This window comes from Zunongwangia mangrovi (assembly GCF_900112105.1).
GTDB classification, from domain to species: Bacteria; Bacteroidota; Bacteroidia; order Flavobacteriales; family Flavobacteriaceae; genus Zunongwangia; species Zunongwangia mangrovi.
Genome location: NZ_FOKV01000002.1, coordinates 1 through 115343, shown reverse-complemented (window position 1 = coordinate 115343; position 115343 = coordinate 1). Strand labels below are relative to the sequence as shown.

The following is a 115343-nucleotide window of genomic DNA, read 5'->3' as shown; positions in this document are numbered from 1 at the left end:
GGTAGCCCAATTCCACAAACAGGTAATTTAGAGCGTTGGGCAGATCAGGGTGTTTTATTGCTGAACGCTACACTAACCGTAAGAGCGCATCAGGCAGGGTCGCATCAGGGTAAAGGATGGGAGCAATTTACAGATCGCGTAATAGAAATTGTTTCCGCAGAAAAAGAAAATGTTGTTTTTATGCTTTGGGGCGGTTACGCCAAGAAAAAAGCTAAAAAAATTGATGCCTCAAAACATCTAATTTTAACCAGTGGACATCCATCTCCTTTAAGTGCAAATCGTGGTTATTGGTTTGGAAACAAACATTTTACTAAAGCCAATGAATATTTAACAGCTCATGGTAAAAAACCGATTGTTTGGTGATCTTAGAAGTCAGATCTAAGAATTTAGATTTTAGAGAAAAATTAAAAAAAATATTTATCTATCTTTTAGTTTTTATGGGAACACGAAATTCTGTTCTTGTATTCTCTCCATTAATCCTGAAATTCAATTTAATATAAAGAGTATCAGACTTTAGAATATTTTCAGGTACATTTATTTCTGTTTTTGTAACTCCATTTTTAGTTTCAAGTATTCTTATACCCGTACCAATGATAGAACTTGTTTTGGAATCGATATTTGTCCATTCAAAATTCGTCTTAATTGGGGTGTCATAAATAAGATAATTATGCCCGCTGAGAATTTTCATTTCCACCCTACTTTTTCCCTTGTTGAAGGAATATGATCCGGAATCTGAATTCTCATTTTTATATTCTTTACAAGAAATTAGAACAAAACTTGCAATACCAAATTTGAAAATTGATTTTATCATTTATGATTTACTGAAATGAAATCTAAAAAGAATATCTTTACAAATTATACAAAATACAAGAACTATCGATAGTATTAGAAATAAGATCGAGTTTTAATAATTGCTGCTGAACTTCTTCCAGGTCTTCTTCAGAAATTTGATGCTGACTCCAACTCGTAATTTCCATCCATTTTCTGATATCTTCAATTTTTTGTTCGTAGCGTTCAGCAAAAACCTTATCGATACCAGGAATATTTAAAATTTCAGATGATTTTTTATTTACGATATCGGTCATTTTTCGAACATCGGCATAATCGAATTTCAGTACTTTATTTTTAACAGCGATTACAAAACATGGCCATGGAGTAGGGCAGTCGGCTACTCGGCGAAATGTACTATTATCTACAAGTGGTTTTGTGGTAAAGTGTTCCCACATAAAATAATCGGCTCGTCCTTCTTTTAAAGCTTCAATCGCGCCATTAATATCTCCAACAATTTCAAATTCTAAGTTTGAAAGATCCCAACCCTGATTTTGAGCATTTACATAAGCCATTAATTCAGAACCAGATCCCACACGGCTAATGGCTACTTTTTTGCCTTCCAGATCCTGGATGTTTTGATATTCTGAATTAGCATCTACATGAATTCCCCAAATTAGTGAAGAACCAATATAAGATTGCACAATTTTAGCTTCGTTTCCAGAAATAATATCTTTTACAGCTCCCTCGGTAAGTAAAACGGCAACATCTATTTCGCCACTTCTTAAGGCCCTTGTCATCGCACCGGTGCCATCTGGAAAATCCTTCCAGATCACATTTATATCTTCGTTTTTAAATTCGTCGTTTTCAATACATAAGTGCCATGGAAGGTTGAAGTGTTCGGGGACTCCGCCTACTTTGAGAGTTTTCATATTTTATGTTTTTGTTTAAGGTAGTCATAAATTGAATATTGCGACCGATTGGGCTTAGCCGATTTTTTAGCTTCTACGTATTGGTTAGTCTCGCCGGCATCCTGAATTCTGGCCTTTACATTATCATTCAGCTGAATTTCAAGAATATCTTTTAATTCGCTAAAAACATCTTCATCATAAATTGGCGTCACCACTTCGATCCTTCGATCTAGGTTTCTGTTCATCCAATCTGCACTTCCAAAGAACATTAGTTCTTCTCCGCCGTTTTCAAAAAGATAAATTCTGCCGTGTTCTAAATAACGATCAACAATACTCGTAATATAAATATTTTCACTTAAACCTTCAACTCCTGGGATCAAACATGTGAATCCTCGCACTAAAAGTCGAATTTCTACACCGGCTTCACTGGCTTTGTAAAGAAGATCGATAATTTCATAATCTTCTAAACTATTCATTTTAGCAGTTATTTTCGCTTTTTTTCCCATTCGGGCATTTTCGATCTCATTATAAATAAGCGTCGTAAATTTTTGCCTGGTTGAAAATGGAGAAATTAGCAGGTGTTTTTCTCGAGGAACAATAAGCTCACCTTCTAACACCATAAAAAGCCTCGCCATTTCTTTTGTAAGATCGTGATTAGCAGTAAAAAGTGCGTGGTCGCAATAGATCTTAGACGTTTCGGTATTGAAGTTACCGGTACCTATGTACGAATAATTTACAAGATCATTTCCTTCCTTCCTGGAGATCATCATGATCTTAGAATGAACTTTGATCTTAGGATAGCTATAAATTACATTAGCGCCCTTTTCTTCAAACTTTCGTCCCCAGATGATATTATTTTCTTCATCAAAACGAGCCTTTGCTTCTACAAAAACAGTTACTTTTTTACCTTTTTCTAAAGCTTCCAGTAAGCTACTGGTTAGCGGTGAATTATCAGCAACACGATACAACGAAATTTTGATTTGTGTTACATCGTCGTCCTTTACCGCAGCATCTAAAAACTGCTCGACATATTTAAAAGACATATAAGGGAAATGAACTAACTGATCTTTCTCTTTTATGGTTTCAAATAAGTTGGTAGCATTTTCTAATGTATTGTGGGCTAAAGGTGGTAATTCCTCAAAATGAAGATCTGGGTTATTAGTTGGATCTTTTAAGGATAAAAAGTCTTTGAAATTATGATATTTCCCACCGGGCATCATATCGATTTTCCCCAGATTAAGTAAATGTCTTACTTTTTTCTGAACTTCTTTAGGCATTTCAGCATCGTAAAGTAATCGAGTAGGCTGTCCGTCTGTTCGTTGTTTTAAGCTATCGTAAATCTTTTCAGCAAGAACACCTTCATACTGATCTTCGATATAAAGTTCGGCATCTCGACTTAGTTTTACCTCATAAATACCAGTGATCTTATCTTCAGAAAATAAACAGGGTAACTCGCTTCTTACAATTTCATCCAAATAAGTAAGCATATTTTTTCCGTGCTCAAAATACACAAAACGGCCACATTGATCTACCGGTATGTTTACAACACCTAATTCATTTTCATTTTCAAAAGTGATAAGAAAATAAAGCATCGCGTTATCCAGGAAAAGATCGGATTCTTTACTAATATCAACTTTTTTAATGTCAAGATGTTCCTTAACACAATCAATAAAATAAGAATTAGCAAATTCTTGTTGTTTTTTGGTAAAATGTTCAGAATCTACAAGATGAATATCATTCGCTGCTAATTCTGGTAAAATTTGTTTGGTGTAAATATCACCAAAATGGTCTTGTTGTTCTTTTACCTCTTTTAAGATTTGCTTGGTAAGTCGGTTTGGTTTTAAAGCAAGCTTTTTTCGAATACTTTTTTCGACACGTTTCATTTGTCGAAGTTGTGAAACGCGAACTCTAAAATACTCGTCCAAATTCGATGAAAATATGCCGAGAAATTTTATACGCTCAAAAAGTGGATTTAATTTATCTTCTGCTTCCTGTAAAACTCTTTCATTAAAATATAGCCAATTAAGGTCCCGATGTCTAAATCGATCTTCGGTAGGTTGTTGCATTTTTAGTTCACTTGTGTTTAACCAAAAATACAAAGTTGACCTTTGTTGGTATTCTAATTTTCTGTTAAATAAGGCTTAGGAAGTAAGCTTATCTAGACAATAACCAATAAGATTTTCCATTGTTTTTTTAGGAGTGCTGCTAAATTCTCCCGTAACACGATTTGCCAGGATCACGTTCATTGAAACAGCATGATGTCCTAAAAGTTTAGACATCCCATAAATGCCAGAAGTTTCCATCTCAAGATTAGTGATTTTTTGATCTAAATATTTAAAATGAGACAGTTTAGCATTCATTTGATCATCCTGTAAGCCAAGACGAAGAGAGCGTCCCTGTGGGCCGTAAAAACCGATATTTGTAGCAGTGATTCCTTTAAAAATATCTTCAGAATCTAATTTTTGCTGAAGTGTTTTACTGTTTTCAACCACATAAGGATTTGCTTTTTTCTCAAACCAGTCCATATGTTTTATAAATGCTTCTGAAAATGCCGAGTCTAAGAATTTTTCACTCTGGTAAAAATGAAGAAGACCGTCAAAACCAATAGCTTTTTCGCTTAACAAAAATGAATCGATAGGAATATCTGCCTGAATACTTCCGGTAGTACCAATCCTGATAATATCTAGTGATTTTAGTTGTTTTTTGACTTCTTTTTTTTCGAAATCGATATTTGCCAACGCATCAAGTTCATTAAAAACGATATCGATATTATCGGTGCCAATTCCTGTTGAAATTACCGTAATTCGTTTACCGCGATAGGTTCCTGTTTGCGTATGAAATTCTCTTTTTTTGATGCTGAATTCTACTTCATCAAAATGCTGAGTCACTTTATCCACTCGATCGGGATCGCCAACCGTAATTACAGTATCTGCTAAATGTTCTGGTCGTAAATTTAAATGATAGATGCTGCCATCTTCATTCAGAATAAATTCAGAAGCTTGTAAGGGCATGTTATAATTTTAATAATTGGTGTACTTCAGGATCATAAAGGAAATCATACATTTTGGCTCCGCCAAAAACATCTTCGTTCTTTAATTCTCTGTAGAAATTCTTTTTGCCATCGAGTATTAAATGGCCTTTTTCGGTAAGTTTAATTTGGTTTTCTTCCGCAGCGTAAAAAATAGAAAGCTTCTCGAGAATTCGTTTCATTTGAGCATCGCTATAACCATAATAGCCTTGATATTCTAAGGCATATCCCATAAGTTGCGTGTAGTTATGGATATCTCGTTCTCTAATTAAGCGTAAAATATTACGCTCTAAAGAATTTATACCGGTTACGCTGTTAGGAAAACGTTCGATATGAGCTCTAATACAACTGGATAAATATTCAAAATTGGTATTGGTTTTTATTTGCCTTTTTAGCAGCAAAGGATTATCACTACAATACATTTCCCACATAAGATTAGCGACCTCAAGATCATTTTCTATTAATAAGATCTTGTTGTTATAATGATTTAAAAGTTGCTTTTCTGAAAGCTGGGAAAGCGGAGTTAATTTCTCGTCTCCTTTTAATTTCTTGCTACAAACAAGATAAAAAGGAACTTCCTTTTTATGCTCCATAATAAAACTTATGGTCGCCAGAACGTTGATATGACAAAAAAGATCGAATTCGAACCACAATATGATATGATCGTAATCTTCGATCTTTTTTAGTTTTTTTAATTCTGAAACAAATTCATGTTGATAATCTTCGCCTGAAATTCCGTAATAAGTATTTAAAAATTTCTTTCTAATCTTTACAAACTCAGGTGAACCGACTTCCTGCACGGTAGGTCCTTCACATAACATTTCTCGCCAAACTACCTGTTGGCCTGGCAAATCAAGATCTGCCACGCTTTCTGCAAGGCTGTCTCCGTTTATAATATGTAAAGGTTTTTTATCCAAAATTATCCACCAACTCGTTTTACATTATATCCTTCTTTTTTAAGAATTTGCATTACTTTCTCACGATCGTCACCTTGTATGATAATCTCACCATCTTTGGTAGAGCCGCCCACACCGCACTTCTTCTTTAAAAGTTTGCCCAATGCAACTAGATCTTCATCGGGACCTACAAATCCTTTCACTATGGTCACGGTTTTACCACCGCGGCCTTTATTACTAAAATGAGCTTCAAGACGCTGGTCTTTTGGTTCCAGGTTTTCTTCCTGTTCATTTTCTACGTAATCATTTTCATCAAAATCATCATTCGTAGAAAAAACAAATCCGCCTAAATCCTCTAGTCCTAATTTCTTTTTAGCCATAAATTATTTTTTCAATAATCCAATTTCAACAAGACGCTGGTGTAAAAATTCTCCTGCGGTAATATCTTCGTAATGTTTTGGATTTTCTTCGTCGATACATTCTTCTAAACAATCTAAAGGCATTTCACTACGTGGATGCATAAAGAACGGAATAGAATAGCGTGGTTCGCTCCATTGTTCTTTTGGTGGATTAATAACCCGGTGAATCGTAGATCGCAACTTATTATTAGTATGGCGTTCTAACATATCACCAACATTAATTACCAGCTCATCTTCTCCCGGTACAGCATCGATCCACTCACCATCTTTTCTTAACACTTGTAAACCGCCGGTAGACGCTCCCATTAATAGGGTAATTAAATTAATATCACCATGAGCACCGGCACGAACAGCACCTTTAGGTTCTTCTGTGATTGGAGGGTAGTGGATAGGTCTTAAGATAGAATTCCCGTTACTTGCCCAATGATCAAAGTAAGTTTCTTCTAAACCAATATAAACAGCAAGTGCGCGTAGTACGTAAATTCCTGTTTTTTCTAACATGCGGTAAGCTTCCATACCTACATGATTAAAATCTTTTAATTCTGAAACCTGAACATTTTCAGGGTATTCTTCTTTAAGATTTGCATCTTCAGCTGGTTCTTGTCCAAAATGCCAGAATTCTTTAAGATCGCCCTCTTTTTTACCTTTAGCGTGTTCTTTTCCGAAGGAAATATAACCACGTTGGCCAGCTAGACCTTCGATCTCGTATTTTTGTTTGGTTTCTACCGGAAGATCGAAAAAAGCTTTTACCTCTTTGTATAATTCTTCTACCAGTTGGTCGCTTAAAAAATGATTTTTTAAAGCTACAAAACCAATTTCTTCGTAAGCCTTTCCTATTTCATCAACAAACTTTTGCTTTCTCGCAGGATCGTCTGATACAAAATCTGCAAGATCTACGCTTGGTATATTAGTCATTGCCATTTAATCTCTTTTTTATTGATAAAGCACACAAACTTAATGAAAAAAAGGCCAATTTCAACAGTATTTAAGACTTAGCTAACACATACGATAGCTGTATGTAATATTAAAATTACGTATTTTAAATGATATAATAATCTAAAGGGATCATGATTTTTTGCTGAAGATGATAGATTTCTCATTTTCTAATTGGTTACATTTGAATATAATTCTTCGCTATGGATCACCTTTCTACTGAAATGATTTTTGACTCTGAAGCCTACCCAAACGACTTCTTGATCAATCTTTATAAAAGTCTTTTAAAACCGAGGTTGATAGAAGAGAAAATGCTCATTTTATTACGACAGGGAAAGATAAGTAAATGGTTTGCAGGTGTTGGCCAGGAAGCAATTGCGGTTGGAGTAACGTCTGTTCTAAAAGAAGATGAATATGTCTTGCCTATGCACCGTAATTTAGGTGTATTTACAAGCAGAAATATACCATTGCACCGTTTATTCTCGCAATGGCAGGGAAAAATAAATGGTTTTACCAAAGGTAGAGATCGCAGTTTTCATTTTGGAAGTCAGGAATACAAGATCATAGGCATGATCTCTCACCTTGGTCCTCAAATGGGAGTAGCAAATGGAATTGCTTTAGCGCATAAACTAAAACGAGAAAACAAACTTTGTGCTGTATTTACAGGAGAGGGCGGTACCAGTGAAGGCGATTTTCATGAGGCCTTAAATATTGCTTCCGTATGGGATTTACCTGTTTTATTTTGTATTGAGAATAATGGCTACGGTTTGTCTACTCCAACAAACGAACAATATCGCTGTGAGCATTTAGCTGATCGAGCGAAGGGATACGGAATGGAATCACACATAATCGATGGAAATAACATTTTAGAAATTCATTCGAAATTGTCGAATATCGCCAAAGATGTCCGTGAAAATCCACGCCCGGTTTTAATCGAATTTAAAACCTTTAGAATGCGAGGTCACGAAGAGGCCAGTGGTACAGCCTATGTTCCAGATGAACTTTTAGCCCATTGGCAAAAGAAGGATCCAATCGTAAGATATGAAAAGCATTTATTGGATTGCGGAATTTTAAACTGGGATTGGGCCGAGCATATTAAATGGGAAATAAAACAGGATATTGAAGCGCATTTAGCCATTACTGCGGAAGATGATTTACCTAAATTTATTGAAACTACCGAGTTAAATGATGTTTTTCAATCGGAGGAAGATCAACGTTTTGAAATTTCCGAAGAAAAAACAGAATTACGCTTTATCGACGCTATAAGCGATGCTTTGAAAATTGGGATGCGAAAATATCCAAACTTGATCTTAATGGGACAGGATATTGCAGAATATGGTGGCGTGTTTAAGATTACAACCGGATTTGCAGAAGAATTTGGCAAAGAACGTGTTCGAAATACCCCGATTTGTGAAAGCGGAATTATAGAAGTAGCAGCGGGCTTATCGATTAAAGGAATGAAGGCTATAGTAGAAATGCAATTTGCAGATTTTGTAAGTTCTGGGTTTAATCCTATTGTGAATTACCTGGCAAAACAACATTATCGATGGGGGCAAAATGCAGATGTAGTAATTAGAATGCCATGCGGAGCAAGCGTAGGAGCAGGGCCATTTCACAGCCAGTCTAACGAAGCCTGGTTTACCAAAGTTCCGGGATTAAAAGTCTTATATCCTTCAAACGCCAGTGATGCCAAAGGATTATTACTTGCAGCAATTAATGACCCTAATCCGGTTTTATTTTTTGAACATAAGGCTTTATATAGAACACAGAAGAAAAAAGTTTATAATGGACATTATACTACAGAGATCGGTAAAGCCAATATTGTAAAATCTGGTTCAAAATTAACGATTATTAGTTATGGTGCTGCGCTACAGGAAGCTTGTAAGATCGTTGAAAATGAATCTTATGAAAATATAGAAATCATCGACCTTAGAACACTTCAGCCTTTAGATACTAAAACTATTTTCACTTCAGTAAAAAAGACTGGAAAAGTGATCATTCTTACCGAGGATTCTTTATTCGGAAGTATGGCTTCAGAGATAGCAGCTCAAATTAGCGAAAATTGCTTTGAATTTTTAGATGCGCCAGTTTTCAGAATAGGAAGTTTAGAGACGCCTATTCCGTTTAATTCGGCTTTAGAAATTGGGTATTTACCATATCAAAGATTTCAGGAAAAATTAAAAGAATTAATAGAATATTAATAAATAATATTTTTTAGCAGAATCTAATTAAGAATTGTTAACAGCACCTCTGTTAAAGTATTAATAATCTTTTGTTCACGGTGAATCCCTATACTAATTTAGGCTTAGCTAATCAAAAAAATCTATTATGATACGTTTAATTGTAATTTTTCTAATTATTGCTATTGTAGCCGCAATTTTTGGATTTGGAGGAATCGCAGAAGGTGCTACAGATATTGCGAAGATCATCTTTTACATTTTTGTAGTATTACTTGTTATCTCTTTAATAAGTAGACTGTTTAGAAGATAATCCCAGGCAGCTAAAGAAAATTAACCCAATGTAGACCTCACCAATTTTTTTGTTGCGCTACATTGGTTTTTTATTTATAAAAACTACTACCATGAAAAAAGTAATTTCAATTATGGCACTTTTAGTCGTATTAGTGTCATGTGGAGGACCAAGTAAAGTAGCTAAAGAGGCTAGGAAAACCTTTGATGGCACCTGGACGCTTACCAATATTACTTACCCTAACAACACGGGAACATTTGATGTAACACTATTTAACGATGCTTCTGCAAGTTGCTTCGAAGGAAGCACCTGGGATTTTGTATCTAATAATAATCGCGGAACTTATGAAGTTTCTGGAGCCGATTGTGTTGCTGGAACGCGATATTATATCTGGTCTATCGACGAAGAAAATACTCCGCAGGGGATGTACGACTTTTTACTAAAGCCAGTTAACGAAAACTATAAATCTACTAATGGTGATCAGGGTTTTAGATTAAATCTTGTGAATCTAACCGGGACTTCTATGGTATGGGAACAAACAGTCACCTTAGAAGGATCACCTTTTGTAATAAGAATGATGTTTACTAAGTAGATTTTCGACGATCGATTAAAAATTTGAAATACAACAATTAAAATTAAGATTATGAAGAGGACATTAAATAAAATTGCAGCTGTATTTTTCGCAGCAAGCGTATTAGTAAGTTGCGATGCTATTCAAAATGCAAACAATAAACAAAAAGGAGCTGTTATAGGATCTGCTGGTGGTGCAGCCATTGGTGGAGTTATTGGGAATAACACTGGAGATGGAAATACTGCTTTAGGTGCCATTATTGGTGGTGTTGTAGGTGGTGCAGCCGGTGCTTACATTGGTAATAGAATGGATAAGCAGGCCAAAGAAATTGAAACTGAAGTTCCAGGAGCTGAAGTAGAACGTGTAGGAGAAGGTATCAACGTAACTTTCGATGAAAACAGCGGTGTTTATTTTGCTACTGAAAAATATAATATTAATGGAAAGTCTGAAGAAACTTTAGATAAATTAGCAGGAATCTTTAAAGAATATCCAGATACTAATATTTTAGTTGAAGGGCATACTGATAATACTGGTAGTGATAGTTACAATTTAACTTTATCTAAAAACAGAGCACAGGCAGTCACGAATTACCTAACCGATCATGGAATTTCAGCCAGTAGATTTGATACTAAATGGTATGGTGAATCTCAACCAAAATATGATAATTCTACAGCTGAAGGTCGTTCTAAAAATAGAAGGGTAGAAATTGCTATTGTTGCCAACGAAGAGCTTAAGCAAGAAGCTGAACAGCAAACTTCAGAGAACTAAGATATCTTACGGTTTAAAATATAAAATCAAGCCACCTTTTTCGGGTGGTTTTTTATTTGAAGGGAAATCGTAATACAATTGATAGTCCGTTAATGGATTGCTAAATACGAGTTAAACCCATCTAAACAGCCTTGTGAAAAGCTGAGTAGGTTCGTATCTTCAAGCTAACTAATAAAAAAATCAATTTATATGAAGACTGTTGATAAAATGGAGGTGTTGCATAGCCAGTCTGCTGAATATATTCAGCAAGGCGAAACCGGTAAATTTCTTAAACTAATTCCAGATACATTTTTAATTAAAGGAAAAGAGAAAGACGGTGTTTTTAACCAGGGATATGCAATAAGACATATAAACAGAAGAGATATTATCCTAATCGATGTTGTTGAAGAGGATACCAAAGCAGCCGTTAAAAAGTTAGTTGACGAAGGTTACCAGATCAAAGGAATTCTTATCACCTGTGATGGTATTTTGGATGATGCGTATGCCAATCTAAAAACAATTTCTGAAGATGCTAACGGAGCTCCAATCTACGCGCATCCAAGAAACAATTTTAAAGACGATTTTAAAACAAAAGATATTACTACTCAGGCTAACGATCTTAAACATTTTGGAATTAAAGTAATTGATCTTCCAGGAAATGGTGGAGCTTCAGTTTTAGTATATTCTGAAATTAATGACGGAATGTTATTTCCGGGGGACGATGCTGTGGGATCTGACTATGATTCAGAATTAAATACATTTAAGCGTCCAGAAATGAAGCGTGAAAACGACGATTTTGGTCTTGCTGAAAGTTGGAATGCTTTTGAAGATGAATTTACCTATTTTTTCCCAAGAAAAGGAAAACCCGCTTTTAATGTAGATGAAGGTCAGCAGATCGATATTCTTAACGGTTTAAGCCGAACCAAATAATATAAACCGCTCCGACAAATAGGAGAGTAGTACCCTGTAATTTTTCAAATTGAAGATTACAGGGTATTTTTTTTGCTGAATATAATTGAAGTTTCATTTATGATTGAATAGACTAATCTCTTATCCATAGAAGCTGCTACTTAAAATGATTATAGTTTTTCCATCTTTCCACGATTTCTAAAAACTATGCGAAAATTGTTTAATTTCAATATAACTTATTGTTAAAGAGGTTATTTCTTCTATCGCTTATTCTTAATTTAAGGGATAAAAGAAACCAACTATGTCAAAATTAAACGTCACTCAGAAACTTATTAAAGAGCATCTACTTGAAGGAGATATGATGACTCCCGGAAAAGAGATTGGGATCAAGATTGACCAGGCTTTGCTTCAGGATGCTACAGGAACTTTAGTGCAATTAGAGCTAGAAGCCATGGGTCTAAAAAAAGCACAAACCGAAGTCGCTGTACAATATGTAGATCACAATCTATTACAAACCGATTTTAAAAATGCCGATGATCATAAATTTTTACTTTCTGCTGCTAGAAAGTTTGGTTTATGGTTTAGCCGTCCAGGAAATGGAGTTAGTCACCCTGTGCACATGGAGCGTTTTGGAAAACCGGGGAAAACTTTAGTAGGATCAGATAGTCACACCCCGGCAGCAGGTTCTTTGGGAATGCTAGCCATAGGTACCGGTGGTTTGGATGTTGCGGCAGCAATTGCAGGACAGCCATATTATGTGAAAATGCCACAGGTAATGGGTGTGAAATTAACTGGGAAATTACCAGACTGGGTAAGTGCAAAAGATGTGATCTTGGAAATGCTTCGCCGCTATGACGTTAAAGGCGGAGTAGGAAAAATTATTGAGTACTACGGCCCGGGTGTAGATACACTTAGCGCGATGGATCGTCACGTCATTGCAAATATGGGAGCTGAACTTGGTGCAACTACCACGGTTTTTCCTAGTGATCAGGAAACTAAAAAATTCTTGAAAGCACAGCAGAGAGAAGAAGATTGGGTAGAATTATTGCCAGATGAAGGTTGTGAGTACGAACTTAATGATGAGATAAATTTAAGCGAGTTAATTCCTTTAATCGCTTTACCAACCAGTCCGGGAAATGTTGTTCCGATAGAAGAAGTGGCTGGTAAAAAAATAAGTCAGGCAGTTATTGGTTCTTCTGCAAATCCTGGATTACGTGATTTTTGGATAGCTGGTGCTATAGTTAAAGATAAATCTGTTCATCCAGATGTTTCCTTAGATATAAATCCAACTTCCAGACAGATCATCCAAAATATGATCGATAATCGTGCTTTTGCCAATCTTATAAAAGCAGGTGGTCGTTTTCACCAATCTGGATGTATGGGATGTATAGGGATGGGACAAGCGCCAGCTTCAGGAACCATTAGTTTAAGAACTATGCCGAGAAACTTCCCAGATCGTAGTGGAACAAAAGATGACCAGGTTCATTTAGTAAGCCCAGAAACTGCGGCAGCTTCAGCATTAACAGGAGAAATTACAGATCCTAGGGATTTAGAAAAAATCTTCGATATGAAATATCCAAAATATGAAGCTCCAGAAATAGAGATTATTAATGAGGATATGCTTGTGGCTCCTGCTGAAAAAGGGGAAGAAGTAAAATTAGAAAAAGGACCAAATATTAAATCGCTTCCTACAATAGAACCTTTAGCAGATGAAATTGATGTACCGGTTCTTTTAAAAATGGGCGATAATATTTCTACAGATGAAATCTTAAAAGCGGGTGCTGAAGTTTTACCATTTAGAAGTAACCTCCCCGAGATCAGTAAATTTGCATTTACAGTAGTCGATGAAACTTTCTACGATCGTGCTATGGAAGCCAAAGAAAAGGAGGGAGGCCATATTGTAGTTGCTAAAGATAATTATGCACAGGGCTCTAGCCGTGAACATGCCGCAATTGCTCCTAAATATTTAGGTCAGCACGCTGTTATTGCCAATAGTTACGCGAGAATTGCATGGCAAAATCTAGTGAATTTTGGGATTCTACCATTAGAATTCATTGACGAATCAGACTATGATAAAATCGAGCAAGGTGATACGGTAAGTTTTAAAAACTTACGTGAAGATGTAGAAAATCGTAATAATATTAAGGTTGTCGTGAAAAAGGAAAACGGAGATAATACCGAATTTGAGACAAAGCATACCTTAAGTGACCGCCAAATTACTGTCCTTCTAAAAGGAGGTATCATTAACGAGTTTAAGGAACGCTTAAAAGAAGAGCAAGTGCAAGAAGAGGCATAAGCTTTAAAGGCAAATGCTTTGAAAATACAAATGAAAAAACCCTTTCAGATTTCTGAAAGGGTTTTTAAAGTTTAGCTATTTATGTTTGGGAAATAACTATCTTCAATATGGTTTTAATGCGTTTGCATTTGTCCTTTTTTCTTATCTAGTTGTTTATCTAGATCTTTTACTGTTTGTGCGGCTGCAGCTTCGAAAGAATCGGCATTAGATTCAGCAAATATTTGTGGCCCGGGAATACTTAATTTTATATTACAAATAAACCCTTTGTCGTCATCGGCGTGGTTTCTTTTAAAATGTACTTCAGCACGTGTAATGAAGTCATATTTTCTCTCTATTTTTTCGAGCTTTTCATTTACAAAGTTCTGCAAACGTTCGCTTTTACTTAAAGCAACAAATTGATAAATCGTTTCCATAAAAGTTTTTTTTGATAGGCCTAAGAAAGCTAATAATCGTTATTTAGACAAGTTTTTGTGGCTTCTTTTAGAAACAATTAAGATAGATTTAAAAATTTATAGGTTTCTATGTGTTAATCTCAAATTTTTTAGAATATCACCCCTTTTTTTATAGGGGTTAGTTTTATAAAAAACTATATTTTATCAATATTACCCTAAATTTTTAGGTGTTACTTCTTTTTTATTTTTGAATAATGGCCTAAAAGTGCTTTTAAATGGAATTAAGAGAAACTTTAGTCAATTTTAGTTGAATTATATTACTATTTTTCTAAAGAACACGAGCGATTAATAAAAACATCGGTTAAGTGTAAAATTAGAATTTGTTTTGTATCTTATACTATTGATTTTAAATACAATAGAAATGAAAAATTATAGTCAAAAATATATAAAATCGAGTATAAAATTATATTCCAGGTTTGTTGTAATTCTTGGAATTTTAATACTTGTAAGCTGTGGTGCGACAGATTATACTGTGAAGGATATAACTAGTTTTGAAGACTTGAAAAGCTTTGCACAGAAAAAGGAATTCGAAATTGAAAATAGATGGGCAAATCCCATGAGAGCAAATACTGTAACTTTTATTAATAACCCAAATTTTAATAGCGGTAACGTAAACCTAATAGGCAATACTAATTACATAAAATTCAAGGGAGATTCTGTAGATATTTATTTGCCATATTTTGGCGTTCGGCAAATGGGTGGCGGTTATAATGATCGTAGCGGAATTAAATTTGAAGGAATACCGCAAGATCTGGAAATTACGGAAAACGAAAATAAAAAGTATGTGCGCTACGAATTTACGGCTAATGATGAAACAGAGAACTATCAGTTTTTTATCACTTTATACGCAAATGGTAATGCCAGTACATCTGTAAATAGCTCGCAAAGAGATAATATTTCTTATACCGGTAAATTTGATCGCTTAGAAGAGGAAGAACAGGACGAAAGTGAAATTGGAAAATAAGAGCGTATTTGAAAAGTATAATTATAATTATTCTAATAGAGCTAAGGTTTGTATTATTCTATTTTACATAATATAAATTATAGGTCAATACTGGATCATTACAATAATATCAATTACGAGCTACTAAATCTTTTTAAAAAAAATACAAATACGAATCCAACTGCCATCCCTATAAAAAGAGCTCTTATAATTCCATAGTGTTGAGTATCCTGAAAAAAATAAACATTTAAAAAAGCCAGTTAATAAACCGATAATGCCTAAAAGCTTTGGGTTCGATAAATTCATTTAAATAAAGTTTATTTATAGTAAAAGCATCTTAAATATAGTATTTTTTAAGGGTATTATCTAAAATCCAATATTATTTCAAAAAAAAAAGCCCATCATTTCTGATGGGCTTTTTGATAAACCTTGAAAAAATATATGTTATATAACTTCTACGTTTACTGCGTTTAATCCTCTTTTACCTTCCTGAAGATCAAATTTAACCTCGTCGCCTTCGCGTACTTCGTCAATTAAACCTGTTACGTGTACAAAGTGATCTTTGTCTACTCCTTCTTCAGTGATAAATCCAAATCCTTTAGTGTCATTAAAGAATTTTACTGTTCCTTTATTCATTTTAATATATTAAATTATGTGGTACAAAGGTGAAACTAATATTTGGATAAAACACTATAAGTTAGATTTATTTTGAATTTTAATTTTTTGATATTCAGCCATTTAATATTTATCCGTCTATAATTGCACAAAAGTACTATAATTTAATGATCAAGTAATTGATTATATCTTCCGTAGAAGTCTCTAAAATTTTCACCTTAATAGCTAAATCGATATATATTTTAATTTTGTTTTTAACTTCATGGAAATTAGTTGTTTATATTTTAAAATATGATTTGGAAATCATCAATTTCACCTCTCGGTCCTATAAGTAAACTAAGGCACTATTACCCAAACAAAAAAGAGCTGCCCACTAACGGACAGCCCTTTCATACTAAAAATCAAACTGCACTACAAACTACTTGTCTTAATTAGAATTATTTACAATTACATTTGTGCCTTTATGATCACCGGAAAGTGATCTGAAACAAATTTAGGACCGCGCTGCGCATCTAAAACCTGATAACTTTTAATATTCACATCTCCCTGGTAAAATACATAATCGATACGATCTCTATCCTGATTTGGCTCTAACTGAAAACCATTAAAGGTATATGTTGGGCCATATTTTTTTTCAGCATTTAACTTTGTATCTAGTAATTTTAGACTTTCACCTTTATCTGAGATCATTGTTTTATAAGCTTCAGAAGACGGTGGAACATTAAAATCGCCCGTTACAAAAACAGGAGTTCCTTTAGTGATCTTTTCTGCAATGATATTTCGTATTAAAGTGGCACTTTCTTTACGAGCTTCAGTTCCTACATGATCAAAATGGGTATTAAAGAAAAAGAATAATTTTTTATCTTTTTTTCTTCGGAATTTTGCCCAGGTTACGATTCGTGGTAACGCGGCATCCCATCCTTTAGAGCCAACAACTTCTGGAGTTTCAGATAACCAAAGAGTGCCACTATCCAAAACTTCAAAGGCATCTTTTTTATAGAAAATAGGCGAAAACTCACCTTTCTTACCTCCTCTTCTACCCACACCAATATGCGCGTATTCATCCAAACCACTTTGCATATCTTCTAATTGCGAGTACAATACTTCCTGAGCTCCAAAAACATCGATATCTTTAAATTTCACCATTTCGTTGAACCAGTCTTTACGATAGTTCCAATAATTGATACCGTCATTTTCAGTAGCCATTCTAATATTACTACTCATAATTGTTAATGAACCTTCCTGTGCACTAAGTGTTAAAGCAAAGAAGAAAAGTAATACGCCTAAAATTCTATTTTTCATTCTAATTTTAATTTATTCCCAACCGGGATTTTGTTCTAAATTTGGATTTAGTTGTAATTCGATTCGTGGTATTGGATAAAGATAATCTCTATTTTCATCAAAACTTCTGTTATTAAAGTTGGGCTGTGGATCGATAAGATTGTTAGCACTTAGATAAACATCAGATCCTAATCTTAGATACTGAATTCCTTCTACCTGGTTTCCTGGAGCATCACCTTCGTAAAACACAACATCTGTATCGCCATCGCCTTCAAAATCATATTCACCCGGGCCTGGCACATACAATCCTCGCAAAGGTCTTGTGATAAACTGTCCTGCTTCCCATCTAACGATATCATCCCAAAAGAAATTCTCCATATAAAGTTCGATTCTGCGTTCTCTTCTAATTTCGAGGATAAGTCCGTTATTGCTTCCGTTTACCTGTGGGTATTGATCCTGCATGTAAGGATCTGGATCATTATTAACTTCAGTAATCGATAAATGAGGCATAGCCACGCGATCTCTAAGCAAATTTATAGAATTATCTATATCTGCCTGTGTTGCTGTTCCCAATTCAGCTTTAGCTTCAGCAAAATTCAATAAAATTTCACCAAATCTAAAAATTGGTAGGTCTGTGATAGATTGTTCGTTGGTGTCGTATTGCGGCTCAGTTACATATTTAATGATCTGGTAACCGGTTACCGTTGCACCTAAATTAGGTGGAAGTTCTTGTGTTTGTCCTTTACGAGTATAGCCCGGAGTTCTAATGGTTTGCGAAAGTCTAGGATCACGATTGGCTACTTCTTCAGTAAAGAATATCTGGTTGTAATTTGGTTGGTCTGTAAACCTGGTGCCATCTGCATTAAGATAAGTGTTCACCAAATCTTTAGGCATGCCAGGACGCCCGTAAGAAGAAGTCGTCGTGTAATAATTTACATTGTGAGTCACATCGATATCGCGCGTAAACTCTCTGGACATAATAACTTCAGCTCCGTTAACGTCATGCTCATTAAACAAATTTAAATAATCTGTATTTGGATTTCCTGAAGAATAAACACCGTAAGGCGAATTGTTCATTAATTCTTCTGAAGCATCGATTGAAGCTTGTAAATAGGTTTCGTAACCACTTATACCACGATATTTCTCGTATATTCCTTCATATAATCCCACTCTGGATTTTAAGGCTAAAGCAGTGTATTTGGTTACCGTATAAGTTTGCTGTTCTTCGTTTAGATCTTCGATAGCAATATCAAGATCTTCTAAAATCTTATCTACGATAAACTGTCGACTATCTCTTGGTTTTTGTAGACTTTCCTCGTCATCTGGATCGATCGTATAATCGTAATAAGGAACAGCCCCAAAGCGTTTCAATTTATCAAAATAAAAATAAGCTCTAAAGAATCTGGCTACACCGCCATAGTGAGCGATGGCAGCTGCATCGTCACCTCTTTGATAATTTTCTAAAAAGTAATTGATATCACGAAGATATCCCCAATCCCAACCGCCACCAGTGGTTGGAATAGTACGAGCGCTACGCATTTCTTCACTTAAAGTAGTCTCTAGAATATTTCCTGCCCTGTTGTCACCATTATAGATTGAAATGCTAGGCAACATTCTATAAAAACCATTGGTATATAATTGTAAATCGCTGGCTTTTGTAAAGAAGTTATCCTCGGTAACATCAGATAATGGTTCTTTATTTAAAAGATCATCACTACAGCCAAATAATGTTGCTATAAGTAAGATGAATAGTATTTTAATATTTTTCATCATCATAATTTTAAAATTGAAGGGATAGCCCAATCGAATAGGTTTCGTTAAACGGAATTGTTTGTGCAGTACCTCGATTCGAAGAAGTTGAAGGCTGGTTTAGGTTTACTGAATTACTTGCCGCTTCTGGATCGATATAATCTGTTAGCGAAGTAAAAGTTAGCAGGTTTTCCCCACTAAAATAGATCCTGAATTTGCTAACATTGAACTTTTCTGTAATCCTTTTTGGGATGGTATATCCTAGGCTTAGGTTCTTAAGTCTTAAATACGCAACACTTTGCAGATACCTGTCGTTTATTGCGCCTAAAGCATCATTATCTGATAAGGCGATATAACCAAATAATCTAGGGAAATAAGCATCTCTATTATCTGGAGACCAGATATTATTCGCAAGGTCTTTACGAATAAAAGTATCATAAGGACGGTTATACATAGCCCAGAAGATTCTGGAATCTGTATTAGGATACCAGTCTTGTTCACCTACCCCCTGAAAGAATGCAGACAGATCGAAACCTTTCCATGCGGCATTTACTCTAAAACTATACAAATATTGCGGAGCTGTATTTCCTATTTTTCTACGGTCTCCTGGATCCTGAAGTGTATTTTCACCTTCGTCGATAACACCGTCTCCATTTAGATCTACATAACGCACATCTCCTGGTTGCAATCCGCCATTTGCGGTAATACGATTAGCGACACGAGTTTGATCTGCGTGGCCTACTATTTCTTCTTCGGTTTGAAATAATCCATCTACGTGATATCCCCAAAGTTCTCCAATGGTCATCCCTTCATAATAATCTAATAAACTGTTATTGGGATTATCGAATCTTGTAATTTCTGTAACCGAATTTGATAGATTCCCTGTAATGCCGAAGCTTAAAGGAGATTTAGCCACTTCAAAAGTATGATTGTAGCCTAAACTTAATTCAAAACCGCGAGTTCTTAAATCGGCTACGTTTTCCTGTGGAGAACTGGTTCCCAAAACACTAGGTAAAGTTGCTCCTTGGGTAAGCATTCCATCGGTATTTCTTTGAAACCAGTCGAAAGTGATATTTATATCATTATCGAAAAGCGCAATATCTGTCCCAATATCAAAGGTTTTTACTTCTTCCCATGAGATCTCACGAGGATTTAAACCTGGAGCCGAGATATAATCTAAAGTTCTTCCGTTAAGTGCAAAGTTGCTATCTATATTCTTATTCAGCGTAGGCATGTATGCATAATTAGCAACCTCTTGATTACCCAAAGAGCCGTACGAAGCTCTTAATTTAAATAGATTGAAGGTATTATCTAAACCAGAAAAGAAATCTTCTTTATTGATTAACCAACCTCCTGAAACCGATGGAAAGAATCCCCAACGCTCTTCTTCAGGAAATCTTGAAGTTCCATCATAACGACCGTTCACTTCTAATAAATATTTGTCTTTGTAATCGTAGGATAATCTATAGAAAACTCCTTGTAAAGCCCATTCTGCAGCACTTCCTAAAGCTTCTGGATTACTGGTGGCTAATCCTAAAGAGTTTAGATCGTCTGAAATACTATTTTGTTTGCTTGCCGTGGTGCTTTTGGTATAAAAAGTTTCCTGATTAAAACCTAAAGTAGCTTTTAAACTATGATCACCAAATTGATGCCTGTAATCACCATATACATTAAAAGCATCGTATTTAAAGCGCGTATTATATTCTGTTAACTGGTCTGTTCCCATAGTATTCACTTCACCGGGATAAATAGAATAAGGAACATTTACAGATCTTTGATAGCGATTATAATTTGTTCTTCTATATGCGTAACTGGCAGTAACGTCCAGACCTTTAAAAGGATTTATTTTAAGTGTTGCGATATTAGAGAATTCTCCTTCTTCAGTCTCCTGTTTAGCTTTACCATAAAGTAAAGAAGCGTAGGCACCGTCACCAATCGTATAATTATTAAGTTCTGTTCGCCATGTAGCTGTACCATCTGGATTTTGCGGCATATAAGAAGGTAAACCATGAACATAGATATTCCCACTAAATTGATCGTTCCATCCATACTGACTACCACCATGCTTTAGATCGTTAGAACTATTGTATTGCATATTGTTGGTAAAACTAAGCCAGTCATTAATTTCCATTTCCAGTTTACCACGCAGGTTATAAATCTTATAGTGATCGTCCTGGACTTTTAATATTCCTTCACTGTTATAGTTACGATACGAGAAGAATCCTTTTATTTTTTCTGAACCTCCAGAAACCGATACATTGTAGATCTGCGTTGGATAGCTATCTCTAAAGAAGTAATCCCACCAATCTGTATGACCATAATAAATGTATTGTTCTCTTCCATTTCGAATATCTGTTTCCACTCGGGCTAAAGAAGGATCCTGCGAAACTTCATAAATGTTTTGGTAATCTTCTTCGTTATAACCGGTATAACTTCTACCAACAGCTGTTCTGAAAGATTCATCTACAAGCATCACCGCCTGATAAGGATCGGTTAAATAATCAGTATTAATGGTAGGCGAATTCCATGCTGTTGTGGCATCTACACTTACAGTTAAATTACCTTCGCTTGGATTTTTAGTACTAATAAGTACAACACCAAAAGCTCCACGAGCACCATAAATAGCTGAAGCTCCTGCATCTTTTAAAACACTTATAGATTCTATATCATTTGGGTTAAGATTATTAATGTCACCTTCTACTCCATCGATAATCACCAAAGGTTCACCTCCGTTTATAGATGTAAATCCTCGAATATTGATTCTTGGTTCTGCAGCAGGATCACCACTACTTTGGGTAACGTTTAACCCTGGGCTTAATCCTTGTAAACCTGCAGAAACATCTGCAATTGGACGTTGCTGAATTTGCTGAGCATCTACTTTACTAACAGCATCAACAAGGGTCTCTCTACTAGTTTGCCCATACCCAACTAAAACAACTTCTTCTAAACTTGCTGCATCAGTCTGCAAAATAATATCGATCTCAGTTTGATTTTCGATAGTTACGATCTGTTTTTTATATCCCATATAGGTCACGCTAAGCGAAGTTGCATCTGCCGGAATTTCTAAGCTAAAATTTCCTTCAAAATCTGTAGCGGTTCCAATATTGGTGTCCTGAACAAAAACACTTGCTCCTGGAATAGGTAAATTCTCGCTATCGGTTACTGTCCCGGTAATTATTCGCTGTTGCTGAATTTCAGTTTTATTCAGTTTAAGAGCGATAGTAGATTTTTTTCTGATGTAAGAGAGTGGGACAATTTTTTTAAGTCGGTTTAATTCATTTTCAACTCCGTTATTTTCCGGAGAAAAATCGGTTACAGAAACTTCTTTAAAAGCTCTTGTATTATATACAAAATTGATGTTTCCGTAGTTTTTGGCTAAAAGCTGTACAATTTCATCCAGGTTTGTGGATTTAACTGTCTTTGCCTTTAATTGCTGAATTCCTATTCCATAGATCATCAGCATAAAAATTGTCGTGGTTATTAACCGCCAACGCTTTTTGGTTGTTTTCATTTTAATAATTGTTCTTTATTAATAGTTATTTTTCTTAAGGTCCTGGCCGAGACCTGTAATTGCCGAGGTGTAGTTTTTAGGTCATATTTTCATTTTTAGCGGTTTTAAGAATTATTTTCAGTTAGTTTTCGTGTATTTTCATAGTTTTGCGACTTATTATTAATAGTTATTTTAATAATTGCCGGGGATGGTCTTGGCCGAGATTATCCCCATTATTTTTATTCGCAAATATTTCCTTCGATCTTATATTCTTTTTCATTGAGTGCTTTAAACTCGATATTGTGAGAAAAAGAGATAATTTCTATGATCTCTGCTAAGCTTAGATCACTCCTAAACTCTCCAGAGATCACACAATTCGAAAAATCTGTTTTATTATCGATCTTGATATTGTAATAGTTTTCTAATCGATCCATTAAAAAATCAAGACTTGTATTATTACATTTTATCAAAGATGATTTCCAGGCGAGAACACTATTTGAGTTGAAGGTGTTTAAATGAATTCGCTTATTCTCTTTATTAAAAACCAATTCTTCTCCTGGTGAAAGGTATTTTTCCTGATGCTTTAACGCGGTAACCTTAAGTTTTCCTTCAACAAGAGAAACTAATGTCTCTTTTGCATTTTTATAGGCATTCACATTAAAAGAAGTTCCTAAAACCCTTAGATTTAGTTCGGCTGTGTTTACTATAAATGGTTTGTTATCGTCTTTTTTAACTTCAAAAAAAGCTTCCCCGTTAAGTTTTAGTGTTCTGGTATTTTTAGTTGAATAACTAATTGAACTATTTCTGTTTAGCAGAATTTTAGAGCCATCATCTAGAAGTACTTCTTTTGGCGTTCTGCCGGTGTTGATAACTTCTACCATTTTTCCTGATGCATCGGGATTAAATATGGTAAGACTTGCAGTGGTTAACAAGGCGATTAGCAATACGGCTGCAATTGATTTCCAAAAAACGTAATTTGGCTTTTTTGTAGACTTATCTATCCTTTGCCATAGTTTAACTGAATTGGATTTAACCGGTTTATTCCAGGCTTTATGAATAAGCTCATCGAAATGAGCTTCAGAAAGATCTTTATCTTTTTTATGTTTCATTTTATGCTTTTCTATTAGGTATTCAAATAGAAAAATAAGATCCCCTACGTCTTAATGTTTTCGTAACGGTTCTTTTACGCTATGGTGATCTTAATAAAAAGGGAAGTGGGATTTAAATGTTGAAAATCAACAAATTGAATATAAAAAGTTTGTCCAAAATTTACAATCTTAGGAAATGATACAGTAATATCGATTAGCACTAGTAATCTTTTACTGAAAATTATTTAAACGGAACGGGATTATTATCTGGATGTTCAAGTAAATGTTTTTTTAATTCTGAAATTGCTTTCGCAACCTGATTTTCTACGGTTTTTACTGAAATTTTTAGATAATTCGCGACCTCTTTTTGGGTAAGCCCTTCAAGTTTATGCATAATGAAGATCTCGCGGCATTGATGAGGTAATTTTTTAATCGCCTTATTTAAAAAATAGAGTTGATTTTGGTCAATTTTAGCTTCGGTTTCTTCTAAAATTTCTTCTGAAGTTTCAGCATTTGTAGCTACTTCCAGCTTATCCCTTTTAAGCTGATTAATGATATAGAATTTTGCAGTCCGAATAAGTTGTGATTCAATATTATGCTCGTAAGAAAGATTTTCCCGTTGCTCCCAAAATTTCACAAAAACATCGTGTACAAAATCTTCGGCTCGTTGCGCATCTTTCGTAAAACTTAGTGCGAGAGCGTAAACATTTTGGTGATATTGAAGATATATTTGCTTTAAGGCTGTCTTATTTCCTTTCTTAAAATCTGAAAGCAAACTCATCTTAGGTTAGTTTTAAATCCAAATGTAGCCTTATTCGAATTCGAAAAATTTACCCTGATATTAAATAAAACTGATGCTAAAGTTAAGTTTTTGAAGATACTTCTATGATTTAAAGCTAATGGAATGGTGCTTAGTGTATTTTGTGGTTTCTGAAGTTTTTAAAAAATCACGATACCACAAACCTGAGTTTTTGATAATGCGTTGTTGGCGTTCATAATCGATATAAACCAAGCCAAATCTTGGGTGATAACCTTCGGCCCATTCAAAATTATCTGTAAAGCTCCATACAAAATAGCCATTTACATTTACACCTTGTTTTTTGGCTTTTAGAGTCGCTGCGATATATTGCTGAAGATATTGCTTTCTTTCTTCATCTTTTACCTGCCCGTTAATAACCTGATCTGGAAATGCTGCACCATTTTCAGTCACTAAAATGTTTTTTACACCAGGATAAGCATCGTATTTTTTAAGGAGATGAAAAAGTCCGTCAGGATAAATTTCCCAACCCATTTCTGTAGTTTGCAAATTTCTTTTTTCAGCTTTTACATTCATTGCCTGTAAATATGGAATCCACCAGGCATTCTTTACAATTTCCCGAGTATAATTTTGTATTCCAATAAAATCGAATTCAAACTTAAGTAAATCATCATCTTTAGCTTTATAGAATTTTTCGACTCTTTTTAAAAATGCTAATTCCTCAAAAGGATAACCATAGCCTAAACTCAGCTCTAAAAATAATCTATTTACCAGGCAATCTACTCTATTTGCGGCTTTTTGATCTTTTTCGCGATCGCGAAAAGCTTCAATATACGAACAGGAAAAAGTAGTACCAATATTTAGATTTTGATCAAAATCACGTAAAATTCTCCCGCCAATGGCCTGGCAAAGCGAAGCATGGTGCATTGCAGGAATAAAATTCTTTATTCCTCTCCTACCCGGCGCATGAATTCCTAAAAAATGTCCGGCTCCCAAAAACACCAAAGGTTCATTTAAAACCATCCAGTTCTTTACACGGTCTCCAAATCTAGAAACACAAACTTTTACATATTCGCTAAACCAGTTTATGATCTCGCGGTTGGTCCAGCCACCTTTTTCTTCTAGCTTCTGCGGTAAATCCCAATGATACAGCGTAACCCAAGGTGTAATTCCCAAGGCCAAGCATTGATCGATCAAACGATCGTAAAAATCGAGACCAGCTTGATTTATTTTTCCAGTTCCGTCGGGTAAAATGCGAGACCAGGAAAGTGAAAATCGAAAATGCTTAATATTCATCGATTTCATTAACTGTAAATCTTCAGTGTACCGATTATAAAAATTACAGGCAATATCGGCATTTTGGCCTTTATAAATTTTTCCTTTTTTATGAGAAAACTCATCCCAAATGGAAGCTTTTTTACCATCGGCAAACGGACTCCCTTCTATCTGAAATGCAGCTGTGGAGGTGCCCCAAATAAAATCTTCACCAAAATCACTTCTTTTTAAGTTAGAAAAAAAATTATCCTTCATTTATACAATTTCAGTATTCGTAACTGTAGTATTTTGCTCTTTTAAAGCAACGGCGATTAATTTATCAATGATCATTTCGGTTTCATCAGGAAAATTCACGTCAATAATTTCATTTTTTATAAGCCATTTCCCAATTTCTGGATAGTGTTTTTGTTTTAGATTTTTTAGCACCGTAATTCCCATTGTTTTAAGCATGGCGGCATTGCATTGCTGTTCAAACTGGCCTTTCATTGGTACTACTAATAATTTTTTCTTCAGAAATAAAGCCTCCGCAGGTGTTTCGAAACCCGCACCGCAAATAACTCCGCTACAACTTCTTAGACTTTCAACAAAATCTTTATTATTTACCGGCCTAATGACGATATTGGCGATTTCTGAAGCCTTTTTAAAATGCTTTGAAAATATTTCGAATTTGAATTGAGGAAAACTGCTGAATAATTTCAGCAATTTTTTATCTGAATATGACGGAAGATATACCGTGTAATGATCTAATTTTTCTGGCTGAAGCTGCCGAATTTCAGACCTTATAACCGGAGTAAAAATACGATCATCAAAAGCTTTAAAATGAAAACCGTAACTAAAGCTGCACGGTGCATATTGTTTTAGAATTTTTAAGCCCAGCCAATCTTCTTTTAAAGGTTTTGGCGCTAAAGTGTGAAGTACTGCCGCCTGATGGCTTAAACCGAAACAATTTTTCTTGGCCATAGCACAAGCCCATGCGGTAACAGGTTCAAAATCGTTAATTATAAGGTCATATTCTTTAACGGGAATGCTTTTAATTTCGTTATAAAGCCGTTTCATTCGGTTTTTACGATAAGTGTTCCAAATATCTACTCCACCCTTTTTTCCGAAGATAAAACTTAGTCCTTTTAGCTGATATTTTACATCGTAAGGAAGTTTTAGATCACCTTGTGTACCACTAACTAAAAGATCCAAATGTCCTTTTTTCTGTAAAATGGGGATAATTTCCAGAGCACGGCTAAGATGACCATTACCCGTTCCCTGAATCGCATAAAGTATTTTCATTAATGCGAAATTCTAAAGAAATGGGGATGATTTTTTTCTTTCAGAATAAAAGGGGAAATCATCGCGCTTAATCTTCTTTGCACAAAAACCGCCACCAATAATTTCTGAAAACCATCTTTTAAATAGTTGTTTTTACCGGACTTAGTTTTAAAATTAGCTTTCTTAACCATAAGCTTATTCTTAGAAGAATTTATTACTCTTAAAATTATATACTTATGATTTAAAGTAAGTTATGTGTTTTTTAAATAAGTGTAGATTTAAAGTTAAGAATGTTTGTTTTTTTAATGAATATGAACTAGTTAAGTTTTAAAGACGTCATAGTTAAAGATCCACCAACTGCTTTATCATTAAAAAACTCCAATTCGTCTTTGTCTTCCTGTAGCGCTAAAGTGTACAGTAGCGGCAAATAATGATCTGATGTTGGTACTGCAAGATTTACCGCAGCACCTAAATGATGATAATCCTGAAGCGAATTATGATCTTTAATCAGGATAAGTTTTTTGATCTTATTATCGGCTTCCCTGGCCCAATCGAAGGCATGGTCGATCTTATTCATATTTGGCCAATCAATGCGACGAAGATTGTGTACAATATTACCGCTGCCAATAATTAGAATTCCTTTTCTCCTAAGGATCGCGAGTTCTTTTGCGAGTTTATAATGTTCCTGCGGACTTTTATAGGCATCCAAACTTAGCTGAACGATTGGAATATTTGCCTCTGGATACAAATGGCGTATAACACTCCACGCCCCATGATCTAAACCCCATTGATGATCTAAATGAATACTTTCCCCGGTAATTAAATTGGCTGTAGCTTCGGCCAATTCAGGGTTCCCTTTGGCCGGGTAGTGCACATTAAATAATTCCTGCGGAAAACCTCCAAAATCGTGAATAGTTCTTGGCTGCGCCATAGCAGTTACTGCAGTTCCTCTTGTGATCCAGTGTGCTGAAATACATAAAATGGCATTGGGTTTAGGTAAACTTGCAGCAACTTTACGCCAATTTGCTACAAATTCATTTTCCTCTATCGCATTCATTGGGCTACCATGACCAAAGAATAGAGTTGGCATTTTAGGAGTGCTTTTAAAGCCAGTGGAAATGTTCTGAAGATCTGATAAATTCATGATTCAATTAATTTAAGTATTCTTTTTATTCCTGAAATAACAAGCGAGTAGCATAAAAAAGCCTTCCGGATATCAACCGAAAGGCTTATTATATAATTTTTCTTTTTCTTTCGGTGGTAACTAAGCTAGAGATTCAGCTAATTGTTTTTCAGCTTTATCTAGTGCTCCATCACGTAATTCTGGTATAGCAATTCCTTCCACTCTAATCAATTCTACGTCTGTCATTCCAAGGAAACCAAATACTTTAATAAGGTAATCTGAAACAAAATCGTAGGCTGGGTTTTCTGAATAAACTCCGCCAGAGCTCATTGCAATGTATACTTTTTTACCGGTTACTAAACCTTGTGGTCCTTCTTCAGTATATTTAAAAGTAGTCCCTGTTTTGGCAAGATGATCGATCCAGGCTTTTAGTTGTGAAGGTATGCCGAAGTTATATAAAGGTGCTCCAATTACCAGAATATCGGCATCAAAAACTTCCTGAATAACTTCATCCTGGATAGCGATCGTTTCTTTTTGTGCTTCAGTTCTATTTTCTTCAGGAGTAATGATGGCCTGCCATTTATCTTCAGTAATATGTGGGAAATCCTGAGCTACAAGATTTCTCTCTACAACTTCACTTTCTGGATACTCTTTAGAAAGTTGATCTAAGATTTTATTACTTAAAGCCATGCTGTAGGAATTTTGGCCATTAAGCGTTGAAATTACATGAAGTATTTTTTTCATAAGATTTAATTTAAACTAACATTTGTATATACAAACATACAAACAAATAAGCTATGACATCGGCTACTTCCCCTTATGTTACTACTAACATTTAGGTTAGTAAACTAAGCTTCGTGCTCTAAATATTGTTCTTTAAAATCTTCTGAATTGGTATGAAGCACCCGAAAAAGGGCATTCTCGAAATCTTTAAAATCACTAAAACCACAGGCCTCGGCAAGACACTTAAGATCGCAATCTTCATACTCTGGAATATTAATCATTTCTTTGACTTCCAATACTCTTAGATCGTCCAGATACTGATTAAAAGTTTTATGCTTTGCCTGGTTAATAATATAATCCAACTCTCTTGGAGTTAGCATTAAATGGTTACTAATTTCATCGATTCTTAAATTTTGAATAAGATAGAATTTTTCACGTCGCATGATCTTATCTAGTAGACGAGAATATTCTATAGCTGTGTTAGCATCGATATAATGTTCCTGGGAAGGTGTGCTTTCGTTTTGGTTAAGAACTCCACTATTACAAATCATAATTAAAAAAAGTGGAAATAAAATGAAGAAAACAAGTGTTGGCCCGGAAATAGCGAATATTCCCAGACTTATAATTAGAACGAAGCCAACGATATAAGACATGAACAAACTCATAATTGCGATTGTTTTATCTAAAAGCCTTCGTTAATAGTAGGGTGTAGAAACGCTACGGCTAAAAAAATTAAAATTTCTCTATTACATTAAGTATTTGTAAATATCAAATGCAATTGTAATGCCATATATCTTATTTGTTTACTTTTTATCGATTTTTTATTAACACAATAAATAAACGTATAAAAATAGTGGTATTGGTTAGAGAATATAAAAACCCGAACTATTATGTAGTTCGGGTTCTTTTCAAATATAAATTTAACACTGAAATTCTATATTCTGGCGGCAGCTTCTTTGTCTACATACCACATTAATTCTCCTTTAGGATCGATGATCTGAGAAGGATATTTTTCAATGTTCTTTTCTCCTTTAATAACTTCAAAAAGTGCATCTGCTTTTTTAGCTCCAAAAGCAATGAACGCAACACTTTTAGCTGAATTTAATAAAGGTGCAGTTAATGTAATTCTGTACATATCCTGCGGTTCTAAGAAATAAGCATCTACTTTTTTCTCTTTCTCATGAATAATATCTTCTCCAGGAAATAAGGATGCTGTATGTCCATCGTCACCCATACCTAAAAAGATAAGATCGAAGGTTTTACCATCCTCTAAAACCTGGTCTAAGATTGCAGAATATTCCTTTGCATAATCTTCGGCAGAAATTCCTTCTTTATACATTGGGAAGATCTGCTCATTTGGTATAGCTACCTTGTTTAGAAAATCCTTAAATGCATTACCTGCATTACTACGATCATCTTCGATAGGAACCCATCTTTCGTCTCCCCAAAAGATAAAGATCTTATCCCAGTCTACCTGGTCTTTAAATTCTGTTGTAAGCAAATCGTACATTCCAGCCGGAGAAGATCCTCCGGTTAGTGCTACGGTAAATTTAGCTTTTGCTTCGATTGCTAATTTAGCGCGTTCTACAAAATGCTGAGCAGCAGCTCGACTTGCTTCTTCCTTGGTTTGATAGATATTTAACATTCCTCTTGTTTCTTTTCTTTTTTACCTGGTACATTTATAGACCAAACATGGCCTTGTTGTGCGATCAATGCTTCTGCACTTTCAGGGCCATAACCTCCCGCCTGATAATTAGGGAAATTAATAGATTCCCTGCTATCCCAGGCTTCCTGAACCGTTTTAATCACATCCCATGCTTCTTCCACCTGGTCAGATCGCATAAATAAGGTTGTATCACCTAACATGGCGTCTAGCAATAAGGTCTCATAAGCTTCTGGAGTATGTGTTGAACAGCTATCGTAATCGAATACCATTTCAGACGGATTAAGGTTCATTTCTAAACCTGGTTTTTTCGTCATAAAACGTAATCTTATGTCCATTTGCGGTTGCAAATTGATCGTGAGTTTATTTGGCATGATATTATTCGATTGTTCTCCAGGAAAGGCCGCATGTGGCACTGGTCTAAACTGAATAGTGATCGAAGAACTTTTTTCCTGCATACGTTTACCTGTTCTTAAATAGAACGGTACATTTTGCCAACGCCAGTTGTCGATAAAGAATTTGATTGCAGCATAAGTTTCTGTATTAGAAGTTTCACTTACCCCCTCTTCTTCACGGTATCCAGGAACTTTTTCTCCTTCTACCCATCCTTCGCTATACTGACCTCTAACTGCATTTTTGCTTACTTCGTCTGGCTTAATTCTACGAATTGCTCGTAAAACTTCAACTTTACGATTTCTAATTTCTTCAGCATCTGCAGAAATTGGAGCTTCCATTGCCACCATACATAAGATCTGTAACAAGTGATTTTGGATCATATCGCGAAGCGCTCCAGAGCCTTCATAATAACCGCCACGAGAACCTACTCCAACTTTTTCAGCAACAGTAATCTGTACGTAATCGATATAATTTCGATTCCAAAGTGGTTCGAACAACGCATTTCCAAATCGGAAAGCCAAAATATTCTGAACGGTTTCTTTACCTAAATAATGATCGATCCTAAAAATTTGCTTCTCATCGAAAGTTCGCTGAAGCAATTTGTTTAATTCAATTGAAGATTCCAGGTCGTAACCAAATGGCTTTTCGATCACCAAACGGTCTTTTTCTAGTTCCTGTACTAATTTCTGACTTTTTAAATTGGCTGTAATATCATCAATGAACTTAGGAGATACCGAAAGATAGAATAATCTATTAGCGCGTTCTCCCCATTCTTTATCCAGGCCTTCTAATTTAGAATGTAAATCCTGGTAAGACTTTTCGTTGGTAATATCAGATTTGAAGTAGTGTATCGATTCCTCGAATTTCTTCCAAACTTTTGAATCTGGATCACGACGAGAAAATTCTTTTAATTTTTTATATAAATCCTTTCTATACGAAGCATCATCAAAATCTGATCTTCCTAATCCAAAAATGGCAAAATTATCTGCCATTCGATCATCGATATAAAGATTATAAAACGCAGGGATTAATTTACGGCTGGCAAGATCTCCTGTTCCACCAAATATAACAATGATCGTTGGGGCCGCTTTCTTTTCTGTCTTCATTTTAATTTTAAATTAATTGAGGCTTAATTCCATTCAGTATGAAAAATACCTTCCTTATCGTTACGCTCATATTTATGCGCTCCAAAGAAATCTCTTTGTGCCTGGATAAGGTTTGTTGGTAAAATTTCACTTCTGTAAGAATCAAAATAAGAAACTGTAGAAGTAAATACTGATGCAGGGATTCCTTTGTCGATAAAGGTTTTAACCACCTTACGTGCAGCAGCTTGTTTTTCTTCTAAAGCTTTACCTAAAGTTTCGTCTAATAACAGGTTAGGTAGTTCTGGAGATTTGCTATAGGCTTGTCTAAAATCTTCTAAACAGGCCGCTCTAATAATACAACCACCTCGCCAGATCTTAGCAACTTCTTCAAGGTTTAATCCATAATCATACTCTTTAGAGGCGATAGTTAGCTGTGCTAATCCCTGAGCATAAATATTAATCATGGCAAAATAGAAGGCATCAGTTAAATCAGCAAAAATTTCTTCTTCTGAAGTTTCTGAAACATCTTTCCATTTCAAGCTTTTTGAAGCCTGTACGCGCTCTTCTTTATATTTTGAAATATCTCGCATTTCTACCGCAGCATTAATTGCCGGGATTGGCGCCTGGATATCCATCGCATTTTGTGAAGTCCATTTACCAGTTCCTTTAGCTTTTGCAGCGTCTGAGATATAATTTAGTAAAATACCTTTGCCGGTAACTTCGTCTTCTTTTTTAAGGATTCCTGCTGTAATTTCAACTAAGAAAGAAGCTAATTCTGAATTATTCCATTTTTCGAATAATTGCTGAATTTTTGCATCTTCTACTCCGTATCCTCTTTTTAGCAGATCATAAACTTCAGCAATAAGTTGCATAATCGCATACTCAATACCATTATGAACCATTTTTACATAGTTTCCTGCAGATCCTTTTCCTAAATACGTTACACAAGGTTCGTCATTTACTTTTGCAGCTACAGCTTCAAAAATTGGGCGAAGTCTTTCGTATGCTTCAGCATTTCCACCTGGCATCATACTTGGGCCAAAACGAGCTCCTTTTTCACCACCAGAGATTCCCATTCCGAAGAAATGAATTCCTTTTTCAGCAAGTTCATCTACACGACGATTGGTATCTGGGAAATAGGAATTACCACCATCTACCAACACATCACCTTCTTCTAAATAAGGTAAAAGCGATGCGATAGCCGAATCTACAGGTTTACCCGCAGGAACCAATAACATAATTGCTCTTGGTTTACGAATTAGTCCGCAAAATTCTTCGGCAGAAGTTGTTCCTTTTATCGTGTGTTCTTCTGAAGCTTCTTTTTCCAGAGATGCAGCTTTTTCGGGGTCTAGGTCCAGCCCGGCTACAGAAAATTTATGGTCGGCCATGTTAAGCAAAAGGTTTCTACCCATTACTCCTAGTCCAACAATTCCAAAATCGAATTCTTTCATGATTCAGTTTTAGGTTCTTAACTATTCTAATTTAATTTAAAGTACTCTTTTTCTATATCTAAGACTTTATTGAGTCGTCTTACAAAACGTTCGTCTTTCTGAAATTCAGCATTCAAAAAGGCCAAAATGATCTCTAAAATAAGCGATGTTCCTAGCACTCTCCCACCAACACAAAGCATGTTCATATCATCATGTTCTACTCCCTGATGAGCCGAATAAGTTTCAGAAATTAAAGCTGCGCGAACACCGGGAAATTTATTAGCGGCGATAGAAACGCCAACACCGCTACCACAAACTGCGATGGCGCGGTCTATTTTTTCTTCGCTTAAAGCTTTTGCTAATGGAGTAACAATATCTGGATAATCGTCGTCGCCTTGATATTTAAAGGCACCAAAATCTTCGATATCGAAATTCTTTTCTTTTAAAAGTTCCAGTAACTTTCCTTTTTGTTCTAAGCCGGCATGATCTGCAGCAATTCCGATTTTCATGAAGTAAATCTTTTGGTTTTAATCATTTTGAACGATAAAATTAACTAATTAAATCTGTATGGCGGCAAGACAAAACCTTATAAAAATACTAAAACCTTTGAAATGTCTAAGTTATACCAGCATTTTAGAAAATTGTGCTACACTAAATATCGATTTTCGATGTTTTTAGCCTCAATTTATAAGTTGTAGTACACCAATTAGCGAAACGATACTGATAAAAATCCATATAAAAACAGCTAATATTACCGGTTTTATTCCTACCTGAATAAAGCTTTTATAATTTAAAGTGCTCCCAATTAAAAACAACACTAGCGTTAATCCCATTTTAGAAACCGAAACAATGCCTGGCGCCACAAATTCTATATTTGGGATATAAGTATTGGCTATAATCGCTAAAATAAATAGGCCAATAAAATATGGAATCTTGATCTTTTTTAATTCGGTTTGGCTGCTTAGCGCGAATAAAACAGAAACCGGTAAGATCCATAAAGCTCTGGCTAATTTTACAGTCGTTGCAATTTCTAAAGCTTCGTTACCATAAACCTGTGCTGCCCCAACAACCGAGCTGGTATCGTGAATGGCGATCGCGCTCCAGATTCCAAATTGATGCTGACTCATATTAAAATAATGGCCTAAAAGCGGAAAAAGAAATAATGCCAGACTGTTTAATAAGAAAACACTCCCGATGGCAATAGAAATTTGTTTCGCGTCGGCTTTAATTATTGGAGATATTGCTGCAATAGCGCTACCGCCGCAAATAGCAGTTCCAGAACTTATAAGTTTGGCTATTTTTTGATCGATTTTAAAGATTTTTCCGACTAAAATTCCCAGCCCGATAGTTAGACTTATCGATATAATGGTAAATAGAAATCCGTCTTTTCCTGCGGCCAGTGCTTTGTCGATATTCATTCCGAAACCAAGCCCGATAACCGATAACTTCAGTAACCAATTTATGCTCGATTGTGTTTTATCCTGAAATGGATTCTGAAAAAATTGTGCAAAAACAATTCCTGCAGCCAATGCTATAGGAGGATTCACCACCGGAAGCAAACAGGCCAGACAAAGAATTACAAATAAAACTGAAGTAATTGCAGGTTTCATAAACTGAATTTATTCTTCAAAAGTAGTCTCAGTCTAGCTCGAAATCAAATGATAAATTATTATACTATATAACTAAAAGTTATAATGATGCTGTAGAAATTTTAAAAAGACAGCATTCAGTTTAGAATGGTGTCCTTGTTGCTGAATAAAAAAGAAATCCCGCTTAATTTGTAGATTTTCGATATCAACAATATAAAGATCGCCATGCTTCAGTTCTTTTAAAACCGTATTGATACTTAAAAAACTACCGCTATGGCCATTAGATAGATAAGATTTTATACTTTCTGAACTTCCAAGCTCTAATTCGATATTTAGCTCTTCCATTTTTACATTTTTATGCTGAAAAGCTTTTAAGATTACCTCACGAGTTCCCGAGCCTTTTTCTCTTAAAACAAGCGGAATTTCTTTTAATTCTGAAATAGATATCTGATTCTGCTTAGCTAATGGATGCGATTTATCTACCACAAGCACTATTTCGTCCTGCAAAAATGGCTGATACGATAATTCCCTGTTTTTGGATTGACCTTCGATAAAACCAAGTTCAACCGAATTGTTCATCACAGATTTTTCCACCTTCTCGGTATTCATATTCAATAAATGAAGCCTGATTTTGGGGAATTTTTGATGAAATTTTGCTAAAACTTCCGGTAAGATATATTGTGCGATCGTGGTGCTGGCGGCAATTCTAAGATTTCCTTCGTTTTTATCGATAAGCGAATTCATATCAAATTCGGCTTTCTCGTATTGCTGAAAAATAAGTTTACTATGGGAGAGTAAAAGCTTCCCGGCATCGGTAAGTGCTATGCTATTTCCCTTTCTTTTAAAGAGCTTTTGGTTAAAATGCGCCTCAATTTGCCGAATATGCCTTGTAACCGCTGGTTGCGTGATATGAAGATCTTCGGCTGCTTTAGAAAAACTAAGCCGTGATGCCACACTTTGAAAAACCTGTAGTTTAAAATCGAACATTATAATCAAATGTAATAATTATGTTCGAAAAATGATTCAGCTATTAGAAGTTATTACAAAAAAATAGCTCTCGATTTTAAACAATATCGAGAGCTATTTTTATAATGTTGTAATCTGAAATTGGTTATTTTTTCCAGGTATTATTTTCAGGAGTAGCATCCATCCAAATACCGCCTTCTAATGTTACCGCTTCAACTTGTTTATCTGTTTCAATTTGTATTGAAAATTCATCTTCAGCATTTTCCCAAATTGTAGATTTTTGATGTACATTTTTTGAACTTCCGTCAGCAAATGTCAGTTTCACATCAAAAGGAGCCGGCATTCCACCAATATTGGAAACTAAAACTTCAATAGAATTATCATTTTGTGTTACCTTTTCAATTTCAAAATCGATATGGTTTGGCTCAAAATACCAACTATCCCAAAACCAGTTTAGGTCTTTCCCAGAAATATCATTAATGCTATGAAAGAAATCCCACGGGATGGGATGTTTACCATTCCAACGATCCATATATCCCTGTAAAGCCTTTTTGAAAAGCTCGTCTCCTAACATATCTTTTAATGCCAGGTAGCCAAGTGCCGCTTTTCCGTAAGAATTATTACGATAAACAGGTCCGCTTAAAATATTGGATGGTGTGATAATAGGTACATCTTGTTCCATATTATCATCGTTGATCCATCTCTGGACCCTAAAATTTTTAAAACTTTCAATAGCATTTTCTTTCCCAAGATCTTCGATCCCAATTAGATGTTCTAAAGTTGTAGCCCAACCTTCGTCCATAAAACCAAACCTGGTCTCGTTAGTTCCCATATAAAACGGAAAATAAGTATGTGCAATTTCATGTTCGGCCACAAAACGCGCTAATTCTGGCTCTCCATGAGAATTATCGTTAACCATCATTGGATATTCCATATCTCCATGACCTCTAACCAAAGTAGATTTTGAATAAGGATAAGCGATCCCCGGATAATGATGCGAAAACCAGTTTAAAGCATGTTGGCCATAGTTCACCATTTCGTGAAAATCTTCAGAAACATTATCATAAGCTGCCTGTACACTTACACGGCGATTAGAAGTAGAATCTACCACAACACTGGCAGCATCCCAATTATATTCATTACTAATAGCAATCGCAACATCGGTAATGTTAGAAGCTTTCCATTTCCAGGTGTTATTACCTTCTTTAGTGATTTCTTTTTTCTGAAGATCTTCTGGAGTCGCGATGCGAATCACTTCATCGCTTTGCATCGATCTTTCAAGTTTTTTCGCATATTTTTTCTGAAGAACTTCTTCAGCATTTAAAAGATCTCCGGTAGACCAGACGATAAAATCTTCAGGAACATTTACGCTAATTTCATAATCATTAAAATCGTTATAAAATTCCTGCATTCCGAAGAAAGTCATCGTATCCCACCCCATATAATCGTCGTAAACAGCCACTCGGGGATAAAAATAAGCCAGAAAAAAGGTATTTTCTAAAATAGCACCTTCTCTCCCACTTTGTTTTGAAACATCAAAATGCCAATCGATACTTAAATTTACACTTTCGCCCGGTTGAAGTGGCCTATCCAGCTTTATCATCTTGTTGGTACCATCATTCTTAGAATCCCAGTCTTTTTTGGTTCCATTTTCTGAATAAGAATCAATTTCTATTCCGTTTGTCATATAATCTTCAGAAGCCTGTCCCAATCTTGCCGCGCCAGGCTTGTGATTATTCAGAATTAATTTAAAATTTAGGGAATTTAAAGTATTCGGACTATTATTAGTATAAATTATTTCTTCGGAACCTTTTATAGTTCGGCTTGGAGGATTTACCTGAAGATCGATCTTATATCTAGCCGAATTTTGCCAGTAATTTTCACCAGGTTTTCCACTTTTACTTCTAGTCTCATTCTCGTATGCTTTTTTTACATCTCTGGGCACATATAGTTCCTGCCCAAAAGAAAAGCTTCCCATAAAAAGAGAAGCCAGACATCCTGTTATAAGGGATTTTCTCATTAAAATAAGTTGATTTTTGTCCCAAAATAAAAGCTTAAATTGGAATAAACCTACCTATTGAATTCTTTTCGGAAAATTAGATTTAAAATGAGAGATTATCGATTTAGTAAGGTGTTTATCTAGTATTTATTAATAATTAGCGACGGTTTGTCTTCAGCATAAAAATTGATTTTGAAATATACTCTTGAAGCTTTCTTTAAATTAAGTTAATAATTTTACTGCTCCTGCCCTATTGCCTAAATTACAAAAAAAGCAAAGAAAAAGAAATGAAAAAAATTGCCATTATTGGTGGTGGAGCCTGTGGATCTGCGGCTTTAATCGAGCTTATAATCCAAAGTATTGCTGCCAATTTAGAAAAAGAAATTTCGTTCGTACTTATTGAACGAAGAAAAAAAGCGGGATACGGATTAGCATTTGGGTCCAAACAGCGTACTCATATTTTAAATACCCAGGCCGATCTTATGGGAATTTACGCCAATGAACCGGCACATTTTGCAGAATGGCTTAAAGAACACGGCGGTAAATATCGAAGCGATGTAAAAAGTGAAAGTAACGAAGATAATGCCTACACCAGCAGATTACTTTACGGTCATTATGTTGCTGAACAGCTTGACGAAAATATCAAGAAAGCCGCCGAGAACAATATTAAGGTAGAAAGAATTGAGGCTGAAGCTTATGATATTGAGCGTTTAGAAAATGAAAAATTAGTTATTCATTTAACCAATAATAGCACTGCTGAAGTTGATGAAGTTCTGTTGGCGCCAGGAACCCCAAAACCAAATACTTTTAAGCAATTTAGAGATAATAAGCATTATATAGATTTTCCATGGCCAACAGAAAGATTGCTGGAAAATACCGGTAAGAACGATCATGTTGGAGTTTTAGGAACCAGTTTAAGTGCTATTGATACAGTAATGAGCCTGGTAGATAACGGACACAAAGGAAAGATCACCATGTTCTCTCCAGATGGAATGTTGCCAAGAGTTCAGCCAGATGAAAGTAATGGTTTTGAAAGTAAATTTCTAACGCTTGCCAATTTACATAAGCTTAAACGTGAGAAAGGACATACTCCAAGAGCAAAGGAATTGTTTAGATTATTCATCAAGGATGTTGAAAAAGCCGAAGGAAAATCTATCGACTGGAAATCCCTAAACCGAGATTCTAAAGATCAGCTTCCATTACTAGAATATGATATTGAAGTAGCCGAAAAAGGTGGTGATACTGTTTCGAACATGGCTTACTCCATGCGTTATGATACTTCAAGGATTTGGAGTTGGATGAGCTTACATGAGCAGATTATATTCACAAAATGGCTGGGAAGACATTGGACGATCACCCGGCATGCGATTCCGCTTCACAACGCAAAAAGATTGGCTAAGCTTATGAAAGAGGGTCAGTTGCAAATTATTCCGCAGAATAATAAAGTTGAGTTCCTGGATGATGAAAATTGCTTCGAGATCACTACCGGAAACGATGGCGTTTTTAAGATCGATAAATTGGTAAATGCTACTGGAAGCGCCGGTAAATTAGAACAGATGGATAATATTCTGGTTCAAAATTTACTCAAAAAAGATTATTTAAAACCGCACCCTATTGGTGGGACTGTTATTAATCCTCATACGATGCAGTGTATTTCAGAAAATGGAGGCACTCACATTTATGCGGTAGGACATTTGGTAAACGGAATGCTAATGGATGTGAATGCCGTTTGGTTTAATGTAAAAACGATCGCAAGATTAGCTTCAGAAATAATATTTAAAACCACTACTAATGGGCACATTTAAGGATCTTTATTTAAGTTTACTTCCCTATTTGTGTTGTATTCCTATTGGCTATTTAATAAGTAAGCGTGAATGGATCCCAAAATCCTGGATTCATAAGCCGCTTTTATTTGTGCTATTACCAATTTTGGTGATCGATCATGTATTGGACGCAGGCTTTTCAAATTTGGTGATCTTAGCGATAATTTCATTTTTGCTGGCATTTTTAATGATCTTTCCGGCCATGCTGGTCGATAAAACCGTAGACAATTCGGGGAATATCAATATCTTAAAAAGCGGGTTCTCTTATTTTAATGTGGCCTTCTTCGGGATTCCTACCGTCAAGTCACTTTTTGGTGATGATGCGGTAACTACATTGATATGTATTTACGTCGGTACGGCGCTCTACGGCAATATTATTGGTTATATCCAAGTGGCGAAGTCAAAGTTTTCTACCAAACAGGCGATAATCGAAGTTTTGAAGGTTCCTTTTATTTATATCATCATTTTAGCTTTGATTTTAAAAGGTTTTAAAGTGGAAACACCAGAAGCTCTAAAACCCGTAGTTGACGTAATGGGTACCGTAGTTTCTGTAATGGGAATGCTTATTATTGGTATGAATTTGACAAATATTAAATTTAAATCTCTAAACTGGGGATATTACTCTAAAGTGCTGGGAATACGAGCAATATCAGCCATATTAATTACCGCTGCTTTAATGGGACTCGAATATTGGCTTGTAGATGGATTAGAAAAAGAACAACGACAGGTAATGGCTTTAATTCCGCTTTTCCCAATCGCAGCGAATTTGGCCGTTTTTGCATCATTTTTAAAATCCCAGGAGAAACAGGCCGCTTTACTCATCGTATTTTCTATGGTGATATCGATGATCTTAGTGCCAATTGGCGCCTTAATATTCGCTTAGATCATTTCTGAAGGATTGTTCTCTTTGATATCACTGATTGTAATGAGAAAATAAATCGAAATTTGGAATTTTATATCTGAATATATTTCGATGATTTAAATTAATGTAAAAGTTTTTGCCGTGAAAAAGGCAAATATTAATTTCAGAAAAAAAAATATGAAAGCTATAGGAATCACAAAATCTTTACCGGTAGATGATAAAAATTGTTTTATCTCTTTTGAAACCGAAAAACCAATGCCAGAAGCTAAGATCTTTTGGTTAAAATTCATGCGGTTTCTGTAAATCCGGTAGACTATAAAGTCCGTAAAAATGCGGCAAAGAATAACGAATTAGATGAGCCAAAGATCCTAGGTTGGGATGCTGCAGGGGTTGTGGAAGCTGTGGGTAGTGAAGTTTCTAATTTTAAGGTTGGAGATGAAGTTTATTATTCCGGAGAATATAAAAGACCGGGCTGTAATGCCGAATTTCAGCTTATAGATTCAAGAATTGCCGGCCATAAACCTTCAAATTTTTCATTCGAGGAAGCTGCAGCAATGCCATTAACCGCAATTACTGCCTGGGAAGCTATATTTGATCGTTTAAGACTTCAGAAAAATGGAGAAAATAACAAAAAACTATTGATCATTGGTGGTGCAGGTGGCGTTGGATCTATTGGAATACAAATCGCCAAGAAATTGACCAATATTGAGGTTATAGCGACTGCTTCCAGAGAAGAAACCAGTAACTGGTGTAAAGAAATGGGAGCCGATTTGATCGTAAATCATCACGATCTAGAAAACGAAATTAAAAAGGCTAATATTGAAAATGTAGATTATATTCTTAACTTTTTTGATACCGATATGCACTGGGACGCAATGGCAAATCTTATAAAACCACAAGGGCACATTTGCTCGATCGTAGAAAATAAGAACCCATTAGACTTAAATAAATTAAAAAATAAGAGTGCAGCTTTTCATTGGGAATTTATGTTTACAAGATCATTATTCAAAACTGAAGACATGATTTCCCAGCATAAGATTCTCGAAGAATTACGTTTGCTTTTTGAGGAAGGTAGTTTAAAAACTACAATTAATAAAACTTTCGAAGGATTAGATACTCAGGTATTTAGAGAGGTGCATGAGTTGCAGGAAAGTGGTAAATCTATAGGGAAAAATGTAATCAAGTTTATAAGCTAAGCATGCATACATTACAGATAATTGAAAGGATTTCAGCAATGAAATCCTTTTTTTATTCTTTTTAAGAAACGGGTTAAAAATTACTTAAACCTTCCTTTTAGCATGATATTGGAAGAATCTATATATAATTTAGTGCCAGAAAATAATTGAAATAATTAAAACCAAACTATAACAGAAAACGTAAGTAGACAGATACAATTTTAAAACAAACTAACCACTACTAGCTATGACTCCCCAAACCATGATTATCGCGACATACATTTTAATTTTTCTATTTATATCGTTTATAATCTTCAATCATTTATCTGATAATAGAAAAGATATAACTCCAAACAGAGAAAAAAGTATTGCAGATGAATTTAAAGATCAAAAAGTACTTATTGATGGAGACTTGAGAAAAGAGCATAAAAATGAGATCAAACAGCAATTGAAAGAATGGAATGTAGAAGTCGAACCAAAAATGTCTACTAAAACAGGGATTTTGATCACAGGTAAGGATGCAGATGAATTAGTTATTGAAGAAGCTAAAAGCTTTGGAGCTAAGATATATTCTGAAGAATCATTTATGGCGCTAAACAAAGCTCCTCAGTATTCCTTAAATAAAGAAGCGAAAACTGCAAAAAGAAAAGCAACTGTAAAGGTTTAGTAAAAAAGAAATTATTTCAACGAAAAAAATCCCTGCCATTTGGCAGCGATTTTTTTCGTTGAAATTTTAAATGCATTAGTCTCTGGCATTAACTGGATAATCTAGGTATCCTTTTTTACCAGGGACATAAAAAGTATCTTCGTCCCAATCGGTTAAATCAACACCTTTTTCAAATCTTTCTACAAGATCTGGATTAGAAATGTAAGGTTTTCCGTAGGCTACAAGATCGGCATTACCTTCTTCAATTACTTTATTTCCTTTTTCCTGATCGAAACCGGCATTTATAATTAAAGTTCCCTTGTATAATGGTCGGTAATGCTTTGCAATTTCAGAAACGGCAAAATCATTATCAGAAACATCGGTAAAGGGTTCAGATAAATGAACATAAGCCAAATCGTATTCATTTAGCTTATTTACGATATAATCGAATGTTGGTATCGTTTCTTTATCCATGGTCATCCCAAATGGGCCATCTAAGGACGGATTTAAACGTAAACCTATTTTTTGTTCTGGCATAACTTGCTTTATCGCATCGATCACTTCAAAAAGAATCTTTGCTCGATTCTCTATAGTTCCACCGTATTCATCTGTTCTGGTATTTGACGTTCCGTTAAAAAACTGATGTAAAAGATAACCATTAGAAGAATGGATCTCTACTCCGTCAAAACCAGCTTCCATTGCATTTTTAGCTCCGTTTTTAAAATCTTCGATCGTTTGCTTAATTTCAGCGATCGTCATTTCTTTTGGAGTTACGGTATCCTTAAAACCTTCCGGAGTATAAGATTGTGCGTTAGGATTTATTGCTGAAGGTGCTAATGGTTTCTCGCCCTTATGAAAATCTGGATGAGACATCCTTCCCACATGCCATAATTGGATAAAAATTCTTCCATTTTTTTCATGTACTTTTTCCGTTACTTTTTTCCAGCCTTCAATCTGAGCAGATTTATAGATTCCCGGTACATTAACATAACCAATCGCTTCGTCACTAATAGGTGAACCTTCAGAAATAATTAATCCTGCAGAAGCTCTTAAAGCATAATATTCAGCTTCAAAATCTTCGCGAGGTGCATTTTCTGCGTTATCAGCACGACTACGCGTCATAGGCGCCATCACTACACGGTTAGGTAACTTTAATCCGTTTAAATTATAATCGGTTAAAAGCAGTTGTTTACTCATAAGTTTCAATTTTTTGATTAAAACCACAAAAACGAAGTTCTGTGGTCGATTTCTTTTTCACAATTTCTTTCCCTTCCCAACAAAATTAAGCTATAGCGGCCTAAAATAAGATTGATGTATGTTAGCTTTGGCTGTTAAAAATTGTTAAGCTAAATAAGCTCTTTGCGAATTCTACTTAAACTTTCTGGTTTGATACCCAAATAATTAGCGATGTGGTAGTTTGCTATGCGGTTTTCGAGTTCTGGAAAACGATCATAGAATTCTAAATAACGTTCTTTACTACTTTTTTGAAGACTAGACATAATTCTGGAGCGCAAAGCGATAAAAGAATTCATCACTTTAATCCTAAAAAAGCGCTCAAATTTTGGGATTCTGCGATATAATTCTTCCTGTGCATCACGATGAATTGCCAGCAGCTCGCAATCTTCAAGACATTCAACATTTAATTTTGCTGGAATCCCATCACTTAAAGCTTCATAATCACTGATCCACCAATCTTCCATAGCAAATTGCAAATTGGCTTCATTTTCCTGATCATCGCGATAAAAAGCGCGTAAACAACCTTTTACGACAAAGAAATTGTAATGCACAAATTCGCCACTTTTTATCAAATAATCACGTTTTGATAATTTTAGCGGACTCAAAATGCTCAAAAATTCGGCTTTCTCGTCATCGGTGAGATCAATTATTTTAGAAACGTGGTCAAGAATTTTCTGTTGCATAAAAAATGGAATTTTATAACAGACAAGATAGTCGTTCTAAAACTTCAAATCTTACTTTATTTCAATTTGAATAATATGAGATTTCTATGTTCTCTTGTCTGAAGTTGCTAGCTCTAAAATTGACTCAATTTATTTAGCTGAAGATTAAATACTATAATGTACGATTTCAACTTGAACTTAATCCATTTCGCATTATAGTTATCGCATTATTTTTTGCAATTCTCGATAATGTGATAATTAACTGTTATGGTTAATGATCCGTTTTCCGGTTCCTCATATAAAATCACTGTTTTTTAATAATCTTAATAAAATGTCAAATAATTACTAAATTAGTATTCAAGTACACTCATTTTTAATTTTTTACCATTGCTTAATATTGTGTTAATCTTTATTTTTAAAACTTAACGCAAACACCACTTAAAATGAGTTTAAATAGAAGAGAATGGCTTAAAAGAGGCGCATTGGCAATGGGAGCTGTTGCTGTAGCACCTACAGATCTTTGGGCAAAAACAGTTGCCGAGGCGCAATCTAAAAACAATAAGTTTTTATATAATTACAGTAATTCTTTTGATGAATATACCCCACCTAGATTTCCTGACCTAAAGACGGTAAAAGCAAGATTAGTTTGGAATGAAAATCCGCACGGACCATCTAAAATGGCAGCAAAAGCTTTTCAGGAAGCTGTAATGGAAGGGAATCATTATTCCTGGGGCTCTTTGGGAGAATTAGTTGGTCAAATTTCAGAATATGAAGGCGTAAAACCTTCTAACGTGATGATGGGACCTGGATCCTCTGACCTTTTAGAAAAAACTGCACTGGTTAAATTTCAGCATGGTGGAAATGTTGTAAGTGGTGATCCTAGTTATATGTCCTTAGTTAGTGTTGCTAAAGCTGCCGGTGGAAATTGGAAAGCAGTAAAACTAACCGATGATTACCAGCATGATCTGAAGGCCATGGAAGAAGCTATAGATAAGGATACTAAACTTGTTTATATCACCAATCCAAACAATCCAACTGCTACGATGACGGACACTGAAGATCTTAAGGACTTCTGTAAACGTGTTTCTAAAAAAGTACCGGTATTTATCGACGAAGCTTATATAGAACTTTCTCCAGAAGGCCTTAATGCAAGTATGGCTCCGCTCGTTGCAGAAGGCTACGATGTATATGTAGCCAGAACATTTTCTAAAATTCATGGTATGGCCGGCTTACGAGTTGGATACATGTTAGGAAATGAAAAATCGCTTAAGGAAATTAACGATATTACTCGTGGTGGTATGGGTATCACCGGGCCAAGTATCGCAGCAGCTTCAGCCAGTATGAAAGACGAAGCATATCTTACAGATTGTAAAGCTAAGATCGAAGAGGCCAGGGATTATACCACTTCATATTTAGATAGTCGCGGGATGGATTATATGCCGTCTAATACCAACTTTGTTATTTTCCCCATAGATATGGATGGTGATAAATTCCTAGAAAAGATCTATGAGAAAAAAGTTGTGGTTAGAGCATTTAAATTCTGGGATAAGGATTGGTGCCGTGTAAGTATGGGAACCATGAAAGAAATGAAATATTTTACAGACGCAATAGATGAAATTTTGGTTTAATCTATGGATGTAAGCCTACAAAAAACCATTACGTTTATCCTATTTATTGGTATTGGATTACTATTAAAGGTAAAATTTAGTACAAAAGCAGAGGTTGTTGGTATTAAAAAGATCATTTTAAATCTGGCTTTACCAGCAACGATCTTTATTGCTCTTTTAGGAATCAAAGTAGAGGCAGACCTGCTTCTACTTCCTTTAATGGCTTTGATCCTAAATGCACTTTTATTTTACGTTTTCCCGTTGTTATTGCCAGTTTTAGGAATAGAAAAAGAGACCCCAAATTACCGTACTGCCAAAATGCTTATCCCTTCTTTGGCGCCAGGATTATCTTGTTTTCCGTTTGTTTTGGAATATTTAGGTGATTCGTATTTAGCCAAAGCCGCAATGGCAGATCTTGGTAATAAAGTGTTTGTTTTGATGATACTTTATGTGGTTGCTATGAATTGGCATTATAAAGTTCAAAAGAAAAAAGCACAATCAGGAAAAGCAAAGTTGAAGTCTTTAGGGATTGCAATGATCTCTGAACCGGTGAATGTATTTATTGCTGCTGCATTATTACTGGTAGGTTTTGGATTGAATTTAGATTCACTTCCATTTTTTGCTAGCGAAACTTTAAGCAGACTTAGTTTACTAATGACGCCCCTTGTACTTTTATACATAGGTTTAGCGGTAAACATTAAAAAAGATCAACTGATACAGATTTTAGGCGTTTTAATGCTTAGAGCTGGTTTTGTGATCTTAATTACCGGCTTATTGGTTATGTTCGCGGGTATTTCAATTCAGAATGATATATTATTAATGCTAGCATTTGGTTTGAGCGCCTGTAGCTTTTGGCCATTTGCTCATATTTCAGCAGTCGATGCAGCCGAAGCAGATGAAGAGAAAAAGACGTTTAATCCAAATTTTGCAGTGAGCATTTTAGCATTGTCTTTTCCGTTATCTACAATATTAATTCTAGGAATTTTATCTAGCGGTAATATTTTTGCTGAACCAACTAATATCTTCCTTTTAGGCGGAATTTTAAGTATAGCCGGTTTCGGTTTACCATTTTTCCTTCAAAAAAAAGTGAAGACGACTGAAAAAGAAGAACTATTAAATGAAAAAATGGGAGTTTCTACTAGTGAGACTTCTTAAAGCTTAACCAACCAATCTATTTTGAAGAAAAAGACGGTCATATATTTGGCTGTCTTTTTTGTTTAAGGAATTGTATTGAAAAACCTTAAAGATTGTTTTAGCGCATTAGCGAAAAATGCCCTTTTATTTCATCAAAATCTGCAATTTTAATTCTGTACCAGTAGTCACCTTTAGGTAGTTGGTTTCCTTGGTAACTTCCATCCCATTCGAAACCTTCACCATTTCCAGTGGTAATTAAGCTACCATACCGATCGAAAATAGCAATTACAGAAGCTGGAAAATATTCGACTCCATTTAAGTGAAAATTATCGTTATAACCATCACCGTTTGGAGTTATTAGTTTCGGCAGCACGATGTGTGGAAATTCCATACTTACCGTCTTACAATTGGCAAGATCTCTCATAAAAGCCGTATAAATTCCACCTTCAATATTCTGAAAAGTATTAGATGACTGAAAGTTAATTCCGTCCAAGCTATATTCAAATTCTCCTTCATTCTCCGGAATAATACTAACATTTCGCTCATTAGAGTTAATTTCAGCGATTTCAGCATCATCAATAAGGCTAACTTCAAAAGTTTTGGTACTGGAACATAATTCCGCAGTAATTAATTCAACCGTATAAGTTCCGGGATTATCAATTGAGATTTGAGGTGTTGTTTCTCCTGTACTCCAATTGTAGTTAAGATTGGGCATTGCGGCATCTAAAATTAATGTGCCGTCTAAGCAAATCTGTAACACTTCATCTTCTACTACTGGCGCTTGGTTAATTGTAAGTGTAATTGCCGTACGTGTGCTAACTTCACAATCATAATCTTCATAATAAGCTTCAGCATAATAGATGCCTGCTGTTTCTGTTTGAAAAGATGTCCCCTCTCCTATTCTATTTCCACCAAATTCTGCATCGTACCAGGCAATTTGTTGTTCACCTGTTGCATTAGCCGTTAAGGTAGCAGGCCCAAGATTATCGCACCATTCTAAATTTGAGCCAGTTGGAGGTGTTGGACTTTGCAGAAAACGAATTGTGAATTCTGCTGAAGCAGAACTACAAAGTGAACTGTTAAGATTAACAGCGTCTTCAGCAACTTTTACTCTATAATACGTTGTTTCGGTGATATTAGAAGTGGTATATTCTTGATTAGTAGCTCCAGGAATATCTGTGAATTCTTCTCCTTCCAATCGCGATTGCCACTGATAAAAATGATCTTGATATACTGCATTATCGGGTGTCGCGGTTAAAGTATAAGTCCCCGGAGAATTTTCTTCACAAAGTCCTATTTCAGAAGTTTCGGTTTCCATACTTTCGATCACCGTCAGATCACCACAAGATCTAAAAATAATGTCATCGATCGCCAGGTCATTTCCGCAGCCACCTTCTCCATTATTAAAGATTTTAAGGATAACTTTTTCCTGACCCTCTTCTGTTTGAAAAGTAAGTCCATATCGATCCCATTGCGGACTCGTAGTCGAGGTAATATCTCCTGTATCGCCACCATTTATTAATTCGGTATTGGTTTCATCCCAAATCTCGAACCTTACGTTTATAGGGATTCCTCCACCTCCACAAACATTACTGGAACGATCGTAAATATTCATTAAAAATGCTGAAAACTCGTAGGTGGTGTTTTCACATAGATCTGGGATTTTAATTTCAAAAAATAATCCCGCCTCGTAACTTGCATTTACGATCATGGCATTTCCATTAGATTCGGTTGTCTGCGGAAAGAAATTGTGCCAGGTATCACTCTGGATATCCAAATTTGAAGAAACTGTATAGGAACCATCTTCCGGACTTTGAGATACTAAATTATAACTTGTGTATTGCTGAAATGATTGCCCTGAACCTGAAAAATCAAATTGAAATATAGGGTCACCTTTACTACCATCACAGAAACCAAGTTGTGCAAAGGATGAATATGATATTAAGAGAACAATAAAAGTAAGTGAGAGCTTCATACTAAAACGATAAAGCTAAAAGTAATATTTAGATTTTAAAGTTAATCAAATTGAGAAGAAATTTTTAAAAATAAATATGAATTTGGCCAATCTTGAGTTTCAGTATGTAGGGCTATTTTTATAATTCGTTCTTCGAACTCATTTGAGAGTCCGTTTTGCAATATAAATTTTACAGCTTCTTCGTAAGATTTATACATCGATTTATAGAAAGCTTCTTTGATCTTAGAGCGATCTTCAGCATAAGTTTGTGCGATCTCAATATTATAAAGCATCAAATCTGCCGTTTTTATTGGATCTACACCTAACTTTTTAAAATGCTTGATTAGTTTTTGAGCAACTGAACGGCGCGCTTTAGGACGTTTTCTTCGGTTTTCAGGGAAATACTCCTTCCCTATCTTGACTTTCGCATTTTCTATAAGCTTTCTTTCGTTTGGATTAAATACGAAATTATAAAATACTTTTACTTCATCTAAACGTTCATAGAGATCGATAATTTGTTCTTCGAGGTCTTCTTTATCAAGTTCCTTAAGGTATTTTTTTAGCGCGCGTTTACTCATATTTAAATCGAAGTCGTTTTAAAAACGGTTTTTCGTATATTTTTTGAAATATCTAATAACCATTGTAATTGATTGGTAATTAATTGTGCTTCCTGAAGCTGTAATCGCATTTCGTGGTCGGCAAGTTGTTTACCATCAGCAATTTCCTGGTTTCTTATCTTTACTAATTCTTCATATTTTTCATCTAATCTAGATTTTGCTTCTTTCAGCAAAGCAACATTAGTTTTTTTCTGCTCGGCCTGGGCAAGCAAACCTTCTTCAGCATTATTTAGACTGTGCAGCACTTGTTTTACAAATACTTCAAAATCCTGTGAAGCATCTGTGGTATTATGATTTCTTATGTAAGTTCCCATCGAGGCTAATGCACTTAAAAATGTTTGGTTTAAGCTCACTAATCGATAGATCAATCCTAGATCTTTTTGTTTCGATTTTGGTTCTTGCGTCATCCGCTGAAATGCCGCACTTAAATTTCCCATTTCAAGAAATGCTTTTTTACGAGCAAGTTTATAGCTGGTAGGTAGATCGCCTTTTTTATGATAAAATTTATCTATTTCTAAGAAAAATTCGCGGTTTGCAGCAATACTTGTTGCTATGATATTTCTAATATTTCCCGCTTCCCAGGCAGGCCATAAAAAAAGATTGCCTAAAGCAGCCAATATTGCCCCAACAAAAGTATCTATTATTCTAAACTCGATCACTTTAATAACATCGGGTTTAAGAAGTGCATAAATAAAAATGATACTTAAAGTAATAAACACTGCAGCAGTTCTATAATTTCGCTGAATTAAAGAAAAAGCCATGGTAAGCGATAACAATCCTAAACCGCCATAAACGTAAGTGTTTTGAGTAATAAACACGATAATGATAGCAATTACACCGCCTATTAAAGTTCCTATAATTCGTTCTTTGGTTCTCGATTTTGTGAGTCCATAATTTGGTCTCATGATCACCACGATGGTTAAAAGGATCCAATAGGCATTTTGTATCGAGAAAAAAGCACCAATAGAAAAGCCAAATAAAACAACGATAGCTAATCTTAAAGCATGTCTAAAAATAGGAGATCCAAAATTGAAATTTTCTTTCAGCGTTTTAAAAGAATATTCTTGCGGAGTAATAAACTTCACCACTTCTTTATGCTTCATAAAAATGGTGTTTCCCTGCTTTAGATTATTTACTACCCCAAATATGGTATTGATCTTATGGGATTGCCTTTCCTGGTAATCAAATAAATTATGAAGCATTAAAATATGCTCTCTTTTTTCTGAAAGATCGATTTGATCACGATATCGATTTACGGTATCCCGAGCTTTTTCTATATATTCTGAAATTTTATTCTCCGGAACCGGTTTTTTACTTTCTATAGATTTAGAAATTGCAATAAGCTGTACTCCCAAATAATGCGTTACATCGCTAAAAGTCTTTAAAAACTCTTTATCCTCTTTAAAAAGCTGATCCATACGCTCATAATTTACAGGATTAGCCATACCGAGTTCCAGAATATCGACCAATTCTATAAAAACCAATAAACGCTTACGGGCGTAATTAGAGTTTCCAGATGACTTTCTTGAGCTTATAAGAACTTCACGTAAACTTTCATGTTTTTGGTTTAGATCATTTTGTAAATTAAAAAGCTGACTTTGTAAATCGTCTCTACCTTCTACATTTAAAACTAATTGCGATCTAATTTGTAAATATTCGCCAGTAAGTTCTAAACATTCTGCTAGTAATTGCTCTGTTTCATGCTTAGGATTTATAAAATGCCAGATAAGGCTTAAAGATAAATACCATAAACCGCCAGCCGAAATCAATAAAGCATGTTGCCATAGTGGCATTGAGGTATCTACATTTGCAAAACTAATTACAACCGCCATTAAACCGGCAAAAGCCACCATCGAAGCTCTAAAACCATAAACAGCGAGATACGAAATAGCAAAAACCATAATTCCTACAACAGGAATGGTTACGTAGATGTTTGTTGAGGCGTAACCAATGACCATAGATGTGAAACCGGCTAAAAATGCAGCGGTAATAACTCCCACAATCTTATGTTTTAAAGTGCCAATAGTATCACTAGGTGCGGTAAGAAGACAACCAACGGCAAGTGGCACACCAATATTAGAAAAACCAAGAGCATTAAAAATTCCTATCGCCGATCCTATGCTAATAGTTAAGATCAAAGCCTTTGTAAAATCTGTACTACGTAAGAATTTTGTGATCGAATACCAATACTCAGAAAGTTGTTTTACCAATGCGATTTTTATATAGAGTTTGCCCTTATGCAAAGTTATTAAATTAAGTTTTGTAAATGTTAATTAGAAGCTAAACTCATTTACTTCTGATAGTTTAAATACTGAAAAACTTTAAATAAAATATCAATTAAGGATAAATTATGATGGGCATTTTGGTGTTGATTTTAGATTGAATTAATTTCATAAAAAATGATATTATGAATAAGGTAATCACATTAAAAGAACGCCCTTCAGGAAAACCTGAAGAAAATAATTTTGAATTTAAAACAGAGGAAAAACCAGAGTTAAACGATGGAGAAATTCTTCTGAAATCTAAATATATTTCTGTAGATCCCTATTTGCGCGGGAGAATGAGAGATGAAGACTCGTATATACCACCGTTTAAGTTAGATGAACCGTTGTCTTCTATGGTTGTTGCTGAAATAATTGAATCGAAAAATAACGATTTTCAGCAGGGAGACCATGTAAGCGGAATGCTAGATTGGAAACAATTTCAAAAACATACCGGGGAAGGTTTAAATAAGATCACAAATAAAAATGTACCACTTTCAGCGTATCTCGGAGTTTTAGGCTTAACAGGACTAACCGCATATTTAGCATTAGAGAATATCGGTAAATTAAAAGAAGGTGAAACGCTTTTAGTTTCTGGTGCTGCCGGTGCTGTAGGAAGTATTGTTGGGCAGATAGGGAAAATTAAAGGTTGTCGTGTAGTGGGAATTGCGGGAACCGATGAAAAAATAGCGCACATTAAAGATGATTTTGGATTTGATGCCGGTATCAATTATAAAACTACAGAGGATATGACCAAAGCTATTTCAGAAAAATGTCCAGATGGTGTAGATGTTTATTTTGATAATGTTGGAGGCGAAATCTTAGATTCGGCGATGCAGAATATTAATGATTTTGCAAGAATCATTAACTGCGGAGCAATTTCGATTTATAATAAAGAAGAAGTTCCTACCGGAATGCGTTTAGAAGGAATCATGGTGAAAAAACGTGCTTTGATGCAGGGTTTTATTGTTAGAGATCATGTAGATGAATTTCAGGGCGCTATTAAACAATTAGGAAGCTGGCTGGCAGATGATAAACTAAAATTCGATGAAACGAGACGTGAAGGATTCGAAAATGTTCCAAAAGCTTTTATTGAAATATTTGAGGGTAAAAACACCGGTAAAATGTTAGTTGAAGTCTAAAAGAAACCCATTTCAAATTAAAAAGCCTCCAAAAAAAAGGAGGCTTTTTTATACAATTACAACACAAGTCTTTATTGTTCCTGTGAAGTTGGCATCACGTAAACTTCGTTGATATTTGCTCTTCCTGGTTGTGAAAGTGCATAATAAATCGCTTCAGCTATATCTTCAGATTCAAGCGGAGTCAAGTCTTCTAAACTCGATACAAAACCTTCTTTAATTTCTTCATCGGTGATCGTATCGGTAAGCTCTGTAGCCACCGCTCCTGGTTCGATAGAAGTAGCTTTTATTCCAAAGTTTGGTGCAAGCTCCATTCTTAAACCTTCAGTAAACATTTTTACTGCTGCTTTGGTCGCACAGTAAACCGCTCCTCCTGGATAGATCTTATTTCCTGCAGAAGAAGAAATATTAATTATATGACCAGATTTTTGCTCTTTCATAGTTGGTAAAACCGCAGCAACTCCGTTTAAAACTCCCTTAATATTAACATCTACCATAGTATTCCACTCGTCTGTATGTAGGTTTTTCACATAAGAAAGTGGCATTAATCCGGCATTGTTCACTAAAGCGTCGATGCTTCCAAATTCACTTTTGGTTTCGCTTACGATCTTTTCAAAATCTTCTTTCTTGGTCACATCAGCGATTACCACATGGGCTTTACCGCCATCTTTTTCGATATCTTCTTTTAGTGATTTTAATCGCTCTTCTCTTCGAGCAGAGATCACCACATTGGCACCTTCTTTTGCTAATTTTTTAGCGGTGGCCTCTCCTATTCCACTAGAAGCTCCGGTAATGATCACTGTTTTTCCTTCAATATTCATAACATATTTTATTTGGTTCACGTTGAATATAATCACAACTAGTCTTCAGCCCAAAAATGAGCATTAGTTTTAGCGGAGATTTAACGCTGCTGAACAAAGCTTGTTAAGAATTTTAATCTTGTTGAAGAAATCTGAAATCTATTGTTGAAATTCCCTTATTCTGAAGCAGAGAGATACTCTTTAATTTCTGAAACTGTTTTTCTAGCCGAACGCCCAACACCAATCAAAGTCGCTGAAGCAAAACCCGTCCATTGTCCAAATCCTACCAACCATAAGCCATCAACATTCTTGGCTGAAGTTCCATTGGTAGATATTTTCCCGTCTTGTTGAATTTCAGTTAGATTCTTTAAATAATCTGTTGCGTAGCCAAAACCTGTGCACCAAATAATTACGTCGAATTCTTCATGTTTTCCATCACTCCATTTTACGCCAGTTTCAGTAATAGTGTCGATGGCATTAAATTCAGCATAAACTCCGCGATCCCTGGCTTCTTTTACCTGCGGAACCATAACGATACTACCAATATTATAGTTTTTAGGCTTATATTGTTTTCCTTGCTGCTTTGCTTTGTATTTTGCTGAAGCCTGACCGAAAAGATCTTTACCATCTACATCATCGGGTAAAAACTCGGGTTTATTTTGTACAGCCCATTTCGTTTTGGTCACTTTTGAAACTTGTGCCAGGATTTGAGCTCCACTGTTCCCTTCACCTACCACCAAAACTTTTTTATTGCTGAAATCTTCAGCTTTTTGGTACTCTGAAGAATGAAGTTGCTTTCCTTTAAAAATTTTTATTCCGTTTACTTCAGGAATTATAGGTTTAGATTGTGTTCCTGTAGCCGCAATTATAGCTTTCGCTCTGAAGTTTTCGTGATTACTCTTCAGAAGAAAAAAATCAGAATCTTTTTCAATATTGGTTATTTTGATCTCCCTTTTTATAGGGAAATCATAACGCATTTCATACTTACATAAATAATCTATCGCCTCTTCTTTTGTTGGGTATTCATTTTTGGTCTTTGGCATTAACCAACCGGGTAGCGAACTATGCTGTGCTGCAGAAAATAGGTCTAAATTATCCCAATTTTGGCTCCAGGAACCTCCGCAATACTTGTTTGCATCTAAAATGAGATACTTCAGCGAAGTTCTTCGAAGATAATACGCACAGGCCAGTGCACTTTGGCCACCACCAATAATAATTACATCATAAACCATCTAACAGCAGTCCTTCCCGCAGATATCCTGCTGAAAAAATGTTGCCAGTAGATCACGAATCTCGTCCCATTTTTTTTCGTCGATACAATAACACACTCTTGTTCCTTCAATATCACCTTTAATGATACCAATATTCTTTAGTTCGCGAAGATGTTGCGAAATTGTAGGCTGTGCGAGACCAATTTCAGAAACAAGATCACCGCAAATACAACTTTTTGCCTTTATGATCTGTTGCAGAATAGCAATTCTTGCCGGATGTCCTAAAACTTTTGCCACGGTAGCAATTTGATTCTGACTTTCACTAAAAATTTCTGATTTTGTAACTCCCATAGCCTTATTTTAATTGCAATATTACGATAAATATAGCGTCAAAAAAAGCACATAATTATGTGGCTTTTTTATACAATCTTGATAAAAGAATTATTTTTTTGGTGGTTGTGACGGTCTCACTTCAATTTTACTTGGTAAAGTTCTAGGATTCATTTTCATAAGATCTACAACCAATTCTCCAATATCTTCTTTTTGGATTTTCCATGCATCTTCATCACTTGGTGTATGGCCATTAAAATGTGTAGCCACAGATCCTGGCATGATCGTGCTTACTTTTACGCCTTTTTGTCTAAGATCTAACATAACCGCCTGAGAAAAACCGGTAAGACCAAATTTACTTGCATTGTAAGCTGCTCCACCTGCAAAGAAATTTGTACCTGCAAGACTAGAGATCGTAATAATATAACCTTCTGTTTTAACTAATTCGGCTAAAGAAGATTTCACACTGTAAAACACTCCGGTAAGATTGGTTTCTATGGTAGCATTCCACTCCTCTGGAGTCATATCTTCGATAGAATTAAATTTACCAACTCCGGCGTTGGCTACTAATAAATCGATCTTTCCAAATTTATCTACCGCAGCTTTTACCGCTTTTTGCTGACTCTCGAAACTTCTAACATCAGCTTCTAGTCCGATAACGTCTCCTTTACCTTCTAATTCTTTTGCGGCTTCTTCAGCAGCTTCTAAAGAACGGCTTGTAATGGCCACTTTGAAACCCTGGTTTAGTAAAGCTTCTGCAACTCCGTATCCTATACCTTTACTTCCGCCAGTTATAAATGCAACTTTTCCTTTTAAAGAACTCATAATATTTTAATTTTTCAATTTTTAATTTCTGCTCGAAACTAAATCTAATAAAGTAGAAATGGCGTGTAAAATTATAATTGGTAATTAATTGTTAATTTTAAATCTAAAACCTTTATTAATTTTGGTGTTAAATAGTTTCAGAACTAGCATAAAAAAGTATTTTTGCAAAAACTAGAAGCTTACTACTACAATTAAAATATACTGATAATTTGAAACCTTTAGAAAACATAAAAGCTCAGAAGCTGCTTAACAAGATTCAGCGTGATTTAATGAGAAACGGTATTATTACCAATACGCTGATCAACGATCTAAAAGAACTTAGAACTTACGTAGTTGACGAAGGGCAACCCTTACTTGCAAAAGTAATTCGACTAACTTTTGAGCACGTAGAAGAATATCAGTCATTTAATATCGCTATTCCTGAAGATGATCCTATTGAGGATGATGAAGAAAACCAGGAAGTTCGTGTAGAGGAGGAAGTAACTGGCCAGGAAAGTCTTGCTTATCTTTTATCGTTAATGGAAGACCATACCAATAAGGTAAACGAAATAGAGCTAAGAGACTATATCGAAGCTTTTACAGAATATGCTGAAGAGAACTAATTTTAAATTAGTTAGAACTCCTCGTCTATTTTAGATCTGGATTTCCCAGATAAATTACTTAAAAGATTGCTGATGAAGAAAGATGCGAAGTCTAGAAAAAAATCCAGACTGCGCTTAATGCACCAATATTACAGATACACTGGTTTCTATAGTTTTGTATGGAAAAGTATAAAAAAAGCTATAGTGCCAATTATATTATTTGTTGGTGCTTTATTTGCTTTGGATCGTTTTGTTCTTGATATCGAAGATACACTGGTTATGGTTACAGAAACCTATTCGCCACTCGTGATCTTAAGCATCTTTTTTGCCAGTGAATCACTTTTAGGTTTAATCCCGCCGGAATTATTTATTGCCTGGGCCGGTAAATCTGCCAGCCCAATTCTTTATCTTTCTTTTTTAGCCGTTGCTTCTTATGTTGGTGGAATCGTTTCCTATCATATTGGTCGCGGTATTACTAAAATTCCCAGCGTTCATGAAGCAATGGAAGTTAAGTTGGCACAGCATATTAAAAACACGCGAAAATGGGGCGGATTTTTAATTATAGTTGGCGCATTACTTCCTATCCCTTTTTCTATTACCAGTATCGCTGCAGGGATCATCAACTTTCCGTTTAGCAGCTATCTTATGTTCGGACTACTTCGCTTTGTACGTTTTTACCTGTACGCACTCGTAATTTTTGAAATGGTTTAACGCTTTATAACATTTTGAAGAATAAGTAATTAAACTTGTGCTAAATATTTGTAGCAGGCCTTTTAATTAGAGTATTTTCGGTTTACCAACTAAAAAACTAAATTAAATGGACTCAAAATTAAAGAAGATTGCACGTACCGGATACGTTGCAAAAGGATCGGTTTATGCAATTACCGGTGTACTTACTTTTCTAGCTGCTTTTAACATGGGTGGCCAAAAAGCCGGGAAATTTAAAGCTTTAGATTTCTTAGAAAAACAAGCCTATGGAAATGCAATTTTAATCGTTATGGCTATAGGTCTTCTATGCTATGTAATATGGCGAGCGATACAGGTTTTTCAGGATCCAGAAAATATTGGAAGTGATAAAAAAGGGAAAGTTAAAAGAGCGGCCTTTGGTGTAAGCGCACTTATTTATCTGGCTTTGGCAATTTCGGCTTTAATGAAAGTAATTAATGCCGGTGGTAGCTCTGGAGGTAGTGGTAGCCAAAGTCCGGGATTTATGACTGGGCAAATTGGGGTTTTCATTTTTGCGGCTGTTGGAATCGCAGTTATAGGAGCCGGAATCAATCAATTGAAGAAAGCATACACTAAAAGTTTTCTATCAAAATTCGACTACAAATCAATTTCCGAAGAAAAAAGAAGGAAAACGATTAAGAACACAGGACTAATGGGATTGATTGCACGCGGAGTGATATTCTTTATTTTGGGATACTTTTTTATAAGAGCCGCTATTGAATCTAATACTTCTGAAATTAAAAGTACTACTGATGCCTTTTCTTTCTTGCAAAGCTCATCGTACGGCCAATATCTGTTAGGCGCTGTTGCAGCAGGTTTAGTATGCTACGGAATATATATGTTTATGATGGCGAAGTACAGAAAGTTTAAAGCTTAAGTTAAAGTGAGTTAAACTAAATAAAAGTAATTGAGTCACTTGATAAAAGAACCTTACATTGCTCCAAATTTAATAACTAAACCAAAAAATTAAATTATGTCTATTCTAACAATCATATTAAATATTTTATTACCACCACTTGCGGTCTATATGAAACACGGTGTAGGCTCTACTTTATTGATTAGTATCGTGCTAACCATTATCGGATGGATTCCGGGAGTTATTCACGCATTTTTGGTGAACGGAACCAAATAAATAATTAAAAAGATGACATTAAAAAGTCCGGATTAGTTCTTAATTGAATTAATCCGGACTTTTTCTGTTATAGTATGTCTATAAAAGCTATCTCTGCTCAGTTTCCTTCTCCTGAACTTTCCTTTCCCATTTCCAGGCGCTGGCCAAAGAGGTGTCGAGATTAGTTTCAGCTTTCCAGCCTAAAACATCATTAGCTTTTGTTGTATCGGCATAGGCAGCAATTACATCTCCTTCTCTGCGAGGTGCGATTTTGTAATTTAGTTTTTCACCACTAGCTCTTTCAAAAGAATTTACCACTTCTAAAACCGAACTTCCTTTCCCAGTTCCCAGGTTAAAAACTTCGTAATTAGGTGCCTCTTTATTCTCTAATAATCTTGTTAGCGCAGCAACATGGGCTTCTGCAAGATCCATTACATGAATATAATCTCTTATACACGTACCATCTTCAGTTGGATAATCATCTCCAAAAACAGAAAGTTGTTCGCGTTTTCCTATTGCTGTTTGTGTGATAAAAGGCACAAGGTTTTGAGGAGTACCTAAAGGCAATTCACCAATCTCAGCCGAATCATGCGCACCAATTGGATTAAAATAGCGTAACGATATTGCTTTTAAACCTTCAGCAACTTTGCAAGTATCGATAATGATCTCCTCTCCAATTTGTTTTGTATTTCCATAAGGAGATTCTGCTTTCTTAACAGGAGATTCTTCTTTGATCGGTAATTCATCTGCCTGCCCATAAACTGTACAGGAACTACTAAAAATAATATTTGCTTTTTCCTTCTTACTTAGTTCCTGTAATAAATAAACTAAAGAAGCAAGGTTGTTTTCGTAATATAGTAAAGGATTTTGAACACTTTCACCTACAGCTTTTGAAGCGGCAAAATGGATAACACCCTCTATATCTGTATATTTTTCAAAAAAATCTTTAACGCTAGATTTTTCTCTAAGGTCTATCTTTTCAAATTCCGGAGTTTTCTCGGTGATTCTTGTAATTCCGGCTAAAACGTCTATTGAAGAATTGGATAAGTTATCGATAATAACTACATCAAATCCTTTTTGTTGGAGAGCAACCACAGTATGCGAGCCAATAAAGCCAAGCCCGCCGGTTACTAAAATTTTTCCACTCATAATTTAGGTTGATTAATCTGCAAATTAGTGAAATAATTACAAAAAAGGAAGTGCTTTTCGTTACTTAATTATTCTTTAAACTTGAATGAATTATCATATCCAAAGCCCTTAAATTCTAGCACAAAGACTTATATTTGCAACCAAATTTTTAGGCATGAGAAAAGAAAAATCGGTCAAATTATTCAAAATTGTTAGCACTTTAGAGGCAATATCATTTTTGGTGTTACTTCTTATTGCCATGCCTTTAAAATATATCTGGGAAATGCCAGAAATGGTTCGAATTGTGGGCATGGCGCACGGCATTTTATTTGTTTTGTATGTTTTTGGAGCTTATTATATGTATGAGCTTTTAAATTGGAGTTTAAAACAATTTTTTACTGTGGTAATTTGTTCGGTATTGCCACTTGGTCCTTTTTACGTTGAAAGAAAATATCTGTAATGATTCAGCTTGATGAACACATAAAACAGCTATCCTGTTTATTAGAGGATTTCCTGTTAAGAAATGGCGTTAATTATAGTCTTGCGCACTATGCCAACCTGTTATTAAACATTCTTGTTCTAATACTCATTATTATTGGGATTAATTATTTGATAAAGCGTTTTGTAATTCAGACTTTTAAAACCTTTACAGATAAAACCAAAACAACTTTCGATGATTTTTTGATTCAGAGTAATTTTCCAAGGTATGTTGGTCAGATCTTACCCCTAATGGCACTTTATTATCTAGTGCCCATCATATTTGTAGATTACCCGGCGATATTAGCTATTTTCGATAAACTTTTTGATCTTTATGTGATCATCCTCGTGATCTGGATCTTTAGAAGTTTACTTAGAACTTCCAAAAACTACTTAAAAACCTTAAGGCAATTTAACGATAAGCCTGTAGATAGTTATATTCAGGTAGTAATGATCCTGGTTTGGGTGGTTGGGCTAATGTTTATTTTTGCTGAAATTACCGGCGAATCTATTCGTAGTTTTATTATTTCTTTGGGTGCTGCTTCAGCAGTTTTAATTCTTGTGTTTAAAGACACAATTTTAGGTTTTGTAGCTTCTATTCAGGTTGCTGTTAACGATATTGTTAGAATTGGAGACTGGATCACCTTCGAAAAATATGGTGCCGACGGGAACGTTACTGAAATTAGCCTGGCAACAGTAAGAGTACAAAACTGGGATAATACATTTACAACAATTCCTACTTACAGTCTTATTTCTGAATCTTTTCAGAACTGGCGAGGAATGCAGGAATCTCCAGGTCGTCGAATCAAACGATCTGTCTTTATTAAACAGAATTCGGTAAAATTTATGACTTCTGAAGATCTTGATAAACTGAAAAAAATTGCATTGATTAAAAAGTATGTAAGTTCAAGACAAGAAGAGATCGATAGTTACAATAAAGAAAATAATGTGGATAAATCTCTACCCTTAAACGGGAGGAATCAAACCAATTTAGGAATTTTCAGAAAATACGTAGATTCTTATTTAAATGAACATTCTGCTATCCATAAAGAGCTTTACATCATTGTAAGGCATCAGGCGCCCACAGATAAAGGAATTCCTATCGAAATCTTGTGTTTTAGCCGAGATAAACGTTGGGAAAATTTTGAATATATAACTGCAGATATTTTTGATCATATCATTGCTGCTATTCCTTATTTTGGACTTCAATTATTTGAATCTCCATCTGGTGACGATATCACCAAGTTGTACGGATTAAATCAGGAAAATTAACCTAACTTAAACATACTCGCACAGCAATTTAGTATAAATTGCTGTTTATGAAACTACGACGCTTCTTTCAAATTTTTGGCCTTCTTGCTATCGTTCTTACTATTGCCCCTTTTGTAGCTGCAGATTATTGGTGGATACGAGTATTCGATTTTCCGCATATTCAACTTACCATCTTAACGGGTGTGGCTTTGCTACTTTATTTTATAAAATTCAATATTCGATGGATCGAAGACTATATTTTCGTGGCCGTGTTGATAGCCTGTCTAGTTGTTCAAGTTGGTAAGATCTATCCATATACTTCTTTTGCTGAATCTGAAATTGGCGATAGTACAAAAGAATTTCCCAGCCTTAAATTACTAACGGTTAATGTTCTTCAGAAAAACAAAGATCACGTAAGTATTTTGCAGGAAGTAGAACGTTTGGATCCAGATATATTGATTATCGATGAAGCTAACCTAGAATGGTTGGAAGATATATCTCCAAGCCTTTCAGAAAAATATATGTACAAAAAAGAAGTTCCATTTGATAATACTTATGGTAAACTATTTTACTCTAAGCTAAAAATGGTCGATCCAAAAGTACATTTTATGGTAGAAGATAGTATTCCTTCGATCGATACGAAATTGTTATTTCGTGGCGACACGATCCAATTTTATAGTATTCATCCTACGCCTCCTATGCCACAGCACAATCCCAGTTCTTCAGATCGTGATGCTGAAATGATGAAGATCGCACTTAGAACTCGTGATGCAAAATATCCAGTAATTGTGATGGGAGATTTTAACGATGTAGCCTGGTCTAATACCGTAACAATGTTTAGAAAAATAGGTGGCCTTTTAGATCTAAGAATTGGTCGCGGGTTTTATAATACTTTCAACGCTAAAAATTTTATTATGCGTTGGCCCTTAGATCACATTTTTGCTACGGAAGAATTCAGGGTAAAACGAATAGAAGTTGGAAAAGATATAGGTTCAGATCACTTTCCTACTTTTGCTGAAATCACTTTGGAGCCAGACCTTGCCAAAGATCAAATTCCGGAGCGACCTACAGAAACTCAGCTTGAAAATGCCAGAAAACAAATTGAAGCTGAAAAAGAAGAAGACGTCGAGAAAGCAAAAGAAAAATCAGAAGAAAAATAAATAGTAAATGAGTTTTCAGGACACCAACCAAATTGAACATATTGCTGAAGCTACCAATAATTATTACGATAATTTTGTAGAACAATTACCGGGTATAGGCTTCGGGCTGTTACTTATCATTCTTGGTGTTTTAATTGGTTCGGCTATCGGTAATTTCTTAACTAAAAGGATCTCCAAAAGAACTCAGGATCCGCTTATGAGTCGGTTTTTGGGTAAGGCGATCAAATTTATCATTATTGTGATCGCTATTATTCTTGGTTTAAAAGCTGCCGGACTTGGTGCGATAGCAACCGGAATTTTCACTGCCGCTGGTGCCAGTGCTTTGATTTTAGGTTTCGCTTTTAAAGATATTGGTGAAAATTTTATTTCAGGAATTATTCTAGCTTTTAACCGACCATTTAATGTAAACGACACAGTAGAAATTGGCGCTAATTTCGGGAAGGTAAAAGCATTAGAATTCAGATATACAAAATTGAAGACTTTTGATGGTAAAGATGTTTATATCCCGAATAGTGATGTCCTCACAAAACCTGTAACAAATTATACCGAAGACGGCTTTTTTAGGTGGGATTTTATTATCGGTATCGCTTATGAAGATAATATCGATGCGGCTAAAAAAGTAGTAATGGAAACCTTACAAAAAGAGCCTACCGTAATCTCAGACGAAACACATGAAAATTTTGTGATTGAAGATGAATTAGCCACAAGTACCGTAAACTTAAAGGTTTTCTTCTGGGTAGATACTACAGATTTTAGAAAAATGGCCTTGATCACCAAAGGGAATGTCGTTAGAACGATCAAGGAAGCCTTAGAAGATCATGGCTTTTATATGCCTGCCGATATACAGGAAATCAAGCTTTATGGTGGCGAAAAAGAATTTCCTGTACGACTGGCTCAAGATGTTCTCAAAAAAGATTAAGGTTTATTTATCCTCTAATCGATCTTTTACAAATTCTACTTTAGTTTTTCCGTGTGGTTTAGGTTTCCCGTTTTCATCAAGGGCTACCATCACAATTTTATCTACGGTAATGATCGTTTCTCTGGTCATCTTATTTCTTACTTCACATTTAAGTGTTAAAGATGCCGATCCAAATTTTACAACTTCGATTCCAATTTCGATAATATCACCCTGTTTTGCAGAGCTACGAAAATCGATTTCACTCATGTATTTGGTAACTGTCTTTGGGTTTTCGAGCTGAATAATACTGTAGAGTGCACATTCTTCGTCGATCCATTCTAAGAGACGACCTCCAAATAAAGTTTGGTTAGGATTTAGATCTTGTGGTTTGATCCACTTTCTTGTATGAAAATTCATTTTTTATTTTAAAATTAAGCAGAAAAGAGATGCTAAAATACAGCAATTAATCTTGAAATTTAATACCTAAATAGGATTAGAATATTGCTAATTTTAGCTTTTACGAGATTATAAATATTGGTTTGCTGTTTTTATAATTTCAGAATGATCGAATGCCAAATCTGGCAAATTATCAATGTCGAACCAGTCAGCTTCAGCAGCATCATCTGCAGCATTTAGTTTTTCTTCATGTTCGATCAAACTTAAATAGACAACGGAAATTGTTCGGCCTCTTGGGTCTCTGCCGGGCGTACCAAAAGTACCGATCTGTTCATTTTTTTTAACACCTAAGCCTGTTTCTTCTTTAAGTTCTCTTTTAGCAGCATCAGGAAGATCTTCTTCCTGTTCTACAAATCCACCAGGCAAAGCCCACTGATTTTTAAACGGGTCATTCTTGCGCTTTACCAAAACGATCTTAAATCTGTTTTTGAATTTACACAAAACTACGCTATCTACGGTAACTGCTATTTCTGCATGCATACTGTTATTTTTTTGGTGGTAATGTTTTAGGAATCACGATATCGGTTCCAAATTTCTTATTGAATTTTTCAATAAAATAGGCTGAAAGTAATGGCGAAGCTTCCTCTAAATTTTGATGTACATAAAAGTACAATTGTTTTAATCCCTGCTCGTACCACTCTCCTATTCGATCTAACCAATCATCTAACCTCGCATAATCTGAAGGATGATTTGCACCATTATAACGAATAAAAGCAGTAGCGTTCGTTAGACGCATGTGCAAAAGATCACGTCTACCCGCAGAATCTACAATTACGCTAGACAAATTATATTTCAGCAATAAATCGTTCAGTTCTTTCGCAACAGCTTCGTCATTGTGCCAATCTGTATGGCGAAGTTCTACCGCAAGCGGAATTTCTTTTGGCCAATGCTTAAAGAATGGCTCTAAACGCTCCACCCACTTCGGCATAAAATTATCTGGCATTTGTAAAAAACAACATCCCAGTTTTTCCTTTAATGGTAACATATTCGCAACTACATCGTCAACTAAAGTTTCAGTATCGTTTAAGCGCTTTATATGACTGATAATTCGTGGAACTTTTGGAGAAAACTGAAAATCATCACTCGCCTTCCCGTACCAGGTTTCGAATTGAGAATCTGGAAAAATTCGATAAAAAGAAGCATTAAGTTCAATGGCGTTAAACTGAGTTGCATAATAGGTCAACTCGTCTTTTGTTCCTCTAGGATAAAAATTCTTAAGATCCTGGCGATTCCATTTTGCGCAACCAATTCTTACATTTTTAAAACTAGATGCTTTTTCTTTATTTAATACCTCTTTGGTTTGAGGGTGGTCTGGAGGAAGTGTGAAATCTATGCTTCCCGGATCGTCAACTTTTCCAAATTTCATGAATTTGAATTTAAATTAATATTTGTTGAAATACACTGTTTTTCTATTCACAAACTCCTGAATTCCGTGTGAAGAAAGTTCTCTACCATAGCCAGAAATCTTAGTTCCACCAAAAGGTAGTCTTGGATCACTTTTCACCAGTTCGTTTATAAAAACGGCGCCATCTTCAAACTCTGGTACTATTTCTTCAGCGAAATCAAAATCTTCTGTAAAGATAGAAACTCCCAAACCAAAATCTGAATAATTTACCAGATCTATAGCTTCCTGACTCTCTTTAAATGTGGTAACTGAAATCACAGGACCAAAAGTTTCTTCAGTAAAAACAGCCATTTCTTTAGTCACATTGGTTAAAATGGTTGGTTCAAAATATGCTTTGTCCCGTTTGCCACCCAGGATCACTTTCGCTCCTTGTTTAACGGATTCATTTACTTGTTTTTCTAAATCTTCGGCAAGATCTTCACGGGCTAAAGTTCCTATATAAGTATCTTCGTCCATAGGATCACCGCTTTTTAATTCGCGTGCCTGTTTCAAAAATTCTTGCATAAATTCTTCCTCAATACTTTCGTGAAGTAACAAGCGTTTCCCAGCGATACAACTTTGGCCTGTATTTTGGAATCTGGCCTGGACACAGGTTTTTACGGTCTCAGCAATATTTGCATCTTTAAAAACCACTAAGGCATTGCTTCCCCCAAGTTCTAAAACCGACTTTTTAATTTCGCTCCCAGCGGTGGCTGCAACCGCACTTCCTGCAGGTTTGCTTCCTGTAAGCGTAACAGCTTTTACGCGTTTATCTTTTAAGATGTCATCTATTTTGCTACTTGAGATCACTAAATTTTGAAAACAAGCTTCAGGAAAACCGGCATTTTCAAATACCTTCTGAATGTTTTGTGCAGAACGCATAACATTACTGGCGTGTTTTAAGACCCCTATATTCCCAGCCATAAGCGCAGGAGCGGCAAATCTAAACACTTGCCAGAATGGATAATTCCAGGGCATTATGGCTAAAACCACTCCTAATGGCTCGTAGCTTACATAACTTTTCTGGGCATCGGTTTCGATCATTTCATTTTGAAGGTGATCTTCGGCATTTTCAGCATAATATTCGCAAACCCAGGCGCATTTTTCAATTTCAGCTAAAGACTGTGAAATAGGTTTCCCCATTTCTTTGGTCATATCTTTAGCATAAGATCTTTGATTTTTACGAAGTTCTTTTGCAGCATTATTTAAAAGCTTACTTTTTTCTGAAAAACTTACTTTTCGCCAGCTTTTAAAACGCTCGTCTGCTTTTTCTATAGCTTTATTTACTTCCTCCTTGGTATATTCCTTAAATTCTTCGATTATTTCCCCATTATATGGGTTTTTTGAAGTCATCATAACATCATTTTTTGTTCAATCTTAAAGGTAACAAGAGCTATTGGCAAGTTGAAACGATTAAGAGGAATTTAACGCACGATCTTATTTATATCCATCCAAAAAAGCATCGATAATCATCGAATTTGAACATTCAGCTTTTTAAGTTTTTTAAATGTTTCAGAAAGAATATAGCAGAAATTTGTCCAATATTAGCTATTGTAGTTTACTATTTTTGTTAATTGTTTATAACCAGTTTACAAGTAATTTTCAGGTTAAGGTAATGCATACTATTTATTAGTATTTTAGAGCAAACGCCTTTATTATGAATCCACGTGATCACCAATTACTTCAATTAAGGCCAGAAATCCCATCAGCTAAGATTTCAGAGAACATGAGTTCAGACGAGAAATTCCAAAACGGAACTCTTAGGCCTATTGTTAAACTTCAAAACGACTTATTAGTAGAAGCATTTAGAAACTACATTACGAAACACAAAAATGCGTTTTATGAACTGGGTATTGAAAAACGCCTGGTCTATATCGAAAATGCAATTCAGCGTGATATAAAATTCAGAAATAGCTTGAAAGGAATGGTCATAGGGCAATTTACTGTTGAAGAATATCGCACGTATATCGAAAATTCTTCAGCATTAAACAAACGAATGATGAATTTGGTTAAACGAAGATTACAGGATAATATTCAGCTTTTAGAACGCGATATGGCGTACTAAAAGTCCGATGATTATCGTGATAGAAAAGCTCATAAGTGTCCCAATAAGCACATATTCTGTTTGCTTGCGGGCACTTGCTTCATTTTTGTCTGCAAATCTTAAAATAGATTTCGCCGCGATAAGAAATCCAATGGCCGAAAAATTATCGGTTAGGATAAATGTAAGCACTAAGATACGCTCAAATATTCCGATATAACGGCCTGCAGCTTTTAGGCTTAACGGCTCTTTGGTGTTTTTTAAGATCTCTTCGTGCCATTTTTCTGTGGCCTTGCCAATAATAAATCCCACGGGAAAAATCACAAGCAAATATGCTATCAAAATAGCGAGAAATATGTTAGAATCCAGTAAATCGATAAATCCCGGACCAATTTTATCGAAACTTGAACTTAAATATAACCAGGCTAAAAAGATCCCTAAAAGATGAAAAAACTGGTCGAGCAAAAAATACTTCAGATTATCTTTCTTTTGATTTAGCTTCCATAAATCGATAAAAAAATGAGTGAAACTTATAAAAACGGGAACAAGAATTTGATCCCAGTCTCTTAAAAGTAAATAAGAAAAAAACCCGGCTAAAAAAGCGTGAATGTAAAGGAAAACAGATTTAGATCTTTTCTTTTGTTTCTGCTTTACCCATTTTGAAGTTTGAAAAACAAAATCGGTAAGAATATGTGCTAAGAAAAGTTGTAGAAAAATCATTGATTTCCTTTAAATGTTGCTGAAATTTTTTCTTCGAAACGTTTTAATAATACTGAAATTGGATCCCAACCGGCCGCTTTTTTACGCTGATTAACGGCACTCTGACTTATGCCCACAATTTGGGCAATTTCTTTTTCCTTTAAACCCTGAAGCAAATAGAAAATCACTTCAGCAGAAGCGGTACTCCAACGATCTGCAATAAAATCGAAAAGTGCTAAACTGGTATCAAACTCGGCATTTATATCGATATCCGATGTTTTCAGCATTAATTTTCTAGAGCCAGACTTCATTTCATCTAAAGTTCTTCCCGAAAACTGAAAAGCTTCACCGTTACTTTCAGAAATTTCATCACGTTTAAGATCAAAACTACCAATTCCTATCGCAAGTTTCAAATCGGCTTTAACAATAGACGAATTTGCTTCAGATTCTAATTTATTTAGCGCCGTTTTCAATAAAAATGAGCATAAAAGTGCTTTTTCAGGACTATTGATGATGCCCTGAAAACTATCTCCTCTATAAATACTGAAATTGCTTGCTTTTTCAGCTAAACTTTTTTCAAAATAAATGAACTGTTCCTGTAAGGTCACAATTACCTTTTCCAGGAAATCAGATTCGTATTTAGAAGAATCAATTAAATCGGCTGTTAGAACTGCTATCATATTTCAAATATAAAAAATATAAGCCAAATACCTAATATTTATATAAAATAAGTTTAAAGGCTTATAAATTACTAAAATAAGACATGAGACTTATGAGACTGTAAATACAAGCTTAATTGCTTACTAAACTTTTACTAATAATTATAAGAGAGAAAAACAGAAGCTTATTTTTAAGCAAACAACTAAAAAATTGAAAATGAAAACGAATAAAAAAGAACTATTTTACAAGTGTTTAGACGCTATTAACGACAAGATCGATCAATATCAAAATCGTATGGACGAGCTTAGAGAGTCTATGGAAAATAACGATATTAAAACCGATTACGATGAAGATAACAAAGGCGAAATGCTAAGTGATTTTGAAAAAAATGCAGGGCATTTAAGTGAAGCCCAAGAGCAAAAAGAAGAATTAAGTAAAATAGATCCAGATCATAAAAACGAAAGGATTGGCTTTGGTAGCGTGGTAGAAACCAAAGACAAATACTATTTTATCGCCGTTGCACTAGGTGAGATTAGTATGGAAGATGGCAGTAAAATATTCGCTATTTCTACAAAAGCACCTATTTACAAGGAATTAGAAGGAAAAAAAGCAGGCGATACTTTTAGCATTAATGATAATGAACAGGAAATTACAGGAATCGAATAGATCTATTCTGGATATTCGATTCTTAGATGGTAAATATTCTTAAGTTTTCGCTTAAGAATTTTCTTTATCATCTGGATTTCTTTAAACGTAATATTCGCATTTAAAAACTGACCTTCTTCCATCTGTTTATTAATGATCTTCTCTACGAAACCATCAATAAGCGTGGAAGTTGGTTCTTTTAAACTCTTACTTGCTGCTTCTACGCTATCACACATCATTAGAATTGCCGTTTCCTTACTAAAAGGAATTGGCCCCGGATATCTAAAATTATCTGGATCTACTTCACTATCGGCTTCCTTAGCTTTCATAAAGAAATAATACACCGTGCTGGTTCCATGATGCGTTCTAATAAAGTCGATCACCCTATCTGGAAGATTATTTTTTCTGGCAATTTCTATTCCTCTAATTACGTGATCGATGATAATTTGCGCACTTTCTTGTGGAGCAAGGTCATCATGTGAATTTACCGAAGATACTTGATTTTCGGTAAAATAAGTTGGGTTTTCCATTTTCCCTATATCATGGTAAAGCGCTCCTACCCTAACTAACATCGCATTGGCATTAATTTCGTTGGCGGCAGCTTCAGCAAGATTGGCAACATTTAAAGAATGGTGAAAAGTTCCCGGTGCTTTTTCTGAAAGTTCTTTTAGCAATGTACTATTAGTGTCTGATAGTTCCAGTAAAGACATATCTGAAACCATTCCGAAGATTTTTTCATAAATATAGATCAATGGCTGCACAAATAAAGTTGCCAGACCACCGAGTAAGAACGTAAGAAAAACTTCAGATTTAATATCATCTATAGTCCCTTCTTGGATGATAGTGAAAGCAAAATAACTAATGATATACACCAGGGTTATTTGCCCTACGGAAATAAAAAGGTTCGCTCTTTTATATAATTCTGAAATCGTTAAAATAGTAACGATTCCTGCAATGATCTGAAGGAACATATATTCGTAACTATTAGGTACGATAAAACCTAGAAGTAAAACAGTGATAACATGCGTAAACATTCCCAGGCGCGCATCAAAGAAGGCTTTTAAACTAAGCGGAAGTATACATAATGGCACCACATACACATAATTCACATCAAAATTAACCACCAAAGTGGTAAGCATTACCATAAAAATAATGTTGAAAAATATGAACGTGATCTTCACATTATTTTCGAAGATTGCTGGCCTGTATTTTTGGATAAACAGTAACAACATTAAAAGTGCCATGGCAACCAATGCACTATAACCTACAATTATCCAGTTATAATTAGATTTACTCCAAACCTGAGATTCATATTCAGCTTTAAGAGAACGCAAAATATCATATTTGTTACCCTCTACAACTTCGCCTTTAGCGATCACGCGGCTACCCTGTTCTATATTTCCTCTTGTGTATGAAATATTATCAAGTTTGCTTTGCAAAACACGCTCAGTAAACTCGTTATCATAGAACATATTAGGTGAAATACTATTAAAGAAAACTTCTAAAAGATCATTGCTAAACCTGTCTAAATTAGCATCATAGATCTTTTGATTAATGTAATCTCTTATCTCTCCTTGTTTGAAAACATTTTTATACGGAATCTCAAAAGCTTCGTTTCCTTTTCGCAAATAAATAAGATCGCCGGGCTCCATTTGCTCATTTTCCTGAGCAAGGCCATAGCGATAAATTTCATCTAATCTAGAAGTGACAAAATTGGTGATAAGACTTCGATAATTACCAAGCACACTATCGGTAAAAACTTCATTGATCTCCTGAAGCGCCCTATTCTTCACCCTATCTGCAATGTCCTGATCGTATTCGTAATAAGGAATATTATTGGCGGCTATTTCTTCGCGCTCCAGTCTTAATTCTTCATCAGATTTTAAAATCGCAAAATCGAATGGAGCATACAGGCTTTCGTGTTGCCATGGCTTTCCCTTCGGAATTTCATATTTGAATTTTCCTCCCTTGGGAAGCAAATAAACAATAAGAACTGCCGTTAGTATGAATAAGAAAACTTTGTAAAAAAGCGCCTGATTTTTGTATAGCTTGTTTACGAAATCCACCATATAAGTCGAAGTATTCGCCAAATGTACTAAAAAATAGTGGTCATTAAATACGTCTTGCCAAGTTCCTTTTAAAATCACTAAATTCGCAAAACAGTAATAGCTAAATTGCATTATTATGAATAACGAAGTAGTAATTGTTAGTGCTGCCAGAACTCCGATTGGTAGTTTTTTAGGTAGTTTATCAAATATACCAGCCACAAAATTAGGTGCTATTGCCATTGAAGGTGCGCTGAAAAAGATCAATCTAAAACCAGAATTAGTTGAAGAAGTATTAATGGGAAATGTTGTGCAGGCCGGTAACGGACAGGCTCCTGCTAGACAGGCTGCCATTGGTGCCGGAATACCAGATACTGTACCCTGTACAACTATCAATAAAGTATGCGCGAGTGGAATGAAATCTGTAATGCAGGCCGCACAATCTATAATGTTAGGAGATGCTAATATAATTGTAGCTGGTGGCATGGAAAACATGAGTATGATCCCTCACTATCTCCATCTTAGAAAGGGGCAGAAATTTGGTCCTGCAGCTATGGAAGATGGAATGCAAAAAGATGGCCTGGTAGATGCTTATGACAAAAATGCTATGGGTGTTTGTGCCGATCTTTGTGCTACAGAATATGAATTTTCTCGAGAAGATCAGGACGATTTTGCTATCAAATCTTACGAACGCTCTGCTGCAGCCTGGGAAGCCGGTAAATTTGACGATGAAATTGTTCCGGTTGAAGTTCCACAAAGAAAAGGTGATCCCATGATCTTTAAAGAAGATGAGGAGTACAAAAATGTACGAATGGATAAGATTAGAGCTTTACGCCCTGCTTTTTCTAAAGATGGTACGGTGACTGCTGCGAACGCTTCAACAATTAATGATGGTGCTGGAGCAGTAGTTTTGATGAGTAAGGCAAAAGCAGAAGAATTGGGTCTTGAAATTCTTTGTACCATAAAAGGTTTTGCAGATGCTGCACAAGAACCCAAATGGTTTACCACCGCGCCGGCAAAAGCTTTACCTAAGGCACTTGCAAAAGCAGGTGTTTCTCAGGATGAAATTGACTTTTTTGAATTTAACGAAGCATTTTCTGTTGTAGGATTGGCTAATATGAAGATCTTAGGTTTATCTGACAAAAACACAAACGTAAATGGAGGTGCTGTTTCACTTGGGCATCCACTTGGTTGTAGCGGAGTTAGAATTTTAATCACTTTAATTAATGTTCTTAAGCAAAATGATGCTAAATTGGGCGCTGCAGCGATTTGCAACGGCGGCGGCGGTGCTTCTGCTATGATAATCGAAAGAAATTAATCCTAAAATTAGAAATTTAAGTCTTAATGCAATACGGTATTTGCCCTTTAAGCATTGTGCCTCTTCGTTTTGCTCCTTCTAATGAAAGCGAAATGATGTCACAGCTTCTTTATGGAGAACATTTTAAAATACTTGAAGAACGTGCAAAATGGAGTAAAATTCGTGTTGCTTTTGATGGTTTTGAAGCCTGGGTTCAGAATAAACAGATTCAAAAAATAGATGAGAACATCTATATAAATCTGGATACTCAGCAACCTGAACTTTCTGCAGATCTTATAGAATTTATTGTAGGAGAAAACGACGAATTAATGCCAGTCTCTATTGGTGTTACTTTAAATGCTAATACCTATTTAAAGAATAGATACGATGGTACAGTTGTAAAAAGTATTTTACCTAAGGAAAATATCGTAAAAACCGCACTTTTCTATCAAAACAGTCCGCATTTATGGGGTGGTAAATCTCCACTGGGGATAGATTGCAGTGGTTTTACACAAATGGTTTATAAACTAAATGGATATAAATTAAAGCGTAACGCAGCAGAACAAGCAAAACAGGGAGAAGCTTTAAGTTTTATTGAGGAAAGTGAAGCCGGTGATCTTGCGTTTTTTGATGATAACGAAGGCGTAATTAATCACGTTGGTATCATGATGCAGGATAACTACATTATTCATGTGGATGAAAAGGTACGAATAGATCGTATTGATCACTCTGGTATATTCAATGCAGAATTACGTCGTCACACTCACAAACTTAGGGTTATAAAAAAGATCATTTAAAATATCGATTTTCATCGAATTTGGATATAAAAAAGCCACTCAATTTGAGTGGCTTTTTTATTTATATATGCTTAATGATTACTCAAGAAGAGCTTTCATTTCAGCCGCTTTTTCGTTTTCACCAATCTGAGTGTAGATATTCATCGCTGTTCTAACAGCATCTGTATTCTCTGGATTTTTCTCTACGATCGCTTCAAGATAAGGAATTGCTTCTCTATAGATTTCTTTACGCTCTTCAGCTAATTCGTCATAACGTTTGTTATCCTCTTTACTCATTCCAAGACCGTTCATTTCATCAATGATTTCACGTTCTTTACTAAGAATAACCGCTGCAATATTCATTCTAGCATTATCCATAGATGGATCAATTTCTAAAGCTTTCTTGTAATATTCAACCGCTTTGTCCTGATCACCTAGCTCTGCTGTACTAACACCTAAGTTATAGTAAAGATTTGCATCATTAGGGTTTTTCTTAACAAGCTCGTTCATTAGCTCGTTATATTTAGCTTTATCATCCATTTGATAATACATATTCGCTTCAGCCTGTAAAAGACCTACATCATCTGGATTGTTAGCTTTAGCATCGTCCATTGCTGAAATTGCCTTTTCATTATTTCCTTCCTGGATATAAATTAAAGCGATATTTTTAGCAATTTCACCTCTCTTAGATGGCTGTTTTGTGTCTTTAGGATCAGAATATTGATCTGATTTTGCCATCATATCTCTTTGCTCTTTAGAACCAAAAGATTCGGTTTCGCCAGTTTCGGTGTTTACTGCAGTATATTCTACAGAAGAACCGTCGAAATCTAAGTCTCTTAATTGCTCGTAATATTTAAGAGCAGAGTCATAATCCTGAGCATTTAATGAATTTGCTGCAGCATAATAAAGATAAATAGTATCCTGCTTATTCATTTCATAGCTAGCAACTAGCTTATCTGCAGCACCAGTATAATTCTCGGTGTTTTGATCGTCGATAGCGCTTTGTACAAGTTGATTTCTTAAATTAGTTAATCCTTGCTGAGCTTCATCACTACCCATTTCGATAGCTTTTCCATAAGCTTCGCCAGCAACTTTAAAATCTTCAACTGATGTAGAATTACCATCTGCCAGGTAAGCCTGAGCTTTGTATAAATAGAATCTTTCTGTCCATTTGTCATTCGCTTCAGAAAGTTTTTCTTCAGCTGCTGCTAATTCTGTCTTAGCCTGGTCGAAATTACCGTCTTCGATAAGATCTTCAGCATTTTTAATTTCATCCTTTTGCGCTATTGCTGAAAGACCTATGAAAGACAATAGCGACAATGTCAAAATATTCTTTTTCATTGTATTGGTTTATTAATTTAGTTTATTCTTCTGAATCATTTTGAGCAATATCTGTGCCATCTGCTTCACCTGTTGGTTTGTCTATATCTTCAGCATCTTCCATATTCTCTAAATCATCTTCGTCATGAAGCACTTTTGCGACAGCAGCGATAGAATCTTTACCCTTTAAATTAATTAATCGAACTCCCTGGGTTGCTCTACCCATCACACGAAGATCATTTACTTCAAGTCGAATAGCGATACCAGATTTATTAATGATCATTAGATCATCATCATCGGTAACGTTCTTAATCGCTACTAAACTACCAGTCTTATCTGTAACTGAAATGGTTTTTACTCCTTTACCACCACGATTGGTAATACGATAATCTTCTAAGCTTGAACGTTTTCCGTAGCCATTTTCAGAAACAACAAGAATGTTCGACTCCATATCGTTTACAGAAACCATACCTACAACTTCATCATTATCGTCTGCTAAAGTAATACCTCTAACCCCTGAAGCATTTCTACCCATTGGCCTGGTCTTACTTTCTTCAAAACGAATTGCTTTACCACTTTTAACAGCTAACATCACCTGGCTATCACCAGTTGTAAGTTTAGCTTCTAGTAATTCGTCATCTTCTTTGATCGTGATCGCATTGATTCCATTAGTTCTAGGACGAGAATATTGTTCTAGTGAAGTTTTTTTCACCTGACCTTTTTTAGTGGCCATGATAACAAAGTGATTGTTGACATATTCCTCATCTTTGAGGTCTTGTGTACAAATAAATGCTTTAACTCGATCGTCTGGCTCGATATTAATAAGGTTTTGAATAGCTCTACCTTTTGAAGCCTTACTACCTTCTGGAATCTCGTAAACGCGCATCCAGAAACACTTTCCTTTTTGAGTGAAGAAAAGCATATATTGGTGATTAGTACCAGAGAATAAATATTCTAAGAAATCTTCGTTTCTGGTATTCGATCCTTTTTGACCAACTCCACCTCTATTCTGTCTCTTATATTCGTTTAAGGATGTCCTTTTAATATAACCCGCGTGAGAGATCGTAATAATTACTCGTTCATCTGGAATCATATCTTCGATACTAAGATCTCCACCAGCATACTCGATAGTAGATCTTCTACCATCACCGTATTTTTCTTTTACTTCTAGTAATTCATCCTTAATAACCTGCATTCTGCGCTCTTTACGTGCCAAAATGTCTTTAAGGTCTTTAATGGTTTCTAAGATCTCATCGTACTCAGCTCTTAACTTGTCTTGTTCCAGTCCTGTAAGCTGTCTTAATCGCATTTCTACGATTGCTCGGGCCTGTACTTCAGAAAGTTCGAATCTATCAATTAATTTCTGGCGGGCTTCATCAGCATTATTAGAAGATCTAATAAGAGCAATTACCTCGTCAATATTATCTGAAGCAATAATCAATCCTTCTAATATGTGTGCTCTATCTTCTGCCTTTTTTAATTCGTATTCAGTTCTACGAACTACAACTTCATGTCTATGCTCAACAAAATGATAAATAATATCTTTAAGGTTAAGCATTTCTGGTCTTCCATTTACAAGTGCAATATTATTTACACTAAAAGAAGATTGTAAAGCAGTGTGCTTAAATAGCGTATTTAAAACGATATTAGGAATAGCATCTCGTTTTAATTGATAAACGATACGCATCCCATGGCGGTCTGATTCATCTCTAATAAGACTAATTCCTTCGATTTTCTTATCATTAATAAGATCAGCCGTTTTCTTGATCATATCAGCCTTATTTACCTGATATGGAATTTCAGTAACAATGATACATTCTCTACCATTTACTTCTTCAAGAGAACTTTTGGCTCTCATTACGATACGGCCTCGACCTGTTTTAAATGCTTCACGAACACCATCATAACCATATATAATTCCGCCTGTTGGGAAATCTGGTGCTTTTATATGTTGCATTAACTCGTCGATCTCGATATCGTGATTATCGATATAAGCTACCGTACCATTGATAACTTCAGTTAAGTTATGAGGGGCCATATTCGTCGCCATACCAACAGCAATACCACTAGCTCCATTCACTAATAAGTTAGGGATTCTGGTAGGTAAAACGATTGGCTCATTTAACGAGTCATCAAAGTTTAATTGCGTATCTACAGTTTCTTTATCGATATCAGCAAGCATATCCTCACTGATCTTTCTCATTCTTGCCTCTGTATAACGCATTGCTGCAGGGCTATCACCATCTACAGATCCAAAGTTACCCTGGCCATCTACAAGCATATAACGCATACTCCACTCCTGCGCCATTCTAACCATGGTGTCGTATACAGATGAGTCACCGTGTGGGTGATACTTACCTAATACTTCTCCTACAATTCTTGCTGACTTTTTATATGCTCTATTAGAAAGTACGCCTAATTCGTACATTCCAAATAATACTCTACGGTGTACCGGCTTAAGACCATCACGAACATCCGGCAACGCACGTGACACAATGACCGACATTGAATAATCAATGTAGGCCGATTTCATCTCTTCTTCAATGTTGATAGGAATAAGCTTTTCTCCTTCAGCCATATTACAATATTGTTTAGTTCACAAATCTAACCTGCTAATTTACATATTTTCTCTATGTCTCATGGTACTTCAGCAATAGTTTTCAAGGTTTTTATTAACAAAATTTTATTGTGACAAAGTTGATAAGTTAACACTCCCACATTTTGATTTTTGAAAGTTATTTTGTCAATTAGCTATATATTCGGGCTTAGGTATAGTTTTTGTCCTACTTCAGAATAAAAAATTAACAAAGAGAGAAAGGAAAAAACATGGATGATAATTTTTCACCAAGAGTAAAAGATGTAATCGCATACAGTAAAGAAGAGGCCTTAAGACTTGGTCATGACTTTATAGGTACAGAGCATCTAATGCTTGGATTATTGAGAGACGGTGACGGGAAAGCCATAGACATCCTAAACGCTCTGGATATCGATTTAAGCCATTTACGTAGAAAAGTAGAGATTTTAAGTCCTGCTAATCCAAATATGACGGCAGTTTCTAACGAGAAAAAAAACCTGCATCTAACAAGACAGGCCGAACGTGCCCTTAAAACCACATTTTTGGAGGCTAAATTATTTCAGAGTCCAAATATAAATACGGCGCACCTGTTATTGTGTATCTTAAGAAATGAAAACGACCCTACCACAAAATTGCTTAACAAGCTTAAGATCGATTATGATGGGGTAAAAGATCAATTTAAATTTATGATCGCAAACGACGACTCAGATTATACACAGGGACCTTCAGCAGAATCGTTTTCTGATGAAGATAGCACAGATGATGCTACAAAGGACAATCCATTTAGCGGAACAGGAGCTGCTGGTGGCGGAGGCGCTTCTAAAGCGAATAAGAAATCAAAAACTCCGGTTTTAGATAATTTTGGGCGTGATCTTACTGCCATGGCTGAAGGTGATAAACTAGATCCTGTGGTTGGTAGAGAAAAAGAAATTGAGCGTGTGTCTCAAATTCTTAGTAGACGTAAGAAGAATAATCCTCTTTTAATAGGTGAACCGGGCGTTGGTAAATCTGCCATTGCAGAAGGTCTTGCTTTAAGGATTGTAAAACGAAAGGTTTCAAGAATCCTTTTTGATAAGCGCGTGGTTACTTTAGATCTTGCCAGTCTTGTTGCTGGAACTAAGTATCGCGGACAATTCGAAGAGCGAATGAAAGCGGTGATGAACGAGCTTGAAAAGAACGACGACATTATTCTTTTTATAGATGAGATTCATACCATCGTAGGCGCTGGAGGAGCTACTGGAAGTTTAGATGCCAGTAATATGTTTAAACCGGCATTGGCAAGAGGTGAAATTCAATGTATAGGTGCTACAACCTTAGATGAATATCGCCAGTATATTGAGAAAGATGGTGCTTTAGAGCGTCGTTTCCAGAAAGTGATCGTAGAGCCAACTTCTGTAGATGAAACTATCGAAATTCTTAATAATATTAAAGATAAATACGAAGATCATCATAACGTTGAATATACTCAGGAAGCTATTGAAGCTTGTGTGAAGTTAACCAATCGTTATATGACCGACAGATTCCTTCCAGACAAAGCTATCGATGCTTTAGATGAAGCCGGATCTCGCGTCCATATCACAAATATCGATGTTCCTAAACAGATTCTTGATCTAGAACGTAAACTCGAAGAAGTACGTGAAAAGAAAAATTCTGTAGTTAAAAAACAGAAATACGAAGAAGCTGCAAAATTAAGAGATGATGAGAAAAATCTTGAAAAAGAATTAGCCATCGCTCAGGAACGTTGGGAAGAAGAATCTAAGAAGCATAAAGAGATCGTTAACGAAGATAGTGTTGCCGATGTTGTTTCTATGATGACTGGCGTTCCAGTAAATCGTATCGCTCAAACCGAATCGAACAAACTGGTAGAACTTCCTAAGAAAATTAAAGGAAAAGTTATTGGTCAGGACGATGCCGTTGCTAAGGTAGTAAAAGCTATACAGCGTAATCGTGCCGGTCTTAAAGATCCAAACAAACCAATTGGTTCATTTATATTTTTGGGTCAAACTGGGGTCGGTAAAACTCAGTTAGCGAAGGTTTTAGCTCGTGAGCTTTTTGATAACGAGGATACGCTAATTAGAATCGATATGAGTGAATATATGGAAAAATTCGCTGTATCCAGATTAATTGGTGCACCTCCGGGATATGTTGGTTACGAAGAAGGTGGACAGCTTACCGAAAAGGTACGTAGAAAACCTTATGCCGTGATTCTATTAGACGAGGTTGAAAAAGCCCATCCAGATGTTTTCAATATGTTATTGCAGGTATTGGATGACGGTTACTTAACTGATAGTTTAGGACGTAAGATCGATTTTAGAAATACGATCATCATTATGACTTCTAATATCGGGGCAAGAAAACTTAAAGATTTTGGCCAGGGAATTGGTTTTGGTACACAATCTCAAAGGTCTCAAGCTGATGAAAATGCACGCGGAGTAATTCAAAATGCGCTTAAAAAGGCTTTTGCTCCAGAATTCTTAAATAGAATTGATGATGTTATTGTCTTTAACGCTTTAGAAAGAGAAGATATTCACAAGATCATCGATATTGAACTTTCGAAGTTATATGGAAGAATTGGCGGACTTGGTTACGAATTAAAACTGAGTGATAAAGCTAAAGATTTTATTGCAGAGAAAGGTTTCGACAAGCAATATGGTGCTCGTCCGCTAAATAGAGCTATTCAAAAATATATTGAAGATGCATTAGCTGAAGAAATTATAAATTCTAAAATTTCTGAAGGTGATAAGATTGAAATGGACTATAAAGACGGCGAAGATGAATTGGCGATAAAAGTAAAAAAAGGTAAAAATACCGAAGAAGAATCAGAGTCAAAAAAATAGATTAGATCCTATAAATTGTTTTGAAAAGCCCCACAATTTTGTGAGGCTTTTCTTATTTTCGCCTACCCCTATATTTCAACTTAGTTACCCCAAAAATGAATCTTATAAAATTTAAAGATTTTCAGCTAAAGTTTGCCCCTACTTTTATGCAGCTGGAGATTTTCCATGAAGGCCATTACGGCGTCGAGGATTATAAAGAATGCCTCAGGCTAAAATTAGACGTTTACGGCGATAAAAAAATAGGCATCGTTGTGAGAAGAATTAATGCTGAAGACAGATATTCTTTTGATCCTATGCTGTTACTTTCAGGAAATAAATCCATCGAAAAACATGCAAATTGGGTTGTCTTGGTTTCAGATAAATTTAGTGACAAATTAAATCTTAAATTCGTTCAGATTTTCACCAGTTTATATTGCTTGAGTTTTGCAGATTATAATGAAGCCTTAGCTTTTATCAATTCAGGTAGTCTTCCTGTATTATAAAATTTTCCAGGAACTGTTTCGACCTTTCAATTAGAGGTGCCATCATCACATCTTCTTTAACAACCGGAACTTCTTTTCTAAAATTCGATAAAACCGCTTCTATTTTTTCTGAAGATTTTGCCGGCTCTCTAAAATGTAATGCCTGCGAAGCATTGAAGATTTCGATCGCTAAAACAGAATCTACATTTTCCATCACTCTTATTAATTTCGTAGCTGAATTTGCGCCCATGCTTACGTGATCTTCCTGCCCATTTGAAGATACAATTGAATCTACAGAAGCTGGCATACACAATTGTTTATTCTGACTTACAATACTGGCAGCAGTATATTGCGGAATCATAAATCCGCTATTCAAACCTGGATTTTCGACCAAAAAGTTTGGTAAACCACGTAAACCTGAAACCAATTGATATGTTCTTCTTTCAGAAATATTCGCCAACTCGGCCATTGCAATAGCGAGATAATCCATCGCTAAAGCTAACGGCTGACCGTGAAAATTTCCTCCAGAAATAATCTTATCTGCCTTTACAAAAATGTTAGGATTATCGGTAACCGAATTAATTTCAGTTTTTACGGTTTTATTTACAAAAGCTAAAGTGTCTTTTGTTGCACCATGTACTTGTGGTACACATCTAAACGAGTAAGGATCCTGAACATTTTCCTTTTCCTGTTGCGCTAGTTCACTTCCGCTTAAAAAACCTCTTATTCGTTCTGCCGTTTTTATTTGTCCGCGATGTGGTCTTACCAAATGCACCAGTTCATCAAAAGGAGACAAATTACAATCGAAAGCATCCATAGAAATTGCGCTTATAAAATCTGCGCAATACGATAATTTATAAGCTTTTATAAGTGCGTGTACGGCATGAGCACTCATAAACTGTGTACCGTTAAGTAGTGCTAAACCCTCTTTAGAATGTAGCTTCACCGGTTTCCAGCCAAATTTCTTTAAAATCGAATCTCCGCTAACTGTTTCATTTTGATAATAAACTTCGCCCTCCCCTATTAATGGCAAGGCGAGATGAGCTAATGGTGCGAGATCTCCAGAAGCACCTAAAGATCCCTGCTCATAAATTACAGGTAAAATATCTTCATTAAAGAAATCAATCAAACGTTCTACCGTCTCTAAAGCCACACCTGAGTTTCCATAGCTTAAAGACTGAATTTTTAAAAGTAACATCAATCGAATGATCGGCTTACTTACTTTGTCACCAGTTCCGCAAGCATGAGATTTCACCAGGTTTTCTTGTAAAACGGTCAGTTTTTCTGAAGTGATCTTTACATTACATAAGGCACCAAAACCAGTATTTATACCATAAACAGGTGCACTACTCTCTTTTATCTTTTGATCTAGATATGCTCGCGATTTTGTTATATTTAAACGTGCTTCTTCACTAAGAGCAAGTTTCATTTTTTTGTCTATTATATTTCGAATGATATTAAGATCTAAAATCGCAGATGTGATGTAATGTGTATTTTCCATGAAACTTTTCGAAATTGGTTATGCTAGGAATAGGGCAAAAATCCAATTTCGATGAATACTATCCAAATTATAAGAGTTTTTTTATTAATAATTCAAAATAGATATCCAAATTTCAATTTTTAGTGACATTAACTCAATATTTCATTTGTTCATCTTGTCCTCGAAAATATAAATGCTAGTCAGCGAACAATGCCTGGAATGCAGCTCCCATATTTTCTACTATATCGCCAGAAATTAATGCCTGATAAGACCTGTTTTCAGCAACAATATCACCTGAAATTCCATGTAAATAAACGCCCAAAATTGCCGCCGCTAAAGAACTATATTGCTGTGAGATTAATCCAGCAATGATCCCCGATAAAACATCACCACTTCCTGCAGTAGCCATCCCGGGATTACCAGAATTATTAATATAAACATGTCCTTCGCCAAAAACGAACGTATGAGAACCCTTTAAAACAAGTACCAGATCATGAGATTGTGTAAATTCCTGAACTTTTTCAATTTTCTCAAAATCATCATTCCAATCACCAATTAAACGCTGTAATTCTTTGGGATGCGGAGTTAATAACGATTTCTTCGGAAGAAATTCAAGTAATTCTTGGTTTTCAGAAATCATATTCAACCCATCTGCATCGATTAGCATGGGTTTCTCGGTTTTCTGAAGTAATTCTTTAAAAGCTTCAACAGTTTTTGGATCTTTCCCTGCTCCCATTCCGAAGCAAATTACTGAAGGATCCATCCTGTGGTCGATATTCGTTAATTTCTCCTCATTTTTATCGGTGATCACCATAGCTTCAGGAAGCGCAGTTTGCAAGATGTTATAACCGCATTTTGGGATAAAAGTGCTTACCAGACCTGCTCCTGTTCTTAAAGCAGCTTTAGTAGATAATAAAACGCTACCAATTTTACCATAACTACCACCAATTACCAGGGCATGCCCGTAATTCCCCTTATGCGAATTCGATTTTCTAGGTTTATAAAGAGTTCTGGCTTCATGTTTATTTATAAGTTCGTAATTCGTTTTTTCTGAAGATAAAAAATCACGATCTAAACCAATATCCAAAACCTGCAGATCCCCAACATAATCCATTGTTTGTGGTAAAAAGAAAACCAGTTTAGGGGTTTGAAAACTTAAAGTGAAATTAGCTGAAATTAAACAATCTTTTTCAGCCGGTACGCGATCTGAAAATAATCCGGAAGGCATATCAATAGCCAAAATAAATGCCTTCGATTGGTTGATATAAGTTACCAATTCACCAATCCAACCTTCTAATGGACGATTTAAACCTATTCCAAAAATCGCATCGATCACAAAATCATTAGGATCAATTTCTGGAAAATCGCCTTCATCTTTTATATATTCTGGCCAATCATTTGTGGTTTCTTTTAATCGATCGTAATTAATCAGGAAATCTTGTGATCGATTGTCACTATAATTTACAACAAAAACCTTAACACGATAACCTTTTTCTATAAGCTGTCTGGCGATTACGAGTCCGTCACCACCATTATTCCCTATTCCGCAAAAAATCTTAATAGCAATATCTGCGTTTTGTAATCGTTTATCTATCTCGTTAGTTACAAGACTTGCGGCTCGTTCCATAAGTTGGGTCGAAGTTATGCCTTGAATTTTGATCGTTAGTTCGTCTGCTTTCTTTAATTGTGCTGCAGAAAAAATCTTCATAAATCATCGATTTTAGTGGTTATTTCAAATATACGGCATCATTTAAGGCTAGGCGAAGGTTTGACATTTCCTTCACAATTTTGGGTAAACTATAGTCAGTTCAGCCTTAATTCTATAAATTTGCGCAAACTAAACAATCAAGATGAAAGAAGTAGCATTAGCTAATAAACATAAAGATCTGGGAGCCAAAATGGTTCCGTTTGCAGGATACAATATGCCGGTTTCTTACGAAGGTGTAAATGCTGAGCATCATAATGTTCGCGAAAAACTTGGCGTTTTTGATGTTTCTCACATGGGAGAATTTTTAGTAACCGGGGAACATGCTTTAGAGCTTATTCAGTTAATTTCGTCTAATGATGCTTCAAAATTAGTAGATGGGCAGGCGCAATATACCTGTATGCCAAATGAAGATGGTGGTATTGTAGACGATATGATTATTTATCGCATAAATGCTGAAAAATATTTATTGGTAGTAAATGCCGCTAATATCGAGAAAGACTGGAACTGGATTAGCAAACATAACACCATGGATGCTACACTAACAGATCTTAGTGAAGAATTATCTCTTTTAGCCATACAGGGACCAAAAGCTGCTGAAGCTATGCAATCGCTTACCGATGTAGATCTTAGCAATATGAAATTTTACACTTTCGAGATTGGCACTTTTGCTGGTATGGAAAAGGTAATTATTTCAGCAACTGGTTATACTGGTAGTGGTGGATTCGAAATTTATTTCAAAAACGAATGTGCTGAAGAGATTTGGAATAAAGTAATGGAAGCAGGAGCAGATTTTGGAATTCAGCCAATAGGTCTTGCTGCACGTGACACTTTAAGATTAGAAATGGGGTTTTGTCTTTACGGAAATGATATCGACGATACCACTTCACCAATCGAAGCTAAACTAGGTTGGATCACAAAATTCAATAAAGACTTTATCAATTCTGAAGCTTTAAAAGCGGAAAAAGAAGAAGGTTCAAAACGTAAACTTGTAGCGTTTGAGCTTGATGAAAGAGGCATCCCAAGGCAAGGATACGATATCGTGAACGACGAAGGAGAAATAATAGGAAATGTTACATCGGGTACCATGTCACCTTCATTAGAAAAAGGAATTGGTTTAGGTTATGTGAAGACAGAATATGCCGGCTTTGGAAAGAAGATCAATATTCAAATTCGTAAAAAAACCGTTCCTGCTACTCAGGTGAAATTACCCTTTTATAAAGGATAAAATTATTTGGAACGTATACTAGTATTAGGAGCTAGCGGCTTTATTGGCAATGCCATTTATAAAGAGCTATGCTCCTATTTTGATACTCACGGAACCTTTTGCACAGATAATAACGCATTAGAAAAAAACCATCAGTTTCATCAATACGACATGGAAACCGATAGTTTAGACCTTTTGCTGTACAATTTAAAACCAACCATCATCATTTCTGCCGTTCGCGGTAGTTTTGAAACGCAACTGGCACTACACTATTCAGCAATTAGTTATATTCTTACACATCCCTGCAAACTTATCTTTTTAAGTTCGGCTAATGTTTTTGATGCTTTTACAAATTATCCCAGTTACGAGTACGATAAAACGCTGTCGCAAAGTATTTATGGCCGATTTAAAATTAAGATCGAAAATGCCCTTTTACGATTACCCAACGAAAAATACAATATTGTAAGATTGCCAATGGTTTTTGGCCAGGGATCGCCAAGAGTAAACGAAATTAAAACTCTTATCGATTTGGGGGAAGCTATCGAAGTTTTTCCCAACGTTGTAATTAATGTCACTGAAATTAGTAAGATCACTCAGCAAATCCATTATATCGTAAATAGGAAGTTGCAGGGCGTTTTTCATTTAGGAAGTTCAGATCTAGTTCACCAAAAAGATTTTGTAGAAGATGTGTGTGAAATTTTGGGTTATGATAATCCATTATTTAAAAACGTTTACGATAGTAACAACGATCGTTATTTAGCAGTTCTTCCAAAGGATAATCTATTACCTGCAAATCTGCAGATTAGTGTACAGGAGGTCGTAGAAGCAACCATCAAAAAAATTGGTTAATCTTATATTAAAGGATTAATTCTGAATCAATTTCCAGATAACTATTCCTAAATTGAAGTAATAAAAATAATGTCAATTATGGAAAAACTAACCGAAGACCAGATCAATACTAAACTGCAATCATTAGAAGGATGGACGTATGCCAAAGAAGCGATTCATACTTCCTTTAAATTCGAAAATTTTAAAGATGCTTTTACAGTAATGACGAGAATTGCTTTTGAAGCTGAAGCTTTGCAACATCATCCAAATTGGGCAAATGTGTATAACGAATTAGAGATTTCTTTATCTACCCACGATGCAGGCGGAGTTACAGAAAAAGACTTTGAAATGGCAAAAGCTATAGAAGATATCGTTGAAGCAAAATAGGTTTCAGAAACATCTAAAAACCTAATATTCCAGAAAGCTCCTAATTTGAAATCATTTTAGGAGCTTTTTTTATATTTTTGCCCGGATTTCATTTTTATTATCATGGGAAGAGCATTTGAATTTAGAAAGGCACGTAAGATGAAACGTTGGTCTGCAATGGCCAAAGCCTTTACTCGTATAGGAAAAGATATTGTAATGGCCGTTAAAGAAGGTGGTCCAGATCCAGATTCTAACTCTAAGCTTAGAGCGGTGATCCAGAACGCCAAGAGTGTTAACATGCCAAAAGACAATATCGAGCGTGCTATTAAAAGAGCATCAGATAAAAGCCAGGGTGATTATAAAATTGTACTTTTTGAAGGCTATGCGCCACATGGTATCGCAATTTTGGTAGAAACCGCTACAGATAACAACAACCGTACTGTTGCCAATGTAAGATCACATTTTAATAAATGTGACGGAAACCTTGGAACCTCAGGTTCTGTAGAATTTATGTTCGACCACACCTGTAACTTCAGGATCAATGCAGAAGGCCTGGATGTAGAAGAATTAGAGCTTGAATTTATCGATTTTGGAGCTGAAGAAGTTTTTGAAGATGAAGACGGAATACACATCTACGCTCCTTTCGAAAACTTTGGAAGTATCCAGAAAGAATTAGAAAATAGAAATATTGAAATTATTTCTTCAGGTTTTGAAAGAATCCCGCAGGTTACAAAACAGCTAACGTCAGAGCAGGCTGCAGATGTAGAAAAACTTCTTGAAAAATTAGAGGAAGACGATGATGTACAAAACGTATATCACACCATGGAAGAAAACTCTTCAGAGGAGTAAATTTACTCAGAACAAATCTATTTAGTAGATCATATTTAAAATTTAAAAAGTCTTGTTATTCAACGAAAACTGAATAGCAAGACTTTTTTTGTTTTAAGCTTACTTGTCTTTATTCTCAGCTTTGTATAAAAAATAGTGGTCTAGCGAAAACTTTCCGGCACCGGTATAAAAAAGCAGCACATAAGATAGTAAATACATAAAAGGCAATTCCTGTTTTGCCAAACCATCTGGTGCATGTACGATAATTGCAGCAACGGCCATAGTAACAATTAACGGGATCGTCGCAATCCTAGTTCCTATTCCCAAAATAAGCATTATAGAACATACAAATTCAGCTAAAACAGCCACAGCAAGTGTCATTGTTTGTCCAACACCTAAGGGATCTGCAAATTGAATTTCTTCCGAAGAAAAAAGACTTATTAATTTAGGTACACCGTGAAATAGCATTAAGATCGAAACTCCTATTCTAAAGATTAATAGAATAAAATCTAATTTGGGAAGGTTTAAACTGGTGGTATACGTGTTTTTCATTGAGTTGAGTTAATTATGATTGAAGTTATTAATTGTTGATATTATTAAATCTAAGCATTAATTCTATATAAAATACCAGATTAAAGAAGATATCCCTAGACCTACCAAAGAAATAATAGTCGTCATCACCGTCCAGCTTTTAAAGGTTTGTTTTTCTGTTAATCCTATGTATTGGCCAACTAACCAAAATCCGCTATCATTTACGTGGGATAAAATCAAAGCGCCAGAGGCTACTGCGATCACTATTAAGCTAACTTGACTTTCTGCGTAATTTGCACCTTCTAATAATGGCGCTGTGATCCCAGCGGCAGTGATCATGGCCACTGTAGAAGATCCCTGAAGAACTCTAACCAAAGCTGCGACAATAAAACCAAACAAAAGCGGACTCATAAAGCTTTCATTCAAATTATTAGCGATCATTTCTCCTGCCCCGGTATTGATTAAAATTTGTTTAAATGCGCCGCCAGCACCAGTAAGTAAAATAATAATACCGGCAGATTCAAAACTTTTAGCTGCTATTTTTAGAAGCTTTTCTTTATCTACTTCGCGTTTTACTCCTAAAAAATACCAGGCTAATAAATTGGCGATTATTAATGCTGAAAAAGGATGCCCCAACAAATTTACCATATAATTTATCCAATTTGGGAAATTAGAAGCATCGATCAACGGACTTGCAATTAAAGTGTTCAGTACGATTAAAAATATAGGCACGAAAATAATTGTAATGATCATCTTTGCTGAAGGTATTTGATATTCTAAAGTATCATCTTCAGTAAAGGTTTTGGGTTCTATATATAACGTTTTCGTTAATAACTTAGCGAAAAGCGGTCCGCTTAAAATAGCCGCAGGAATTCCCGCTGCAAAACCAAATAAAATTACCCAGCCAAGATCTGCCCCCAAAATATCTGCAACAGCAATAGGTCCCGGTGTTGGTGGAATAAAACAATGTGTGATCGCCAAACCTGCTAAAAGCGGAATTGCATAAAGCACCAAAGATTTACCGGTTTTCTTACTCAGTGCATAAGTAATGGGAACCAAAATGATAAAAGCGACATCAAAAAATACAGGGATAGCGACAATAAATCCGGTGATCATCATTGCCCATGGCGCATTCTTTTCTCCGGTTTTTTTCAGAATAAAAGAAGCTAATGCTTTTGCACCACCAGATTGTTCTAAGATTCCACCAAATAAAGCGCCCAAACCAACTACAGTGGCTACAAAACCTAAAGTGCTGCCCATTCCCTCTTTCATGGTTTCCATGATATCGGCTGCGGGCATTCCGGCTAAAATTCCAACAAAAATACAAACGATTAGCAGCGATAGAAATGCCTGGATCTTTAATTTCAGAATTAAAAAAAGTAATAAAGCAATTCCCAATCCTATTGCTAAAAGTAATTGTATTTCCATTTACTATTGCTTTATCTTTCCTAAAACTTCGTTTACGATTTCAGTAATTTCCTGGTCTACATCAACTTTTATGGCGCTCTGTGGTTCCTCAAGGGTATCAAACTGAGATTTCAGTAAAGATTCTTTAAAATAATGTCCTTTTCTGGCCTTCATTCGCTTAAACACCAATTCATATTCGGCATGTAAATACACAAAGACAACCTGGTCTTTTAATCCTTTTGATAAACTTTCACGATAAGTTTTTTTTAAAGCCGAACAGGCCAAGACGGCACCTTTATTTTCACTCCAGTTCTTAATATTTTTAGCTAAAATCTCTAACCATTCTTTGCGATCTTCATCATTTAAAGCAAGGCCACTGCTCATTTTTTTTACATTGGCTTCGGGATGGTAATCATCGGCATCGTAAAAGGGAATTTCTAATTTTTCGGCTAGTTTTTTGCCAATTGTGGTTTTTCCTATTCCAGAAACGCCCATCACTACATAAACATTCATTCAAATAATTTTATTCCGGTTGCTTTGTATTTAATAATCGATCTCTAAAACTTCAAGAATCCTCGTTTCATCGCCCAATTTAAACTCGGTTTTTTGACCGACTTTAAGTCCTGTCACTGCCTTTGCAATAGGTGCTACAAATGCTATCTTTTGCTGCTTCACGTTCGCCTCGTCTACGCCAACGATCTGGAATTGCTGGAAACTATTGGTGTTATGATTCTTTAATTTCACTTTAGCACCAAAACGCACTTCATCTTCTGGTTGCTGATTTGGATGAATGATCCTGGCAGAAGCTCTTCTCTCGGCTAATAATTTAAATTTTCCATCGATCACTGCCTTGGCTCTGCGATCTTCGGTTTCATTATCAGTTTTAATTGTTCCACGTTCATTTTCCAAATCACGTTGCTCCTGCTCCAAAGCTTCGTATCCACCTGGCGTTACATAATTTGTTACTCCGTTTGGTAAAGCCGCGCGTGGCGGAATTACCGGTGCTTCTTCCTGATCTTCTTCTTTTACAAATCCTCTGCTCATATTTTCATATTGGAATTTAAGAATATACGAAAAATTATAAGATTGTAGATTAAGCGCTGTGTATTTTAAATCTTTTTTAAAAAAGAAGTTTAATTTTGCTGAAAGTCGATAGAAATCTTTACATGAAAAATTTACTCGTTATTGGATACGTTTGGCCAGAACCTACATCTTCTGCCGCAGGAAGCCGAATGTTACAATTGCTCAATTTTTTTCTAAATGAAAAGTACACTATCACTTTTGCTACCACGACTGCCCAATCACAACATGCTTTCGATCTCGAAAAAATAGGCGTAAAAACGGCTAAAATTGAATTGAATAATGCTAGTTTTGATGAATTTTTAAAGGAAAATGATCCTGAAATTGTTCTTTTTGATCGCTTTATGATTGAAGAGCAATACGGTTGGCGAGTTGATGCAATTTGTCCTGAAGCGATAAAGATCTTAGATACCGAGGATTTACATTTTCTACGGAATACCAGAAAAAAGGCTTTAGATACTGAAGCTGAATTGCAGAATCTTATGCTAAATTCAGATTTGGCGAAAAGAGAAATTGCTTCGATCTATCGTTGCGATTTAAGTTTGATCATTTCTGAAGTTGAAATGGAACTTTTAAGATCTATTTTTAAAATTCCTGCTGAAATTATCGAATATCTCCCCTATTTATTAGCAACCGAAGAGATCGAGAGAGCGGAAGTTTCAGCTTCGTTTGACGATCGACAGGATTTTATGTTTATCGGTAATTTTCTACACGAGCCTAACTGGCAGACTACTTTACTTTTAAAGCAAAAAATATGGCCAAAAATTAAACAAAAGCTCCCTGAAACAAAATTGCATATCTACGGAGCTTATGCCAGCGATAAAGTATATCAACTTCAGAATACAAAAGAAGGTTTTTTGGTGCATGGCCGTGCAGAAAGTGTTGATGAAGTGATGCAAAAACATCGAATTTTACTAACACCAATTCAGTTTGGAGCCGGACTCAAAGGCAAAATGATCGATGCGATGCAAAACGGAATCACTTCTATCACAACAGCTATTGGAGCCGAAGGAATTTCCGAAGAAAATCATTGGAACGGCTTTATTTGTAGCTCGGATGCTGAAATTGTTGAAAAAGCGATTCAAATTTATACCGACAAAGATTTGTGGATTGCTAAACAAGCGCTTGGAAAAGCTATCTTAAAATCAAGATTTTCAGCAGAAGATTTTACAACTTCTTTTCAGCAAAAATTAATAGATTTAAAGACCAATCTCAGTAAACACCGCAGTAATAATTTTACGGGCAGCATGCTGAAATTCCACAATAATCGCAGTACTTATTTTATGTCTAAATTTATTGAGGAAAAGGAAAAAAATAAAAGCAATGAGCACAACACCAGAACATGACCGTAAAATTGCTGTAATGAGTTTTGCTTCGGTATATCCACATTACGTTAATAAAGTTGAGAAAAAAGGTCGTACAAAAGCAGAATTACACCAGGTAATCGAGTGGTTAACCGGTTTTAGTGATACAGAACTACAGGAACTAATCGAAAAGAAAGTCAGTTTCCAGGAATTCTTTGAAAAAGCAAATCTAAACCCAAAAGCATCGCTTATTAAAGGATTAATTTGTGGTTATCGTATCGAAGAAATTGAAACTCCACTTACCAAACAGGTGCGTTATTTAGACAAACTGGTAGACGAATTGGCGAAAGGCAGAAAGATGGAAAAGATTCTAAGATCTGCTTAAAAACTCTCATCAAAAACATCAAAAATCGGCTTATATTTCTTTCAATATTCAGCTAAAAAAACCGTCGACTTTTAGGGAAAATCGACGGCACTCATTACACAAAAGGAACAGTTTACTCTGTTCGTAAATAGAGTTTTAAGCTAACTGAGTTAAACCTTCACTAAAAAGTTTCTGGTTCAGGCTTCTAAGGGTTTCAATTTTATTTTGAGTATCTACCAAGATAGAAATATTGTTGCTACTACCACCGTAACTTATCATCCTAACCGGGATATCATTTAATAGTTCGAATAACTTATAAGTCGAATGATCTTCGATCACAGATTCTCCTACGATACAAACAATACTTTGATTGCGATCTACTGTAATTTCTCCATAAGCATTTAATTCTTCGAGGATTTTATCTAGGTTTCTGGTATCGTCTATGGTTAAAGAAATGGCAATCTCAGAAGTAGTGATCATATCAATAGATGTTTCGTAATTATCAAAAACATCAAAGATCTTGCGAAGAAAACCGTGCGCCATCAACATTCGGTTAGACTTGATCTTAATCGCGGTGATATCATCTTTTGCAGCAATGGCTTTAAGACCTTTGCTATGAACTTCAGAAGAGATTTTAGTTCCGGTTTTTTCAGGAGTAAAAGTATTTTTCAGGAAAATAGGAATTCCTTTATTAATTACTGGCGATACGGTTTGTGGGTGTAAAATTTTAGCGCCAAAATAAGCAAGCTCTGCTGCTTCTTCAAAAGTTAATTCTGAAATTGGATGTGTGCCTTCTACATGGCGAGGATCGTTATTATGGAAACCATCAATATCTGTCCAAATTTGCACTTCAGAAGCTTGCACAGCAGCACCAAGAATAGTGGCTGTATAGTCGCTACCTCCTCGTTTTAATGTACTAATTTCGTTATGTTTATTGATACAAACAAAACCCTGAGTGATATATAATTCAGATCTTTTTCCTTCTAAATGCGCATCTAAAAGCTCACCAACCCTATCGGTATCTGGATTTTCTAGATTATGAACTTCCATAAAAGCTTTGGCATCTAACCAAATGTTTTCGATTCCCTGAGATTTAAAATATTGAGAAACCATAAAAGTCAGCATCGTTTCACCGTAGGTCACGATCTCTGCATAAACAGCCTCTGAATATTCATTGTGGCCGGCGGCCGATAATTCTTCAAGGCGTTTGGCTACAAAAGATTTAGTTTCATTATTTAAAGTTTCATCCTGAATTAGGATGTCTATCGCAGAAAAATGACGCTCCTGAAGCTTATTAATAATATCTTCGATCTCCTCGTAATTCTGAGTTTTAGATAGATTAGAAATCGCAACAAGATCGTTGGTAACACCACTCATTGCAGATAATACCAATAATTTTTTCCCCTCCTGTCCAAGGGTGATATTTTTTACATTTTCTATACTTTCTGGAGTTCCTACAGATGTTCCTCCAAATTTTAAAACTTTCATCTTCATTCTTTTGATATTGCATAATTAAAATGAAGCGTGATGAGATTAAAAAAAATGATTCATTTTATATACATTTGTACAAAATGTGTAATATTTAACAATGAAGACGATAACCACCTGTGTTCATGATATTATAAGGCATCAACCCTTTTTGGATGATGCAATCGCGAGAGATATCGTAAATTTTAGCGGTCTTGCTGAAGATCTACGTCCCGAAGTTGAAAAAGAGATGCGCAAAACGGTAAAAGTGGGTAGCATTATTATGGCTTTGCGACGTTACGCACCTAAGCGGACAAAAATTAACATGAACAGCCTGCGTGAACTTGGGGATATCATCGTTAGATCTGGAATTACCGAATACACATTTCTAAATTCCAAAACCATCATTGCGAACAAATCCAGGTTGTTAGATGCGGTGAAAGATCAAACCGGTGTTTATCTTAACTATTCTAGTAATTACCAGGAGAGTAATATTTTGGTTTCTTCTTCTTTAACCGATCTTGTCGAAGATTACTTTAAAAATGAAGTTCGTGTAACCATAAAAGAAGATCTTTCTTCAATAACTATTGCTTTACCAAAAAATAGTAGTCAGTCTGTAGGTTTATATTTTTATATTTTTAAGCTATTGGCTTACGAGGGAATCCCTGTTTTCGAGATGATCTCTACTTCCAACTATTTTGCACTATTCTTAGAACGAGAATATGTAAATAAAGCCTTTCTTTTATTAAATGAAATAAAATCTAATTAATAGTAAAACAGATTAAGAAATCTGAAAATTTTCTATCGTTCTTTCGGTATTTTTACTGAATCCTACCAGTAATCGAAGTAAACACCGGTCATTGCCACAATAGCGATAATGATCACCAGCACGATGGCAATAAAGGTTGAACCTACTTTTGTTTTTTTATTCTTCTGAAGAATGTAATCTTCAGACTTATTATCATTTTCGTCTCTAATTTGCATTTTATGTGGTTTATTTTCGGTTGAAAAGATATAATAACAAAAATTATTAATCATTTTCAACTATTTGAAAACGATAAAATTAAATAAAAGAATTGGTATTTAATTTATGGAAAGCCGTAAATTGATGCTAAACTTATGTGAAATCTATAATTCACATTACCAAAAATCGAAAAATCCTTACGTTTTAACTATTTGATCGTTTTTGCACGATAAAATCTGATTTTAGCAAATTACCTAAAGACAAACCTTTGAGCATTTAATCTCCATTATCGAGTTACTATTTATAGTCTTGGATAAGGTTTTCCCATTCCATACGTTTAAGCATTCTTACCAGAGCCGGATCTATCTCATCTACCAAATCTGAATTTTTAGGGAAAGAATAACTGTAATAGTCTTTTTTAAGCGTTTGCTCTAAAACTTCAATTGTCTTGCCGGCATTAAGCTTTTCAATTTCGTAACGCAAGATGGGTTCATCATAGACCAAAAGCTCGATCCTGTTGTCTTTAAGCAATTCGATACCTTCTTCTTCTGTAGTTAATTTCTCAGAATTGATTCCGTAGAGATCTAAAAGTTCTGCAGCACTACTGCTATTTACCGTCCCAACTTTAAAACGATTAAGATCTGCAATGCCATTAATTTCATCATTAATACTTTTTACGGTAAGAGAAGAAGCAATACTAGCCGTAAGACTCGAAATTATGATGATCGCCATAAACATCCAGATCAAACCAATAATACGGCCACCGGTTGTTCTTGGAGACTTATCTCCGTAACCAACGGTTGTCATCGTTACGGCGCTCCACCAAAAACCTTCCATTAGTCCTTTTCCTTTTCCGCCGCCAAATTCTTCTGCATTTTTCTTACGCTCAAAGATCCACACCAAAAAGCCAAAAATAAAAATGACACCTAAAAGCGCTAAAATGGCCGAAATAAATTCCCAGCTCCATAAGTTTTTCAGAATATTAAAAACCTGGGATTCTTTTCTTTTGGCCACACCGGTATGGGAAATAAAATAAGGCTGAGAAAAATCCATTCTTAACATTCGGCTATCGGTAACCGTGATAGGATTTATGCTGAAATCTACTTCGCCACTTTCTACTGCATTTAAAAGTGCAGTGAGTGTTTCGTATTCCTGGTATTCAAATTCATAATCAAGGCTTTCATTTACCATATTCCAGCCTTTAATACTTAAACCATCATAGTTTCCGTTTGGATTTTGGGTAACAAAAGGAGGTGTTAGCTGTATCCCTATCTTGTAAGTTTTTTGGGTGTTTTTTATAGAATCCTGAGATTCCTGAGCGATAATACTTAAACTGAAAAATAATGCAAGGAGGATTAAATAATACTTCATAAGATTAAACTGAAAGAGATTGTTCTACATCAATTGCTCTGTAGAATCCGAAAAATACTTAATCCTGAAGTAGTATCAAAATTAGAACTATTCTGAAGCAACCGCTTCTGTAGCAGTAGAATCCTTCTTAAGGTAGTAAATTTCAAGTTTTTTTCTTCCGAAGTTTTTTGCTTTCTGAATATCTTTTCCCATAAATATATCCACGCGTTTTCTCCAACGATAATGCATTTTATCTTTGATGGTAAAAATAGAATCGAATCCCTGAATTTTAATTTTGTCATTATGCCCCAAGCCTAAATCCATAAGATCTCTCGAAATGGCAACGGCATTCATACCTGGTTTTAAAGTATCGCCCCAAGCAGCGACATTTGGGTTATTTCCGGCAGTTTGATATCGAACCGAATTAAATGCTGAAACATTAACCTGTAGCGTATCCCAATCTTCGTTAGAGGTTTTATCCTCTATATTTTTATCTGAAAAATTACAGGCTGAAAAACCTACGATCACAAAAAATAATAAACTAGATACGATTCCGTAGATATATTTTCTGATCATGTTTGCGTTTTTCAGCCTGCAGCATTATTGCTAAAAGCTAATATAGACAAAGATTACTTTTGAAGCAAGTCTATAATTTCTGGAGCTTTTAAACTATATTTTACCAAGTTTCCAGCCGTCACGATAATCACGTTTCACAAACTTGTTGGCTTCTTCTAGATTTGTAACACGCATGTTGTCGCTATCCCAGGTCATCTGAATGTAACGCCCTGGATATTCAAATTCGATGTTTCCATCGGCATTTGTTTTTTCTCGTCTAATATCTGTTCCGCGAATAGCAAGGTTTGCGATCAACAAAATTTCGGTTAAAGGGCCTGCGATCTCAAATGGGGAACTTAGTTCTTTTTTACCTGGTCCTGCGATCGAAGCTTCAACCCATTGCCCGTAGTGACCATTTGCGCCACCCGGTACGCGATCGTATTGCTGAGCCACATTTACTTCATTAGTTCTTGAAGTTGGCAATAACTGCGGATTCTCACCATAGGTACCACACATCATTTTTCCTTTTGTACCAATAATTAAAACTCCGTTTCCTCTATCACCAAAAACTTCATTTGGCCCCAGTTCCTCTGGTCTTGTTGGCTGAATTCCACCATCCATCCAGTGTAACTTAAGATCACCATCGGTATTTTGATTACCATCAAAGGTCATGGTCACGTGACTTGAAGGCGGGCAACTTTCTGGGAAATATCCTCGTTTAAATTCATCTACATAAACGCTACCCACACTACACTCTACATTTTTAGGATATTTAAGATCTAATACTCGGTAAGGCGCTTCAATTAAATGACATCCCATATCTCCCAACGCGCCGGTACCATAATCCCACCAGCCTCGCCAGTTAAACGGAACCAAACCATTTACATATTCTTTATAAGGAGCGGTTCCTAGCCAAAGATTCCAATCTAATTCTGCCGGAACGCTTGATTTTTTCTCCGCCGGCCATGGGATTCCCTGTGGCCAAACCGGCCTGTCTGTAAAACAATATACTTCTTTAGCTTTACCTATTAGACCTGCATTAAACCATTCTCTCATTTTACGCACGCCATCTCCAGAAGCTCCCTGGTTCCCCATTTGAGTGACCACATCATATTTTTCTGCAGCTTTGGTTAAAGCTCTTGCTTCGTAAATATCGTGCGTTAATGGTTTCTGAACATAAACATGTTTTCCTAATTGCATTGCACCAAGTGTTTGGATCGCGTGGTTATGATCTGGAGTCGAAACAGAAACTGCATCAAAATTCTTCGCTTCTTTATCAAAAAGTTCTCTCCAGTCTTTATAGTATTTTGCTTTAGGAAAACGTTCTCGTGAAATTTTAGCACGACGATCGTCCACGTCACATAAAAATGCAATATCAGCTTTTCCTGTTTGATAAAAGCTCCAGATATCACTTTGTCCTTTTCCACCTACTCCAATTCCTGCAACCACAAGCTTATCGCTGGGAGCAACAAAACCCGGGCCACCCAAAACGTGACGCGGAATGATACTAATACCGGCCGTGGCAAGCGCAGTACTCTTTATAAAATCTCTTCGTGAAGAGCTAGAGGATTTCTTGTTTTTTTCCATAGTTAGGGTTTAAAAAATGATAAATCGATTTAGTTGATTATTCGTATAATTTTTAAAAAAAGCTATCAATCTTATAATATCTTAAGCTCTCTTTTTTCAAATTATCATTTTCTAAAGATATCTTTAAATTTTCAAAAATCCAACTTTCTATTATTAAGCTGTTTTCGTTTCTTAATCTAAATTGTTAGGATCTCAATTTATCACAAAAACTTCCTTGTTCTAATAAAAAGTTACAATTTTAAATTTCGCACTCCTCAATTCTTAGGTCTATCAATTAAATTTTCTTCAAAAACTGTTAAGAAACCATAAACTAAGGGAATTAAAGTATCATATTCTTGTGAGTGCATATAAGAGCTGTACCTTTGCACACTTAATTGGCTGAAAACAAGATTTCAGCCTTAATTAATCTTTGAAAAACAAATTTATGAGTCAAGTAAAGCAAAATGACACTGTAAAAGTTCATTACACAGGAAAATTAACCGACGGCCAGGTATTCGATAGCTCTGTAGATAGAGGTGAGCCAATCGAATTTACTATGGGACAGGGACAATTAATTCCTGGTTTCGAAAAAGGACTTTTAGATATGGAAGTTAACGAAAAGAAAACCATAAATATACCTAAAGAAGAAGCTTACGGTGAGCCTAGAGAAGAGCTTGTCCAGGAAGTTGAAAAAAGCCAACTTCCAGAAGATCTTGAGCCTAAAGTTGGTATGGGATTAGTTTCTAAAACTCCAGATGGTCGTGAAATGAACCTTGTGGTAAGAGAAGTAAAAGACAGTTCTATCGTAGTAGATGGAAATCACCCATTAGCAGGAAAAGATTTAGTATTCGATCTTGAAGTTGTAGAGATCAAGTAATCTAAATAGCATAAAAATCTCGATATTCGAGTAATTTTGCTAACATATAGAAGTCATATAAGTCCCTTTTTGGTCATTCCAAAAAGGGATTTTTTTATAGCCTTTGTTTTGATTTCAAAAAATACTATTAAATCATCCGCCTTAAGACTTAAGCTTTTTATAAAATGCTTTACTCCCCAGTTCTAAGATCCTATCTTTACTTAAAACCAAAACTAAAATTTATATTATGATTAGAAAAGCAAGCGCAGTTTGGAACGGAACTCTTAAAGAAGGACACGGAACTCTTTCTACAGAAAGCGGAGTTTTAAACGAAACTCAATATTCATATAAAACAAGATTTGAAGACGGTAATGGTACCAATCCAGAAGAATTAATTGGTGCAGCACATTCCGGTTGTTTTACCATGCAGTTATCTGCTTTTTTAGCTGAAGAAGATTTTCCTGCTGAAAGCCTTGATACAAAGAGTGAAATTACTTTTGAAGATGGTGTGGTTTCAAAATCGCATTTAATTCTAGAAGGTAAAGTGCCAAATATTTCTGAAGATAAATTCTTAGAAATTGCCACTAAAGCCAAAGAAAACTGTCCATTATCAAAATTGTTAGATACAGAAATTACTTTAGACGCTAAGCTTTTAAAGTAATTTTCAACTTTTAAAGATATAACACCAAAAATAAAACGTCCCGCAATTGCGGGACGTTTTATTTTTAGTTAGGTTGATTAAGTATTTAGACCTTTATTTTTTGCTGATCAAACAACTGACTAATTTCTTTAAACTGAATCGTTTTTAAAAGTCCATTTTTTAGATGTTGCATGAGATCATCAGAAAACTTATTATTTCTAGCGAATTTCTGATTGACTTCTAATTCCAATCCAATATAATTTTCTCTAAACTTCTCTCTAAGATAGGTGGTAAAACCATCAGCTTTTCCAAAATAAGGATAATTAAACCTAATTTTTAGTTCAACTTCCTTTAACAACTCCTCTTTAAAGATCTTAGAAAAATGTTTTTCTTCTTTTCTAGAGGGATCGTATAAAAGTCCGATATCGGTTTGTCGTTCTATAGCATGCAAAACTGGTGTAAAACTATGTACAGAAATATGTACCACCTCCTCTCCTGCTCCAACAAGCTCAGCGATACATTGCTCTACTTCGCTTCGATATTTCAGGTAAAAAGAATTGATCAATTGTTCTTTCTGTTCCGCGGTGAGCGATTTAGAATATTCAGAAAATAAATTGCGATGATACAGAGAGCGGTTAGGCTCAATTAACAATCGGCTAAACTTATAATCGAAGTTATAATCGGCTATTTTCGATAATTCCTGAAACAATTTGAAAGCCCCGGGATCGTAAGCACGATATGTTTTCCAAACAGGATCTTTTTTATCCTTTATAAACTTAAATTGCTGTGGCAAGGCATTCCCTGCATGCTCACAACTTAAAACTAGTTTCACGGGTTAAATAATTGGTTTTTAGATAGACAATTGGCTAATTTTAAATAAATACTTTTAATTTTTTCTTCGGAATAGTCTTTTTTCAGCGCTTTTACGATCCTTGTAGAAAGTGATCCTTCTTTAAGCAGAAATTCTATAGTTTTTCGATGTTTTTCTGAAAAATTCGACTGAATTTTATCGAATATCGCCTGCCAGATTTCGCTAATTTTTGCTTCGTTCTTTAAACCGAAAATCATCAAATAATCTTCATTTTTCACCTTCCCGACTTCAGCATCTTTAATAGCGATATTCAGAATATCCAATAGATCATCTTCTTTCCACAATTTTTGTTCAGTTAAAGAAATAAAATGTTCATTCACCAAAGCTTTTAAAGCTTCGATCACAAAAATAGCAATCGCAAGATCTGCTTTTGGGCATTCCTGCAGGTCTATCACTCTTATCTCTATGGCGCCACGATCAAAGCGTGCAATTGCCCCTCTCGAATTCAAAAAATGATGTTCTAAAATCCCTTCTTTATCATAAGGTTTTATCGCTTCTTTTATAGGCTCAAAAATACCGCGATGATAATCTTCTTTAGTGTAAAGGCACTCAGGAATTACTTTTCCCGCCATCTGCGGAATTTCTTTCTGATTGGTTTTATACATCTCCATACGGCTATCCATAAAACCAGTAAGCTGCCCTTCAAAAATTGGCGAAGAAGCACTTAATGCCGGAATTATAGGAAGTAAAATTCGTATCGCCGCATGCAGCTTTTCAAATTCAGCATCATCTGCAAAAGGAAGATTTATATGCATACTTTGCACATTACTCCAACCGTGGCCATTACAATCAAAGATCTGATTATAAAGCTCGTAGATCTCGTTATAATCGTGCTCCCAAAGCTTGGTTTCCTTCAACGGGTTCATTAAAGGATGTGCTGCTGTTGGTAAAAGTTGTGTTTCTAAAGGTTTTAGCAATGAGTTGATCTCAGAGATATTTTCAGCAAAAAGAACATCTAAATCTTCAACTACAGCAGTTGGCGCGGCAGTTTTTAGTTCAACAACATGCCCAACCAACTCGTTACTCCATTCGATCTTTCCGTTATCAACATCTGAAGTAATGCTTCCGGTTTTTTCAATAAATAGCTTATCGGTAATAGGATTTACCTGCAGGTCTTTATTTACCAGCATATACTCTAACTCTATTCCGTAAACTTCAAAAATATGATAACTCATCTTACTTTTTTTCCAGCCTGTTCTTTAAGGCTGTGATAATAGATTTATAGATTTCTTCGCCGTAAAAAGCATCTTCAACCCCAAAATCGATATTTGGATTGTCATTTATTTCGATCACCATCGCTTCTCCGTTGATCTCTTTAATATCGATACCGTAAAGTCCGTCACCTATCAATTTAGCCGATCGTAATGCTAAATCTAAGACTTTTTCAGGAACTTCTTCTAATGCCATCGCATCTGCGTTGCCATCCTGATCATTCTTCTTTTTAGCGCTCCAGTTATAGATTTGCCAATGCCCTTTGGCCATATAATACCTGCAGGCATAAAATGCTTTTCCGTCTAAAACTCCCACGCGCCAATCGTAATCTGATGGTGTAAACTGCTGTGCAATCACCAACTCAGATTCCTTCAACATTTTAGTCACCAATTCTACGTATTCTTCTTCGGTTTTTGCCTTTTTTACGCCAAAACTAAAGGTAGAATCTGGAGATTTTAAAACCACCGGTAAGGCAATTTCAGCCAAAACCTGGTCTTTATTCTCTTTATGAATGATCATGGTTTTTGGCGTAGGAATTCCTGCATTTTGTAAAGCTTCGGCCATAAACACTTTATTGCAACATTTTAAAATCGCATCTGGATAATCGATTATGGCAATACCTTCCTGCTGCGCCTTTCTTGCAAAAGCATAAGCCTCATTATGAACTTCTGTACTCTGCCGAATAAAAAGTGCATCAAAAGCCGATAATCTTGATAGATCTTTAGGTGAAATAATTTCAACATAAAAATTCATCTTTTCGGCAACTTCAACGAACTTCTTTAAAGCCTTTGGATTACTCGGCGGTGCTAAATCATCTTTCTGCACCAAAATCGCCAGATCATAATCGTAATCTTGGGGCTTAACGGTGTCGTATCTCTTTTTAGAAAAATAGTCACTTGCAAAAGCATACATGCTCTCTAAATGATCCTTCGGAATTTCAGATTCAGACAATGCTTTTATGCTTTTAATCGTCCATTTATTACTGAAACTAAACTTTACCTGCAAAAAAGGAATCTGGAAATGCCTGAAGAAAAGTGAACTTAACTCCCGGTATTTTTGCGCTACGTTTTGCCCAAAATAAATACTAAGCACAAACTCGGCAGATTTTATCGATTTTAGTGATTTCTGAATAACGTCATCAAACTCTTCAGAAATTACTTTTACCAGTTTAGGCTCTCTAAGATCTACCAGGTTTTTCACCGTTGGAATGGCCAAATGGCCACGCGCTTCAGCTAAAAGAGACACATAGTATCCTTTAGACTGATAGCTATAATTTTTGGATAAGTTGAAAATTCTGGCACCTTTTATTTTCGCGTAAACAGGATTGGTTAAATAATCTTTTGCCGCAATGATGCTAATATTTTCAAGCTGAACCGGCCATTTTTCAGGCTGATTCACCACTAAAAATTTATTCATTTAAAATTGAAAATAATCAAGCAAATGTAATCGAAAATTGAATTGGTAAATCATAAAATTTCAAAATTATAAGCTTGAATATTCACTCAATTTCAATATCAAAAAATCAAATATTAAAGTGTATTTTTCAATATTTTTTTATAAAACCAACTCATTTTTTTGAATCTAAAAATAGGAGTTGAGATCTCGAATTTTATTTCTATTTTACGATCTTAAACCACTTACTCACTATGAAAATAAAACAACTTGGCCTGTTTGCTTTACTTTTTGCACAAGCAGGTTTTGCTCAAGACACCAACGAAAAATTGATGGCGAAAGCCAAAAAGATCCACGAAAAAGTGATCACGATCGATACGCATAACGATATTAATGTGAATAACTTTACCCACGATCATAATTATACCGAAGATCTTGATACGCAGGTAAACCTTCCTAAAATGGACGAAGGAGATTTAGATGTTTCTTGGCTAATTGTTTACACCGGTCAGGGCGATCTGGATACTGAAGGTTATAAAAAAGCCTACGATAATGCTATTTCTAAATTTGAAGCTATTCACCGTTTAACAGAAGAAATTGCTCCAGATGAAATTGGTCTTGCCACAACTTCTAAAGAAGTGAGAAAACTGGTAAAGCAAGGAAAAAAAGTAGCGATGATTGGCGTAGAAAACGGCTATCCAATTGGTACCGATATCAAAAATGTAGAGAAATTTTATGATATTGGCGCTCGTTATATGTCTTTGGCACACAACGGTCACAGTCAGTTAAGCGATTCGAATACTGGTGAAGCAGATGACGAATGGCTAAATAATGGATTAAGCGATCTTGGTAAAGAAGTGATCAAAGAAATGAACCGTTTAGGGATTATGATCGATGTTTCGCATCCTTCTAAAGAAGCGATCAAACAAATGTTCGAGCTTTCTAAAGCGCCACTTATTGCTTCACATTCTTCAGCCAGAGCTTTGTGTGATCACAGCAGAAATTTAGATGATGAATTGCTGGCGCTTTTTGATAAGCATGGCGGAGTGATCCAAACCGTGGCTTTTAGCTCTTATGTGAATACTGAAAAACATGAGGCTTTTAATGCTGCAAAAACTGAAGTTTACGAAGCGAAAGCCAAAGAAATGGGCTTCGAAATGCTGTCTTGGGGAGATGTTCGTGAGCTTGATGAAGAGGCAAGAGAAAAATATATCGAGAATTATAGAAAATTAGTAACAGATTCTGATAAAGAAGTTGAAGCTTTAAAGGAAACTGTGAGCCCTGTTGATGTTTCAGATTTTGTAGATCATATCGACTATTTAGTTGAAAAAGTAGGAATCGATCAGGTTGGAATCAGCTCAGATTTTGACGGTGGCGGCGGAATCGATGGCTGGGATGATGCTTCAGAATCTTTTAATGTCACGTTGGAATTGGTAAAAAGAGGTTATACTGAAAAAGAGATCGCTAAACTGTGGGGAGAGAATCTACTTCGCGTTTTAGATGAAGTTGAAGCGATTGCCAAAGACATTCAGAAGGCATAAGTATTTGTATTGAATTTGAATCCTCTAGGAGGGAAGAAAAATCGTCGGCTATATTATCCAAAATCGATAAAATAGCCGACGATTTTTTCTCGATTATCGAGATGTAATACTATTTGGCTTGGTTTAAATTAAGATGATTTTAATCGAATATCTTATTGAATTGCCTAAAAAAAAATCCACCGAAATTTGATAATTTCAGCATATATTTTTCAGTTTAGGTCTTATTCATTCTTTTTTCTTTTCTTCTTATCCCAAAAAACGTAAGCGCCAAAAAGTGCCAAACTTACCAGCGAACCCCACAATAATCCAGATTTTAACTGATCTGTACTTCGGCCTAAAATGGCAATAAAAATCGTAAGCGGCGCAATACCCACCAAAGTAGCTCCTATAAATTTCCAATAGGTCATTTTTAAAATTCCGCCAACAAAACTAATGGCATCATTCGATAAAAACGGATTGATCCTGGTTACAATTACAGCCCAAAACCCATAATCGTCAATAAAGTCGGCTATTTTTTGCTCGTTCTTTTCACCAATTAACTTTTCTACGATCACAGGACCAAAATAACGACCGATCAAGTATCCAATCGTACTAGCAGAAAATACTGCTGCAAAAACGATCAAGCTTCCCCAAATTGGCCCATAAGCAATTATGGAAACCACCATTAAAGCAACAGATGGAATAACAATCAAAAACATCTGAATGATCATAGCCAGAATTAAAATCACCGGCCCAAACCATCCAAAACCGTCTACCCATTGTGTAATTCTTTTTTCGTCTCCGCTGGTAAGCACAGACCATGCGTTATCCATAAACTCTTGTGCAGAAGGAATTAAAAAATAGCAAGCTACTATAGATGCGACAAGCGCCAATGAAATATACAATGGCGCTTTACTTTTACTTACCGAGGCAGTTTCTATATCTTTCTTCATAAATTATTTTAGATCAACTTTTAGGATATTTGCCGGGTCACTATGTCCTTCGTTAGAAATGAAAAAATCTCCATTCTTGCGAAATGCTAATCCTTCAGGTTGATAAAATTGTTCTCTTTTTAATAAATATAACTTTTTGGAGTCTCCATCTGGCGACAATATTAAAAGTTTAGGGTTTCGACCATCGGTAATATAAACTTCGCCCGTCTTTGGATTGATATTAACTTCAGAAGGCATCATTACCGTAAGCTTATTTTTTGTTTTTACGTTTTCGAAAATAGGATCTTCAAGGTCGATCGCGTAAGCCGGAGTTTGCAAAAGCTTCTTCGTTTTTAAATCAAAAGCATAAATTCCTTTAATATTATTACTTAAAGGATCGCGGTCTTTAACGGCCAACAATAAACAATCGTTTTTAAGATCTGCACACAAACCTTCGGCGTTATGTTTAGCTTTTATAAAGGTTTCATATTTAGTGACATTAGGATTTTCGGCTAAATAATTATCGACCTCAAAAATCACTCCGTCACTTCGCAGCACAAAAGCATCATTTTCTACGATTGCCAGGCCCTCATAATCACCAGATTTTCCAAAATCGATCTCTCTTTCGATCTTTTTGGTGCTAAGATTATAAATAAATATGATTCCTTCTTCATCCTGAATAGCTGCCATCCGATAGTTATCTACAAAATCCATCCCAGAGATTTCTTCCAGGCGATTGGGCATATCCCATTTTTGCTCAACGCTATATTCTGGCTCAAAATCTTTGCGTTCTAAGCTAAACGGAAAATCCATCGTAAAATAGATAATCGCTACTAATCCTAAAATTCCTATGGCAATGGCTGCTACAATTCTATTCATCATAAGATCTAATATTCTATAAAGGACTAATTTTTTATTTTCGATCAACTAAAAGAAACCGCGTAAACAACAAATATACTAAGCCATAAAGACATTGTAATCTTTTAAAATTTTAAACTTTTGATAAAAGAATGCCACTGTCACCAATAAGCTTTAGCTCAATCCAAAAAAAATATTCTGACAAAATGGACAAAAGCTCCTTTAGGCATTCATTTCCTCCAAAACCTCGTTAACCAGTTGCTTTAAATCTGTAGCGATCTTGTGTTGTTTTATTCCTGTTTTATTTTCTAAGTATTTAATGATTTCTACGGAAGTAAAATTGTAAGTTTCACGTAATCCTGAAATGATCTTCTCTAAATATAATGGATGCGGTGCATTGATCTCTTCCTTCAGAAATTTTGAATTCGTAAAACTAAAAATAGGCATTTCCTGGTGCCAACCTAAAAATAAGATTCGGTCGTACCACACATCGGCGTCTATATCTAAATAGCCATTGCGAATCACATTTTCGGGATCTATGGATAATTCGCCATCAAGATCAACTTCCTGTTTTACAAGATCGATAAATTGATCTTTCGAAATACTATAAATTTTTCCAAAGCTTTGTGCTGTTTTATCTTTTTGAGGTTTTAAAAACGCAGCCGAACCACCACTCCACGTATGGGAGCTTTTAGCGAAATATAATTCGTGATCGATCACGTAAGATCTATTTGCCTTGGGTAAGGCTTTATCATTACAACCAGTATAAGTACGTTTTGCACCTTTGGGTGTGCCGCCGGCGATATAACATAAAAATCGATCTTCCATTAAGTTAGATCCATAACAAGCATACCAAACGCGTTCAAAATTTCTCATAGATTTTCTTTCAATTTTTAAGAACATAAAGAAAAATCCTGAAAATGGTTTTAGCCTTAACGATACTTTATCATTATATCTCTTCAATATACTTAAATAGTAAACTATCTAAGGCCGAGCCCATGAGACATTCGTTAGAAAAAATTATTTTGAGACAATTTTAGAGTTATTATAGCCTTTGATGGTACCAATAAATTATAAAAAATTCCGTTCCTAAAGATCTGGTATGATGTACTAAAAAAACTTGTTTAAAATTACCTTAAATTAAAATGTTAATTTTCTAAGTCTTTGTTTATTTGTACGTAATTATTTGAATTCTATGCTGTCGAAACTTAAAAACTCTCCCAAATTAAAATGGGCATTACGTATTATCTTAGGCTTAATTGCACTGTTTGTTTTATTTTTTGCCAGTGTTTATTTTGGGATGTGGGGCCATATTCCTTCCCGAGAAGAACTTAGTGAACTGCAGCAAAACAAAGCCACCCAAATACTTTCTAATGACGGAAAATTGATTGGGAAATTCTACATTTTCGATCGGCAGCCAATAACCTTCAAAGATCTTCCCAAGCCTTTAATAGAAGCTTTAATCGCTACTGAAGATGCCAGATTTTACGAACATAACGGGATTGATAATCGCAGTTTAGGACGTGTTTTTTTCAAATCTATTCTTTTACAGGACGAAAGTGCCGGCGGTGGTAGTACTATAACTCTTCAGCTCGCTAAAAATATCTACGGAAGAAAAGATTATGGCGCTTTAGGAATTGTCGTGAATAAGTTTCAGGAAGCCATTATGGCCAAGCGAATTGAAAAAATCTACAGCAAAAACGATATTATCACCTTGTATTTTAATACTGTTCCTTTTAGTGATAATACCTACGGAATTGAAAGTGCTTCCATGAAATTCTTCGGTAAGCATGTAAACGATCTTAATGTTGAAGAAGCCGCTGTGCTAGTTGGAATGCTGAAGGCTTCGCATCGATATAATCCAAGAATTTTCCCAGAACGAAGTAGATTGCGTCGCGACGTGGTGCTTACCCAGATGGAGAAATATGGTTATTTATCTGAAGAGCAGAAAAATAAATACATGAAAAAAGACCTGGTGCTTAATTATAAAAATTATAGCAACAAGAAAGGTCTTGCCCCCTATTTTAGAGAACAAATAAGAAAAGATCTAAGCAAGGTTTTAGATACGATTAAAAACAAAGACGGCGAAAAATATAATATTTATAGAGACGGACTCATTGTTCACACCACTTTAGATTACAAATTGCAAAGTGTTGCTGAAGCTGCGATGAAAGAACACATGGCCAGTTTGCAAAAGGAACATGAAGATTCTTACGGAAGCCGAGCACCTTGGTTAACTAACGATGCGATCTTAAAAGATGCAATTCAGCGATCTAAAGCTTATCAGAATTTAAAAGAAGATGGATTTTCTGAAGAAGAGATCATGAAAGAGCTTCAGAAGAAAAAACAAATGGAACTCTTCGAATACAATGGAACGGTAACACGACAAGCCAGTACGATAGATAGCATAAAACATTATCTAAAATTCTTAAATTCTGGTTTACTTTCTGTAGATCCAAAAGATGGCGCAGTGAAAGCCTGGGTAGGCGGTGTAGATTTCAGATACTTCCAATACGATCATGTTTCGCAAAGTAAGCGCCAGGTTGGTTCTACATTTAAGCCAATTGTATACACTGCAGCGATCGATAAGGGAATTGAACCCTGTACTTATTATTCGGGACGAGCGGTTACGTATAAAGACGGCTGGAAACCAACAAATGCATCAACTGAAGAGGAAGAAGAAGACCTTAATTACAGCATGAAGTATGCGCTTAGCCATTCTATGAATACCATTGCGGTGAAAGTTTTATTGGATGCAGGAATTCCAAATGTTATTAAAAAAGCGCATCAAATGGGAATAGATTCAGATCTTCCTGAAGTTCCTTCTATTGCTTTAGGTACTGCGGAAATAAACATGAAAGAACTTACCGAAGCCTATACTAGTTTTGTGAATTCAGGTCGCCCTTCAAAACCTTATTACATTACTAAAATTGAAGATGGCTCAGGAAATTTGTTGGCCGAATTTAAAACTTCAGAACCGCAAGAAAAAGCATTTTCAGAAGAAACAAGACAAGTTATGGTGAATATGATGCAGGGTACGGTAGACGAAGGAACCGCTACACGACTGCGTTATACTTATGGATTAAACAACGATATTGCAGGTAAAACCGGAACAACTCAGAACAACAAAGACGGCTGGTTTGTAGGTGTGACTCCAAATTTGGTAACCGTTACCTGGGTTGGAAGTGACGATCATCGTATTGGTTTTAGAAATACGAGAATTGGCCAGGGCGCAAATTCGGCTTTACCCATTTTTGGAAAGATGATGCAAAAAATGAATGCTGATTCTTATTTTAATGATATTACCAATGCACGTTTTAAAAGACCATCTAGCGAAGTTGTCGAACTTCTAGATTGTGAACCTACCAAAGAAGATAGTTTCCTTAAAAAGCTTTTTGGCAGCAAAAAAGACGAACCTGAGGAGATTGATATGGATGAACCGGTGAAAGAGGAAAAAGAGAAAAAAGGTTTCTTTAAACGATTATTTGGCGGAAAAAAGAAGGATAATTAAAATCTGACATTTCTTTCATTGCTAATGATTAGGATATTTTTACTTTTAGTTGTTTAAAATTCAATATTTTAGTGAATAATTCAATCTCTAAATCGCTAAAATCATCGACGAATTCATCCAACAATACCTAAATCAACTCTCCTACTCTACTCCGCAGGAAATAGAATTTATCAAGCAGCATTTAAGTGTCAAATGCTATAAAAAAGGGGACTATTTTTTAGAATCTGGGCAGGTACAAACCAAAATGGGTTTTATTTGCAGCGGACTCATTCGGCGTTTCTATATCAACGAGAAAGGCAACCAAATCACGACTGGTTTTACCAAAGAAAACGAATATATTACCGATTATCCTGCGTTTATCAGGCAGCGCGCTTCAAAATATTACCTGCAATGTTTAGAACCGACGACCATTGTAAATTTTCCCTATTCAATAATTCAGGAATGCTATGCTAAATTTAGAAATAGCGAAATGCAAGGACGTTTAATTGCAGAAAATGTCCTCACGATTCTAAACGATCGTGTAGAAAGTTTTTTGTTTAATACTGCGGAAGAAAGGTATCTAAAATTCATTTCAGAAAACCCCAATCTTATCCAACGAGTAAGCTTAACACATTTGGCTTCTTTCCTGGGAATTGAGCGTCAATCCTTAAGCAGAATTAGAAGTAAACTGGCTAAAAACTAATTTTGTCACAAATGTGACAGGTATCAAAGACAATGAAATCAGATCTTTACACTATCATTAAAACCTAAAAAAATGGCTTTTACTAGATCTTTTCGTTCTCTTTTCATTTGGCCTTTAATTCTTATTTCGACGTTAGTTTTCGGGCAGGAACATCAACAAGAAGCAAATATTCATCAAATTATTCAACAGCATTCCGCAGAAATTTTTGATAGTTTGGTTGAAATCCGCAGAGATTTTCATCGATATCCTGAAGCTGCCGGAGAAGAAGTAAAAACTTCAGCAAAAATCATCGAATATCTACAAAATCTTGGCTTAGAAATTCATCAAAATATTGGTGGTAACGGTGTTGTAGGAATTTTGAAAACCAACAAAAAAGGAAAAAAGATCGCCTGGCGCGCCGATATAGATGCTCTAAAAACTGATCTTCCAGATGTGGTTTCTTATGAATCTGAAAATAAAGGCGTACGTCATATTTGCGGTCACGATATTCACGCCAGTGTTGCATTGGGTATTGCGAATGTTCTAAGCAATATAAAAGAACAGTTGAATGGAACGATCTATTTTATTTTTCAGCCTGCGGAAGAAAACTGGCAGGGCGCAAAAGCGATGATCGAAGATGGTTTGTTTAAATTTATTGATCCAGACGAGATTTATGCGCTTCATCTTTCCCCAATGCCCGAAGGAATTATCGCTACCCGAGCTAAAAATCTTTTTGCCGATTATAAAGTAATTCAGCTGAAATTCGATAAAAAAGAGGGGGTTTCAGAATTGACCAATTACGTAAAAAACCTCCTTAATAATCTTCAAAATGTACCCAATGACAGTCCGTTTTGGGATATGCAAACGTTAATGGATCCAGAACTGGGATTGGTAAACCCAAACACCATTTTTCAAAATTATGTAACATTAAATTCTGAAGTATTTATAAAAGAAAATGAAGAAAGTCTAATTATCAAAGTTGCCTTAAGTGCCAGCGATCCGGATAAATTAAATTCGGTTTTAAAACAACTAAAATCGGAAATTGGTAAGTCAGAATTTTCAGAAAAGTTTATCGATATTCAGTTTACAGAAGAAATTGCTTTGGTTTTAAACGACAAAGAGCTTGCTGAAGATGCTATTCAACAAATTAGTGAAGTTTATGGCAAACAAAGTTCCATCAATTTACACGGAATTATCCCTGACGGGCGTAGTGACGATTTTGCATATTTTCAGCAGAAAATTCCAGGAGTTTATTTTTTGATGGGCGGTTCTAATTATCAAAAAGGAATCATTTCAATGCCGCATTCACCAAATTTCAATGTTGACGAAAATTGTATTAAAACCGGAGTTCAATTTTTCTCCTCTTTAATTGCTGAAAAATTGAAGTAAATTTCAGTTTAAATTCAATTGAAAATTTCAACTAAATTAATCAATTTTAACTGTAAAATTCAAAATTATATGCCTGTGAGTTAGTAGAGTTTTTTCCGAAGAACCCCGATTTATTCCTTAATAATATATGAAGTATTAGTTTTTATAAGATTTCTTAAAATACTAAAAATCAAAATTTAACAGTATTCAGTAAGATTTTTATTTATTTTTAGCTCCTGATTTTCATTGATCTTATGCTGAATGTTTATGAAGAATCCAATTACACTGCTACCACTTATTCATCGTGGGGAACAACAAATCGCTATAAAGTTTGAAAATACTAACGAGACTCGGGATTTCGTAAAATCATTTAAAGATGTAAAATGGTCACAAACCAAAGGCACTTTTTATGTGAATTTTACGCCGCTTAAGATTATCTATCTTCGTGATTTTTATAGAAATGGTGGTTACGATGTGATCACAGATTCGTATACCAATCTGGATGCTCCAGAAAATGCGTACGTAGCGCTTTCTCAAGCTCCTGGTAAACCGAGCAAGAAAGATCTTTACAAGGCTTTACCTCTTTCTCATCAACGGGTGTTAAAAGATTATATTGGCTTTTTAAAGGGCAAGCGTTTAAGTAAAAGTACCATTAAGACTTATGGTTATTTTGCGCTGCGGTTTCTAGATTTGCATAAGAATAAAAATATCGCAGATTTTAATAATCGCGATTTGGATTGGTTTATGACCAGGGTTATGGCTAAAGAGCATTATAGCATTAGTAGCCATCGACAGTGCGTTAGTGCCTTAAAATATCTTACTGAAATTTGTGAAGTGGCCGAATTTGATGCCACCGAATACAATCGCCCAAAAAGAAGTCGGTTTTTACCTGTGGTTTTATCTGATCATGAAATTCTAAAACTGATCCAGGTTACTAGAAATCTAAAGCATCGTGCAATTATCGCGATGTTATATTCAGGCGGATTACGAATTGGGGAACTGCTTAAACTAAAAACTAGCGATATTGATTTTTCTAGAAATGTGATTCATATTAGGCAGGGAAAAAATCGAAAAGATCGTGTAGTGCATTTAAGCGAAACCATAAAACCTTTACTGAATAATTATTTGCTTACCTATACTCCAAAAACCTATTTAATCGAAGGACGTGACCAGGCAGCTTACACACCGAGTGCAGTGCGAAATTTTCTAAAGAAAAGTTGCCGTATGGCCGGTATTTTTAAAAAGGTTACTCCGCATACCCTTAGACATAGTTATGCCACGCATATGCTCGAAAATGGAGTTGATATTCGGTATATCCAGGAATTACTCGGACATTCTAAACCTGAAACCACTATGATCTACACGCATGTGGCGCAAAAAGATCTGAAAAAGATCAAGAATCCATTAGATATCGCTGTTGAGCGGATAACAAATAACTCGAATGGAGACGAAAAAGTGTTGATAACCGGAAATTAACTCCAATAAAAGTGTATTTTTATGGAGATATAACGAGTTAGCTTGCATAAAAATTGTTAGCAGTAAATAATATAAAATTGTATCTTTCGGATTATAAATAATTGAGCCATGTTGACAAAAGCAGTTTTAAAACAACAGATTGATAGTTTTCCTGAACAATTCTCAATTGATCAACTTGTTGAGAGGTTGATCCTAATTGAAAAAATTGAAACTGGAAATATACAATCAGAGAACGGAGAAATAATTTCGGAATCTGACCTAAACAAAGAAATTGTTAAATGGTTCAAATAAATTGGACACTGCAAGCAAAAAATGATCTACAAGATATTGCCGAATATATCTCAAAGGATTCTAAAAAGTACGCTAAACTTCAAATTTTAAGAATCACAACTCGGACTAAAATATTAAAGTCTCAAATTTATTCAGGAAAAATTACAGAAGAAATAAATCAACAAAATATCCGAGAATTAATCGAAGGAAATTATCGAATAATTTATAAAATAATTAATCCAGATAGAATTGATATTTTAACTGTACATCATTCTGCTCGTGATTTATATAGAAGAAAGATTTGATACCTTACGCAAGCTAACAACGATTTATCGCAAATAGCGGCTTTTAGATTAAAAATTGTAATTTTAGAAACCAAGCAAGAGATAGATAAGCCGACAAATCCGTGTCCCTACTCCGCTACTTGCGATAATCGAGACCGTTACCTGCAAGCAAAATGAAAAACCTGCAATTATTAATAATCCCATTCTTAATGCTGTTTCAGACAATTTTTGCTCAAACCAAAGAAATTAAAGGTGACACTGCTTTTTGGTATAGAAGAAATATTCAACTTCAAAAAATCCTAGATTTAAAAAACTTTGAAAAATCGCAAGATGCATTCAATTTTAGATTTTGGAATCACGGACAAATAGTTGAAATTTCAAAAGACAGTTCTGAAATAAACGGTTCAATTGTAAATTATATATACTATACTAAAAAGCCTAACAAGAGTAAAAAAGATACACTTACCAGCAAAATTCTACTCACATCGCAACAATCAAAAATCATCTACGATATTGTAAAGAGCTCTAAAATTTTAGAATTACCTTCCGATGAAAATATAGATCAATGGATTCAAGGAACGGACGGTATTACATATATCATAGAACATTCCGATAAAAAGAGCTATTGGTATAAAAATTACTGGACACCGTCTTCACAAGATTCGATTCCAGAAGCCATTGTTGTGTTAGGTTTGGTAGAAAAACTATCAGACACACTAAACTTAAAGGAGGTTTATTCTTCATTTAAAAAATTATTACCAAAAAAAGGCTGTTACAATTCTGGAGGAATGGTAAATATGTGTTACATATCAAATTCTTTCGAGTTGGGATATAGCGGAGCAACAAAATTACCTTTAGGTTTTTATTCATCTTATTCTGCTATTTACATCGGCGAAACGAAAATAAACGGAAGTGCTTCATTACAATATAATTTTGACAATAATGGATTTCATCATCTAAACCTTCAAATGGCAAAATGGAATATTTTCCATAAAAGTTCGAGTCTATCCGATTACATAGCATATAATTATCAGAATAGAATTTTGAATTTGAATGATTTAAAAAATGAATTTGAAAATCATCAACTGAAATACGGTTTAAATCTTAAAAAGAACTTTAGTATAGGTCTTGGGTTAGATTATTTGAGCAAAGATTATGATAAGTTTGGAGGTCTTTTATATGCTCATAAATGGTTTTCTAAACCAAAGATAAGCACGACATTATCGACCTCTGTATTTGATAATCGGTTTAATTACAAAGCTCAAATCTTCAAGGATATAAATTTTAATAGTAGATTCCTTGTAAACAGTATTTCATTTGGTATAGCCTATGAGGATTTTATGAAATATAGGGATTTGTACTTTAGTTTAAAAGTAATGATATAAGTAATGCCAGCAGGTAACAACGCGTATGGTCAATTGCGGCTAAATACTTAATCGATATTCGATGTTTTTAGCTATATTTATTTTAAGCGGACATTACCTGGCTAACCAACCCGCAACTGTCCATACTCGAAACCGTTATCTTCAATTGCTCCTGCCGTACTTTCCTGAAATAGGTTGACTAAAAATTAAACCTTTTAGTACTATACCTAATGAAAGAACAAAATCAACACTGTCGAAAAAATTCCTACAAAAAAGTGGGTTATGATCTCAAGCTACTGATCATTGATCAGATTCAAAATGCTCAGATTTCAATCAATCATGCTGCCAATAAATATCAGGTTTCCAGAGCTTCTATCTATTATTGGTTAAAAAAATACAGTACTTTAGAACAAAAGAAACAAGGGATGAGCAAGAAAGATGAAATCAAAAAACTCAAAGAAAAAATAGAGGAACTGGAATTTGTC

The 115343-nt window shown here is 35.3% G+C and carries 110 protein-coding genes (1 of these 110 running past the window's edge); 48 read left to right on the top strand and 62 right to left on the bottom strand.

Annotated elements, in window-relative coordinates:
- Positions 1-363, top strand: partial view of a uracil-DNA glycosylase gene (locus BM201_RS06730; RefSeq protein ID WP_092540901.1) — the 3' portion only. The gene continues 303 nt to the left of window position 1, outside the view; only the last 363 of its 666 coding nucleotides appear in the window; the start codon falls outside the window, past its left edge; it ends in the stop codon at positions 361-363.
- Between the two features lie 58 nt (positions 364-421).
- Here the strand turns inward: BM201_RS06730 and BM201_RS06725 are convergent, their stop codons facing one another.
- From BM201_RS06725 to BM201_RS06695, 7 genes are all read right to left on the bottom strand, one after another.
- On the bottom strand, positions 422-688 hold the full coding sequence (locus BM201_RS06725; RefSeq protein WP_139219153.1) for a hypothetical protein: 267 nt from the start codon (positions 686-688) through the stop codon (positions 422-424).
- A gap of 160 nt (positions 689-848) precedes the next feature.
- Positions 849-1700, bottom strand: coding sequence for a substrate-binding domain-containing protein (locus BM201_RS06720; protein WP_092540897.1), 852 nt, complete (start codon positions 1698-1700; stop codon positions 849-851).
- Positions 1697-3745: a polyphosphate kinase 1 gene (gene ppk1, locus BM201_RS06715; RefSeq protein ID WP_092540895.1), complete on the bottom strand. Its 2049-nt coding sequence runs from the start codon at positions 3743-3745 to the stop codon at positions 1697-1699. The genes BM201_RS06720 and ppk1 overlap by 4 nt, the downstream gene beginning before the upstream one ends.
- Positions 3746-3820: 75 nt before the next feature.
- Complete coding sequence (locus tag BM201_RS06710; RefSeq protein WP_092540893.1) at positions 3821-4690, bottom strand: nucleoside phosphorylase; 870 nt, start codon at positions 4688-4690, stop codon at positions 3821-3823.
- A gap of 1 nt (position 4691) precedes the next feature.
- On the bottom strand, positions 4692-5624 hold the full coding sequence (locus BM201_RS06705) for a DUF1835 domain-containing protein (RefSeq protein ID WP_092540891.1): 933 nt from the start codon (positions 5622-5624) through the stop codon (positions 4692-4694).
- Between the two features lie 2 nt (positions 5625-5626).
- Positions 5627-5983 carry a translation initiation factor gene (locus BM201_RS06700; protein WP_092540890.1) on the bottom strand — a complete coding sequence of 119 codons (357 nt, stop codon included), beginning with the start codon at positions 5981-5983 and terminating at the stop codon, positions 5627-5629.
- A 3-nt stretch (positions 5984-5986) separates the two neighbouring features.
- On the bottom strand, positions 5987-6937 hold the full coding sequence (locus BM201_RS06695) for an isopenicillin N synthase family dioxygenase (RefSeq protein ID WP_092541532.1): 951 nt from the start codon (positions 6935-6937) through the stop codon (positions 5987-5989).
- 221 nt (positions 6938-7158) lie between these two features.
- On the opposite strand from BM201_RS06695, the gene BM201_RS06690 reads away from it, so the two are divergent.
- From BM201_RS06690 to BM201_RS06665, 6 genes are all read left to right on the top strand, one after another.
- Positions 7159-9156, top strand: coding sequence for an alpha-ketoacid dehydrogenase subunit alpha/beta (locus BM201_RS06690; RefSeq protein ID WP_175486996.1), 1998 nt, complete (start codon positions 7159-7161; stop codon positions 9154-9156).
- 127 nt (positions 9157-9283) lie between these two features.
- Entirely contained in the window at positions 9284-9445 is a 162-nt protein-coding gene (locus BM201_RS06685) for a DUF1328 domain-containing protein (RefSeq protein WP_092540888.1), read from the top strand.
- Positions 9446-9536: 91 nt separating this feature from the next.
- Positions 9537-10016 carry a lipocalin family protein gene (locus tag BM201_RS06680; protein WP_092540886.1) on the top strand — a complete coding sequence of 160 codons (480 nt, stop codon included), beginning with the start codon at positions 9537-9539 and terminating at the stop codon, positions 10014-10016.
- Positions 10017-10067: 51 nt separating this feature from the next.
- Entirely contained in the window at positions 10068-10763 is a 696-nt protein-coding gene (locus BM201_RS06675; protein ID WP_092540884.1) for a YiaD family glycine zipper/OmpA-like lipoprotein, read from the top strand.
- Positions 10764-10952: 189 nt separating this feature from the next.
- Entirely contained in the window at positions 10953-11672 is a 720-nt protein-coding gene (locus BM201_RS06670) for an MBL fold metallo-hydrolase (protein ID WP_092540882.1), read from the top strand.
- Positions 11673-11952: 280 nt separating this feature from the next.
- A complete protein-coding gene (locus BM201_RS06665; RefSeq protein ID WP_092540880.1) occupies positions 11953-13947 on the top strand; it encodes an aconitate hydratase in 1995 nt (664 codons plus the stop codon).
- Between the two features lie 113 nt (positions 13948-14060).
- Here BM201_RS06665 and hpf read toward each other — a convergent pair whose 3' ends face one another.
- A complete protein-coding gene (hpf, locus tag BM201_RS06660) occupies positions 14061-14360 on the bottom strand; it encodes a ribosome hibernation-promoting factor, HPF/YfiA family (protein ID WP_092540878.1) in 300 nt (99 codons plus the stop codon).
- Positions 14361-14760: 400 nt separating this feature from the next.
- On the opposite strand from hpf, the gene BM201_RS06655 reads away from it, so the two are divergent.
- A complete protein-coding gene (locus BM201_RS06655; protein WP_092540876.1) occupies positions 14761-15363 on the top strand; it encodes a DUF4251 domain-containing protein in 603 nt (200 codons plus the stop codon).
- Positions 15364-15786: 423 nt separating this feature from the next.
- Here BM201_RS06655 and BM201_RS06650 read toward each other — a convergent pair whose 3' ends face one another.
- From BM201_RS06650 to BM201_RS06565, 18 genes are all read right to left on the bottom strand, one after another.
- Positions 15787-15978: a cold-shock protein gene (locus tag BM201_RS06650; RefSeq protein WP_092540874.1), complete on the bottom strand. Its 192-nt coding sequence runs from the start codon at positions 15976-15978 to the stop codon at positions 15787-15789.
- Positions 15979-16404: 426 nt separating this feature from the next.
- Positions 16405-17259, bottom strand: coding sequence for an endonuclease/exonuclease/phosphatase family protein (locus tag BM201_RS06645; RefSeq protein ID WP_092540873.1), 855 nt, complete (start codon positions 17257-17259; stop codon positions 16405-16407).
- Positions 17260-17271: 12 nt separating this feature from the next.
- Positions 17272-19008: a RagB/SusD family nutrient uptake outer membrane protein gene (locus tag BM201_RS06640; RefSeq protein ID WP_092541528.1), complete on the bottom strand. Its 1737-nt coding sequence runs from the start codon at positions 19006-19008 to the stop codon at positions 17272-17274.
- Between the two features lie 10 nt (positions 19009-19018).
- Complete coding sequence (locus tag BM201_RS06635; RefSeq protein WP_092540871.1) at positions 19019-22498, bottom strand: SusC/RagA family TonB-linked outer membrane protein; 3480 nt, start codon at positions 22496-22498, stop codon at positions 19019-19021.
- 218 nt (positions 22499-22716) lie between these two features.
- Positions 22717-23586, bottom strand: a complete 870-nt coding sequence (locus BM201_RS06630) for a FecR family protein (protein ID WP_092540869.1) — start codon at positions 23584-23586, stop codon at positions 22717-22719.
- A gap of 220 nt (positions 23587-23806) precedes the next feature.
- Positions 23807-24346, bottom strand: a complete 540-nt coding sequence (locus BM201_RS06625; RefSeq protein WP_092540867.1) for an RNA polymerase sigma factor — start codon at positions 24344-24346, stop codon at positions 23807-23809.
- Positions 24347-24448: 102 nt separating this feature from the next.
- Positions 24449-25852, bottom strand: coding sequence for a GH1 family beta-glucosidase (locus tag BM201_RS06620; protein ID WP_092540865.1), 1404 nt, complete (start codon positions 25850-25852; stop codon positions 24449-24451).
- The gene (locus BM201_RS06615) at positions 25853-26878 is read right to left on the bottom strand and encodes a glycosyltransferase family protein (RefSeq protein ID WP_092540863.1); all 1026 of its coding nucleotides are present in this window, start codon (positions 26876-26878) and stop codon (positions 25853-25855) included. It lies immediately after the preceding gene.
- A 295-nt stretch (positions 26879-27173) separates the two neighbouring features.
- Positions 27174-28001: a 4,5-DOPA-extradiol-dioxygenase gene (gene ygiD / locus BM201_RS06610; protein WP_092540861.1), complete on the bottom strand. Its 828-nt coding sequence runs from the start codon at positions 27999-28001 to the stop codon at positions 27174-27176.
- A gap of 120 nt (positions 28002-28121) precedes the next feature.
- Complete coding sequence (locus tag BM201_RS06605; protein ID WP_092540859.1) at positions 28122-28724, bottom strand: FMN-dependent NADH-azoreductase; 603 nt, start codon at positions 28722-28724, stop codon at positions 28122-28124.
- Between the two features lie 104 nt (positions 28725-28828).
- The gene (locus tag BM201_RS06600; RefSeq protein WP_139219151.1) at positions 28829-29368 is read right to left on the bottom strand and encodes a helix-turn-helix domain-containing protein; all 540 of its coding nucleotides are present in this window, start codon (positions 29366-29368) and stop codon (positions 28829-28831) included.
- 269 nt (positions 29369-29637) lie between these two features.
- Positions 29638-30348, bottom strand: coding sequence for a 6-phosphogluconolactonase (pgl, locus tag BM201_RS06595; RefSeq protein ID WP_092540855.1), 711 nt, complete (start codon positions 30346-30348; stop codon positions 29638-29640).
- A complete protein-coding gene (gene zwf / locus BM201_RS06590) occupies positions 30342-31868 on the bottom strand; it encodes a glucose-6-phosphate dehydrogenase (protein WP_092540853.1) in 1527 nt (508 codons plus the stop codon). The genes pgl and zwf overlap by 7 nt, the downstream gene beginning before the upstream one ends.
- Positions 31869-31891: 23 nt before the next feature.
- Positions 31892-33298 carry an NADP-dependent phosphogluconate dehydrogenase gene (gene gndA, locus BM201_RS06585; protein WP_092540851.1) on the bottom strand — a complete coding sequence of 469 codons (1407 nt, stop codon included), beginning with the start codon at positions 33296-33298 and terminating at the stop codon, positions 31892-31894.
- Between the two features lie 26 nt (positions 33299-33324).
- Complete coding sequence (locus tag BM201_RS06580) at positions 33325-33786, bottom strand: RpiB/LacA/LacB family sugar-phosphate isomerase (RefSeq protein ID WP_092540849.1); 462 nt, start codon at positions 33784-33786, stop codon at positions 33325-33327.
- Positions 33787-33957: 171 nt separating this feature from the next.
- Complete coding sequence (locus tag BM201_RS06575; RefSeq protein WP_092540847.1) at positions 33958-34887, bottom strand: YeiH family protein; 930 nt, start codon at positions 34885-34887, stop codon at positions 33958-33960.
- Positions 34888-34959: 72 nt separating this feature from the next.
- Entirely contained in the window at positions 34960-35853 is an 894-nt protein-coding gene (locus BM201_RS06570) for a LysR family transcriptional regulator (protein WP_092540845.1), read from the bottom strand.
- Between the two features lie 124 nt (positions 35854-35977).
- The gene (locus BM201_RS06565; RefSeq protein ID WP_092540843.1) at positions 35978-37852 is read right to left on the bottom strand and encodes a M1 family metallopeptidase; all 1875 of its coding nucleotides are present in this window, start codon (positions 37850-37852) and stop codon (positions 35978-35980) included.
- Positions 37853-38118: 266 nt separating this feature from the next.
- Between BM201_RS06565 and BM201_RS06560 the strand changes: the two genes are divergently transcribed.
- The 5 genes from BM201_RS06560 to BM201_RS06545 all read left to right on the top strand — a co-directional run bounded on the left by BM201_RS06560 (position 38119) and on the right by BM201_RS06545 (position 42358).
- On the top strand, positions 38119-39636 hold the full coding sequence (locus tag BM201_RS06560; protein ID WP_092540841.1) for an FAD/NAD(P)-binding protein: 1518 nt from the start codon (positions 38119-38121) through the stop codon (positions 39634-39636).
- Complete coding sequence (locus tag BM201_RS06555; protein ID WP_092540839.1) at positions 39623-40537, top strand: AEC family transporter; 915 nt, start codon at positions 39623-39625, stop codon at positions 40535-40537. Before BM201_RS06560 ends, BM201_RS06555 begins: the two co-directional genes overlap by 14 nt.
- Positions 40538-40693: 156 nt before the next feature.
- Entirely contained in the window at positions 40694-40819 is a 126-nt protein-coding gene (locus BM201_RS18300) for a hypothetical protein (protein ID WP_262508069.1), read from the top strand.
- Positions 40792-41712, top strand: a complete 921-nt coding sequence (locus tag BM201_RS06550; protein ID WP_245758592.1) for a zinc-binding alcohol dehydrogenase family protein — start codon at positions 40792-40794, stop codon at positions 41710-41712. Before BM201_RS18300 ends, BM201_RS06550 begins: the two co-directional genes overlap by 28 nt.
- Positions 41713-41938: 226 nt before the next feature.
- On the top strand, positions 41939-42358 hold the full coding sequence (locus BM201_RS06545; RefSeq protein ID WP_092540837.1) for a BRCT domain-containing protein: 420 nt from the start codon (positions 41939-41941) through the stop codon (positions 42356-42358).
- 75 nt (positions 42359-42433) lie between these two features.
- Here BM201_RS06545 and BM201_RS06540 read toward each other — a convergent pair whose 3' ends face one another.
- Positions 42434-43534: an alkene reductase gene (locus BM201_RS06540; RefSeq protein ID WP_092540835.1), complete on the bottom strand. Its 1101-nt coding sequence runs from the start codon at positions 43532-43534 to the stop codon at positions 42434-42436.
- A gap of 149 nt (positions 43535-43683) precedes the next feature.
- The gene (locus BM201_RS06535; RefSeq protein ID WP_092540833.1) at positions 43684-44256 is read right to left on the bottom strand and encodes a Crp/Fnr family transcriptional regulator; all 573 of its coding nucleotides are present in this window, start codon (positions 44254-44256) and stop codon (positions 43684-43686) included.
- A 422-nt stretch (positions 44257-44678) separates the two neighbouring features.
- Here BM201_RS06535 and BM201_RS06530 point away from each other — a divergent pair, with 422 nt between their 5' ends.
- The gene (locus BM201_RS06530; protein WP_092540831.1) at positions 44679-45863 is read left to right on the top strand and encodes a pyridoxal phosphate-dependent aminotransferase; all 1185 of its coding nucleotides are present in this window, start codon (positions 44679-44681) and stop codon (positions 45861-45863) included.
- 3 nt (positions 45864-45866) lie between these two features.
- Positions 45867-46997 (top strand): AEC family transporter, encoded by a 1131-nt coding sequence (locus BM201_RS06525; protein ID WP_092540829.1) that lies wholly within the window; start codon positions 45867-45869, stop codon positions 46995-46997.
- 97 nt (positions 46998-47094) lie between these two features.
- Here the strand turns inward: BM201_RS06525 and BM201_RS06520 are convergent, their stop codons facing one another.
- Genes BM201_RS06520 through BM201_RS06510 form a run of 3 tightly spaced genes read right to left on the bottom strand, consistent with a single transcriptional unit; the run spans position 47095 to position 51790 of the window.
- Positions 47095-48951: a T9SS type B sorting domain-containing protein gene (locus tag BM201_RS06520; RefSeq protein WP_092540827.1), complete on the bottom strand. Its 1857-nt coding sequence runs from the start codon at positions 48949-48951 to the stop codon at positions 47095-47097.
- A gap of 41 nt (positions 48952-48992) precedes the next feature.
- The gene (locus tag BM201_RS06515) at positions 48993-49508 is read right to left on the bottom strand and encodes a DUF6155 family protein (RefSeq protein WP_092540825.1); all 516 of its coding nucleotides are present in this window, start codon (positions 49506-49508) and stop codon (positions 48993-48995) included.
- Between the two features lie 2 nt (positions 49509-49510).
- Positions 49511-51790, bottom strand: a complete 2280-nt coding sequence (locus BM201_RS06510) for an FUSC family membrane protein (RefSeq protein ID WP_245758591.1) — start codon at positions 51788-51790, stop codon at positions 49511-49513.
- A 164-nt stretch (positions 51791-51954) separates the two neighbouring features.
- On the opposite strand from BM201_RS06510, the gene BM201_RS06505 reads away from it, so the two are divergent.
- The gene (locus BM201_RS06505; RefSeq protein WP_092540823.1) at positions 51955-52950 is read left to right on the top strand and encodes an NADP-dependent oxidoreductase; all 996 of its coding nucleotides are present in this window, start codon (positions 51955-51957) and stop codon (positions 52948-52950) included.
- Positions 52951-53021: 71 nt separating this feature from the next.
- Here the strand turns inward: BM201_RS06505 and BM201_RS06500 are convergent, their stop codons facing one another.
- The 4 genes from BM201_RS06500 to BM201_RS06485 all read right to left on the bottom strand — a co-directional run bounded on the left by BM201_RS06500 (position 53022) and on the right by BM201_RS06485 (position 56113).
- Positions 53022-53768 (bottom strand): SDR family oxidoreductase, encoded by a 747-nt coding sequence (locus BM201_RS06500; RefSeq protein ID WP_092541524.1) that lies wholly within the window; start codon positions 53766-53768, stop codon positions 53022-53024.
- Between the two features lie 155 nt (positions 53769-53923).
- The gene (locus BM201_RS06495; RefSeq protein ID WP_092540821.1) at positions 53924-54979 is read right to left on the bottom strand and encodes an ArsO family NAD(P)H-dependent flavin-containing monooxygenase; all 1056 of its coding nucleotides are present in this window, start codon (positions 54977-54979) and stop codon (positions 53924-53926) included.
- Complete coding sequence (locus tag BM201_RS06490) at positions 54980-55309, bottom strand: ArsR/SmtB family transcription factor (RefSeq protein ID WP_092540819.1); 330 nt, start codon at positions 55307-55309, stop codon at positions 54980-54982.
- A gap of 90 nt (positions 55310-55399) precedes the next feature.
- Positions 55400-56113: an SDR family oxidoreductase gene (locus tag BM201_RS06485; RefSeq protein ID WP_092540817.1), complete on the bottom strand. Its 714-nt coding sequence runs from the start codon at positions 56111-56113 to the stop codon at positions 55400-55402.
- A 209-nt stretch (positions 56114-56322) separates the two neighbouring features.
- Here BM201_RS06485 and BM201_RS06480 point away from each other — a divergent pair, with 209 nt between their 5' ends.
- The 4 genes from BM201_RS06480 (at position 56323) to BM201_RS06465 (ending at position 58552) form a co-directional block, all read left to right on the top strand.
- Positions 56323-56715, top strand: a complete 393-nt coding sequence (locus BM201_RS06480) for a hypothetical protein (RefSeq protein WP_092540815.1) — start codon at positions 56323-56325, stop codon at positions 56713-56715.
- 72 nt (positions 56716-56787) lie between these two features.
- Positions 56788-57405 (top strand): YqaA family protein, encoded by a 618-nt coding sequence (locus BM201_RS06475; RefSeq protein ID WP_092540813.1) that lies wholly within the window; start codon positions 56788-56790, stop codon positions 57403-57405.
- Positions 57406-57511: 106 nt separating this feature from the next.
- Entirely contained in the window at positions 57512-58297 is a 786-nt protein-coding gene (locus BM201_RS06470; RefSeq protein ID WP_092540811.1) for a DUF1206 domain-containing protein, read from the top strand.
- 96 nt (positions 58298-58393) lie between these two features.
- On the top strand, positions 58394-58552 hold the full coding sequence (locus tag BM201_RS06465; RefSeq protein ID WP_092540809.1) for a YqaE/Pmp3 family membrane protein: 159 nt from the start codon (positions 58394-58396) through the stop codon (positions 58550-58552).
- Positions 58553-58639: 87 nt separating this feature from the next.
- Here BM201_RS06465 and galE read toward each other — a convergent pair whose 3' ends face one another.
- On the bottom strand, positions 58640-59680 hold the full coding sequence (gene galE, locus BM201_RS06460) for a UDP-glucose 4-epimerase GalE (RefSeq protein WP_092540807.1): 1041 nt from the start codon (positions 59678-59680) through the stop codon (positions 58640-58642).
- Positions 59681-59834: 154 nt separating this feature from the next.
- Between galE and BM201_RS06455 the strand changes: the two genes are divergently transcribed.
- The 4 genes from BM201_RS06455 to BM201_RS06440 are packed head-to-tail and all read left to right on the top strand — an operon-like array spanning position 59835 to position 63466.
- On the top strand, positions 59835-60119 hold the full coding sequence (locus BM201_RS06455; RefSeq protein ID WP_092540805.1) for a DUF3817 domain-containing protein: 285 nt from the start codon (positions 59835-59837) through the stop codon (positions 60117-60119).
- Complete coding sequence (locus BM201_RS06450; RefSeq protein WP_092540803.1) at positions 60119-61408, top strand: mechanosensitive ion channel family protein; 1290 nt, start codon at positions 60119-60121, stop codon at positions 61406-61408. The genes BM201_RS06455 and BM201_RS06450 overlap by 1 nt, the downstream gene beginning before the upstream one ends.
- A gap of 47 nt (positions 61409-61455) precedes the next feature.
- Positions 61456-62547 carry an endonuclease/exonuclease/phosphatase family protein gene (locus BM201_RS06445; RefSeq protein WP_092540801.1) on the top strand — a complete coding sequence of 364 codons (1092 nt, stop codon included), beginning with the start codon at positions 61456-61458 and terminating at the stop codon, positions 62545-62547.
- A 7-nt stretch (positions 62548-62554) separates the two neighbouring features.
- A complete protein-coding gene (locus tag BM201_RS06440) occupies positions 62555-63466 on the top strand; it encodes a mechanosensitive ion channel family protein (RefSeq protein WP_092540799.1) in 912 nt (303 codons plus the stop codon).
- A 3-nt stretch (positions 63467-63469) separates the two neighbouring features.
- Here the strand turns inward: BM201_RS06440 and BM201_RS06435 are convergent, their stop codons facing one another.
- The 4 genes from BM201_RS06435 to BM201_RS06420 form a co-directional block, all read right to left on the bottom strand.
- Complete coding sequence (locus tag BM201_RS06435) at positions 63470-63862, bottom strand: acyl-CoA thioesterase (RefSeq protein WP_092540797.1); 393 nt, start codon at positions 63860-63862, stop codon at positions 63470-63472.
- A gap of 108 nt (positions 63863-63970) precedes the next feature.
- Positions 63971-64381, bottom strand: a complete 411-nt coding sequence (locus BM201_RS06430; RefSeq protein WP_092540795.1) for an NUDIX domain-containing protein — start codon at positions 64379-64381, stop codon at positions 63971-63973.
- 4 nt (positions 64382-64385) lie between these two features.
- Entirely contained in the window at positions 64386-65267 is an 882-nt protein-coding gene (locus BM201_RS06425) for a DUF72 domain-containing protein (RefSeq protein WP_092540793.1), read from the bottom strand.
- Positions 65268-65282: 15 nt separating this feature from the next.
- Positions 65283-66641 (bottom strand): NAD-dependent succinate-semialdehyde dehydrogenase, encoded by a 1359-nt coding sequence (locus tag BM201_RS06420; RefSeq protein WP_092540791.1) that lies wholly within the window; start codon positions 66639-66641, stop codon positions 65283-65285.
- A gap of 301 nt (positions 66642-66942) precedes the next feature.
- Between BM201_RS06420 and BM201_RS06415 the strand changes: the two genes are divergently transcribed.
- Positions 66943-67350, top strand: a complete 408-nt coding sequence (locus BM201_RS06415) for a glyoxalase (RefSeq protein ID WP_092540789.1) — start codon at positions 66943-66945, stop codon at positions 67348-67350.
- Here the strand turns inward: BM201_RS06415 and BM201_RS06410 are convergent.
- Together BM201_RS06410 and BM201_RS06405 are read right to left on the bottom strand one after the other, a co-directional pair.
- Positions 67327-68046: a DUF3307 domain-containing protein gene (locus tag BM201_RS06410; RefSeq protein WP_092540787.1), complete on the bottom strand. Its 720-nt coding sequence runs from the start codon at positions 68044-68046 to the stop codon at positions 67327-67329. The two genes, BM201_RS06415 and BM201_RS06410, sit on opposite strands and share 24 nt — an antisense overlap.
- Positions 68043-68705 (bottom strand): SatD family protein, encoded by a 663-nt coding sequence (locus tag BM201_RS06405; RefSeq protein ID WP_092540785.1) that lies wholly within the window; start codon positions 68703-68705, stop codon positions 68043-68045. The genes BM201_RS06410 and BM201_RS06405 overlap by 4 nt, the downstream gene beginning before the upstream one ends.
- Before the next feature lie 196 nt (positions 68706-68901).
- On the opposite strand from BM201_RS06405, the gene BM201_RS06400 reads away from it, so the two are divergent.
- Entirely contained in the window at positions 68902-69351 is a 450-nt protein-coding gene (locus BM201_RS06400; RefSeq protein ID WP_092540783.1) for a transcription elongation factor, read from the top strand.
- Between the two features lie 2 nt (positions 69352-69353).
- Here the strand turns inward: BM201_RS06400 and BM201_RS06395 are convergent, their stop codons facing one another.
- Positions 69354-71399 (bottom strand): HD family phosphohydrolase, encoded by a 2046-nt coding sequence (locus BM201_RS06395; protein ID WP_092541522.1) that lies wholly within the window; start codon positions 71397-71399, stop codon positions 69354-69356.
- Positions 71400-71514: 115 nt separating this feature from the next.
- Between BM201_RS06395 and BM201_RS06390 the strand changes: the two genes are divergently transcribed.
- Complete coding sequence (locus tag BM201_RS06390) at positions 71515-72693, top strand: acetyl-CoA C-acyltransferase (protein ID WP_092540781.1); 1179 nt, start codon at positions 71515-71517, stop codon at positions 72691-72693.
- A 26-nt stretch (positions 72694-72719) separates the two neighbouring features.
- Complete coding sequence (locus tag BM201_RS06385; RefSeq protein ID WP_092540779.1) at positions 72720-73469, top strand: C40 family peptidase; 750 nt, start codon at positions 72720-72722, stop codon at positions 73467-73469.
- Positions 73470-73547: 78 nt separating this feature from the next.
- Here the strand turns inward: BM201_RS06385 and BM201_RS06380 are convergent, their stop codons facing one another.
- Positions 73548-74789 carry a tetratricopeptide repeat protein gene (locus BM201_RS06380; RefSeq protein ID WP_092540776.1) on the bottom strand — a complete coding sequence of 414 codons (1242 nt, stop codon included), beginning with the start codon at positions 74787-74789 and terminating at the stop codon, positions 73548-73550.
- Positions 74790-74811: 22 nt separating this feature from the next.
- Entirely contained in the window at positions 74812-77346 is a 2535-nt protein-coding gene (gyrA, locus tag BM201_RS06375; RefSeq protein ID WP_092540774.1) for a DNA gyrase subunit A, read from the bottom strand.
- Between the two features lie 248 nt (positions 77347-77594).
- On the opposite strand from gyrA, the gene BM201_RS06370 reads away from it, so the two are divergent.
- Together BM201_RS06370 and BM201_RS06365 are read left to right on the top strand one after the other, a co-directional pair.
- Positions 77595-80180 (top strand): ATP-dependent Clp protease ATP-binding subunit, encoded by a 2586-nt coding sequence (locus BM201_RS06370; protein ID WP_092540772.1) that lies wholly within the window; start codon positions 77595-77597, stop codon positions 80178-80180.
- 95 nt (positions 80181-80275) lie between these two features.
- The gene (locus BM201_RS06365; protein WP_092540770.1) at positions 80276-80662 is read left to right on the top strand and encodes a hypothetical protein; all 387 of its coding nucleotides are present in this window, start codon (positions 80276-80278) and stop codon (positions 80660-80662) included.
- On the opposite strand, the gene hutH is transcribed toward BM201_RS06365, so the two are convergent.
- Together hutH and BM201_RS06355 are read right to left on the bottom strand one after the other, a co-directional pair.
- Positions 80634-82142, bottom strand: coding sequence for a histidine ammonia-lyase (hutH, locus tag BM201_RS06360; RefSeq protein ID WP_092540768.1), 1509 nt, complete (start codon positions 82140-82142; stop codon positions 80634-80636). The genes BM201_RS06365 and hutH overlap by 29 nt on opposite strands.
- A 175-nt stretch (positions 82143-82317) precedes the next feature.
- The gene (locus tag BM201_RS06355; RefSeq protein WP_092540766.1) at positions 82318-83829 is read right to left on the bottom strand and encodes an NAD(P)H-hydrate dehydratase; all 1512 of its coding nucleotides are present in this window, start codon (positions 83827-83829) and stop codon (positions 82318-82320) included.
- Positions 83830-83971: 142 nt separating this feature from the next.
- Between BM201_RS06355 and gcvT the strand changes: the two genes are divergently transcribed.
- The 4 genes from gcvT to BM201_RS06335 all read left to right on the top strand — a co-directional run bounded on the left by gcvT (position 83972) and on the right by BM201_RS06335 (position 87076).
- Entirely contained in the window at positions 83972-85054 is a 1083-nt protein-coding gene (gene gcvT / locus BM201_RS06350; RefSeq protein ID WP_092540764.1) for a glycine cleavage system aminomethyltransferase GcvT, read from the top strand.
- Between the two features lie 6 nt (positions 85055-85060).
- Positions 85061-85882, top strand: coding sequence for a sugar nucleotide-binding protein (locus BM201_RS06345; RefSeq protein WP_092540762.1), 822 nt, complete (start codon positions 85061-85063; stop codon positions 85880-85882).
- A gap of 78 nt (positions 85883-85960) precedes the next feature.
- Entirely contained in the window at positions 85961-86248 is a 288-nt protein-coding gene (locus BM201_RS06340) for a 4a-hydroxytetrahydrobiopterin dehydratase (protein WP_092540760.1), read from the top strand.
- A 102-nt stretch (positions 86249-86350) separates the two neighbouring features.
- Positions 86351-87076, top strand: a complete 726-nt coding sequence (locus BM201_RS06335) for a YebC/PmpR family DNA-binding transcriptional regulator (RefSeq protein ID WP_092540758.1) — start codon at positions 86351-86353, stop codon at positions 87074-87076.
- 99 nt (positions 87077-87175) lie between these two features.
- Here BM201_RS06335 and BM201_RS06330 read toward each other — a convergent pair whose 3' ends face one another.
- The 4 genes from BM201_RS06330 to BM201_RS06315 all read right to left on the bottom strand — a co-directional run bounded on the left by BM201_RS06330 (position 87176) and on the right by BM201_RS06315 (position 90037).
- A complete protein-coding gene (locus tag BM201_RS06330) occupies positions 87176-87607 on the bottom strand; it encodes a DoxX family protein (protein ID WP_092540756.1) in 432 nt (143 codons plus the stop codon).
- Between the two features lie 63 nt (positions 87608-87670).
- Positions 87671-89014: a GntP family permease gene (locus BM201_RS06325; protein WP_092540754.1), complete on the bottom strand. Its 1344-nt coding sequence runs from the start codon at positions 89012-89014 to the stop codon at positions 87671-87673.
- A 3-nt stretch (positions 89015-89017) separates the two neighbouring features.
- A complete protein-coding gene (locus BM201_RS06320) occupies positions 89018-89506 on the bottom strand; it encodes a gluconokinase (protein WP_092540752.1) in 489 nt (162 codons plus the stop codon).
- A gap of 30 nt (positions 89507-89536) precedes the next feature.
- Positions 89537-90037, bottom strand: coding sequence for a GreA/GreB family elongation factor (locus BM201_RS06315; protein WP_092540750.1), 501 nt, complete (start codon positions 90035-90037; stop codon positions 89537-89539).
- Positions 90038-90159: 122 nt separating this feature from the next.
- Here BM201_RS06315 and BM201_RS06310 point away from each other — a divergent pair, with 122 nt between their 5' ends.
- The gene (locus BM201_RS06310; protein ID WP_092540748.1) at positions 90160-91419 is read left to right on the top strand and encodes a glycosyltransferase family 4 protein; all 1260 of its coding nucleotides are present in this window, start codon (positions 90160-90162) and stop codon (positions 91417-91419) included.
- Complete coding sequence (locus tag BM201_RS06305; protein WP_092540746.1) at positions 91397-91762, top strand: DUF2200 domain-containing protein; 366 nt, start codon at positions 91397-91399, stop codon at positions 91760-91762. The genes BM201_RS06310 and BM201_RS06305 overlap by 23 nt, the downstream gene beginning before the upstream one ends.
- Before the next feature lie 135 nt (positions 91763-91897).
- Here BM201_RS06305 and BM201_RS06300 read toward each other — a convergent pair whose 3' ends face one another.
- Positions 91898-93229, bottom strand: coding sequence for an aspartate kinase (locus BM201_RS06300; protein WP_092541520.1), 1332 nt, complete (start codon positions 93227-93229; stop codon positions 91898-91900).
- Between the two features lie 100 nt (positions 93230-93329).
- Here BM201_RS06300 and BM201_RS06295 point away from each other — a divergent pair, with 100 nt between their 5' ends.
- Positions 93330-93977 carry a hypothetical protein gene (locus BM201_RS06295; RefSeq protein WP_092540744.1) on the top strand — a complete coding sequence of 216 codons (648 nt, stop codon included), beginning with the start codon at positions 93330-93332 and terminating at the stop codon, positions 93975-93977.
- A gap of 62 nt (positions 93978-94039) precedes the next feature.
- Here BM201_RS06295 and BM201_RS18105 read toward each other — a convergent pair whose 3' ends face one another.
- The 4 genes from BM201_RS18105 to BM201_RS06275 all read right to left on the bottom strand — a co-directional run bounded on the left by BM201_RS18105 (position 94040) and on the right by BM201_RS06275 (position 97664).
- Positions 94040-94246, bottom strand: coding sequence for a hypothetical protein (locus tag BM201_RS18105; RefSeq protein WP_092540742.1), 207 nt, complete (start codon positions 94244-94246; stop codon positions 94040-94042).
- A gap of 223 nt (positions 94247-94469) precedes the next feature.
- Positions 94470-95543, bottom strand: a complete 1074-nt coding sequence (locus BM201_RS06285; RefSeq protein WP_092540740.1) for a transporter substrate-binding domain-containing protein — start codon at positions 95541-95543, stop codon at positions 94470-94472.
- 87 nt (positions 95544-95630) lie between these two features.
- Entirely contained in the window at positions 95631-96098 is a 468-nt protein-coding gene (locus BM201_RS06280) for a 3D domain-containing protein (RefSeq protein WP_092540738.1), read from the bottom strand.
- Between the two features lie 93 nt (positions 96099-96191).
- Positions 96192-97664: a Gfo/Idh/MocA family protein gene (locus tag BM201_RS06275; RefSeq protein ID WP_092540736.1), complete on the bottom strand. Its 1473-nt coding sequence runs from the start codon at positions 97662-97664 to the stop codon at positions 96192-96194.
- Between the two features lie 424 nt (positions 97665-98088).
- Between BM201_RS06275 and BM201_RS06270 the strand changes: the two genes are divergently transcribed.
- Both BM201_RS06270 and BM201_RS06265 read left to right on the top strand, forming a co-directional pair.
- A complete protein-coding gene (locus tag BM201_RS06270; protein WP_092540734.1) occupies positions 98089-98520 on the top strand; it encodes an FKBP-type peptidyl-prolyl cis-trans isomerase in 432 nt (143 codons plus the stop codon).
- A gap of 226 nt (positions 98521-98746) precedes the next feature.
- Complete coding sequence (locus BM201_RS06265) at positions 98747-99160, top strand: OsmC family protein (RefSeq protein WP_092540732.1); 414 nt, start codon at positions 98747-98749, stop codon at positions 99158-99160.
- Positions 99161-99245: 85 nt separating this feature from the next.
- Here the strand turns inward: BM201_RS06265 and BM201_RS06260 are convergent, their stop codons facing one another.
- From BM201_RS06260 to BM201_RS06250, 3 genes are read right to left on the bottom strand one after another with little or no spacing between them, the layout of a single operon-like run.
- Entirely contained in the window at positions 99246-99971 is a 726-nt protein-coding gene (locus BM201_RS06260; protein ID WP_092540730.1) for an N-formylglutamate amidohydrolase, read from the bottom strand.
- Entirely contained in the window at positions 99968-101185 is a 1218-nt protein-coding gene (locus BM201_RS06255) for a glutamate-cysteine ligase family protein (RefSeq protein WP_092540728.1), read from the bottom strand. Before BM201_RS06255 ends, BM201_RS06260 begins: the two co-directional genes overlap by 4 nt.
- Position 101186: 1 nt before the next feature.
- Complete coding sequence (locus tag BM201_RS06250) at positions 101187-102638, bottom strand: RimK family protein (RefSeq protein ID WP_092540727.1); 1452 nt, start codon at positions 102636-102638, stop codon at positions 101187-101189.
- 230 nt (positions 102639-102868) lie between these two features.
- Here BM201_RS06250 and BM201_RS06245 point away from each other — a divergent pair, with 230 nt between their 5' ends.
- The gene (locus BM201_RS06245) at positions 102869-104155 is read left to right on the top strand and encodes a dipeptidase (protein WP_092540725.1); all 1287 of its coding nucleotides are present in this window, start codon (positions 102869-102871) and stop codon (positions 104153-104155) included.
- A gap of 221 nt (positions 104156-104376) precedes the next feature.
- On the opposite strand, the gene BM201_RS06240 is transcribed toward BM201_RS06245, so the two are convergent.
- From BM201_RS06240 to BM201_RS06230, 3 genes are all read right to left on the bottom strand, one after another.
- On the bottom strand, positions 104377-105087 hold the full coding sequence (locus BM201_RS06240; RefSeq protein WP_092540723.1) for a TVP38/TMEM64 family protein: 711 nt from the start codon (positions 105085-105087) through the stop codon (positions 104377-104379).
- A 3-nt stretch (positions 105088-105090) separates the two neighbouring features.
- Positions 105091-105948 carry a hypothetical protein gene (locus BM201_RS06235; protein WP_139219149.1) on the bottom strand — a complete coding sequence of 286 codons (858 nt, stop codon included), beginning with the start codon at positions 105946-105948 and terminating at the stop codon, positions 105091-105093.
- 198 nt (positions 105949-106146) lie between these two features.
- Positions 106147-106800 (bottom strand): hypothetical protein, encoded by a 654-nt coding sequence (locus tag BM201_RS06230; RefSeq protein ID WP_139219147.1) that lies wholly within the window; start codon positions 106798-106800, stop codon positions 106147-106149.
- A 319-nt stretch (positions 106801-107119) separates the two neighbouring features.
- On the opposite strand from BM201_RS06230, the gene BM201_RS06225 reads away from it, so the two are divergent.
- The 8 genes from BM201_RS06225 to BM201_RS06190 form a co-directional block, all read left to right on the top strand.
- Complete coding sequence (locus BM201_RS06225) at positions 107120-109435, top strand: penicillin-binding protein 1A (protein ID WP_092540717.1); 2316 nt, start codon at positions 107120-107122, stop codon at positions 109433-109435.
- 91 nt (positions 109436-109526) lie between these two features.
- Positions 109527-110117: a Crp/Fnr family transcriptional regulator gene (locus BM201_RS06220; RefSeq protein WP_092540715.1), complete on the top strand. Its 591-nt coding sequence runs from the start codon at positions 109527-109529 to the stop codon at positions 110115-110117.
- A gap of 72 nt (positions 110118-110189) precedes the next feature.
- Positions 110190-111485, top strand: coding sequence for a M20 metallopeptidase family protein (locus BM201_RS06215; protein WP_092540713.1), 1296 nt, complete (start codon positions 110190-110192; stop codon positions 111483-111485).
- Between the two features lie 246 nt (positions 111486-111731).
- A complete protein-coding gene (gene xerA, locus BM201_RS06210; protein WP_092540711.1) occupies positions 111732-112940 on the top strand; it encodes a site-specific tyrosine recombinase/integron integrase in 1209 nt (402 codons plus the stop codon).
- 108 nt (positions 112941-113048) lie between these two features.
- On the top strand, positions 113049-113231 hold the full coding sequence (locus tag BM201_RS06205) for a hypothetical protein (RefSeq protein ID WP_092540709.1): 183 nt from the start codon (positions 113049-113051) through the stop codon (positions 113229-113231).
- Positions 113219-113515 carry a type II toxin-antitoxin system RelE/ParE family toxin gene (locus tag BM201_RS06200; protein WP_092540706.1) on the top strand — a complete coding sequence of 99 codons (297 nt, stop codon included), beginning with the start codon at positions 113219-113221 and terminating at the stop codon, positions 113513-113515. Before BM201_RS06205 ends, BM201_RS06200 begins: the two co-directional genes overlap by 13 nt.
- 152 nt (positions 113516-113667) lie before the next feature.
- Complete coding sequence (locus BM201_RS06195) at positions 113668-114879, top strand: hypothetical protein (protein ID WP_092540703.1); 1212 nt, start codon at positions 113668-113670, stop codon at positions 114877-114879.
- A gap of 209 nt (positions 114880-115088) precedes the next feature.
- The coding region (locus tag BM201_RS06190) for an IS630 transposase-related protein (RefSeq protein WP_139219145.1) at positions 115089-115343 on the top strand (255 nt) is incomplete at its 3' end.

Coding starts and splice junctions, on each gene's coding strand:
- BM201_RS06570 (WP_092540845.1), bottom strand. CDS start 35,853: ATGTTCGATTTTAAACTACAGGTTTTTCAAAGTGTGGCATCACGGCTT.
- BM201_RS06230 (WP_139219147.1), bottom strand. CDS start 106,800: ATGAGAAATTTTGAACGCGTTTGGTATGCTTGTTATGGATCTAACTTA.
- BM201_RS06225 (WP_092540717.1), top strand. CDS start 107,120: ATGCTGTCGAAACTTAAAAACTCTCCCAAATTAAAATGGGCATTACGT.
- BM201_RS06485 (WP_092540817.1), bottom strand. CDS start 56,113: ATGAGTTCTTTAAAAGGAAAAGTTGCATTTATAACTGGCGGAAGTAAA.
- BM201_RS06195 (WP_092540703.1), top strand. CDS start 113,668: ATGAAAAACCTGCAATTATTAATAATCCCATTCTTAATGCTGTTTCAG.
- pgl (WP_092540855.1), bottom strand. CDS start 30,348: ATGTTAAATATCTATCAAACCAAGGAAGAAGCAAGTCGAGCTGCTGCT.
- BM201_RS06615 (WP_092540863.1), bottom strand. CDS start 26,878: ATGAAAATACTTTATGCGATTCAGGGAACGGGTAATGGTCATCTTAGC.
- BM201_RS06545 (WP_092540837.1), top strand. CDS start 41,939: ATGACTCCCCAAACCATGATTATCGCGACATACATTTTAATTTTTCTA.
- BM201_RS06625 (WP_092540867.1), bottom strand. CDS start 24,346: ATGAGTTTGCTTTCAGATTTTAAGAAAGGAAATAAGACAGCCTTAAAG.
- BM201_RS06310 (WP_092540748.1), top strand. CDS start 90,160: ATGAAAAATTTACTCGTTATTGGATACGTTTGGCCAGAACCTACATCT.
- BM201_RS06655 (WP_092540876.1), top strand. CDS start 14,761: ATGAAAAATTATAGTCAAAAATATATAAAATCGAGTATAAAATTATAT.
- BM201_RS06580 (WP_092540849.1), bottom strand. CDS start 33,786: ATGAAAATCGGAATTGCTGCAGATCATGCCGGCTTAGAACAAAAAGGA.
- BM201_RS06275 (WP_092540736.1), bottom strand. CDS start 97,664: ATGGAAAAAAACAAGAAATCCTCTAGCTCTTCACGAAGAGATTTTATA.
- BM201_RS06295 (WP_092540744.1), top strand. CDS start 93,330: ATGAAGACGATAACCACCTGTGTTCATGATATTATAAGGCATCAACCC.
- BM201_RS06470 (WP_092540811.1), top strand. CDS start 57,512: ATGGACTCAAAATTAAAGAAGATTGCACGTACCGGATACGTTGCAAAA.
- BM201_RS06415 (WP_092540789.1), top strand. CDS start 66,943: ATGAATCCACGTGATCACCAATTACTTCAATTAAGGCCAGAAATCCCA.
- BM201_RS06450 (WP_092540803.1), top strand. CDS start 60,119: ATGATTCAGCTTGATGAACACATAAAACAGCTATCCTGTTTATTAGAG.
- BM201_RS06515 (WP_092540825.1), bottom strand. CDS start 49,508: ATGAGTAAACGCGCGCTAAAAAAATACCTTAAGGAACTTGATAAAGAA.
- hpf (WP_092540878.1), bottom strand. CDS start 14,360: ATGGAAACGATTTATCAATTTGTTGCTTTAAGTAAAAGCGAACGTTTG.
- BM201_RS06575 (WP_092540847.1), bottom strand. CDS start 34,887: ATGAAACCTGCAATTACTTCAGTTTTATTTGTAATTCTTTGTCTGGCC.
- galE (WP_092540807.1), bottom strand. CDS start 59,680: ATGAGTGGAAAAATTTTAGTAACCGGCGGGCTTGGCTTTATTGGCTCG.
- BM201_RS06605 (WP_092540859.1), bottom strand. CDS start 28,724: ATGAAAAAAATACTTCATGTAATTTCAACGCTTAATGGCCAAAATTCC.
- BM201_RS06265 (WP_092540732.1), top strand. CDS start 98,747: ATGATTAGAAAAGCAAGCGCAGTTTGGAACGGAACTCTTAAAGAAGGA.
- BM201_RS06535 (WP_092540833.1), bottom strand. CDS start 44,256: ATGCAACAGAAAATTCTTGACCACGTTTCTAAAATAATTGATCTCACC.
- BM201_RS06725 (WP_139219153.1), bottom strand. CDS start 688: ATGAAAATTCTCAGCGGGCATAATTATCTTATTTATGACACCCCAATT.
- BM201_RS06205 (WP_092540709.1), top strand. CDS start 113,049: ATGTTGACAAAAGCAGTTTTAAAACAACAGATTGATAGTTTTCCTGAA.
- BM201_RS06465 (WP_092540809.1), top strand. CDS start 58,394: ATGTCTATTCTAACAATCATATTAAATATTTTATTACCACCACTTGCG.
- BM201_RS06340 (WP_092540760.1), top strand. CDS start 85,961: ATGGAAAAACTAACCGAAGACCAGATCAATACTAAACTGCAATCATTA.
- BM201_RS06365 (WP_092540770.1), top strand. CDS start 80,276: ATGAATCTTATAAAATTTAAAGATTTTCAGCTAAAGTTTGCCCCTACT.
- BM201_RS06490 (WP_092540819.1), bottom strand. CDS start 55,309: ATGGGAGTTACAAAATCAGAAATTTTTAGTGAAAGTCAGAATCAAATT.
- BM201_RS06675 (WP_092540884.1), top strand. CDS start 10,068: ATGAAGAGGACATTAAATAAAATTGCAGCTGTATTTTTCGCAGCAAGC.
- BM201_RS06330 (WP_092540756.1), bottom strand. CDS start 87,607: ATGAAAAACACGTATACCACCAGTTTAAACCTTCCCAAATTAGATTTT.
- BM201_RS06370 (WP_092540772.1), top strand. CDS start 77,595: ATGGATGATAATTTTTCACCAAGAGTAAAAGATGTAATCGCATACAGT.
- BM201_RS06600 (WP_139219151.1), bottom strand. CDS start 29,368: ATGAGTTTGTTCATGTCTTATATCGTTGGCTTCGTTCTAATTATAAGT.
- BM201_RS06455 (WP_092540805.1), top strand. CDS start 59,835: ATGAGAAAAGAAAAATCGGTCAAATTATTCAAAATTGTTAGCACTTTA.
- BM201_RS06685 (WP_092540888.1), top strand. CDS start 9,284: ATGATACGTTTAATTGTAATTTTTCTAATTATTGCTATTGTAGCCGCA.
- gndA (WP_092540851.1), bottom strand. CDS start 33,298: ATGAAAGAATTCGATTTTGGAATTGTTGGACTAGGAGTAATGGGTAGA.
- BM201_RS06255 (WP_092540728.1), bottom strand. CDS start 101,185: ATGAGTTATCATATTTTTGAAGTTTACGGAATAGAGTTAGAGTATATG.
- BM201_RS06400 (WP_092540783.1), top strand. CDS start 68,902: ATGAAAACGAATAAAAAAGAACTATTTTACAAGTGTTTAGACGCTATT.
- BM201_RS06420 (WP_092540791.1), bottom strand. CDS start 66,641: ATGATGACTTCAAAAAACCCATATAATGGGGAAATAATCGAAGAATTT.
- BM201_RS06300 (WP_092541520.1), bottom strand. CDS start 93,229: ATGAAAGTTTTAAAATTTGGAGGAACATCTGTAGGAACTCCAGAAAGT.
- BM201_RS06285 (WP_092540740.1), bottom strand. CDS start 95,543: ATGAAGTATTATTTAATCCTCCTTGCATTATTTTTCAGTTTAAGTATT.
- BM201_RS06435 (WP_092540797.1), bottom strand. CDS start 63,862: ATGAATTTTCATACAAGAAAGTGGATCAAACCACAAGATCTAAATCCT.
- BM201_RS06385 (WP_092540779.1), top strand. CDS start 72,720: ATGCAATACGGTATTTGCCCTTTAAGCATTGTGCCTCTTCGTTTTGCT.
- BM201_RS18105 (WP_092540742.1), bottom strand. CDS start 94,246: ATGATTAATAATTTTTGTTATTATATCTTTTCAACCGAAAATAAACCA.
- BM201_RS06245 (WP_092540725.1), top strand. CDS start 102,869: ATGAAAATAAAACAACTTGGCCTGTTTGCTTTACTTTTTGCACAAGCA.
- BM201_RS06555 (WP_092540839.1), top strand. CDS start 39,623: ATGGGCACATTTAAGGATCTTTATTTAAGTTTACTTCCCTATTTGTGT.
- BM201_RS06395 (WP_092541522.1), bottom strand. CDS start 71,399: ATGGTGGATTTCGTAAACAAGCTATACAAAAATCAGGCGCTTTTTTAC.
- BM201_RS06690 (WP_175486996.1), top strand. CDS start 7,159: ATGGATCACCTTTCTACTGAAATGATTTTTGACTCTGAAGCCTACCCA.
- BM201_RS06475 (WP_092540813.1), top strand. CDS start 56,788: ATGAAGAAAGATGCGAAGTCTAGAAAAAAATCCAGACTGCGCTTAATG.
- BM201_RS06440 (WP_092540799.1), top strand. CDS start 62,555: ATGAGTTTTCAGGACACCAACCAAATTGAACATATTGCTGAAGCTACC.
- ppk1 (WP_092540895.1), bottom strand. CDS start 3,745: ATGCAACAACCTACCGAAGATCGATTTAGACATCGGGACCTTAATTGG.
- BM201_RS06560 (WP_092540841.1), top strand. CDS start 38,119: ATGAAAAAAATTGCCATTATTGGTGGTGGAGCCTGTGGATCTGCGGCT.
- BM201_RS06530 (WP_092540831.1), top strand. CDS start 44,679: ATGAGTTTAAATAGAAGAGAATGGCTTAAAAGAGGCGCATTGGCAATG.
- xerA (WP_092540711.1), top strand. CDS start 111,732: ATGAAGAATCCAATTACACTGCTACCACTTATTCATCGTGGGGAACAA.
- ygiD (WP_092540861.1), bottom strand. CDS start 28,001: ATGAATTTATCAGATCTTCAGAACATTTCCACTGGCTTTAAAAGCACT.
- BM201_RS06640 (WP_092541528.1), bottom strand. CDS start 19,008: ATGAAAAATATTAAAATACTATTCATCTTACTTATAGCAACATTATTT.
- BM201_RS06270 (WP_092540734.1), top strand. CDS start 98,089: ATGAGTCAAGTAAAGCAAAATGACACTGTAAAAGTTCATTACACAGGA.
- BM201_RS06250 (WP_092540727.1), bottom strand. CDS start 102,638: ATGAATAAATTTTTAGTGGTGAATCAGCCTGAAAAATGGCCGGTTCAG.
- BM201_RS06280 (WP_092540738.1), bottom strand. CDS start 96,098: ATGATCAGAAAATATATCTACGGAATCGTATCTAGTTTATTATTTTTT.
- BM201_RS06520 (WP_092540827.1), bottom strand. CDS start 48,951: ATGAAGCTCTCACTTACTTTTATTGTTCTCTTAATATCATATTCATCC.
- BM201_RS06215 (WP_092540713.1), top strand. CDS start 110,190: ATGGCTTTTACTAGATCTTTTCGTTCTCTTTTCATTTGGCCTTTAATT.
- BM201_RS06320 (WP_092540752.1), bottom strand. CDS start 89,506: ATGAATGTTTATGTAGTGATGGGCGTTTCTGGAATAGGAAAAACCACA.
- BM201_RS06680 (WP_092540886.1), top strand. CDS start 9,537: ATGAAAAAAGTAATTTCAATTATGGCACTTTTAGTCGTATTAGTGTCA.
- BM201_RS06630 (WP_092540869.1), bottom strand. CDS start 23,586: ATGAAACATAAAAAAGATAAAGATCTTTCTGAAGCTCATTTCGATGAG.
- zwf (WP_092540853.1), bottom strand. CDS start 31,868: ATGAAGACAGAAAAGAAAGCGGCCCCAACGATCATTGTTATATTTGGT.
- BM201_RS06305 (WP_092540746.1), top strand. CDS start 91,397: ATGAGCACAACACCAGAACATGACCGTAAAATTGCTGTAATGAGTTTT.
- BM201_RS18300 (WP_262508069.1), top strand. CDS start 40,694: ATGAAAGCTATAGGAATCACAAAATCTTTACCGGTAGATGATAAAAAT.
- BM201_RS06425 (WP_092540793.1), bottom strand. CDS start 65,267: ATGAAATTTGGAAAAGTTGACGATCCGGGAAGCATAGATTTCACACTT.
- hutH (WP_092540768.1), bottom strand. CDS start 82,142: ATGGAAAATACACATTACATCACATCTGCGATTTTAGATCTTAATATC.
- BM201_RS06315 (WP_092540750.1), bottom strand. CDS start 90,037: ATGAGCAGAGGATTTGTAAAAGAAGAAGATCAGGAAGAAGCACCGGTA.
- BM201_RS06650 (WP_092540874.1), bottom strand. CDS start 15,978: ATGAATAAAGGAACAGTAAAATTCTTTAATGACACTAAAGGATTTGGA.
- BM201_RS06540 (WP_092540835.1), bottom strand. CDS start 43,534: ATGAGTAAACAACTGCTTTTAACCGATTATAATTTAAACGGATTAAAG.
- BM201_RS06670 (WP_092540882.1), top strand. CDS start 10,953: ATGAAGACTGTTGATAAAATGGAGGTGTTGCATAGCCAGTCTGCTGAA.
- BM201_RS06200 (WP_092540706.1), top strand. CDS start 113,219: ATGGTTCAAATAAATTGGACACTGCAAGCAAAAAATGATCTACAAGAT.
- BM201_RS06410 (WP_092540787.1), bottom strand. CDS start 68,046: ATGATTTTTCTACAACTTTTCTTAGCACATATTCTTACCGATTTTGTT.
- BM201_RS06390 (WP_092540781.1), top strand. CDS start 71,515: ATGAATAACGAAGTAGTAATTGTTAGTGCTGCCAGAACTCCGATTGGT.
- BM201_RS06720 (WP_092540897.1), bottom strand. CDS start 1,700: ATGAAAACTCTCAAAGTAGGCGGAGTCCCCGAACACTTCAACCTTCCA.
- BM201_RS06565 (WP_092540843.1), bottom strand. CDS start 37,852: ATGAGAAAATCCCTTATAACAGGATGTCTGGCTTCTCTTTTTATGGGA.
- BM201_RS06620 (WP_092540865.1), bottom strand. CDS start 25,852: ATGAAGGATAATTTTTTTTCTAACTTAAAAAGAAGTGATTTTGGTGAA.
- BM201_RS06335 (WP_092540758.1), top strand. CDS start 86,351: ATGGGAAGAGCATTTGAATTTAGAAAGGCACGTAAGATGAAACGTTGG.
- BM201_RS06635 (WP_092540871.1), bottom strand. CDS start 22,498: ATGAAAACAACCAAAAAGCGTTGGCGGTTAATAACCACGACAATTTTT.
- BM201_RS06325 (WP_092540754.1), bottom strand. CDS start 89,014: ATGGAAATACAATTACTTTTAGCAATAGGATTGGGAATTGCTTTATTA.
- BM201_RS06645 (WP_092540873.1), bottom strand. CDS start 17,259: ATGAAAAATAGAATTTTAGGCGTATTACTTTTCTTCTTTGCTTTAACA.
- gyrA (WP_092540774.1), bottom strand. CDS start 77,346: ATGGCTGAAGGAGAAAAGCTTATTCCTATCAACATTGAAGAAGAGATG.
- BM201_RS06235 (WP_139219149.1), bottom strand. CDS start 105,948: ATGATGAATAGAATTGTAGCAGCCATTGCCATAGGAATTTTAGGATTA.
- BM201_RS06700 (WP_092540890.1), bottom strand. CDS start 5,983: ATGGCTAAAAAGAAATTAGGACTAGAGGATTTAGGCGGATTTGTTTTT.
- BM201_RS06495 (WP_092540821.1), bottom strand. CDS start 54,979: ATGGTTTATGATGTAATTATTATTGGTGGTGGCCAAAGTGCACTGGCC.
- BM201_RS06665 (WP_092540880.1), top strand. CDS start 11,953: ATGTCAAAATTAAACGTCACTCAGAAACTTATTAAAGAGCATCTACTT.
- BM201_RS06445 (WP_092540801.1), top strand. CDS start 61,456: ATGAAACTACGACGCTTCTTTCAAATTTTTGGCCTTCTTGCTATCGTT.
- BM201_RS06505 (WP_092540823.1), top strand. CDS start 51,955: ATGAATAAGGTAATCACATTAAAAGAACGCCCTTCAGGAAAACCTGAA.
- BM201_RS06525 (WP_092540829.1), top strand. CDS start 45,867: ATGGATGTAAGCCTACAAAAAACCATTACGTTTATCCTATTTATTGGT.
- BM201_RS06695 (WP_092541532.1), bottom strand. CDS start 6,937: ATGACTAATATACCAAGCGTAGATCTTGCAGATTTTGTATCAGACGAT.
- BM201_RS06710 (WP_092540893.1), bottom strand. CDS start 4,690: ATGCCCTTACAAGCTTCTGAATTTATTCTGAATGAAGATGGCAGCATC.
- BM201_RS06430 (WP_092540795.1), bottom strand. CDS start 64,381: ATGCATGCAGAAATAGCAGTTACCGTAGATAGCGTAGTTTTGTGTAAA.
- BM201_RS06355 (WP_092540766.1), bottom strand. CDS start 83,829: ATGAAGATTTTTTCTGCAGCACAATTAAAGAAAGCAGACGAACTAACG.
- BM201_RS06240 (WP_092540723.1), bottom strand. CDS start 105,087: ATGAAGAAAGATATAGAAACTGCCTCGGTAAGTAAAAGTAAAGCGCCA.
- BM201_RS06380 (WP_092540776.1), bottom strand. CDS start 74,789: ATGAAAAAGAATATTTTGACATTGTCGCTATTGTCTTTCATAGGTCTT.
- gcvT (WP_092540764.1), top strand. CDS start 83,972: ATGAAAGAAGTAGCATTAGCTAATAAACATAAAGATCTGGGAGCCAAA.
- BM201_RS06500 (WP_092541524.1), bottom strand. CDS start 53,768: ATGAATATTGAAGGAAAAACAGTGATCATTACCGGAGCTTCTAGTGGA.
- BM201_RS06405 (WP_092540785.1), bottom strand. CDS start 68,705: ATGATAGCAGTTCTAACAGCCGATTTAATTGATTCTTCTAAATACGAA.